Genomic DNA, 115,343 nt, shown 5'->3' with positions numbered 1-115,343 from the left:
GTCGGACGTACGCCCTTCCAGCGTTCATTAAGGAAATGAGACAGTTGATCGATAGACTGTTTTGGTGTGGTCACTTTAAAGCGGTTGAGTAATCCAGCAGCGCGGCAAGCGCATAGCTCGCCCTGACAGGTGCCCATCCCCACTCGCGTACGACGACGTAGATCGACTAAATTGTTCACCGTCAGAGAATCAACCGCATAGCGTACCTCACCCGCGGTGACCGCTTCGCACTCGCACACCAGACTGTTGCTCAAACGATCCCCAGCCAGCATACGATCGGCACGATCGCCATGCCGATACACCGCGGAACCACGGATCGTCGCCGGCAGTGAAATCACCTTGCGCAGCGTCTCTTCTGCAGAATGTTGGGAACCGGGTAATGCCTCCGTCGCCGTGGAGCAAGCGGCTGTGATACCCAATTTTTCGCAGACTTTATCCGTAGCCCATTCCGCCATTAGGCGGTAGGTCATTAGCTTGCCACCGGTAATGGTGATGAAGCCTTCCAAACCATCGCGCACCGCGTGATCGAGTAAAACAATGCCACGACTAACGTTGCGTCCACTCGGATCGTCATCGCTCGCAACCAATGGGCGCACACCCGCATAAGCACGCAAAATACGTGTTCTCGCCAGCTTAGGTGAGAGTTTTTCACCTTCTCGGATCAGAATATCTACTTCTTCAGGCGTAACGATCATATTGTCGATTTGATCGTAGTCGATATGCGTGGATGTGGTTCCAATAAGTGAAATAGTATCGCCAGGAACCAAAATATCGGCATCGGCGGGCTTGCGACAGCGGTTGATCACCATGTTGTTAATACGGTGTCCTAAGATCAGCAACGCACCTTTAGCTGGGAACATACGTACGCGGAGATCCGCGTATTCGGCAATATGTTGCCCCCAGATCCCTGCGGCATTCACCACAATCTGAGCGTGAATTTCATAACTTTCACGGGATTTATGGTCGATAACGCGCACGCCGGTAATCCGATCGCCATGGCGTAACAAACCGCTAACTTCATGATAGGTCAGTACCTGTGCTCCATGCTCACGAGCATCCAACATGTTCGCTGCGGTTAAACGGAAAGGATCGACAGTGCCATCTGGCACGCGTACCGCCCCAATCAACGCTGGGTTTGCCGCAGGCTCAAGCCGTAGCGCTTCTTTCGGGTCGATGGCCTGCGCATCAATACCCGCTTTTTGGCAGGCTTCAATAAAGCCGGACTGAAAACCCAAATCGTCTTCAGGAAGCGTGATAAAAAGCCCGTCGGAACGTTCTACGCAATGGCGAGCGATCCGCTTAAGAATTTTATTTTCTTCAATACATTCACGCGCGGATTCGCCATCGGTTACCGCATAACGCGCACCGCTGTGCAATAAGCCATGGTTACGACCGGTTGCTCCCGTCGCAATATCGTGACGTTCCAATAAAATGCAGCGTAGGCCACGCCGTGCGCAGTCGCGTGCAATCCCTGCACCGGTAGCACCGCCCCCGATGATGATGACATCAGTCTCTTGTGTCGCTGGGCTTTGTAACATGAATGGCTCCCGACCTTTTCACAACAATGAATATGCGGATAAAACGATTAGGGCTATTAAGACATAACCCACACTGAAATTGTTTGATAAGGAGCAAATACGCGCACAAAACGAAAGTGATTAGCGCGCATTTAACCATTTTTGTGATCATTATCACTGGGGTAGTATGATTTTTGGTTTCAAAAAATTAACTAACCGCTCAAAATCAGCATCGCATTCATAAAACTGTAACAATTTGAGCGATCTCTCACAGTAAAGAAATGCGCGTTTGAATACCCTACGCTCGAAAAAGAAAATGGATAACACTTTGCTGAACGGAAAGCGGCACAAAAATTAAAACATTGCTGTTCTACTTATCATAGGCACACAGCAGACCTTTACCGAGCTCACTGGGGAATCGATAAAGGAAACACAAAAGAATGAGAAAGCCATCGGAGGCATATCTATATGTTAAGCATTTTTAAACCCGCAGCGCACGTCAAGCGACTGCCTGACGCGCAGGTCGATCCGACCTATCGTCGCTTACGTTGGCAGATCTTCATGGGGATCTTCTTCGGTTACGCGGCCTACTATCTGGTGCGTAAAAACTTTACTCTGGCCATGCCTTACCTCATCGAGCAAGGCTTCTCTCGTGGCGACCTAGGCTTTGCGCTTTCAGGTATCTCCATCGCCTACGGTTTTTCCAAATTCATCATGGGCTCGGTCTCTGACCGCTCCAACCCACGCGTCTTCTTACCTGCGGGTTTGATCTTAGCTGCCGCCGTCATGCTGTTCATGGGCTTTGTGCCGTGGGCTACCTCAAGCATCGCGGTAATGTTCGTGCTGCTGTTCCTGTGTGGCTGGTTCCAGGGAATGGGATGGCCACCATGTGGCCGTACCATGGTTCACTGGTGGTCGCAGAAAGAGCGCGGCAGTATCGTTTCGGTCTGGAACTGTGCCCATAACGTGGGGGGCGGTTTACCTCCGTTGCTGTTCCTGCTGGGTATGGCATGGTTTAACGACTGGCACGCCGCACTCTATATGCCGGCTATCGCCGCTATCTTAGTAGCACTGATCGCTTTTGGTCTGATGCGTGATACTCCTCAGTCCTGTGGACTGCCACCGATTGAAGAATATAAAAACGACTATCCCGATGATTACAGTGAAAAAGCAGAAGAAGAACTAACTGCTAAACAAATCTTCATGCAGTACGTGCTGCCAAACAAACTGTTGTGGTATATCGCTATCGCTAACGTGTTTGTTTATCTACTGCGCTACGGCATTTTGGACTGGTCACCAACGTATCTGAAAGAAGTGAAACACTTCGCACTGGATAAATCCTCTTGGGCTTACTTCCTGTATGAATACGCGGGCATTCCGGGCACCCTGCTGTGTGGCTGGATGTCGGATAAAGTCTTCCGCGGCAACCGTGGCGCTACAGGCGTGTTCTTCATGGTACTGGTGACAATCGCCACCATCGTCTACTGGATGAACCCTGCGGGTAATCCTGGCGTCGATATGGCTTGTATGATCATCATCGGCTTCCTGATCTACGGTCCTGTGATGCTGATCGGCCTGCACGCGCTTGAACTGGCACCGAAGAAAGCGGCGGGGACCGCAGCCGGATTTACGGGTCTGTTTGGTTACCTTGGCGGCTCCGTTGCTGCTAGCGCCATCGTGGGCTACACCGTTGACTTCTTCGGCTGGGACGGCGGCTTTATGGTGATGATTGGCGGTAGCATTCTGGCCGTTATCCTGCTGTTAATCGTGATGATCAACGAGAAGAAACATCACGAACAGATCGCGGCAAACCGCGGAAACTAACCATTGATATGTTTCATTAGGCCGCGTCGTAACTCCTTGCGTCGCGGCCTTTTTTTACCTCGGTAGCGCCTAATGCATTCAATCTGCATACCAATACAATGCAATGTGAAGCAACACGGGCGTGGAAAATAATAAGGGAAAACCATGAACCTACGACTCAATACGATTATGGCTGGCCTGCTGCTAAGCGGAACTCTGGCAATGAGTGCTCAGGCTGCCGATAAAGTGGTTATCGCCCATCGCGGAGCGAGCGGATATCTACCTGAGCACTCCTTGCCATCCAAGGCGATGGCCTATGCACAAGGGGCTGATTATTTAGAACAAGATCTGGTGATGACCAAGGATGACCATCTGGTTGTACTACACGATCATTATCTAGATCGCGTCACCGACGTCGCTGATCGTTTCCCTGATCGCGCGCGCAAGGATGGTCGCTATTACGCTATCGATTTCACGCTCGATGAAATCAAGTCTCTGAAATTCACCGAAGGCTTTGACATAAAAGACGGTAAGCGTGTGCAAAGCTATCCGGGCCGTTTCCCTATGGGCAAATCGGATTTCCGTATCCATACCTTTGAAGAAGAGATTGAATTCGTTCAGGGTCTAAACCACTCAACGGGTAAAAATATCGGGATTTACCCAGAGATCAAGGCGCCGTGGTTCCACCAGCAGGAAGGCAAAGATATCTCCACCAAAGTATTGCAGGTGCTTAAGCAATACGGCTATACCGGCAAGAACGATAACGTCTATCTGCAATGTTTCGATCCTAACGAGCTCAAACGCATTAAAAATGAGCTTGAACCTAAGATGGGCATGGATCTGAAACTGGTTCAGTTAATCGCCTATACCGACTGGAATGAAACCTACGAAAAGAAACCTGACGGGACATGGGTAAACTACGATTACGACTGGATGTTCAAGCCAGGCGCGATGAAACAGATTGCTCAATACGCCGATGGTATTGGCCCTGATTACCATATGTTGGTGGGGAAAGATGCAACCAAAGAGAACCCGAAACTCACCGCGATGGTTACCGATGCTCACGCAGTCAAAATGGTAGTACATCCCTATACCATTCGCGTTGACGCACTGCCTGACTACGTGAGTAACGGCGACCAACTGTACGATCTGATCTACAACAAAGCCGGCGTTGATGGGGTATTTACCGATTTCCCAGATAAAGGCGTGCAGTTCTTAGAAAAACAAGGTCAACATAAATAATATTTAAGTTTCATCATTATCTAAACAGGGAGCATACGCTCCCTGTTTTCTTATTCTATATCAACAGTTCAATCACGAATAATAATGGCTGTCTGTATTATCAGTCATTCTATAATAAATATTATCGCTACAAGATGAAGCGCCGATATTTACACCATCATTAAATAGAAACCGATAAGCATACGCGTGCTGCGCTCATACAGGGGAACTCGTCCCCTGCAATCCCATTAGACCTTTTTCCCCTATCATTTCTGAAAATATCCACTACGCTTAAAACGTGTTCAAAAAACACGCTTGTTAGCGTTCTTAATCATCTCATCTTGTTAGGCGTCACAATGCTGTTTTGAGTTTCAAATTGACCCCAATCAGTAACCCAATAATAAATTGAGGATTAAAGAAATGAATAAATATCTTCTGGCAATCGCAGGGGCCTCTCTGCTTTCTTTCTCTGCATTCTCTAGCGCAGCCGATGAAATCAAACATTCCGATATGGAGAAATACACCAAAATCGGCGATGTCAGCGCAGAAGTTCGTGACGGAACCATGGACGATATCGTCAAAAAATTGGAGAAAAAAGCCGAAGAAAAAGATGCTGATGCGTATCGTATAACCTCTGTTGGCACTGAAGGCATGGGAGATATTGCCCGCGGTACCGCTGAGATTTATAAGAAGAAGTAAACTATTTTATCAACCGGCCGCATACCGTGGTCGGTTCCCTCTTTCTATGCGAGGCGTTTCTGCCATACTCATCCCTAAATCCTCTTCATTAGCCAAATGACTCAAGTTGCATTGAGACGGTCAGTGAGCGCACGCAGCCACCAAAAATGCAGCTTGAAGTATGACGGCTATAAACTCTCAACTATTGGATAAGGACAGGGACAATGAAACTCATTGGCAGCTATACCAGCCCCTACGTGCGAAAAATCTTTATACTGTTGTTGGAAAAAGGGCTAACCTTTGAATTTGTTAATGATATCCCATGGGAAAGCACCACTCACGTACCGCAATACAATCCGCTCGGCAAAATCCCCGCGTTAGTGACTGCTGACGGTGAAATTTTTTATGATTCACCGATCATCGCTGAATACGTCGATCTCTTGGATGCCTCACCAAAATTTTTGCCCGAAGATCGCCAACAAGCGCTGCGCATTCGCCAGCTAGAAGCCCTGTCAGACGGTATCTGCGATGCAGCTGTACTTTTGGTGCAAGAAATGATGCGCCCTGCGGATAAACAAAATAGCGATTGGATCATCCGCCAACGTAGCAAAATCGATCGCGGTTTAGACGCGCTGGAAAAACATGCCAAAGACGGCAAGTGGCTCAACGGGCCGCAGATGACATTGGCTGACGTTGCAACCGGCTGCTGTCTGGGATATCTCAACTTCCGTCGCGTAGCGCCAAACTGGTGCGTGAATCGTCCAGAGCTGGTGAAACTGGCCGAGCGTTTATTTAAACGTGAAAGCTTTACCCGCACGGAACCACCGGTCAGCTGATTGAGCAGAACCGATAATGCACCTTCAAGGATGAAGGGTATATTCTTGCGCCCTCAGCCTTTATCATATTCGCCATTACGATGATAAAGGCGTGAGATCACCATGAGCGCAGACAGCCAGACTCTTTACAGTCAAATTCCGTCCGTCGATACCCTGTTACGCGACGACACTTTTCAACCCTTGTTGAAAACCTATGGCACACAGCTCGTCACTAAAACCCTGCGCGAGCTGCAACAGCAGGCGCGCGACCGCATTCGTGCCGAGCAACAGCTTCCCGCGTGGTGCGATAATTGGGAACTGGCTGTCGCTCATCAGCTCTCCGCTAGCCAGAAAAACGCGTTACAGCAGGTGTTTAACCTTACAGGCACCGTGTTGCATACCAATCTAGGCCGCGCACTGCTGGCTGAACAAGCCATCGACGCCACTGCTCTCGCTATGCGCCACTCAGTCACGCTGGAGTACGATCTCGACGGTGCAGGCCGAGGGCACCGCGACCGTGCGATAGCCGATCGACTGTGTGAATTAACCGGCGCGGAAGATGCCTGTATCGTCAACAATAATGCCGCTGCGGTATTGCTGATGCTGGCCGCGTTAGCCAACAACAAACAGGTTATTGTCTCGCGTGGTGAACTGGTGGAGATCGGCGGCGCATTTCGCATTCCAGACGTCATGCGTCAGGCAGGCTGCGAACTGGCTGAAGTCGGCACTACCAACCGCACCCATCTGAAAGATTATCGCCAAGCGATCAATGAAAACACGGCATTGCTGATGAAGGTGCATACCAGTAACTATGCGATTCAAGGCTTTACCTCAGCGGTTAACGAAGCTGAGCTGGTCGCCTTGGGGCAGGAAACGGGTATTCCGGTCATCACCGATCTAGGCAGTGGATCTCTGATCAACATGGCTTGCTACGGTTTGCCAGCAGAACCCATGCCGCAGGCACTGATCGCCGACGGCGTAGATTTAGTGAGCTTCTCCGGTGATAAGCTACTCGGCGGCCCTCAGGCAGGCATTATCGTCGGCAAACGCAAATTAATTGAGCAACTGCAAAACCACCCGCTCAAGCGTGCGCTGCGTTGCGGCAAGATGACGCTGGCGGCGCTCGACGCGACGCTCCAGCTCTATCAGCAGCCGGAGAAACTCGCACAATCACTGCCAACGCTGCGCCATATGACACGCCCTGAGTCAGCGATTCGCGCCTGCGCCGAGCGCCTATTGCCACCACTGCAACGCCATTTTGCCGAGCAGTTTAACGTAGCCATTACGCCATGCCAGTCGCAAATAGGCAGCGGCTCACTCCCTATTGACCGACTCCCCAGCGTCGCTATTACATTCATGCCGCACAGTGGAAAAGGGGGGGAATTGGATGCGCTTTCCCAGCAATGGCGCGCCCTACCATGCCCAGTCATTGGCCGTATTGGCGAAGGTAAACTATGGCTGGACTTACGCTGTCTAGAAGATGAAGAAGGACTTTTGCTCGCGTTATTACAGGAGTTACGCCCATGATTATTGCAACCGCTGGGCACGTTGACCACGGAAAAACCACCCTGCTACAGGCGTTAACCGGCGTTGATGCAGACCGTTTGCCGGAAGAAAAACGCCGCGGTATGACGATCGATCTCGGCTATGCCTATCTCCCTTTAGAAAATGGTACGGTGCTTGGTTTTATCGATGTCCCCGGCCATGAAAAGTTCCTCGCTAACATGCTGGCAGGAATCGGTGGCATTCCACACGCTTTACTGGTCGTCGCCTGCGATGACGGCGTGATGGCGCAAACGCGTGAACACCTAACGCTGTTACGCTTAGCGGGCAAACCCGCGCTAACCGTTGCGCTAACCAAAGCCGATCGCGTAGAGAGTGAACGCATCAATGAAGTCCATGAGCAGGTCACCGAGTTGCTCAATCAGATGGGATGGCGCGACGCCCCCATATTTGTTACCGCAGCCTCACAGGGTGACGGAATCGAAGCGTTGCGAACACACCTCATCGCATTGACCGAGGCGCCAGCCCATTTAGACAAACGCTTCCGTCTGGCAATTGACCGTGCCTTTAGCGTGAAAGGCGCCGGTCTCGTTGTTACCGGCACCGCGTTGGCTGGACATGTCAGCGTGGGCGATAGCTTATGGTTGACCGGCTGCGATCGACCGGTACGCGTACGCGGAATTCACGCTCAGAATCAACCATCTGAGAATGCTCATGCAGGACAACGCATTGCGTTAAATCTCAGTGGCGAGGTGAATAAAGATCAAATTAGCCGTGGCGATTGGCTACTGGCCCAGCGTCCATCTGAGGCTGCAAGCACGCGGATTCTGGTTGCGCTCGATCCCATCGCGCCAATTCAGCATTGGCAGCCGCTGCATCTGCACCATGCTGCCAGCCATATCACTGGTCGTATCTCTCTACTGGAAGAACAATCTCCAGAAAGCGTGGTTCAGTTGGCTGAGTTGGTGCTTGATAGCCCGCTGTGGCTGGTCGAAAACGACACGCTGATCGTGCGCGATATCTCCGCTCGAACCACGCTGGGTGCCGCACGCGTTTTGCAGATTTCATCTCCGCGTCGAGGCAAACGTCTCCCCGTCTTTTTGAATTGGCTTCAACAACTTGCTAACGCTAAATCCGATGCTGAGGTGCTCGCACTCCGTCTTCCAAAGGGCACACTTTCGATTCCTAATTTTGCTTGGGAACGTCAGCTCACCACAGAACACTGTAGCGAGCTATTCCACTCCGATGATCTACTCGTGGTCGGTGACTATGCACTGTCTAACGAATTAGCTAATCAGTTCCAACAGCGTTTGCTAGATACGCTTGCCTTGTTCCATGAGCAGCATAACGATCAGATGGGCGTAGGCCGGGCTCGCCTGCGTCGCATGGCGCTCCCCGTTGAGCCAGAATCTCTGGTGTTTACGCTTATCAACCAGTTGCTCGCTAACAAACTCATTGTAAATAGCCGCGGTTGGCTGCATCTGCCTCAACATGGTTTAACCATGACTCCTGCCCAACAGGCATTGTGGGAAAATGTCGAGCCATTGATGCAAGATGCGCCTTGGTGGGTGCGCGATCTGGCCAATGAATTGAAGGTTGATGAAAACGAAATGCGTCAGTTACTGCGTCAGGCGGCGCTGCAAGGGTATATCACCGCCGTAGTCAAAGATCGATACTATCGCACCGAACGCATGCACCAATTTGCCGATCTGATCCGTGCAATGGATGCGACTCAAGGCAGTACTTCAGCAGCAGATTTCCGTGATCGTCTAGGCGTGGGCCGTAAACTTGCCATTCAGATCCTTGAATTTTTCGATCGCAGCGGATTCACCCGTCGTCGTGGCAACGATCATTTACTCCGAGACAGCGCGTTATTTAGCGATGAGTAATCCCCCTTAATGGCTTTTTGGTGCGCATTTGCGCACCAAACTGTGATCCCTTCCGTATATTCACACCCTGTCAGCTCACGTGATTACCTAACGCACTACGCTTAAAGAGCTAATACCCTGCGCATTCTGCGCTGAGGTTTATGACGTTTCACTGTACCTGCCACTACGGACTAAAGGAGACAGTAATGACGAATCACGCTCTCGATACTCTCACCCCAGGCTGCGGCCAATCGCCTCTCAAACTCAAATCACACTATGACAACTTTATTGGTGGGAAATGGGTCGCTCCAGTTGAAGGGGAATATTTTACCAACCTAACACCTGTCACTGGACAAGCACTATGTGAGGTTGCCAGCTCGAGCAAAAAAGATGTGGATCTCGCACTTGATGCAGCACACGCCGCCAAAGACGCATGGGGTAAAACCTCAGTGCAACAACGTGCCAGCGTATTATTTAAAATCGCTGACCGCATGGAGCAAAATCTGGAACTGTTAGCCCATGCTGAAACTTGGGATAACGGTAAACCCATTCGTGAAACTCTAAACGCCGATGTGCCTCTGGCTATCGACCATTTTCGTTACTTTGCATCCTGTATTCGCGCGCAGGAAGGTGGCATCAGCGAAATCGACAGCGATACCGTAGCCTACCATTTTCATGAACCTCTGGGCGTGGTCGGACAAATCATTCCATGGAACTTCCCGCTGCTAATGGCGTGCTGGAAAATGGCTCCAGCGCTGGCCGCCGGTAACTGCATCGTTCTTAAACCCGCCAAGCTAACGCCAATGTCAGTCCTTATCATGATGGAGTTAATCGGTGATTTGTTGCCAGAAGGTGTGCTCAACGTCGTTAACGGTGCAGGTGGAGAAATCGGCGAGTATCTGGCAACTTCGCCACGCATCGCTAAAGTGGCCTTCACGGGTTCCACCGAAGTTGGCCAGCAAATCATGGGATATGCCGCCAAAAACGTGATCCCTGTTACGCTAGAGCTCGGGGGAAAATCACCGAATATCTTCTTTGCCGACGTTATGGACAAAGAAGACTCCTTCTTTGATAAAGCGTTAGAAGGCTTTGCCATGTTTGCTTTTAACCAAGGTGAAGTTTGTACCTGCCCAAGCCGTGCACTGGTGCAGGAATCCATCTATGAGCGCTTTATGGAACGTGCAATCAAACGTGTCGAATCCATTCGTTCAGGAAACCCGCTAGACACGAATACCCAGATGGGCGCGCAGGTATCCTCCGGACAGATGGACACGATTTTAAAGTACATCGAATTAGGTAAGAAGGAAGGTGCCCGCGTATTGACTGGCGGCGGTAAACGCGCGTTAGAGGGCGGATTAGGCAGCGGATACTACTTAGAACCAACCATCCTGTTTGGCAAAAATAGTATGCGCGTATTCCAAGAAGAGATTTTCGGTCCTGTATTAGCCGTCACCACTTTCAAAAACCAGGCCGAAGCGCTCGAATTAGCTAATGATACGGACTACGGTCTCGGCGCTGGCGTTTGGACTCGTAACGGAACCGTCGCATACCAAATGGGACGTGGCATTCAGGCCGGACGCGTATGGACAAACTGCTATCATGCTTATCCAGCACACGCCGCTTTCGGTGGATATAAACAGTCTGGCATCGGGCGAGAAACACATAAAATGATGTTAGAGCATTATCAGCAAACCAAATGCTTGCTGGTAAGCTACAGCGATAAACCGCAAGGTTTCTTCTAATATCATTTACTCCAAAGCGCATTGGTTTTTTCGAAAGTTGCCTTGCTCCTCCCCACATAGGGGTGGAGCAGCTTAGCTGCCGCAGCCCGATACTAACTGTTATTCATTGTTGTTTCGCGCTACACTTTTTTTATTTGAATCAGTCCCTTTGCCGTGAAAAAACTATTCCATAAATTTATCGCTCTGTTTAAGCCGCACTGGTGTCTGGCCGTATTAGTGGCCGTTTATGGCTACTTTTTCATGCGCCCTGTAATGCTTCGGGCGTTTGACTATGTGCCGAGTGCCATCAGCACGTTCAGCTCATGGAAAGACACGCTTTCTGTCGTGGGTCTACTAGAGATCCCACAGTTTGTACTCGGTTTTGGTTTGATATTAATGGCGTTTGGCCTATTGCTACGAGCCCGAGTGGCATGGGCATTTTCGCTGCTATTGTTACTGGTGACTGGAACGCTCAGTTTTTTGGCTCCGCAGGGAAGTTTAGGTCTATTCTTCTATGCCGTAATCCTGTCGCTCTTGCTGATAGTCTATTGGCGGCGCTTTGATCACGCGAGCTTAGCCGCTGGCGGGCTATTCGCCTTGGTCAGCTTCGCTTCTTTATTGTTGTATGCCGTATTCGGTTCTCTTTATTTAGGCGGTGAATTTGCGCCGCCCATTCTCGATATGCCGACCGCGTTTTATTTCTCCGTAGTTAGTATGTCAACGGTTGGTTTTGGCGATATTGTCCCCCACACGGCAACCGCAAGGCTGTTTACCGTATCCGTTATCGTGATGGGAATTACCGTATTTGCGACGTCGATCAGCGCCATTATCGGACCGGTGATTGGCGGTAATTTAAAACGATTAGTGAAAGGCAGGATTTCTCACGTGATGCGTAAAAATCACTTCATTATCGCGGGTGCTACTCCGCTGGCGCTAAGCGTCTATCTTGGGCTCAAGCAACGTGGCGATGCGCTAACCGTTATCGTTCCACCGAATGTTTCCCACGAGTATCCCCCCGATACCGACCTGATTATTGGCGACCCTTCTAGTGCTAAAGTGCTGATTGAAGCGGGTGCGGCTAAGGCGAAATTCATTCTGGCACTGCGTGATGATGACGCAGAAAATGCGTTTATTGTGCTGGCGGCTAAAGAGGTGGCGAACGCGAATACTAAAACCATTTCAGTGGTCAATGCCAGTAAGCATCTGCAAAAAATCAAACGCGTCCAACCTGACATGGTGTTCTCACTCCAATTGTTGGGCAGTGAACTGTTGGTAAGAACGCTCAGCGGCGAGCCGATTGACGACAAGCTGATTACAGAGCTGTTCTTCGGTAACACGTCTTCGGTAAAAGACGTCGAAAAAGGCTGATAGCCACGACCGAAAACAAAACAGGCCAGCAAAAGCTGGCCTGAATCACGTTTGGAATCGAAGAATTAACGACGAACAGCGATCGCTTCGATTTCAATTTTCACGTCTTTTGGCAGACGAGCAACTTCAACGCAAGAACGCGCTGGGAATGGCGCATTGTGCTCAGAGAAGAACGCTTCGTAAGTTGCGTTAACAGTCGCAAAGTCATTCAGATCTTTAACGAAAACGGTAGTTTTCACAATATCTGACACTTTCAGACCAGCGGCTTCAACGATAGCCTGCACGTTTTCCAGAGACTGACGAGCCTGTGCAGAAACGTCTTCAGCAACCTGACCATTTTTCGGATTCACTGGGATCTGACCAGAAGTGATGATCATGCTACCCAGATCAACGCCCTGAACATAAGGACCGATTGCGGCTGGTGCGTTCTCTGTACTGATAATGCGTGACATATCTACTCCTATTAGGATTTTCGGATGTGCATGATGAATATTAAGAATAAATTCGTCGCCTATTATAAGGAAGCCGCCAGCTAAAACCCACCCGCGGCCTCGCAAACCCGAGTAAATCTGGAAATTTCTATTGCCATCGCCTCCTCTCGGCCATGGCTGCGTCCTGCCAAAAAAGGGGATTAGGAGAAAACGATACTAAGCGTTTTGCATCACCGCATGATGCTCAAACTCTTTCTCACAGTATTTACACTTCAACAGCACCTCGTCTTGACGAACACGAACCTTAAAGCTGGAAGAAACCGGCTCACTACGGCTAATGCAGTTGCTGTTTGGACAGTCCAGCACGTGGTCAATCTGCTCCGGCAGCGTTGGTGTCAGCTTCAGTACAACCTCGTAGTTATCGATGCGGTTTACCGTCGCTTTCGGGGCATATAAAGAGAGTTGGTTCACTTGTTCTTCAGTCAAAAAGACGTTTTCAATCTTAATCAGATCTTTACGTCCCTGCGCATTGGAAGGCAAATTCAAGCCAATGGTAATTCGCTGGTCGGTTTCAGTAAGTTTAAACAACGTTAACAGTTTAAAACCAACCTGCGCTGGAATGTGGTCAATCACCGTGCCACGTTTAATCGCTTCTACCTGTAATTTATTATCGTGTGTCATGTTTAGCGTCCTCGATTAAAAGTTCAGTTCAGCGTTTAAGACCAGTGCCAACAATGCCTGACGAGCGAAGATACCGTTGCCTGCCTGCTGGAAATAATAAGCATATGGCGTGCTATCAACATCATTGGTGATCTCATCAATACGCGGCAGTGGATGTAGCACTTTCATATTGTCGCGAGCGCCTTCCAAAGAAGAAGCGCGTAAAACAAACTGTGATTTTACGTTCACATATTCTGACGGATCTAAGCGCTCTTTCTGTACACGGGTCATATACAGAATATCTAATTCCGGTATCACTTCTTCGATACTGGTGTGCAGGCTGTACTGAATTTCTTTTTCATCCAGCATTTTTAAAATATAAGCTGGCATCGCCAACGCATCCGGTGCGATGAAGTAAAAACGATTTCCCTCAAACTTCGCCAGCGCCTGAGTTAATGAATGCACTGTGCGGCCATATTTCAAATCGCCCACCATCGCGATATTGATGTTATTTAAACGGCCCTGCGTTTCCTGAATAGTGAATAAATCCAGCAGCGTTTGTGTTGGGTGCTGATTGGAGCCATCACCGGCATTTACCACCGGAATAGAACCACAAAACTCGGTGGCCAAACGTGCAGCCCCCTCTTGCGGATGACGCATCACTATCGCGTCAACATAGGTGCTGATAACGGAAATAGTGTCTGCCAGCGTTTCACCTTTCTTACCCAGAGACGTGTTGCTGCTGTCGGAGAAGCCGACTACGGAGGCACCAAGGCGGTGCATGGAGGTTTCGAAAGAGAGACGAGTTCGCGTGGAAGCCTCGAAGAACAGGCTGGCAATCACTTTGTGCTTCAACAATTCTGGCTGCGGGTGTGCCTTCAGGCTTGCAGCAGTGCGTAATACCAACTCCAACTCATCACGATTTAGATCGTTTATGGAAATGATATCTTTGTTATACAACGGATTAGCCATTTCTTGTTCTCCTGTTTTTCACGCCCGCTGGCTGGGGTTACTGGATGTTTAAAATGTCATCAACGCGATCGCTGGGCAAAAAAAAGCCCCTCATTGAGGGGCGATTAACGATCGTTTTAGCAACGGAAGGAAAAAACGGTGGCAGCCGCCTTGTTCAGGCAGGGCGTTTAGTCGACTAGCGACCCAAACAGCACTCATAGCCACAACGTTTTTCATGCAGTCTCCCGGCAAATTGTCGGGCATTATACTCAGCCGGAGCGCGTGTGCAAGCGATAAATTGCTGTTTTAATGATCCTGCGCAAACGTTTACCTTTTCTCTGCCGGATAACAAAAACCAGTCTAGGACTCAATCAATCAGCGCATGTTGGTACTTATCCAGCATATCCGCCAACCGTTTCACAGGAATAGTAACGGTATAGGGAGCCTGATAGTGCACCAGACGTTGCTGGTATTCATTCAGTTCCTCGAGTAGACGGAAAAAATACCCTCTACGTTTAGTATCGCTGCCTGCGGAAATCACTTTATTTGCCGTGGCGCGGATCTGTTTATGGAAATCAGAGAGCTCCTGATTTACGGGAATCGGCGCGTTACGTAAACGCTGGTGAGCAATAATCAGCGTCAGCGCTAAACGATATTTAGCAATATCGTTCGGGAACATATTCAACAGTTGGAATAGCTGCTGATAAAGCGCTGGCAGATGGTTTTCATTACGGCGAGCCTGATTGGTCGTGAGTGCAGACACCGCGCTATAGACAAAACCATTCAGTAGAGCACGCCCTGTTCTCGCTTTTGAGCGATCACGAATCAAGAACAGCACGACCATCGCCACGAAGCAACCGATAACCTGCCCTATCGCATTGTCTAAAAAGCTGCTGACAGGGAATGTCATCGGGTTACTGAGTACCATAATATTAATGGTCGATGCCAACGTCCCCAGTGAACCCAAGCGGCGTTTCTGTACTTCCAGACCAATAACGAACGCCATTAATCCAAGGCTAATGCACAATAACAGCATACTCTGCTGTGTGGCTGGCAGAATAAGCATGTAGAACAACGCGCCAATCGGCAGCGCCATCATTGTGCCTAATAGGAAATCGATGGAGGCCATACGAGGATTCGGCGTGCGCATTGCCAGTGCAGTAACGACTGCGATCATCACCATACAGCCACTACCGGAAGTCCAACCGGTCCACAACCAGAATAGCGCACCAATTGAGGTTGCAGCCCACGTACGTAAGCCGTTTATCATCGCGTGGTGACGCTCTGCGGAAGCGGGTTTCACCACGTATTCACCTTCGAGGATATTTTCTTCCACCGAGCTGATGCTGCTATTGGTGTGAACACCTTTAGCGAGCAGCAGATAACGCGTTGCGGCACCAATCCAACTACTGATGGTTAGCGGCACGCTACCGGTCGGCTGCATGGATAGCAACTGGCGCAGTTGCTTCATACGCTTGTGAACATCACCAATAGTTTCAACTGGTTCAAGGATCAACACCTGCATTTCACTAGGAATACGCTCTGGCGCATTGGTACTAATGAAAAACGTTTCACAGGCTTGGGTGATCAGCGTGAGAGAAACCGTATTTAGCGCCTTTAAGCGACGGTTAACCCGCACCCAACGAGTTGACTCCAGCATCAAATTGCCGCGCATTCCGTTCAGCGCATTGGTTCCCTTAACCAGATCGTTCCATGATTTATCAATCACTTCACGTTCATCTGGCCGAACACACATTTGCAGTAACCGAAATTGATCGACGATCAACGAACTCACGACACGGTCAATATCACTTTTGATCGAACGTGGAGAGAAAATAATATCGGCCAGCACAGCACAGACGATACCCAGTACGATTTCGCTACAGCGTTCTACCGCATACAGCGGACTCAACAGCGGCTCCGTTGCCGTAGTCACCACAATAATCAGCGCAGTGTAACCTGCTAACCCAAACGCATATGAGTTTTCGATTCGTACCAGCGAAGAAATCCAAGTACACACTCCTGCCCATGCGCAGCAGAGTAGCATCATCACCAACGGTGCACGGATAAACAGCATCATAATCAGCAGGCCGCCAATCGAACCGATAAACGTGCCAATAATACGTAGCCAACCACGGTGACGAATGGCACCTGAGAAGGGTTCTCCGCCCGCTGCAAACGCGGGCCCCGCAGCGACGATAGCCGCGGTTAATACCGACCAGCGCGGAGTCTCTAGGTTCAGGTGGAATCCCAAAAACAGCGCCAGCACGATAGCAAATGCTAACTTACAGGCAAAACGTAAGCGCAAAAACATGCCACCATTATTCATCATTGCCTCTTTTGCGCTAAAATGATCGCGATTTGCACGTTATTAGTGTGCAAATCGCATAAACATCAGTGAAATGAGATGGGAAAGCGACTTAGCCGAATTCGCGCAGACGATGTAGCAGTTGAACAATCGGCGATGACGATTTTCGTTCCACATCTTGCTGATTGCTAACCACCACGGTCGCGGTTGTCCCTGCAGGATAAGGAGACTCCTGCTCGTTACCATCAAGCAGAATTTTTACCGGCACACGCTGTGCCAAACGTACCCACTCAAGGTTGGAATCGACGGTTGCTAGCCCTTTGCTATCCGCAGTAGAACTTTTGTTGTTCACGCCTGCCGATATGCTATCTACCGTGCCATATAGGATACGATTACTGCCCAACGGAGTGATCTCCACGCGATCGCCACGCTTAATGCCATCGAGTTTGGTCTCTTCCATATAAGCAAGAATGTAGAACGTACCTTTTTTGACCAATGCCACCGCGGTAGCGCCACGGTTGATAAATTCGCCCTGATGAACGTTGAGGTTAGTTACCCAGCCATCAGCAGGAGCACGTACCACGGTGCGCTCCAAATCAAGCTTCGCCAGATCACGCGTTGATTGCGCTTTTGCCAACTGCTGGCGAACCGTCGCCAGCACGTTACTCGACTGATCAATCTCTTCCTGCGACATCGCCTGAACGCCTAAGCGTACACGACGCCCAGCCTCTTTGGCTTTTTCCGCCACTAACGTCTGGTAGTAACGCACATCGGCTTCAGCCTGATTCAACGCCTCTTGATAACGAGGACGGTCAATGACAAACAAGATTTGATCTTTTTTGACCAACTGGTTGTCGTGAATAGGAACGTCAGAAAGTAAACCACTCACGTCGGGCGCAATCGCGACGACATCAGCAGTAAATTTCGCATCGCGCGTCCATGGTGATTCGGTATAAAAGGCCCATGCTTTGAAAACGGCAATAGCCGCTAGTATCACGATGACCACGGTAATAGCGATGCGGGTCATTCTTATCATAATTTGATTCACAGTGACCTCAGACAAATAAGCAGGTAATCAAATAAAACAAACAGCAGTACAGCGCGGTGTTAAACAGTGCCGGATGCCAGACAAAATCGTAGATCCCTGTCGGCTGTAACACGCGCCGAAATAGTAAAAACAGCAGCAAAGCCACCAGCAATTCAAAAAATACCGGTGGAAAGGAAAGGCCAAAAACGACCATTACCGGTAGCAGCCCCATAGTTCTCTCCACTCAAATAATATTTAGCCTAGCTCAACGCGAAACACTTGGTCATCCGTATCTCCCAAACTCAATCATTTCGGCCTGACACGATCCACTAATCGCCCTCATCCTAGGAAGCTGGCTGATGGCGGTTAACGCAAAAAAGGATGTCTGTCAGAGGATGTGAGCTACAGGATCTGATTGCAGAAGGACATTTCGTTGTTTGGTACGCAGAGGATTGTTCCGCATCGTCAATGACAATATCTTAGCGCAATAATAATCACCATGTATAGAATATGTGAGCTAAATCACTTTTTATTTAAAATAAACAATCGGTAGAATATTTAAGCTATCATCAACCCCACAAACTCCGGATGCATGGCGTTTTATGCAGCTATAGCATCGCTCTCCTATTAAGGTAGATTGAATAATGGAACGACTTAAGCGTATGGCTGTTTTTGCCAAAGTGGTGGAATGTGGTTCTTTTACCAGCGCAGGGCGGCAGCTTGAGATGAGCGTTTCTTCTATCAGTCAGACCATCTCCAAGCTTGAAAACGAGCTCAATATTAAGCTACTAAACCGCAGTACCCGAAGCATTGGTTTAACCGAAGCAGGGAAAATTTATTATCAGGGCTGCCGGAAAATGTTGCTTGAAGCACAGGAAGTTCATGAACAAATCTACGCCTTCAATAATACGCCGACGGGTACGCTGCGAATCGGCAGTTCTTCTACGATGGCGCAAAACGTCATCGCCCCTATGACGGCGCGAATGTTGCGTGAATATCCCGGCCTTTCTATTGACTTGGTGACCGGTGTTCCGGCTCCAGATCTCATTGCTGACGGCCTTGATTTAGTCGTACGCGTAGGTGCACTGCAGGACTCAAGTCTATTTTCCAAACGGCTAGGTTCAATGCCAATGGTGGTCTGTGCGGCAAAAAGCTATCTGCAACAGCAAGGCACCCCAGAAAAGCCCAGCGATATCGCCAGCTTCAGTTGGCTAACCTACAGCGTACGTCCAGACAGCGAATTTGAGCTAATCGCGCCCGAAGGCCAAACGCTGCGCCTGTCACCACAAGGGCGCTTCGTAACCAATGACTCACAAACACTAATCCGCTGGCTGTGCGCTGGCGTAGGCATCGCTTACGTGCCATTGATGTGGATTATTGATGAAATTAAACGCGGAGAAGTGGAGATCCTATTCAGCCGCTACCAATCCGACCCAAGGCCGGTTTATGCTCTCTATACGCAAAAAGATAAGCTGCCGCTAAAAGTGCAGGTATGCATCAACTATTTGACGGAGTATTTCGCGAAGGTTGGGGAGATTTATCAGGATTATAGGCAGGGGGCATAGATTTGTTTTATGGATGTTTTTGTGAAACTGAGATAAAAAACCTCAGATTTAAGTGTATGAAATTGATATGTAAAGTTTCGTACGCCTAATGGCATTGGAATCTGCATAGACACTGTGCAGGCGTCCGAATCTCGTCATTCCGGCCTTAACGGAACGAACGGCAATCGCGAGTATTCGGCGCATCCCTGTCGGCGAATCCTAGCCTTCATTCCTCCCTTCGGCTGAACGACAACGTGCCAGAAAAGGTCAACAGCAAAAGAGAAAGGCCACACTCTAATGCTGATCGTTTAAGAGATCGAGATACACGGGGTTAGCACACCGCGGGGCGCTCCGGCAGCTAAAGCTGCTACGACCCCATCGGTGTACTTCCCCTAAAATCACGCTTAAGTGACCAGCATTAGGCCACACTCTGTTTTTGTTTTTATAATTGTTTAAGTCTTGGTAGGAAGAGCCGCCGGTACAGGGAGATGTACCGGCGGGGTTTGAGGCGGGGCTAGATGACCGATACCAAAATGGAGCGAAGATGGCATCTCAGAAACGGGAGTTACGCCGTCCCGCCCACCGTCATTGAATCTAGCTTCAGAGTTGGTTGTCCAACACCGACCGGTACGCTTTGCCCCTCTTTACCGCACACGCCGACGCCTTTATCCAGCGCCAGATCGTTGCCGACCATAGAGATTTGCTGCATTGCTTCAATACCAGAACCAATCAGCGTAGCGCCTTTTACCGGTTTAGTGATTTTACCATTCTCGATCAGATAAGCCTCTGAGGTAGAAAACACAAATTTACCAGAAGTGATATCCACCTGACCGCCCGCGAAGTTTGGCGCGTACAGGCCATACTCGACGCTGGAAATAATATCCTGTGGGGTAGATTTTCCTGCCAGCATGTATGTGTTGGTCATACGTGGCATTGGCAGATGCGCATAAGATTCGCGACGACCATTTCCAGTTGGAGCAAGCCCCATCAAACGGGCATTCATTTTGTCCTGCATAAAGCCTTTCAGAATACCGTTTTCAATCAATACATTGTACTGACCCGGCACGCCTTCATCATCGATAGCTAGGGAACCACGACGACCACTGATAGTGCCGTCATCAACCACGGTACACAGCTCAGAGGCAACTAACTGCCCCATCTGACCACTGAATACTGACGTACCACGACGGTTGAAGTCACCTTCTAAACCATGGCCTACCGCCTCGTGCAACAGCACGCCCGGCCAACCTGCCCCCAGAACTACCGGCATCGAGCCCGCAGGAGCTGCAACCGCCGATAAATTCACTAACGCCATGCGCACTGCTTCTTTAGCAAACGCATCCGCGCGAACGTCGTCATCGACCATTTCGAGGAAATATTCATAACCGGAACGACCGCCACCACCGCTAGAACCGCGCTCACGGCGACCATCTTCTTCTACCAGTACGCTTACCGAAAGGCGTACAAGCGGACGAACATCCGCCGCCAGCGTGCCATCGGTCGCAGCCACCAAAATCAGCTCATATACACCAGTAATGCTGGCTGAAACTTCCTGCACTCGCGGATCTTCAGCACGAGCAGCGTTGTCCACACGATGTAACAGCGCAATTTTCTCTTCACGTGGCAGGCTTTGCAGCGGGTCAATGGCTGGATACAGTAAACTATGAGGGATGTTGCCCAAGGTATGGACTTTGCCATTGCCTTGTTCACGCACAATGCTACGAGCGGCCTGAGCGCTTTGATTGAGCGCGTTAAGGGTAATCTGATCCGCATAGGCAAAACCGGTTTTCTCGCCGCTGATAGCGCGCACACCAACGCCTTGATCGATGTTGTAAGAACCGTCTTTAATGATACGGTCTTCAATCACCCAAGATTCGTGGTAACTGGACTGAAAATAGAGGTCAGCATAATCAAGCTGACGCTCAGCCAGTGTGCCCAATACTGAAAACAGATCTTGATGACTCAGTTTGTTAGCAGCCAATAACTGCTCACTGACGAACGTCAGACTCATAGCGTTTTTACTCTTGTTTATCCAAAGGATTAACCAGCTTCGGCTGGAATCGGTTGTGTTGGGCGACTGGCATTTGGGTGCGGATATTCTCAAGTGAGTGAGTATTCACCTTCACTTTAATCGGCATAACCAAATCGGCATTTTGTTCAATCACATTGCCCCAGCCATCAACCGCCATGGTGTGCCCCCATGTACGGCGAGTTGCGCCATGACGGCCAACCTGAGCCGGAGCCAAAATATAGCACTGGGTTTCGATAGCGCGTGCGCGCAGCAAAATCTCCCAGTGAGATTCTCCGGTCACGCGGGTGAACGCAGCCGGAACGGAAATAATTTCTGCGCCTTTATCACGCAGCGCTTGGAATAAGCCAGGGAAACGCAGGTCATAGCAAATTGTCATGCCCAATTTGCCTACCGGTGTATCCACGACGGTAAGGTGCTGGCCGTGCTGATAGGTATCAGACTCGCGGTAATGACCGTGAGTATCTTTGATATCAACATCAAACATATGTAGCTTGTCATAACGCGCTTTCAGCTCGCCTTGATCGTCAAACAACAGACTGCTCGCGGTGATTTGTTTGCTGTCTTCACGACTGACGAGTGGCATAGAGCCGACAAGAATCCACACGCCGTAGCGGCGCGCCATATCACGGATGGCATCCTGCAATGGCCCAGTGCCTTCCTGTTCCGCCTGTTGATGGTATGCTTTCGAATCAGCAAACAACAGCGCATTTTCTGGCGTCATGACCAGCTTGATATTGCTATTTAACTGTTTGAGTTGCTGTTCTATTTGCGCCAGATTCGACCGGATGTTATCTCCGCTGCACAGTTGCAATAAAGCAATATTTGCATTCCTCATCGTGCTATTTCTCCTTTGGCTGGCGTAACACTTCATTAATAGTTGGGTGATCTAAACTACCTGTAATGTTGTAGCGTATGAGCGATATTTTATTCCACAATGGGGCAAGCACTTTCGATGCGGCAAACACCGCGGCCCCCACCACGGGATTAATAACAAATGCGGTAGCAACGCCTACAGTCGCCGAAATCTCAGGCGCGACAACAGCCTGCATATCGATACGGCGTGTGACAAAGTTCACTGAACCATCCATCGCTATATCAGCGGCTAACCCGTCTACCAGCAAATCATTCGTGGATAAAATACCATTTTTAAACTTACCATTGCCGCGAATGCTGTCATAGTAGAACCCCTGACCAAACGTATCGCTAAAATCAAGTTTTAGCTTACGCAGCAATGCATCAAAACTCACCAAACGTAGGAGTTGCCCTGCTCGACCACCGCCCGCGTTATCAATCTCACCTTTACCCAGCTTACTGCTTAGCGTTCCATTAAGCGAGTTCACCTGTGGGCTCCATGGTTCACCCATCCAATTCACATCGAAATGGATATCAAAAGGTGAGTTTTTTAACGGAGATGCAAAGCCAAAATAATCACTACTGTTGGTCACGTTAGCGCCCTTCAGCCGGCCTTTGAGCGTGGTATGATCTTTATCGCCGCTTTGGTTCCAGGTCCCCGTAAGCGTCAGTTGAGTATTGCCAGTATTTATCAACCCGTTGCTCAATACCAACTGATCGCCGCGAGGGGTCAAATCAGCATTAACCTGACGTAACCGCTGCCCCATCATCCAGCAGTCCTGACAGCGAAGTATCATGCTTGGCCATTGGCTGAAAGATATTTTTTTGACGGTAGAAGGGACCTGCGGAGCCTCACTAGGTGCTGGCGTCGCCGTGCTCCACTCCGGGTTATAATACAAATACGCCAAATTCGCGCGCAGTACGTTATTGTTATCAAGATCGGCCACGCCGTTAATTTCGCGCCCTTTAGCACTTATATGGGTACCGTTCGCCAGCTTAGAAGCCGACACGGTTAGCTGATGCCATGTTTGCCCTGCCAGAATTAGCTGCGGCGTACTCAGATTCACCACTTGCGGATAGCTAAAACTGGAGCCTGAGGTTTTCGATTTATCGCTCAGCGCAGGCGCCAATGCCGCCAGCCACTCTTCACCATCCAGCGCAGGAAGATTTAACGTCAACGATTCACTTTCTGGCAGCGCTGGAACCTTGCGACTGTTATCACTCCACGCCGCTCGCGCCAGTTTCACACCGTGTTTTTGTAGAATAAGCTGACTATTAAAATGATTCTCCGACCCCAAACTTCCCGAAAGCATAAAACCATTAAGATCGCCTTTGGCATTAACCACGAGCGGCAATGCCTCTCCTCTTGCTTTATCCAGTGGAGAAGGTAAGTGACTGCTTACATTTTTTAGATCTGCATTGACCTGAACGTCATACGATGGATGGCCTTTATGCGGCAGTTTGATCGCAACTTTAGTATTCCAAGGCGCGGAACCACTGACATCTTTCGCCAGAGCCGTCGGCATCCATGGCAACTTGGCAGGCTGCCAATCCGCATTTAGCGCAACATCAACGCCGAAGTCCTGCTCCCCTTCAGCCGTTGAGAAAGTGAAATTCACTGGCTGACCAAACCACGACGCATTCATTGGGCTGCTGGTTAAATTGCCATTATCGAAGTGCAAGGAACCGTTTAGCTGGGTAAAGGTGCTATCAAGGGGCTTAATTAGCAAAGCGTTATTTTTGAACGTGACATCCCCCGAGGCGCGAGTGGCTTTGCCATCCAAGGGAATATCGAGATGTAAGCGCCCACTGACATTTCCACCGACTTCCAGCTCATCTAACGCAGCGCCCACAGAATCAGCTAACGGTGACGTTTTAAAGTATTCATGCACCGCTTTTCCTGAGCCTGAAACCTTGGCATCAACGAGGAGTTTTTCCTTGTGGTATACAGGGATAACCGCCGTGATATCCGTGCCATCGACATCGCCCAGCTTGGTATGCGGTGCGTCCATCCACAACCCATCGTTGAGGAAGTTCAAGTCTATCGCCAAATTGCTCAGAGGCGCCCACTCTGGCTGGAAGCGGAACGTCGCATCACGCAACGGCACGAACACTTGGAACTGGCCTTCATTATGCTGATACGGGAAATAATGCGGATTACCGGCATACACCAAGGTTGCATTATCGACTTTGCCGCCTTCTAACGCACCGGTCAGATAGTCTACCAAGTGCGTTCCCATTAGCGGCTCAGGAAAATAGCGCCACGCCTGCGCGGCGTCATACAACCGAATCCCCGACAAAATACTCAGCCACGGCTGCCCCTCTTTAGGGGACTGATATTTAAACTCGCCTGTCGCCCATAGAGATTTAGCTTGAACATCAAGATTGTCACCTGATAGCGACCAGCCTTTATCATTATTAATAAAGGAGGTATAGCCGCTAGCGTGACTGACTTCCAACGGTGCACGGAACATATCGCCATAGGGTAATACGCTATCTTTCAAGGAGAAGTGCAGCCCTGCATTCATCGCGCTGCCGGAAACACTACCGTTGAAGTGGTTCACGCCTGGCAATAATTTCCATGCCTGCCAACTCACATCCTGCCATGCACCAATAAACCGTGAACGCTCAGGCTGCTGTAGGGGAATATCAACCCCTGCATAGGAAATATGCCCCTTGGGCCTAATGTCATCCCAACGGCCAATAGCATCCGGAGTCAAGAACGCCAACGTCGGTAAAATAGGTCCGATGCGCTCTAGCTGTAAATCTGTCGCCCGCAGGCGCAATTCCTCTGGCTGGTCGGGACCAATGAAGCGGGTATTCTCAGGGCGATACATTGCGCTGAGTGAGCCTTTAGGCCACGCAACGCCATCGGTAGCGAGGTTAAGCTGAGGAATATCAAAGGTCCAGCCGCCAGCCACTCGCCCTACTTGCAAATTAAGGTTATCAACCGTGAGATCGTGCTGTTTATCCGCGGTGCTCCAATTGGCCTCACCTTGTTTGAGAACCAGATGCCCACCTTGAATTTCCCCGTCAGTCACCGTGAGCCACGAGGCAAGGCTGAACTTCGCACTATGCAGCCCCGTATTACGATTCACCCAGCGACTCAGCCATGGCTTCATCTCAATCTCATCGGCCTGTAAATAGACCTGACCATCGCTCAGCAAGCCATTTTTATCATGCAAATCCATTCGAACCTGCAAATTGCCATGCTGGCCTTCTTGCGTCGAGAACATCACCTGTCCTTCAGCACGATGACGCGTGGCGGTGTTTAACCATGTCAGATTAGGGATGTTAAGTTGAATGCGCGTGCCAGACGGGCTAGGAAACGTTACCTTGCTATCGCGCAGGATAAAATGGTCAAACTGATAGAGGAAAATATTGGTGAGGGTGTCGCTTTCGACCCCATCGGAACCCGATGAAGAGCGGCTGAAAGGCTCGTTGCTGTTAGCGTTTAAATGATAAAATGTCAGATCGCGGAACTGCCAGCGCCAGTGCAGTAAAGACTGCCATACATCCAGCGCCACGGTCACGCGCTGAATTCTAATATTACCTTTGGGCTGTGCCAGTGAAATATCGCGCACATCCAGCGTTGGACCAAATGATTGCCAGCTGGCATCTAGCGAACCGATTTTCATCGGCACACCAGAATACTGCTCAATCTTTTCAACGATTTGTGGACGAAAACGCTCAAGATGAGGCAAGGCCAAACGTAGGCCACTCACTATCAGCGCCACTAGCACAGTCAATGTCACCAGTGTCGCTAGTAAGTATCCAGACAATCGCCTCACGCTCTTCTCCTTGAAATCATTATCGTAAGTTGAGCGTGCAAATCACATCATAACCACGTCGAATTGTTCTTGGTTGTAGAGCGGCTCAATCTGCACTTTGACCTGTTTGCCGACAAAAATCTCTACCTCAGCCAAAGAATGAGACTCTTCGCTTTTCAGCGCTTCGCCCACGGCGGGTGATGCATAAACCAGGAAGCGGTCACTGTCATAAGCATGATGAACACGCACGATTTCACGCAAAATTTCATAGCACACCGTTTCGACCGTTTTCACCGTTCCGCGTCCACGGCAAGTTGGGCAATCGCTGCACAGTACGTGCTCAATACTCTCACGCGTCCTTTTACGCGTCATTTCCACTAATCCTAGCTGGGAAAATCCATTTATGCTGGTTTTTGCACGATCTTTACTGAGCGCTTGTTCTAACGAATGTAAAACGCGACGGCGATGATCCTCACTGCTCATATCGATGAAATCAATAATGATTATGCCACCTAAATTCCGCAAGCGTAACTGACGCGCGATAGCCTGTGTCGCCTCTACATTCGTATTAAAGATGGTTTCATCCAGATTACGATGACCCACAAAGGCACCGGTGTTGATATCTACCGTTGTCATCGCTTCGGTCTGATCGATAATCAGATAGCCACCCGATTTTAGTTCAACACGACGATCGAGCGAACGCTGGATCTCATTCTCAACATCATAAAGATCGAAGATCGGTTGCTTACCGGCATAGAGTTCCAGCTTAGACGTCATTTCTGGAATATATTCGCGAGTGAATTCGGTAAGCGAGTCAAAATTAAGACGAGAATCCACACGAATGCGATCCAAAGCAGCGCCAGCAAAATCGCGCAATACACGATGCGCCAACGCCAATTCACCATACAGCTTACATTTGGTTTTATTGCGACGTTTGCGTTCCATCACTTTGGTCCACAAACGCTTTAAAAATGCGGCATCTTGTGCCAGTTCTTCGTCATCAATACCTTCAGCCGCAGTGCGGATAATAAAACCGCCCTGCTCATCACAGTATTCGGAAACGATCGATTTCAATCGATTACGCTCCGCTTCCCCCTCAATACGCTGAGACACGCCGACATGGCTAGCTCCCGGCATAAACACTAAATAGCGAGAAGGTAGCGTGATATCGGTTGTCAGACGGGCACCTTTTGTACCCAAAGGATCTTTTACCACCTGAACCATCAGGTCTTGCCCCTGACGAACCAGCTCAGCGATATCGCGGACATGGAAATTCTTTTGTTCATCACCCGCTACGCATTCAGTATGCGGCATGATGTCCGAGGCATGTAGGAAGGCTGCTTTATCTAATCCAATATCGACAAATGCGGCCTGCATACCGGGAAGTACACGGCTGACACGCCCTTTGTAAATATTGCCAACGATACCGCGTTTAGATTCGCGTTCGATGTGGATTTCTTGCAGGATCCCCCCGTCAATGTAGGCGACCCGTGTCTCTGAAGGTGTAACGTTAACTAGCAATTCAGCTGTCATGGTCTCTCCTCACGTCCCGTAACGCCATAAACTGTTCAAGTAGCTCCTGTGTTTCCACTAACGGTAGTCCCATCACGGCATGATAACTACCGGCAATGGATCTCACGAAGCAGCCACCTTTTCCTTGTATTCCGTATGCACCTGCTTTATCCATGGGTTCGCCGCTGGCGATATAGTCGTGAATATCCTGTTCACTGAGAGCCCGAAATGTCACGTCGGTAATCACATGACAATATAACTGATGTTGGCGATCGGCCAGTGAAACCGCCGTAATCACCTGATGGGTTCGCCCCGACAGTTGACGTAGCATCTGCGCTGCATGCTCGCGATCGCGCGGCTTCTCCAATACTTGTCTATCAAGGACAACAATCGTATCAGCACCCAATACAGGCTTATCTTCAGGCGCAGCTTCAACGCCGGCACGCGCTTTGTCCTGTGCCAAACGACATACATATTCCAACGGAGCCTCTTCTGGCTGACGCTGCTCTTCCACATCAATAATCAGTCGTTCAAATGGAATATCCATTAACGCTAATAATTCACGACGGCGCGGCGATCCAGATCCCAGATAGATAGAGTCCATTGATAATTCTCTTTATATAAATGAATGATCTTTACCCAGAGGTAGATCATTGAACCGCAAAACGGCGGCGTACCTTACGCATCAGCAGAAATAGCCACGGCCAAAGTACACCGTTAACCACACTACTCCAGAATACCTCTGGACGGAAAGAGGCATTTGCAATAACAAATTCCCCCCAGAAAACAACAATGTCCATCGCCGCAGTCAGTAAGACCACCATCAAAGCCTGTTGCCATAGCGCCATATTGCGGAATAGCTGAAACTTGAATGCGACTAAATAGGCCAGCAGGCTAAAGGCCAATGCCCGAATGCCAAGCGTTGAACCTAAGATCAAATCCCAGATTAGCCCCAACACAAACCCTGTGCCCACATTCACGCGGTGTGGTAACGCCATAACCCAATAAATCAGAAACAGCGCTAACCAATTAGGCCTAAACATCATCAACTCATCCGGCCACGGCATGATCTGTAAAACGAAGGCCAGCAAAAAGAATAGCCAAATAACCCAGCGACCTTGGCTACGATATCCCGACATTAACGGCCCCCTTGCGTACGAGCAGGAAGCGACGTTGCGGATGGTGACACTGCGGGTGCGGCGCTGTTATTTGCAGGTGCCGCTGGCGTCGTTGGTGCTACGGCAGTGGTGCCTGGAGGCGTGATCCCTACGGCTGGAGCAGGTTGCTGTGGCCCCATCTCTGACGGCGTTGGCAATACCTGTGGCATCATTTGCATCAGACGCTCATTGGCAACGCGATGCACTTCATCTGGCGGCAGCGGCATCGTGCCGTTGCGATCGGCTCCCCACAGCAGCAACAGATAGCGCAGGCGCTGGAGCCCTGCTGTTGGGCGCGCTTTTATTACGGTATACGCACGCTGGTTATCAACTTTAACCGAAGAGACAACGGCAACCGGATAGCCTTCTGGGAAGCGTCCACCTAATCCCGATGTCACAAGCACATCGCCCACACGAATGTCGGTATTGGCCGGTAGATGTTCAAGCTGGAGATCGTCGGTGCAACCATTGCCCGCAGCCAACACGCGGATATCGTTGCGTAAGACCTGAATAGGTAAGGCATGCGATGCATTACAGATAAGCAGCACGCGGCTGGTCATCTTACCAACCGCAACAACCTGACCCACCACGCCTTTATCGCTAATTATAGGCTGACCAAAATAAACACCGCTGTTACTGCCCTTGTCAATCACCACCTGATCGCTATAAGGATCGGGCAACGTTGAAATAACCTGAGTCACCATCTTGTGCTCATCCTGACGTAGCGGTGAACCTAACAATTCGCGCAGGCGAGCATTCTCTTGCTTAAACTGGCCGAGTAACAGGGTATCGCTATTTTTTAATAGGAGTTCTTGGCGTAAAGCCCTGTTTTCCAGTTCCAATTGTTCGCGAGTGGCCAACGTATTGGATACATTGTCCAGAATCTGACGGGGTCCGTTTGACAGATAATAAAATGGACTGACGGCGGTATCGAGGTAGCTACGGATGTGCAGAAAAGTGCCAAAACGGCTATCTGCAACTACTAATCCTATAGCAACAACCACGGCCAGAAAAAGTCGGAGTTGCAGAGAAGGACCTCTGCTGAAAATCGGCTTCATAAAATTGCGTTATCCTCGACAGCAGGGAAACAGGCAAATTTTCCCGAGCGGTATTAGCGATTCCACGATGCACAACCACCGGCTTGGGGATCCCAAACCGGTGGCAAACACGTGGCATCACCGGCAAGCAGAAGCCAAGCCTCTGCCTACTGGCTGATTATTCTTCGCTGAACAAATCACCGCCATGCATATCGATCATTTCCAACGCTTTACCACCACCACGCGCCACACAGGTCAGCGGGTCTTCGGCAACAACCACTGGAATACCGGTTTCTTCCATCAGCAGACGATCCAGATTACGCAGCAGTGCACCACCGCCGGTCAGAACCATCCCACGCTCGGAGATGTCAGAAGCCAACTCTGGTGGACACTGTTCCAGAGCCACCATCACCGCGCTCACGATACCGGTCAGAGGCTCTTGCAGCGCTTCGAGGATTTCGTTGGAGTTCAGCGTGAATCCGCGTGGAACACCTTCAGCTAAGTTACGGCCACGAACTTCAATCTCATGAACTTCATCACCCGGATAAGCAGAACCGATACCGTGTTTGATACGCTCAGCGGTTGCTTCACCAATCAGTGAGCCGTAGTTACGACGCACATAATTAATGATGGCTTCATCAAAGCGGTCACCGCCAATACGAACAGAAGAGGAGTAAACCACACCGTTCAGGGAGATAACGGCAACTTCGGTAGTACCACCACCAATATCCACAACCATTGAGCCAGTTGCTTCAGACACAGGCAGGCCAGCACCAATTGCCGCAGCCATCGGTTCTTCAATCAGAAAGACTTCACGTGCGCCAGCACCCTGAGCAGACTCACGGATCGCACGACGCTCAACCTGAGTTGCGCCAACCGGCACACACACTAAAACGCGTGGGCTTGGACGCATGAAGCTATTGCTGTGAACCTGTTTGATAAAGTACTGAAGCATCTTTTCAGTCACGAAGAAATCGGCAATAACACCGTCTTTCATTGGACGAATTGCAGCAATATTGCCCGGTGTACGACCCAGCATCTGCTTAGCTTCATGCCCTACCGCAGCAACACTTTTCGGGGAGCCTGCGCGGTCCTGACGAATCGCCACGACGGACGGTTCGTTCAATACAATGCCTTGTCCTTTCACATAAATCAGGGTATTGGCTGTACCCAAGTCGATGGACAAGTCATTTGAAAACATGCCACGGAATTTCTTAAACATAACTGAAGGATAATCCTGAAAGCTGGGGGCGAAAAATAAAATCCGCCTACTTTACCAACCACACGAAGCAGCGACAAGGCGCAAAAACGTCCTACTTCGGTGAAAATTTACACCATGTTTGAGATTCAACGAATTAGGCTCGCAGGTCAGAGAAACAACAGCACAATCTCACCTTCAACAGCCACAGAAACACCACGCCGGTAATTCGTTTAACAGTAAAACACAGCACACATAAGCTTTAAAACTGACCGACAGACAATATACTGCTCAGCAGATCCATTAGCGTAAATGCGTTGAATACTGCGCACGGTCCTTTGTATCAATCGGCAGGCGATAAACAAACGTTAGCACCTACCAACTATGAATGACTTGGTCGCGCGCTATTCTACGTGAATTTCACGCGACAAAAAGGCCAATTTATTGCCTATGCGAATATTTTTTTTACACACGGCTAACCGGTCTCGGTTTTGCAAAGAAATCGCCCTGACCGCCGGCAATTCCCTTCTCTTTTAGCACCAGCCATTCCTCTTTGGTGCGAACACCTGCGGCAAAAACTTGCGCCGAGGTTCCCTCACAGGCACCTGTCAGACTCTGAACAAACAGCTGATTTTCTACGCGCTTGTGAATATTGCGGACCAAGCCGGGATGAAGTTTTACCAACGTCACCTGCAATTGCTTAATATAAGAAGTGCTAACCACTTTTAAGCCCGCTTGAGAAATAACAATATGGCATCCGAGTCCTTGCAGCAGTCTAACAACTGGGCGCAAGCGGTCTATATGCTGGCTCACATCCGCTTCAGCTAATTCAAAGAAAATGCGCTGACGGAGCGCTTTTTCATTCTGAAGCAGAGTATCGCGCAACCAACGTTGAAAACTGCGCTGCAATAATGAGTCAATACTAACCGGAAAGGCCAGTTTCTCTGCAGAAAAATGACGCAATAACGGAATAATCTGAAGCAGCATCTGGCGGTCGTAACTTTCAGCCATACCAAGCTGTTGAACTAGCGGATAATATTCAGCGCTGGGTAATGCCTGACCACCGTCGTAAATATAAGGCAGGATATCGTGGTGATGCACATCACCATTAACGTCGATGGCTTCTTTGTGCAAAAGCGTTGGGCCGCCTCGTGCCAGCGTTTGTTCTAACAAAGTGCGCCATTTGACGCTACCACGCACCACCTCAGGAACGGGATTATCATCCACGAACCATCCATTACTCCCCTGTAATGCGGCATTACGTGCTGCCTGCTCCGCCTGATCCATGACCTGTTCCGTACTTTGTCCATAGTGGTATAGGCTAATACCAATATGCAGTACTTCTTCGATGTCAATTCCGTTGGCCGGCGGTATTGCGCTAATAGAGTTAATGAGCTGCGCTGCAAATCCTTCCGCTTCTTTTAATGAACGATGAGGAAGCAATACGGCAAAATTATTTTGAAAATAACGAGCTAATAAACCCGATGGATAACGCATAACCGACGTCGATAGCATATTCACCAGCGAATAACGGAATTCTTCTCGCTCCCGTTTTCCGTGTAAGCCAGCCAGCGATTCCCAATCAGGCACACGGATAACCATCACAACCCCATGGGCCCCTTCATCTTCAAGCTGTGTCGTAAGTTGGTTATCAAAAAAGAGGCGATTATTCAGGCCGGTTCGAGAATCTTGTGCTGCAAATGCGCGGATCAGCGTATCAACACGTCCACGTTCTTCTCTAGCATCAGCAAGATCGGAGAGTAATCGGTCAATCGCACTGCTCGCATTAGGAGGAAACTCGTGTACGTCTCCACGAACCGCATTCTCTCGTTCACCAGCAAGAATTTTACGTGCTCTACGCTCTAGCTTTTCTAACCCAAGGGTTTGTTCACGCAGCCAGCGATAGCTAAAGAGCAACACCACAATCATCAAACATATAGAGATCGTAACCGGAAACATTGTCTCCAGTGAGCGGGTATAACTGGCGGTAGGATCGATATACACCATTTTTAGGCTATAGCCCGGATGATGCATTAACGTTGCTTCGACATAGCGCTGATTCGTCAGGGTATCCCACACGTTATACGTATTGGGCAATTTAAGCTGATAGACCTGATGGGCGTCATTATGCACAATGATTTCACTCACGCCGGAGGAGCGCATCACCACCGGCAACCATTTTTTAACGTTATCGCGCGGCTCGGTGAGGAGAAGCTGATCAATCGTGGTCGCCAACGCATTCAATTGGCGCTCAGCGTGAGTGTGACTCTGATTGAAAAAACTGTATGTACTGCCTAGCAACATCAGCAGCATGGCTAATGCGACTAAAACAGTAATAAACGCAAATAACTTGGTTGTGATACGCATCCCTGTCAGTACCCACCTATATAATGTAACTTAGCCAAGAAATATGGCACCCAAGCGCTTTTCCTTTACACAATGCAGACATCCTAAGAGCTTCATTGCTCTATATCAAAGACAACTTTTCAAATTATTCACACACTGATTAATCTACTACTAGCATAGCGAATTACTGATTAATCTGAGACGATTTCTATCAACAATTAGTTCGGTAGTTATTTTTTACCGATTTATAATTTTTCACGATTTATCACTTCCCGACGGTTCGCTCGGCAATCTCACGACCTCAACGAGGATCCCGCATGAAAGCTTTAGTGCTTGAACAACTTGATGGCAAAACCATTGCCAATATTCAGACTCTGAAAACTGACGATCTCCCTACCGGAGATGTTCTCGTTGATGTCCAGTGGTCTAGCCTGAACTATAAAGATGCCCTAGCGATCACCGGCAAAGGAAAAATTATACGCAACTTTCCGATGGTTCCCGGCATCGATTTCGCAGGTACTGTGCACCACAGCGAGGATCCCCGTTTTCACGTTGGCCAATCAGTGATTCTCACTGGCTGGGGTGTAGGTGAAAATCACTGGGGTGGCCTATCCGAACAGGCTCGTGTGAGCAGCGAATGGTTAGTTGCGCTGCCGTATGGCCTAGATGCCCGTAAGGCTATGATTATTGGTACTGCAGGCTTTACTGCGATGCTGTGCGTCATGGCTTTAGAAGACGGCGGAGTGACACCGGACAGCGGAGAAATTCTGGTCACCGGAGCCAGCGGCGGTGTAGGTAGTACGGCTGTAGCACTGCTGAGCCGATTAGGCTACCGCGTTGTTGCCGTCAGTGGCCGCGAGAGTAATGAAGAATACCTAAAATCACTCGGAGCCGAACGCGTTCTGCCCCGCAGTGATTTCACCGCAGACAGCCGCCCATTAGAAAAACAGATCTGGGCCGGAGCCATTGATACGGTTGGAGACAAAGTATTGGCAAAAGTGCTGGCTCAGATGGACTACAACAGCACGGTTGCAGCCTGTGGCTTAGCCGGTGGATATCAGCTGCCGACCACGGTCATGCCGTTCATCCTACGCAATGTGCGCCTGCAAGGAGTGGATTCCGTGATGACCCCTCATGAGCGCCGTACTGAAGCGTGGCTGCGTTTAGCTGATTCACTGCCAGAAAGTTTCTATCAGCAAGCCGCTACGGAAGTCACCTTAGAAAACGCGGCAGAAACCGCAGCCGCACTGATGGATAACAAAGTCACTGGCCGAACCTTAGTCAAGGTGCGCTGAACCACAGAAATTCTTGGCTAATTTCTGTATTACTTCCACTCCCGCTAATAAGGGGGAGTGGAAGTCTGCCCCCATTTATAACAATTTCGTGATACTCCTCTATTACGCGCAAATCCTGCCATCATGTTTTTCAAGAGCGACAATAATTAAGAAAAACGAGGGCATCGATCATGGCCAAATTCCCGAAGTTCACCGAAGCAGAAGTCACACCAGAAAGCGTATTTCACCAACGCCGTAGTGTGTTAAAAGCCTTAGGCATTACCGCGGCATCATTAGCCCTTCCCCATGCCGCGCAGGCCGACTTACTCTCGTGGTTTAAAGGCCACGATCGTCCCGCCGCGCCAGCAGGAAAACCACTCCAGTTTAGTCAACCGGCGCAATATCAAGCCAAGCTAGCGCTAACCCCTGAAGATAAAGTCACCGGTTACAATAACTACTACGAGTTTGGATTAGATAAAGCTGATCCTGCCGCCAACGCGGGAACACTGAAGACCGAAGGCTGGAAAATCCGTATCGATGGCGAAGTCGCCAAACCACTAACGCTCGATATGGACGATATCTATAAGCACTTTGCTTTAGAGGAGCGCATCTATCGTATGCGCTGCGTTGAGGCTTGGTCGATGGTGATCCCTTGGGTGGGATTTGAGCTTGGTAAGCTGCTAAAAATGGCAGAACCTACCAGCAAAGCTCGCTATGTTGCCTTTCAAACGATCTATGACCCCGACAATATGCCTGGGCAAAAAGATCGCTTCATCGGTGGTGGATTGAAATATCCCTATATAGAAGGATTACGTCTAGACGAAGCAATGCATCCGCTCACTTTACTCACCACAGGTGTCTACGGCAAAGAGCTCCCACCGCAAAATGGTGCACCGCTGCGTCTAACGGTGCCATGGAAATACGGTTTTAAGGGAATCAAATCGATTGTCAGCATTCGCCTCACCCATGACGAACCGCCAACAACCTGGAATACCAGCGCACCCGATGAATATGGGTTTTACGCCAACGTCAATCCGCATGTTGACCACCCTCGCTGGTCTCAAGCCAGCGAACGTTTTATTGGTTCGGGTGGAATTTTGGACGTAAAACGTCAGCCTACGTTGTTATTCAACGGTTACGCTGAACAGGTGGCGTCACTCTATAAGGGCATGGATCTTAGGACGTTTTTCTAAGGGAATTGCGTACGGAGAATCATTCTACGATGAAAAGAATAACACTTAAACAAGTACAAATTCTCAAAGTGCTGATCTGGCTGGCGGCCAGCCTGCCGCTACTCTGGCTGGTATTTGCTGCGACGCAAGGATTGCTCAGCGCCGATCCAGCCAAAGATATTCAGCACTTTACCGGCAGAATGGCGCTAAAACTGCTGTTAGCCACTTTGCTCATTACTCCACTGGCTCGCTATGGCAAACAACCGCTGTTAATCCGCTGTCGTCGTTTACTCGGTGTATGGTGCTTTGTTTGGGCCTCTATTCACTTAGCCAGCTATACAATTCTTGAACTTGGGTTAGACTTCTCACTACTCGGTAGTGAGTTGATTAAACGCCCTTATCTGACGTTAGGTATCATCAGTTGGCTGATTTTGCTTGCATTAGCAGCGACATCAACACAATGGGCAATGCGAAAAATGGGTTCCAACTGGCAGAAATTACATAATTTTGTCTATATTGTGGCCATTCTCGCCCCCATTCACTATCTATGGTCGGTGAAAACGCTATCGCCACTGCCTATTTTTTACGCGATTGGTGCGGTTATTTTGTTAGCATTCCGTTATCAGAAAATTCGCCAATGGTGGCGGTAACGGTTGGAACTTATTAGTATTTTTCTGCCGAAATTCATACAACGTGTTTCCAATTGGAGAAGTTCGTAGTTGAATATCTTCGCTGATTCGACCAGTATTTAGCTGCTAATTGCCACGAAATCATTATAATGCCCGACCTTATACGCCGATCTGTGCCACAAATTGACACAGAAAAGGTGACAAGTCGGTGACATAGGGTTATTTTGACGGATGATCGTCTGATTGCCGGAGATAGCAGCACAATGGCAGATAAGTTCAACATTTTGCTTTTAAACGGACCCAACCTGAATTTATTGGGAACCCGTGAGCCAGACAAATACGGTAGTACAACATTGCCGGAAATTGTCGGCCACTTAGAACAGGCAGCCAATACGCTGAACGTTTCGCTCAGTCATTTGCAGTCTAATGCCGAATTTGAACTCATCGATCGCATTCATGCTGCTCGTGGCAACACCGACTTCATTCTGATCAACCCAGCGGCATTTACGCATACTAGCGTAGCGATCCGCGACGCATTGCTGGCAGTACAGATCCCGTTTATCGAGATTCACCTGTCAAACGTGCACGCTCGCGAGCCTTTCCGTCATCATTCATATCTGTCTGATATCGCCGTTGGCGTCATCTGTGGTTTAGGTGCTGATGGATACGAATTCGCTCTGCAGGCGGCAGTTAACCGCCTGAAAAAATTTAACTAAGGATGTCATTCCTGCCTATCCAAACCGATGGTTTAGAATCGGGTGGATGAACATCTATATTCTACGTAACAACAAAGAGTACGGAATCACACATGGATATTCGTAAAATCAAAAAACTGATCGAACTGGTTGAAGAATCTGGCATTTCTGAGCTGGAAATTTCTGAAGGTGAAGAATCAGTACGCATTAGTCGTGCCCCAGCAGCAGGCAGCATGCCAATGATGCAGCCTTACTACGCGGCAGCACCTGCACAAGCAGCAGCGCCTGTAGCAGCGGCTCCAGCGGCAGCACCGGCAGCAGAAGCTCCGGCAGCGATTAGCGGTCACATTGTACGTTCTCCGATGGTCGGTACTTTCTACCGTACTCCAAGCCCAGATGCGAAATCCTTCGTTGAAGTTGGCCAAAAAGTGAATGCAGGCGATCCGCTGTGCATCGTAGAAGCAATGAAAATGATGAACCAGATTGAAGCCGACAAATCCGGTGTGGTGAAAGCCATTCTGGTTGAAAACGGCCAACCGGTTGAATTTGACGAGCCTCTGGTCGTCATCGAATAACGAGGCGAGTCATGCTAGATAAAATTGTTATCGCCAACCGTGGTGAGATTGCGCTACGTATCCTACGTGCTTGCAAAGAGCTGGGAATTAAAACCGTTGCAGTCCACTCCACGGCTGACCGCGATCTAAAACACGTGCTGCTGGCAGACGAAACTGTCTGTATCGGCCCTGCACCATCAGTCAAAAGCTATTTGAATATCCCTGCCATCATCTCTGCAGCTGAAATTACCGGCGCCGTAGCGATTCATCCAGGGTATGGCTTCTTGTCTGAAAACGCCGATTTTGCTGAGCAAATCGAGCGTTCCGGCTTCATCTTTATTGGCCCACGTGCAGAAACTATTCGCCTAATGGGTGATAAAGTTTCTGCCATTAGCGCGATGAAAAAAGCAGGTGTCCCTTGCGTACCGGGTTCTGACGGCCCACTAGGCGACGATATGGTGAAGAACAAAGCCATCGCCAAACGTATCGGTTATCCGGTCATCATCAAAGCTTCTGGCGGCGGCGGCGGGCGCGGTATGCGTGTTGTTCGCGGCGATAAAGACCTGGAACAGTCCATCATCATGACCAAAGCGGAAGCTAAAGCAGCTTTCAGCAATGACATGGTTTATATGGAAAAGTATCTGGAAAACCCACGCCACATCGAAATTCAGGTACTGGCAGATGGTCAAGGCAACGCAATCTATCTGGCGGAACGTGACTGCTCCATGCAGCGCCGTCACCAGAAAGTGGTCGAAGAGGCACCAGCTCCGGGTATTACGCCTGAGCTCCGTCGCTACATCGGTGAACGTTGCTCTAAAGCCTGTGTCGATATCGGCTACCGTGGCGCAGGGACTTTCGAATTCCTGTTCGAAAACGGCGAGTTCTATTTCATTGAAATGAACACCCGTATTCAGGTTGAACATCCAGTGACCGAAATGATCACCGGCGTTGACCTGATTAAAGAACAGCTTCGTATTGCCGCTGGTCAACCGTTGTCTATCAAGCAGCATGAAGTTCAGGTGCGTGGCCATGCGGTAGAATGCCGTATCAACGCTGAAGACCCTGATACCTTCCTGCCAAGCCCGGGTAAAATCACGCGTTTCCACGCGCCGGGTGGCTTTGGTGTTCGTTGGGAATCTCATATCTACGCAGGCTACACTGTGCCTCCGTACTATGATTCCATGATTGGTAAGCTCATCTGTTACGGTGAAAACCGTGACGTGGCGATCGCTCGCATGAAAAATGCGTTGGCAGAACTGATCATCGACGGCATCAAAACTAACGTTGAGCTGCAACAAAAGATTATGAATGATGAAAACTTCCAACACGGTGGTACCAACATTCATTATCTGGAGAAAAAACTCGGCTTGCAGGAAAAATAACTGCGTGTGAGTTTTGTCTCTCTTAAAAGGTCGGGTAACCGGCCTTTTTGCTTTTTAGTGGCCAAATCGTCTGAAGAAACGATAACGCTGCATAAAAAGAACGGTTGCCGTAAAATCCCCTACCTTGTGATTTTGTACTTATAAATGGGAGACTCCCATGGATGCTCGCTTTTTGCAGGCAAATCGTGAAGCCCGCTGGGCTTTGTGGCTAACCATTGCTTATCTGGTGTTATGGATCGTAGCGGCCTATGTACCTAACAGCTTACAAGGCATAACAGGACTGCCGCACTGGTTCGAAATGGCCTGTTTACTGCTGCCACTGGCATTTATTTTGCTGTGCTGGGCAATGGTTCGCCTGATTTTCAAAGATATACCCTTAGGGAACAATGATGCAGACTGATGTCATTTTACCGCTAGTCGGCTATCTGTTACTGGTATTTGGTCTGTCGGTCTATGCCTACCGTCGTCGCCAAAAAGGTAACTTCCTCAACGAATATTTCATCGGCGACCGCTCGATGGGGGGCTTCGTATTAGCCATGACGCTAACAGCCACCTATATCAGCGCCAGCTCCTTTATCGGCGGCCCAGGGGCTGCCTATAAATATGGGCTAGGCTGGGTATTACTGGCGATGATTCAACTACCTGCGGTGTGGTTATCGCTCGGGGTTCTGGGCAAAAAATTTGCTATTTTGGCGCGCAAATACAATGCAGTAACGCTCAATGATATGTTGTATGCCCGTTATAAAAGTCGCCTGTTAGTTTGGGTGGCTAGCCTCAGCCTACTGGTTGCTTTTATTGGCGCCATGACGGTGCAGTTCATCGGCGGAGCTCGTTTGCTGGAAACTGCAGCGGGTATTCCTTATGACACTGGGCTTTTGATATTTGGCATCAGCATCGCTCTGTATACTTCGGTGGGAGGATTCCGTGCGAGCGTACTAAATGATGCCATGCAAGGGTTGGTGATGTTACTCGGCACGATTATTCTGCTCGCTGGAGTGATCCATGCCGCTGGCGGTTTGCATGCCGCGGTGGATACTTTGCAAAATATCGATCCTAAGCTGGTTTCGCCGCAGGGCGCTGACGATATTTTAAGTGCGCCATTTATGGCATCGTTCTGGATATTGGTGTGCTTTGGGGTTATCGGCTTGCCACATACGGCTGTGCGCTGTATTTCCTACAAAGACAGTAAAGCGGTGCACCGCGCCATCGTTATTGGCACTATCGTGGTGGGAATACTGATGTTTGGTATGCACCTTGCCGGCGCGTTAGGCCGTGCCATCTTGCCAGATTTAAAAGTGCCAGATTTGGTTATCCCTACCTTGATGGTCAAAGTTTTGCCGCCGTTCGCTGCAGGTATCTTTCTGGCAGCGCCGATGGCGGCGATTATGTCCACGATCAATGCTCAGCTGTTACAATCGTCCGCAACCATCGTTAAAGACCTCTATTTGGGGATGCGCCCTCAGGCGCTCAAAAACGAGAAACGCTTGGCGAGAATGTCCAGCCTGTCTACGCTGATTTTAGGACTTTTACTGTTGCTGGCGGCATGGCGTCCTCCAGAAATGATCATCTGGCTAAATTTGCTGGCCTTTGGCGGCTTAGAAGCGGTATTCCTATGGCCGCTCGTGCTGGGGCTTTATTGGGAGCGGGCTAATGCACACGGCGCGCTAAGCTCAATGATTTCTGGTGCTATTTGCTACGCCGTACTTGCTACCGCTGACTGGCATATATTCAGCTTACATCCGATCGTTCCATCACTGCTCATCAGCTTAGCAGCATTTGGGATCGGCAACTTTTTTGGCGAGCGTGGCGAAACAGTGCCAGCTGCGACTGAATTAAATTCAAAATAGAGACTTCGAGATGCCTTGGATTCAAATCAAAATCAACACGACCGGTAATCAGGCTGAATCCCTGAGTGATGCATTGATGGAAAGCGGTGCTGTATCAGTGACTTTCCAAGATACCCATGATAATCCGGTATTTGAACCACTGCCGGGCGAGACCCTGCTTTGGGGCGATACCGACGTTATCGGCCTGTATGACGCAGAAACCGATATGAAAGAGATTGTGGCGATTCTAGAGAATGATCCAGCGTTAGGAAAAGGCTTCCACCACAAAATCGAACAGATCGAAGATAAAGACTGGGAACGCGAATGGATGGATAATTTCCACCCAATGCAGTTTGGCCGCCGTCTGTGGATCTGCCCAAGCTGGCGCGATGTTCCCGATCCAACCGCGGTCAACGTCATGCTAGATCCTGGTTTGGCCTTTGGTACTGGGACTCATCCAACAACCGCGCTGTGCCTGCAATGGCTAGATGGTTTGGATCTGGAAGGCAAGACCGTGATCGACTTCGGCTGCGGCTCAGGTATTTTGGCCATCGCCGCCCTGAAACTCGGCGCCGCACGCGCTATCGGGATCGATATCGATCCTCAGGCTATTCAGGCTAGTCGTGATAATGCACAGCGTAACGGTGTTTCAGAGCGTTTAGAGTTGTATCTGCCAAAAGATCAGCCCGCCGACTTAAGCGCAGACGTCGTAGTCGCCAACATCCTGGCAGGCCCACTGCGCGAACTGGCACCGCTGATTAGCGATCTGCCAAAATCTGGCGGTCATCTAGGCCTATCCGGTGTTCTAGCGACGCAGGCGCCAAGCGTTGCAGAAGCTTACGAAGATAAATTTATCATCGATCCTGTCGCTGAACGCGAAGAGTGGTGCCGCATTACCGGTATTCGCCGCTAAGCTAGCTCGCTTTATAAAAACAGCGCTTTATATAGGCGCTGTTTTTGTTTCCGCTACCCCTAACACACGGAAGTATTCGCATACCAGCCACATATCTTCACTAAACGTCTTACCTATCGCCAACTGCGACGTTTCAAAAAACGCCTGATGAGCTTGTCTCCAATAAGCCAAAGACTTATCTCCTTCGCCTTCTGCAGCCGCAAATATGGCGTCCACATCACGAAAGCGACGCAAAGATACCTGTGTTGTTTCTATCGCCGCCACGGGCTTTTCATGCCCATCTAGCACAATTGTCAGATAACCTGCGGTAGGAATGGTCATCCCCTCATGCCAATACTCATCCAAAGCACCACAGGTGGCATATTTTTCACCGCTCACGATAAGTTCAGACAGCTGCTGAGCTAAGTCCCCCGGCGTACCAAAATGCTCAGCATGATAAATTCGCCCCTCTAATTCAGGATGCTGTTGTACTATTTTCAACCAGAATAATGCGATTTCACTATCCATATCATCCTCTAAAATGCGATATGCATCTCATTTATAGCGCCATTATTGTGGGTTTCTTAAGCGTTTTATCTGGCAACAGGCACCAAAACTAACCTAAAACGACCAATAAGAAAGGGAAAAAACAAAAGAGCATTTTTTAACCATTAATACATAACCATATGTTAAACAACAAAAATAATCAAATATGAAGCGCCAGCTAGTGATTTCATTGATCTACAACAGCTGATTGTTCAAAGTTTGGCCTTTCATATCCGAGCAAAAATGCGTAATATACGCGCCCTTGCGGACACAGTATGGTCAGTCTTTGTCTATGCGCATTGGACATATAGAACTTAAAAATCGCCTCATTGCTGCGCCTATGGCCGGCATAACCGATCGCCCTTTTCGGACGCTTTGCTATGAAATGGGTGCTGGGATGGCTGTCTCTGAAATGCTCTCTTCCAATCCGGAAGTGTGGCAAACGGATAAGTCACGTCTGCGCATGGTTCATTTAGACGAACCTGGGATCCGAGCCGTGCAAATTGCTGGCTGTGACCCTGATGACATGGCTGCTGCGGCCAAAATCAACGCTGATAGCGGCGCGCAGATCATTGACATCAACATGGGTTGCCCGGCAAAAAAAGTGAACCGCAAACTCGCGGGGTCTGCTCTTTTGCAGTATCCCGACTTGGTTGGAAAAATCCTCAGCGCGGTGGTTAACGCTGTAGACGTACCGGTAACGCTTAAAATTCGTACGGGCTGGAGTCCAGAACACCGTAACTGTGTTGAGATTGCCCAATTGGCTGAACGCTGTGGAATTCAGGCCTTGACGATTCATGGCCGAACACGTGCTTGCTTATTCAACGGCGAGGCGGAGTACGACAGCATTCGGACAGTTAAGCAGAGTGTTTCCATCCCGATTATCGCGAATGGAGACATAACTGACCCGCATAAAGCCAGAGCGGTGCTCGACTACACTGGAGCCGATGCTCTAATGATAGGGCGTGCCGCTCAGGGGAGACCCTGGATCTTCCGGGAAATCCAGCATTATCTGGACACAGGGGAGCTGCTTCCGCCCATGCCGTTGGAGGAAGTTAAGCACTTGTTATTAGGGCATGTACAAGAACTGCATAATTTTTACGGTTCTGGTAAGGGATTTCGCATTGCCCGCAAGCACGTATCTTGGTATCTCCAAGAACACGCCCCATGTGACCAGTTTCGGCGCACATTCAACGCCATAGAGGATGCCAGCGAACAGCTGGAGGCGTTGGAGGCATATTTCGAAAATCTTAGCGTAAAAAAAGAGCTGACAGAACTATGTTCGAACAACGCGTAAATTCTGACGTACTGACCGTTTCTACCGTAAACTCCCAGGATCAGGTGACTCAAAAGCCACTGCGTGACTCGGTTAAACAAGCCCTTAAAGGCTATTTTGCTCAACTGAATGGTCAAGACGTTAATGATCTGTATGAGCTGGTACTGGCTGAAGTAGAACAGCCACTGTTAGACATGGTGATGCAGTATACTCGCGGTAACCAAACCCGCGCTGCGCTGATGATGGGTATAAACCGTGGTACTCTGCGTAAGAAATTGAAAAAATACGGCATGAACTGATACTAATCAGTTAACGTATTGAAAAAAGGTGCTTTTCCTTTATTGGATTAGCGCCTTTTTTATTAAAGTGAGTAGATGAATTCACCACAGCAATTAATCCACAGCATTATTCTGGTTTATGCCCCTCCTACCTGTGTAAATACGACTGCATTGAGAGCCGAGTCACGGTATTCAGTCACTGTAAGTTGTTAATCTTTCAAACATTACAATGGAATATCTAAATACATCAGTATTCATAGATATATCCATCGTTGATTCAAATCGCATACACGCTGGCTAAGCTCGTCACTCACCTCTCTCCTGAGCTTCGTCCCTCTAACCAGCATATTTAGCCTGCAACTTACGTTCGCAAGGGTATAGATGCGTTGTTTCATTGATCGTTTTTATTTACTCACTTAGTAGGGAAAAGAAATGTTTTTTTTCAAGAAATGTGTGGTCGCATTGTCGATTAACATTGCTCTAATTTCATCGGGTTTCGCCTGTACAACCTTGCTCGCAGGTAATGAAGCGACAACCGATGGCTCGGTGTTTGTTGCTCGCAGCGCGGACAGTGACGCACTTAAAGCACAGCATTTCGTTATTCATCCAGCGCAGAAAAATCAGACCGGCGTCTATAGCACCAAAGCACACAACGGTGCGAATGACTTCTCCTATCCACTCCCGAAAAACTCACTGCGCTACACAACAGTGCCAAATTGGAAAACACAATTGCATGGTGCGACCGGTTTTAACGAACTCGGCGTTGGTGTAAGCGGCACGGAGTCTATTTTTGCATCACCTAAAGCATTAGCTGTCGATCCTTACGTCGAAGATAAAGGGATCACCGAGGACGATATTCCCGATATCCTGCTCTCTCAAGCCAAAACTGCACGGGAAGCTGTAGCCTTGCTCGGCAATATTATTGAAACGCACGGTGCGGGTGAAGGATTTGGGGTTGCCGTCGTTGATGAGCATGAGGTGTGGTATTTAGAGACGGGAAGTGGCCACCAGTGGATGGCACAGCGTGTACCAAATGATAAATATTTCGCCACCGGCAATCAGGGGCGTTTACAACAGTACGATGCAAAAGATCCTAACGTGATGGGGTCAAAAAACCTGATCGAGTTTGCCACCGAAAAAGGTCTGTATAATCCAAAAACTGACGGTGAATTTAATTTCTCTAAAGCCTATACCCGCGACGACGAACGTGACCGTACCTATAATGATCCCCGCGTCTGGACAATTCAGAAGATCTTTAACCCATCAGTCAACCAAGACGTTTCTGCTGGAAGACAATTCCCTGTACTTCTGACTCCAGAGAAAAAGCTATCACTGGATGACGTTAAGGCCGTGCTGCGTAACCATTACGATGGAACAAAACACGATCCTTACTCTAACGGCCTGAATGGAAAAGAACCGTGGCGCCCAATCAGCGTATTCAGAACCTATGAATCACACGTGATGCAGGTTCGTCCATGGCTGCCTAAAGAGATTGGCGAAGTGACCTATGTCGGCCTTGGTATGGCCGATCTCACCGCATTTGTTCCTTACTACAGTGGATTGCAGGCATACCCGCAAAACTATGCGCAGGGTACAGATAAAGCGGATAGTGATTCCATTTACTGGAAATATCGTAAGCTGCAAACGCTCGTTATGACCGACTATCCGAAGCTGGCTCCGATTGTTAAAAAAGCCTACCATGACTGGGAGATCAACGTTGCCGATGAACAAAAGGCAATGGAATCTAAGTACCTGAAAATGGCTAAAACCGACAAAGCTGGCGCGGATAAAATGCTCAATGAGTTTAATCTACGCGTTATGGCTGATGCGGAAAAACTCACTGAAAATCTCACTAACGAGATTTTCACCCTCCGCACCAAAGATATTCAATCTGATATCTTCTTTGCCAACGCGGCCAAGAAGGATTAAGGCACAGGCGCTTTAATCACGGTGACATCGTGTTTTGTGTCGCTGCTATTATCATGAACGGTGACTGCTACGGCGGTCACCTTTATCCAACATCAATCCCCGCCGCACCTTTTCATTCGAATATCCGTCTCTTAAGCAGACACGGGATAACATCCTCATTTATCGCGCTAACAATGTTAATATAGCGTTCAGGCGAGATTCACTTCATGCCACAAAACCATGTTTTCTGTTTACCGCGGCCTCCGAGATTGCCATGAACAAACCTGCATCTTCTGTTTCTGAATCGATTACCCGTGATTTAGCTCTACGTATTATCCGTGGCGAGTTAGCTGAAGGTATGGCAATTCCGGGAGAGCATGAGCTCGCACAGCAGTACGAAGCGTCCCGCACCTCCGTACGCAACGCATTACAAGTACTTGGTGCTAAAGGCATGTTACTGATCCAAGCCAAACGCCGTAGCACGGTAACGCCACGCGAGCAGTGGAGTTTTCTCGATGCAGAAGTACTATCCTGGTTGGAAAATGTAGGTATTGAATCTGAACTGGTTGAGCAACTGATGCTGACGCGCCTCATCTTCGAGCCCGATGTTGCCGCTATGGCTGCACTCAACGCCAACGGTCATGATTTAGCGGCTATCGAAGATGCTTGGCATACCATGCAATTAGGGCAAAAAAATAATTCGGCAGAGCAATTCGAACGCGGCGATCTCGCCTTCCACACTGCGGTGCTACGCGCCTGCCACAATCCCTTTCTTGCTTCTGTCGGCAATGCTCTCTCTGCGGCAATGCTGCTGTCATTCAAACACACTCTAGAAGACGATCTCCAACTCACCCAAGACGCTGTTCAGCAACATCGTGATCTGTTGGAAGCGATCCGCTTAAAGCAGGCCGATCAAGCACGCCAATCTATGCGCCATATCCTATTAAGTGCGGCTCACAAACATATTTGGCGCGAGATCCCAGAAAAATATCAGCACTTTTTCTAATCCCACACTTTTTGCATATTTCTTTTAGCTCGTAGCTAACTTTCGATCTCGTTCACAGATCTAAGCTTATTTATTCGCCATTATTCTTGTCATACAAGAATTGATATGTTGTAACTCAAGAATGAATAATTACTGGATCGCCATCGATTGGGGAACCTCAAATTTCCGAGCGTTTCTGATGAATAACAACCAATGCATTGACACGATAAATGCGCACTGCGGGCTGCTTAGCGTGCCTGATCGTCAATTTGATGCCGCCCTTTTGCCACTTATCACGCCTTGGCTAATGAAGCATCCCAATCTCCCAATACTGATGGCGGGAATGGTCGGGTCACAACAAGGCTGGCAAGAAGTACCTTATGTCGCTCTCCCTGCAAGCTATCAATGCTTTGCTCAACAAACCGCTCAGGTTACAACGTCTTGGGGAAGTCCTTGCCGAATTGTGGCGGGTGCGAGTGGCGCCAATGCTTTTGGCTTACCTGATGTCATGCGCGGAGAAGAAGTACAACTGATCGGTCTAGCGGCACAATATTCGCAAGAACAGCATTTAGTGATTCTGCCCGGAACCCATAGCAAACACGCCACGATCGCTCACGATCACATCCTGCACTTTAATACTTTTATGACGGGTGAGATCTATGCGGTGATGCTAAATCACTCGTTGCTAGGCCGAGATCTTCCTGAATCTGATGAAGACCATCACGCCTTTGCTCTTGGTGTGCAAAACGCGCAAAACGCCCCCAATCTCAGTAACGCATTATTTTCAGCTCGCACGCTAAAGCTCGACGGTTCTATCACCCCAGCGCAGGTTGCCAGTTATCTATCCGGTTTGCTCATCGGCTCTGAACTGTCGGCATTACCGGGCAAACAGGCGTGGATCGTGGGCTCTGCAACCCTTACCGAACGCTATACCCGCGCAGCGAGTCTGCTTGGCATCACGCTAACGCCTGCCAACGGAGATGACTGCTTTATTCACGGCATGAACACCATTTATCAATCCTTAACCGGAGCATTGGCATGAATTACATGAATTTTGCACTGCGTTGGCAACAGTGCTCGCTGCCACTGGTCGCGATTTTACGCGGAGTAACACCACACGAAGCCCAAGGAGTAGCAGAAACTCTTCTGGAGTGTGGTTTCACTTATTTAGAAGTGCCGCTCAACAGCCCGCAACCGCTCGAATCTATCGCAATCATGGCTAAAACCATAGGTTCAAAAGGGTTTGTTGGGGCTGGAACCGTGCTGACTGAACATCAGGTTCATCAGGTTGCCGAGGCTGGAGGGCAATTAATCATTTCGCCCAATATGGAACCTTCGGTGATCCGCGCAGCCTGTGAGCTAGGGCTTATCAGCATGCCTGGCATCGCCACTCCCAGCGAGGCTTTTACCGCGCTACGCACCGGAGCCAGCGCACTTAAGCTCTTTCCGGCCGAATTAGTGACCCCCACGATTGCCAAGGCGATGAGCGTAGTACTTCCCGCCGAAACGGTCTGCCTACCGGTGGGAGGGATTAATCCTGACAGCGAGCAAATGCGTAGCTACCTGAACTCTGGTGCGCGTGGCTTCGGTCTAGGTGGAGGTTTATATCAGTCTGGGATTTCACTGGCGACTCTGCGTGAGCGAGCTATGGCCTACCGCCACGCATGGCAACAGGCCAATCAAAAATGATCGCTAATGCGCTGCAAGACTTATCTATTATCGGTGATTACCGCGCCCTCCTCGGAGAGTCTCCGGTGTGGTGTTTCCGTTCCCAATCGCTTATCTGGGTAGATATTTTACAACGCCGCCTATTGCGCTATTGGCCGCAACAGGGGGAAAAGATCGAGATCCACGAATTACCTTTTCTTTGTAGCGCAGCCTTACTCACCGAAGAATCCGAACAATTTCTCCTTGTGACCGCACAAGGCGTCATGCTTTACGACTATAGCCAGCAAAGCCATCGCCAGCTCTGTCCGTGGCCTGAAGATGAACAAACCCGTCCTAACGAGGCAGCGATCGCACCCGATGGATCGTTGTGGTTCAGCACGATGGACGTCACGGCTCGCTCGCCAATCGGGAGCTGGTATCGCTATGAGTACGACGGCGCCCAGCCTGAAAAAATGCTTAGTGACCAACATGTGCCCAACACCTTGGCTTGGCTGGGGTCATATGTCTGGTTTGTAGACACTTTCCGCCACCGTTTTTGTCGCAGCGCCGCACATCGCATCAGTACACAAACCCTGAGCGAATGGCCGATAGAAGACCTGCTTGCCGACGGCTCGGCGTTGACCCTAGACGGAATGCTGCTCAATGCCTGTTGGGGTAGCGCTTGCCTCACCGCCTACCGTTTAGATGCTGCTGCGCCTCAATGGCTCACCACACATCCACTGCCTGTAACACAACCCACTAGCTGCGCCTTTGGCGGGCCTGATTTACACGATTTATATATCACCTCGGCCTCTGATGGGCTTGCTATGCCATCAAAAACTGAGGGCGCACTTTTACGCTATCGAACTCCCTACACAGGACAGCAAGCCACGCTGTTCAACTTAAAAAAATAAATAATCACCCACGAGGTTAACCATGACTACGCATTCGATTTCGCAGTCAACACCCCATACAAATCGGCAGACTCTGCTGATCTGTTTTCTCGCTGCATTGGCTGGTCTGCTATTTGGACTGGATATGGGCGTTATTGCTGGCGCACTTCCCTTCTTAGCCAAAGAGTTTGCACTCAGCAGCCACCAGCAAGAGATGGTCGTCAGCATCATGATGTTAGGTGCCGCACTGGGCGCGTTATGCAGCGGTCCACTATGTACCCGAATCGGACGTAAAAAAACGCTGTTAATTGGCTCTGTTTTATTTGTTGTTGGATCAATTGGCTGCGCGCTGGCTCCAGATTTATCAACGCTGGTTATCTCACGCTTCTTACTCGGTGCAGCAGTCGGCGTAGCTTCTTTTGTTGCCCCACTTTACCTATCTGAAATCGCACCAGAACACATCCGCGGCAGCATGATCTCGCTGTATCAGTTGATGATCACGATTGGCATTCTGGCGGCATTTCTCTCTGACACGGCGCTAAGCGCAAGCGGCAACTGGCGCTGGATGCTAGGCATCATCACCATTCCGGCTCTCATTCTGTTTTTTGGGGTACTCACCCTGCCGGAAAGCCCTCGCTGGCTGATGATGAAAGATAAACATGCCCTAGCAGAGAAAGTACTGCTATTGCTGCGTTCTACCCGCGAAGAGGCGCATAGCGAACTGGAAGCTATTCGCGAAAGCGTTCAAGTAAGACAGCGTGGTTGGCAGCTCTTCCGTGCTAATAGCCATTTCCGCCGTTCAACCTACCTTGGCGTTTTGTTGCAGTTCATGCAGCAGTTTACCGGCATGACCGTAATCATGTATTACGCACCGAAGATCTTCGCGATCGCAGGATTCGCGTCAACCGAACAGCAAATGTGGGGAACCGTTATCGCAGGGTTAACCAACGTGCTAGCGACGTTTATTGCCATCGGCTTAGTCGATCGCTGGGGACGTAAACCCATCCTCAAACTCGGTTTTAGCGTCATGGCTATCTGTATGGCATCAATGGGTTACATGTTCTTCGTGGGTATCACAAGTGCTACCGAGCAATACACCGCTGTAACCTTGCTACTGATTTTTATCGTCGGTTTTGCTATGAGCGCCGGTCCACTGATCTGGGTACTTTGCTCCGAGATCCAACCGTTAGCCGGACGTGATTTTGGCGTCACCTGTTCCACCATGGCTAACTGGATAGCCAACATGATTATTGGCGCTACTTTCCTAACGCTCATCGATACCATCGGCAGCGCAGGGACTTTCTGGCTCTACGCTGGACTCAACGTCGTCTGCATTGTACTCACCCTGTTGTTTGTACCTGAAACAAAAAATATCTCTTTGGAAAATATCGAGAAAAATTTAATGACCGGCCTACCGTTGAGAAGCATCGGCAGCGCGCTCTAATTCACTGTTATTTTTGTTTCGTCGAGGTCAGATATGACAGCTTTGGACATCACAAATACCTCTGAGAATGAGAAAAAGATCGCCGCGGTATATAACAAAATCACTCGCCGCCTGATCCCGTTTTTGATCCTATGTTATTTCTTCGCCTATCTGGATCGCGTCAACGTTGGCTTCGCTAAGCTGCATATGCAGGATGCGTTGAACTTCAGCGACACAGTATACGGAGTAGGAGCAGGGATCTTTTTTATTGGTTATTTTCTGTTTGAGTTGCCAAGCAATCTATTGATGCAGCGTTTTGGACCACGCTTTTGGATCGCTCGGATCATGATCAGTTGGGCAATTCTCTCTGCGCTGATGATCTTCGTGCAAACGCCTACTCAATTCTACGTTCTGCGTTTTTTGTTAGGTGTTGCGGAGGCTGGATTTTTTCCCGGCATCGTGTTTTATCTCACGCTATGGTTCCCGTCATGGCGTTCAGCACGCACGCTGGGGCTATTTATTCTAGTAACGCCGCTATCCACCATCATTGGCAGCCCGCTGTCGGGATTTATTCTTAAATTTTTTGATGGTGTTGATGGCCTGCATAATTGGCAATGGCTATTTGTTGTCGAAGCCATTCCTTCGTTCCTGCTGGCGTTCGTAGTGCTACGTTATCTCGACAACGACGTCAAATCTGCACGCTGGTTGAGCACGGAAGAGAAGCAAATTGTCGCAGACGATCTAGAAACTGATCGTCTGCGCAACCTCATTGCCAATGAGGGCAAGCCCCCGCAAAACCTAAAAATGATGTTCCGCAATGGCTACGTATGGCTGCTGGCGCTGATCTTCTTCAGCTTCAACATCGGCTATTACGGTATCAATTTCTGGCTACCGTCGATTATTAAAAGCTCCGGCGTTAACGACGATTTCCATATCGGCTTACTTGCCGCGCTGCCTTACGTCTTTGGTGCCGTCTTCATGGTGTGGAACAGCCGTCACTCCGATCTGTGCTGTGAACGCCGCTGGCATATAGCCATTCCAGCCATATTAGGTGCCGTGGGCCTGACGCTAAGTGCCTATTGCAGCGGTTCCACCCTATGGATGATGGCGTGGATTTGCCTAGCCATGTCCGGCACGTTAGCGCTTATCCCAACCTACATCAGCCTACCAGGTACGTTGCTGTCTGGCACAGCTGCCGCGGCGGGCATCGCTTTAGTTAACTCAGTGGGCAATTTAGCGGGGTTCTTCGGCCCTACCGTGCTCGGCTGGCTGAAAGACAACACAGGCAGCACCAATGTCGGCCTATATATTCTCGCCGCATTTTTACTGCTGTGTGCTCCATTGATGTTTTTGTTACCAGCCAAGCTGGTTAATCCCCGCCGTAATGCTGGCAGATCCTAAACCCTAAATAATTCGAGTTGCATTGAGGCGGCAAGTGAGTGAACGCGACCAACAAAAATGCAACTTGAAGTATGACGGGGATAAATGCAAAGCACGGTTGGCGTTGTATCGTTATTGAAAAGAGGCAGTTTATGAGTGGATGTAAAAGCTGTGGCACCTGTGGTGATGGGCACTTCAACCCTGTACTTAGTGGGGATGATGGTGCACTTAAGCGGGCCCTGTACAAATCGATGGGACATACGGATGAACAGCTACGCCGTCCGGTGATCGCGGTGGTTAATAGCTACACCAATGCCACGGCCGGCCATGCAAATCTCAACGAACTCACGGCAGAAGTCTTAAAAGGTATTGATGAAGCTGGCGGCGTCGGGATGGTATTCGGCACGATTGCACCTTGCGATGGTATCGCCGAAGGACATTTGGGCATGCGTTATATTCTTGCCGCCCGAGAAGTGATAACGAGCTCAATTGAAGTGATGATGCGCGCCCACCGTTTTGACGGCATGGTGTTACTCGGTTCCTGCGACAAGATCGTCCCCGCGATGCTAATGGCCGCTGCACGATTAGATATTCCAGCCATTTTAGTTAATGGTGGACCGATGTATCCTGCCGAATATAAAGGTAAGCACTGGGACGGTAATATCGTCACCGAGGCCATTGGCTGGAAAAGACGCGGAGAGATTGACGAAGCTGAATTCCGCCATATCGAGGATATCGCTGAGCCGGGTCCAGGTTCCTGCACCATGTACGGTACCGCTAACACCATGTGCTGTATTTCTGAAGTTCTCGGCATGAGCCTGCCGGGTAGCAGCACATTGCCTGCCGTATCACAGGAGCGCCGAGAATGTGCCTTCCGCACGGGTCAAACAGCGGTTGATTTAGTTAAGCGCGGCGTCAATGCGCGCCAAATTATCACACCGCAGTCAATTCGCAACGCCATGATTTACCTACTCGCCACCGGCGGGTCTACCAACGCTATTTTGCATTTACAGGCTATTCACTATGAAGGCGAATACGGGCATCTACCGCTGTCGGATTTTGACAAACTAAGCCACCACGTTCCGCTCGTGGCCTCACTCTATCCTGCTTCTGAATACGACATGATCGACTTCTGGGAAGCGGGTGGTGTCGCAGCCGTTGAGAAAGAAATTGCCTCACTGATGGATCTCAACGCCCTTACCGTAAGCGGTCAATGCAAAGCCGAATGGCTGGCTCAGGTTCCTGTCAGCCAGCGCCCTGAAGTCATCCATACGCTAGCAATACCGGTTCGCAATGAAGCTGGGGTTGCGGTGCTGCATGGCAATCTATCTCCGCTTGGATGCGTCGTAAAACCTGCCGCGGTGCCAGAGCACTTGATGATCTTCACTGGCCCAGCCGTGGTATTTAACAGTGAGCAAGAATCCGTTGATGCCATCCTTTCTGGAGATATCGCATCAGGTTCTGTGCTGGTCTTACGTTATGAAGGTCCTAAAGGTGGACCGGGTATGCCTGAAATGTACAAGCCGATGAAATGTCTCGAAGGTATGGGACTTTCAGATAGCTGCGCGCTGATTACTGACGGCCGTTTCTCAGGCTCTAACCGAGGGCTGTTCGTTGGTCATATTTCCCCTGAGGCCAGCGATGGTGGCGATCTCGCGCTAGTCGAAAACGGCGATACCATCACCATCAATATCCCTACTCGCGAACTTACGCTAAACGTCGACGAAGCCACACTGGCAGAGCGTCGCAAACATTGGGTTCCGCTGGAAAAACAGGTACCACGCGGATTCTTACGGTTGTATCGCCGCTGGGCATTACCTGCGGCACAAGGCGCAGTGCTTGCAGACAGAGATGAGGAATAATCATGTACCAATCAGCAGACATCTGCGGTGTAAATCCTATTGCGGCCATGCCATTTAGCCCACAAGGCGAGTTAGATGTTCCCAGCTTTAGCCACATGCTAGAGCACTTAGCCACAACGGGCATCCAAGGGCTAACCCTGTTTGGTATTGCCAGCGAATTTCCTAAGCTGGATGACGGCGAACGCTTGCAGCTCTCCAATCAGTTTTTATCCGACCTTCGTGGCAGCGGTATTTTTAGAGCGATTTCGGTCACTGACCACAGTACAGAAGTTGCGGTTAAACGCGCACGAGACTACCAAAAACGCGGGGCTGACGCCCTAATGCTGTTGCCGCCGTTTTTTCTTCAGCCCAGTCCAGAAGCGATTTCACATCATATCTTCTCAGTGCTAGAGGCCGTAGATATTCCTGTGATGGTGCAATACGCGCCGGGTGAAACCGGGCTTGCAATCACACCTGAGCAGTTGGCCGACGTCGCCACTCGTTATCCTCATGCGGTATTTAAGATCGAGTGCAATCCTCCAGTGGACTATACCCAAAAGTTCTTACAGCAAGCACCGCAGGCTAGCGTACTAAATGGTTATGCTGGGCTTTACATGCTTCAAATGTTGGAAGCCGGGGGCAAAGGTGTCATGCCGGGCTGCTCTTTTAGTGAGATTTATGTGCGGATATATCAGCTCTGGCAAAACGGCGATAAAGCCGCAGCGCAGGAACTGCATAAACAGCTGTTACCGTGGATCCAACGCTGGATGACACACTGCGAATACATTATCCAAGTAGAAAAAACGATCCTCCAACGCAGAGGGATCATTACCAGCGATTATTGCCGCCACCCCGGATGGACATTAACAGATCAGGATCGCGCAATGATCGACAATTTCATCTCAACATTTTCCCTTTAATTTTGCGGAGTCTCTATGTCTACATCAGCCCAACAACCACGCATTATCATTGTTACCGGAGCCAGCCAAGGTATCGGCCACGCCATCGCACAAACGTTCTTAAAACAGGGTGATATCGTTATCGGTTGTGCCTTTTCTTCCATTGAAAAAGCCCCCCATGCGAAAGAACTTTTAGATCTTTACCCTGAACATTTTCATTATTATTCGGTTGATATCACGCGTACCGAATCTATTGCCGAATTTATCGCCTCGGTAGAACAGCGCTTTGGCCGTCTCGATGTGCTGGTTTCTAATGCGGGCAAAAACGTGTTTAAAGGTATCGATTGTGAACTGGAGGATTGGCACCACAATCTTGATCTTAACCTGCGTTCTCATTGGTATATAGCGAAATCCTGCCGAAACATGTTAGAAAAATCTAAGGGCGTTATTCTGGTCATGACCTCCAACCACGCCTTTTCAACTATGCCAGGATGCGCGCCGTACAATATCACCAAACGAGCCCTGCTTTCGCTGGTACAAAGCCTGACCATTGAATGGGGGCCTGCGATTCGCAGCGTAGGCATCGCTCCGGGTTTTATTGATACTGCCGGTAATCAGGTATGGTTTGACTCACATGGCGACGGAGAAAAAGCACGCCTTGAGACTATTGCTAAACACCCCGTCGGTCGCATCGGGACTTCCGAAGAAGTAGGCGAACTATGCCTGTTCCTAGCCAGCCCCGCCGCTGGGTTTATTGCCGGTACCACCATCATCATGGACGGCGGGCGCAGCGCATTAATGCAAGACTGATTAGACGCTAACTCTGCACCTGAAACCTCAACCGCCTATCAGGGCGGTTTTTTTACGCCTCTCGGAAAAATGCCCCTTACAGACAGCACTGAGAGTACAGGGTGAGTTCTCATAAAAGTATTGCTGTATCTTTCAAGATATAACGATCTATCAATATTAAGACTGACACTATCACATTGAATTATAAGAAATATAAATAACTTTACGTTTTCTGATGCGATAAAAGCTTCACAAGCCCCTGCCAGAAGACATAAATTCTTGCAGAGCAAATTGGACAGAGGGAGAAGGTTTTATAAAATCGATTGTCCAAGCTACAAGCAATAGCCATTGAGCTTAACGCGCTGAAATAATGAATTTTTACTAATTGAGAACAATTCCATGAAGAAAACACTGTTAGCTCTATTCGTTCTCGCGCCATTTGCCAGCATAGCTGCGCCAACACCACAGCCGATGATTGGCAACTATCACGCTGTAGGCTATACCACCTGTGGTGGATATAAAGTGCTTTCGAGCGCCATCAGCAATGAAAACGTCATGGTGCTACAAATCACTGACCCCATTACCAAAGCATCACAGATTTTCTACGGCGATCGCAGCTCCGACGAGACTGAAAAAGTGCCTTACGTGCTTTCAAACTACGATGCAAGCACACAAAAATTTACGCCAGATCCCTCAAATACTACGATTCAGTTCGGGATCAAAATGGGGAATCCAGGCAAGCCAGGAAATGATTTATATAATCTGACGATGGGTGGCCAAACTTACGTCTGTAAACAGTTCACCATCTTTAGCTGATGCAATAAGCAACAATCATCATTGATTCGTTGTATTTTGCTCATACAAAAAGCCACCGACGCATAGTCAGTGGCTTTTTTAAAATCAGATAACTAAAGCTGCTCGCCGTTACTTTCAATGACCTGTTTGTACCAATCAAAACTCTGCTTTTTAGCGCGTTGTTGAGTGCCGCTACCGTCGTCGTGTTTATCCACGTAGATAAACCCATAACGCTTGCTGTACTGGCCAGTGGTGAAAGAAACACAGTCGATACAACCCCATGGGGTATAACCCATCAGTTCAACGCCGTCGTCGATCACCGCTTTCTTCATTTGCTCAATATGAGACTTCAAATAAGCGATACGATAATCGTCGTGGATCTGTCCATCAGCACTTGGCTTATCTATCGCACCAAAACCATTTTCCACGATGAATAACGGCTTCTGATAACGCTCGTACAGAATGTTAAGCGTGTAACGTAAACCCACAGGATCAATCTGCCACCCCCACTCGGAGGCCTTCACATGAGGATTGGGCACCGAGCCTTCAAATCCTGCCAGCGCGGTTCCTGTTCCGGCAGAATTTGCCTGCACGGCATTACTCATGTAGTAGCTCAGTCCAATATAATCCGCACAGCCTGCCCGCAGAACCTGTTCATCACCGGGCTGCATTTCAATGTGGTATCCCTTGCGTTCCCACTCTTTAAGAATGTACGAAGGGTAATAACCACGCATATGTACATCACCAAATAGGAAACGCTCTCGCATCGCTTCCTGCGCGTACATCACATCATCTGGATGACAGGAATAAGGATAAAGCGGCACCATCGCAATCATGCAGCCAATTTTTAGCTCTGGATTGATATCGTGTCCCAATTTAACGACCAGCGCGCTCGCAACAAACTGATGATGTAGCACTTGATACATACATTCTTCGGGGTTTGGTTCATTCGTGTAAATCACCCCAGAACAGCAATAGCCAAACAGCGGCGTTTTCCAGTTACGCTGATTATTGATTTCGTTGAACGTCATCCAGTACTTCACTTTATGCTGATAACGTTTGATCACTACTTCGCTAAAACGAACAAAGAAATCAACGATTTTACGATTTTTCCAACCACCATACTCTTTGACCAAATGCCACGGCATCTCGAAATGAGATAGCGTAATGACCGGTTCAATACCGTATTTCAACAGTTCATCAAACATGTCATCGTAAAACTGTAGCCCTGCTTCATTCGGTTCGAGTTCGTCGCCGTTAGGGAAAATACGCGACCATGCAATCGAAGTACGAAAGCATTTAAAACCCATTTCAGCAAAAAGGGCGATATCACCTTTATAGCGATGATAGAAATCAACTGCCTCATGGTTGGCGTACAAATAACCGTCCTGAATGCCATCGGTAATCACACGATCAACACCATGTGCTCCGCTAGATAATACATCGACGATGCTGAGCCCTTTTCCACCCTGATCCCAGCCGCCTTCAACCTGATGGGCTGCGACCGCACCGCCCCACAGAAAATCATCCGGTAACCGTTGTTGTTTCATGCTGTTGCTCTCTTCTCTAATCAATTTTGTGGTTTACTCTTACACGGCTTCTGGCTGTGAAGAGGTTTTAACTTCTGCTGACGGAATATCTTCTTTAAATCCAGCAAACCACGTAAATATCGCGCCTAGCACGAAGGCCACGCTAATCGACAACACGAAGCCGAGGAACTGCGGTAAATGCCCTTCTTTAAAGAAAACCGGCAATACGGCTATCCCCGGAATACAGTAACTCCAAGACACGGCGTTAAATGAACCTGCAATAGCACCACCAACCGCTCCCGCCATGCACGCACACACCATCGGGCGTTTTAAACGCAACGCCACACCGTAAATAGCAGGTTCAGTGATGCCAAACAGGCCTGTCATACCCGCAGACAGTGCAACGCGTTTCATCTCAGCATCTTTGGATTTCAAATAAACCCCCAGAACGGCACCCGCCATGCCAAATACAGCGGAAGCCTGCAATCCGGTGAAAGTGTCATAACCGAGCGTGGCATAATTGCCGACCGTTACCGGCGTGATCCCCCAGTGAACACCAAGAGTTACCAGCGGCGTCCACAGTGCACCAACCACGAATCCGGCAACGGCAGGGCTAAGGTGATACAAGGTGTTATAAACACCGCCGATAGCCCCACCGATCATATTTCCAATGGGGCCAAACACCAGCAGCGTAAGCGGCACAATAATGGCCAAACAGAACATCGGCGTGAACAGATTACGAATAACTAACGGCAGGATGCGTTCAAAAAAACGCTGCACGTAAGACATCATCCATACCATTAAAATGATCGGTATCACCGCAGAGGTGTAGCTTAGATACTGCACCGGCATACCCAAGAAAGTCAGCGGATCGGCACTCAGAGGAATACCCACCACGTCTGTTAGCACACGTGCAATCTGTGGATTGTTGACTGCTTCCTTCATGAGCGCTTGCATCGCAGGATCGGCCGAATTCACCAGCAGTATCTTGTTAGCGGTAAGCATGTTCATGTAGTCGGGACAAACCAGCGCACAGGCTGCGATCACCGCGGTGAAAGGGTTAACGTTAAATTTCTTCGCAGCGGTATACGCCACCATCACAGGCAGGAAGGTGAAACCGGTCCAAGAAACGAAGTTAAGAATACGGTAAGTACCGCTGGCAGGATCCATCCAGCCTAAAACGGCAAACAATGAGATTAAGCCTTGTAGCACACCACAGGCAGCTAGAGGATAAAGGAACGGTGCAAAAATACTGGAAATGATATCCATCAAGCGGCTAACAATGCCAACGTTTGGCGCACTGACGGCAGCATTTTCGTCAACATGAATCAGCTTTAATACTTCCTGATAAGCATCACCCACATGGTTGCCAATTACGACCTGTAATTGACCACCAGACTCTATTACCGTAATAACGCCTTTAACACGCTTTAGAGTTTCTTTATCTGCCTGAGCATTATCTTTTAATACAAATCGTAATCGCGTCGCACAATGTGTGACGCTAATCACATTATTATCGCTACCAATTAACTTTACGATTTCCTTGGCTGAATCTGCGTAATTAATTGCCATAGAATTAATCCTTCTGTAGGTACAGAAATCCCTATTCATTTAAATCTGAGAGGAGGATTTATACCCTAAATAATTCGAGCGCAGCCAACGCACATGCAGCTTGAAGTATGACGGGTATATTATGTATGAACTGGATAGTAGCAAAAAATTAAACAAAGTCACGATATAACAAAAAAACACAAATGTGATTTGTCACGTAGAAGAAACATGATGTTTTTTACTCGATCAACCTCTCAATTATTAAGTTGAAAGATTCTTAGCAAGTTTTTTACCAATTGCTTCAAGCATATAAATAACAGGAACCTGAGTAGTAATATTATATTCACTGGCAATCAAGATTTGTGGCATATGATAGGAGAGATTGAAGTCTGCCATCCGAGCTAAAGAGGAGGTTTCACTATTGGTGATACTGATGATTTTACACTGATGCAGGCTAAACTGGCTGGCCAACTTTAATATTTCAGGTGTTTCGCCAGAAACGGATAAAATAACAGCTATCGCATTTTTATACATATCCGAACTAATAGGATAGTAAGGATCATCAATATAATTACTGAATTTACCCACGTTGGAGAAAAAACGAGCGCCATATTTACCTAGCGTACCTGAAGTGCCGGCTCCAACAAAGATAATCCGATCAGCCTCAGCAATTTGCTCTGCCGTACGCGTAATAAGCGCCTCGAACTCATCGTTATGAATACTTTTAAAGAAACTCATTATTTCACTCGCTCCCGAGGTCAATAATAATTTCTCTTCCTGCTCAATATAAAGCTTAAAACGAATACGGAATTCTGAATAACCACTGCAGTTCATTTTCTTGCAAAAACGTAATATCGTCGTCGTGGAAACATCCGCCGCATCAGCCAACTCGCGGATGGTCATATACATCACCTTATCTTTATTCTTAATGACATAGTTATATACCATTAATTCCAAGCCATTGAGCGTTGATAAGGCAATATGGGTAAACATGCGACCATCCGTTAACAAGTTATCGTGCCAAAGTATCAGAACATCACTGAGATGACAAAGCAACAGTGGCTAAAGCCGCCTTCCAATGAACCTCCATCAAAAGGCGGTAACGAGCGGCTGCGTATTATTCCCCTTTAATATCTTTCGCTATTGCCGCCTTAAAATCATCCATCGGGCAAAAACCATTAGCATCAATTTTACACCCATCAATTTGCAATATGACACGCTGAGCCGGCGTCGGTAGAGACAACGGAGTCGCATTGCGGATCTGATCGGTCGACTGGTAAACATATTCAATCTTCATCAGATCGCGGTTATCTTTCTTATCATGCCAACGTTGAAACACAATTTTTCCGCTGATCGGTGTTTTCTCATATTGCTTCGGCAAATCGTATGGGGCGGTTTTCATCGCGGCTAACAGAGAGGCAATGTTGGAGTCATGCCCCACCAGTACGGCAACCTTAGCTTTGTGCGCATCAGCGGCTAGCGCATTTGTATCTGGCGTACCCACCAGCGTTGCGCTTACGAAACGCATTAAAGGCGCCGCTGCATTCTGGGCGACTGCCGACGAGCCAAATAGAGTCTCATGATAGAGATTTTTTATTTCCTCTAACTGCTGCCACTGCTTCTCATCAGTAATCTGTCCCCAAGCCACGTCTTTCAACGGATAACCTTCGTAATACTGCAACATGAAACCATCTGAAGCACCGGTACCGACGCGTAACGGTCCAGTGATACCAGGCTCTTTATCCTGCACAATATTGACCGTATTCGGTTGATCTGCCAGCGAGCAGGTTTTCTTTTCGCTACAGACTTTCGATTGCCCATAGTCCATAACCTGCTGTAGCACCGCATAATTAGGTTTCAAGCGCTCATTAAGACCATCAATCCCCCCCGGCCCCGCATGCTGATTAATCGACTCGATAGCCTTTTGTTTAAACTCATCCGTCACTTTCGCAGTGATGATAGGATTAAACGTTGGATCCATAGTGCCGACTTTTTCCTGATGATTCACTTTCAGCGAACACTCAGGAAATGCGCCGCTCACAAAGCTTTTCGCCGTATCAATGGTGCGTGGCAAGCTATTCGCGTAGACAAATACCGAACCGGCAGTTGGGCATCCCTTTGCCGGCAGAATACCGGTTTGGGCTAACCAGTCGCGCATGTACTTACCGAATAAGGTTTCTACTTCTGCACCTTTAGGCGTCAGCAATCCCCCTTCAGTTTTCCATACCGGCCACTGATGCGGCGTCGATTCTGCCAGAATATCGCCATAGCCCACTAATGGCGCTCGGATACCATGACGACTAAAAATAAGAACCTGCTCAAGCTGGTAACCCTCTGGCGTTGCATTGCTTGGTTCAGCGGCTTGAGCCCCAAGGGGGAGCAATAAAGCCAGCGTACTTAACGCAAAAAAGCCTTTTGTTATTTTTTTCATTTGTCTGTTTCCTTATACAAATTGAAGGGTTACCTACCGAAATACACACAAGTGAGTGTAGATAGCTTTCCATATTGAGTTATTGGCAAGCTTCACATAACGAGATTTATCATTTTCGAGTTGCTGATAAATATGGTGAATTTCTCTTCCAGATAAGTCCGGTTGTCCCACAGTTTCAATCCGCTATGGTCAGTGCCTATGATAGAGAACAATGGGAGAGTCAGACATGTATTTGCGCCCTGACGAAGTGGCACAAGTCCTTGAGAAAACAGGTTTCATCAGAGACTGCGTCACCGATAAAGCGTATGGTTTTCACAAAGGTGAGCACTATGTTTACGTCAATCGTGAGGCCAGAATGGGCCGAACAGCGCTGGTCATTCACCCAGCGCTAGGGCAGAAAAGTCTCAAATTTGCCCATCCTGCTGAACCACTACGCAGCAGCGTGGCTTACACCCGCTTCCCACAAGACCCGCATGCGGTAGAAACAGCGTTCATTGGCATTCCGCATGGATTTACCTCGCGCGCGCGTTTAAGCCAATATCTTGAAAAAATGTTCCAGTAATTCACTGTAAAATCGCCAAAAAAAAACCTCTGCCAGCGGGTGCATGGCAGAGGCAAACTCTTGCAGCTATAGTGCTGTTTTATACCTTAAATAATTCGAGTGGCATTGAGGCGGCCAGTGAACACAGCCAACAAAAAGGCAACTTGAAGTATGACGGGTATACAGGCTTATTATTGAAATTTATTACCACATCAGATGACCAATTAACGGGGCGAGTACCACCGTGACGACGCCAGCTAACATCATGACCAGACTTGAAACTACCCCTTCCGTTTGCCCTATTTCATAAGCTTTGGCTGTTCCTGCGCCGTGAGACGACGCCCCTAACCCTGCGCCCTTCGCCATACCGCTGCGTACCGCGAGCCGAAGAAACAAAATATCGCCAATGGCCATACCAAATACGCCGGTAATGACGACAAACAAGGCGACTAAATCCGGCTGCCCTCCCATTTGCTTAGCAGCCTCTAATGCAAATGGCGTCGTGATAGAACGGACAGCGAGGCTGCGTTGTACTTCTTCAGACAGAGTAAACAACCGTGCCAGCCACACAGAGCTGCACACGGCGACAATAGTGGCCGTGATAACCCCCGCGCTCAGCGACATCCAATGTCGGCGGATAATCGCCATATTTTCATAAACAGGCACGGCAAACGCGATAGTTGCTGGCCCTAACAGCCACAGCAGCCAATGGTTCTCTCCCATGTAATCCTGATAGGAAACGTGGGTTATGACCAAGAAAAGCACCAGAATCAATGGCGTTAAAACCAGTGGCATCATCCAGATACTGTGTAGACGGCGATAGATTTTCTTATTGGCAAAATAAAGCCCAAGCGTCATCAATAAGCAAAGGATGCTGATAGTTAAACTGCTCATGCGATATCTCTTTTATGTGCTGCCGTTTGTTTCTTACGCTGCATATAAATTTCGAAACGATAGACTTTATCCACAACCAGAGCAGTCAACCCGAGCGTCAGCATAGTGCTCACCGCAATAACGGCAAAAATCCGCCAGCCTTCTATCATTAACAATGAGGCATAGTTCACGACCGCAACCACCGCAGGCACAAAAAACAGCAGCATTTCAGCCAGCAGCCAACGCGATCCTGCTTTCACCCATTTAATCGGCAAGACACGTAAAACGATCATCGCCAATAGCATCAACATACCTACGATATTCGCCGGAAGTGGTAAATGAAATTGCACCACAACCCATTGCGCAACCAGAAAGAGTCCGGCATACAAAGCGACCTGAACAGGCACCTGTAAACGACTAAGGACGAACGGCGCGCGAGAGCGCAACGCCAGAGACATGGGTAACCTCAGAATGAGAAAAATGTGAATGAGCGCACAGTATAGGCAAGAAACAATACCTGCATAAAATGAATTAATATTATTGCCATCATGCCAAATTGGCATACTTTAGGGTTTAACAACTCACATCGTTCTCAGGAGAGATCATGGATGTCAGAACGCTGCGCTATTTCGTAGAAGTGGTACGCCAACAAAGCTTTACCCGCGCTGCAGAAAAACTGTTCGTTACTCAGCCAACCATCAGCAAAATGCTGCGTAATTTAGAAGATGAGCTGGGTTGCTCATTGATAATCCGTGAGGGGCGCCGACTACATCTCACCGACAGTGGACAAGCCGTTTACCAGCGAGGTTTGGCGATCCTCGATCAGTTTAGTCAGCTAAAAGCTGAACTTGAGGATATTGGTACGCTCAAACGCGGCCAGCTTAAATTGGGTATCCCTCCAATGGTCGGAACACAAATGGCAGGGCTAATAAGCGAGTTCCGTCAGAACTACCCAGGGATTGAATTAATTATCTCCGAGTTTGGAGGGCTTACCGTTGAACAAGCATTGCTATCCGGCGAGTTGGATTTAGCACTAACGGCTCTTTCCGGCGATATCGACCCTGCAATTGCCTCACTGCCGCTGTTCAGCCATCCTCTATGCGTGTTGTTACCCCGCTCTGAGGTCTGGCTAGGGCGTACCAGTATCCATATGGAAGAGCTAGCAGAGCAAAACATTTTGATCTACAACGAAGATTTTGCACTCTATAAACAACTCATGCAGGCTTTTGCCGCTCACAATGTGAGCCCACAAATAGCCGTGCGTAGCGGTCAGTGGGATTTCCTCGCCGCGATGGTTCAAGCTAATGTAGGGATTGCCATTCTGCCCGAACCCATTTGCCAACGGCTCGACCCGAAAACACTCTTATGGCTTCCTCTAGAACCGAAACTAATGTGGGAACTGGGCTTGATTTGGTGTGAGGGGCGTTATTTATCTCACAGTGCGCAGGCGTGGATTGCCCGCTGTCGAGAGTTTTGGCCAAACGGCGTGATGCATCCAGAGTGGATAACGTTGAAGTAATGGACACCTATCGAGTGGCGGCTTTATCTCTCCAGACTGAAACGTGAAAGAAATAAAAACAGCGCATAAAAAGGGAGTACGCTCTGGTACTCCCTTGTTGAACACCTACCACCATGAAGCATGAAATGACCTATGCAGTCAGATGGGCGCAACGCGACATCGTCTTGCCCACATAGACAACACGCCCCACGTATTAGCTCTTCTCCACCAACAATGCTTCCAGCAAATCCAGATCGTGCAGCAACTTCTGCAAGGTCTCATTACTGATTTTTTGGGTAGCACGTAAGTGGTAAAGCTCACCGCGTTCTGCACGTAGCGCGGTAAGTCGGAAACGACGCTCAAGGTTCTCGACCTTGCGCATCTCTTCTGCATTCTCTTTGGTACTGATACGGCGGCGTAAACTCCCGATCACGCGAGAGCTGACTTCGGTCAGTAGTTGAGGATCGATATTCTCTTCGGTATCAACTTCCAAACGTTCCTGCATTTTCTTCAGGCTTTCAATCGCAACTTCTGCCGTAACAGATTTTGCCATTGTCTCTTCATCACGATAGGTGTTGCTATCCGTAACCTCCATCCCCTTCAGCAGCAGAGGTAATATAACTACCCCCACAATAAGGGAGAAAAGAATCACACCAGTAGCGATGAATACCAGCTGATATCGCCCTGGGAATGGCGTTCCATCGGTCAAGAATAGCGGTATTGAAAGCACACCAGCCAGAGTAATCGCTCCGCGCACCCCAGCGAAAGAGGCAATCCACAGGTCACGTAAACTGTAGCTGGCAAACTGGAGTGGATTACGTTTCATAAAACGCAGGCTCAGACGGCGCATGCACCACAGCCACAGGAATCGTAATACCAGCAGAACCGCATACACTAATGCGACATCAGCAAACAAATACCATGTCTGAATCGTCGGGTCTCGTTCTGCCTGAATGATCGAGCTTTCGAGGATCCCCGGCAACTGCAAGCCCAACATGATGAAAACCATGCCGTTAAACACAAACTCCAACATCGCCCACACGCTGTTTGCACGCAGGCGCATTGTCAACGGTGCATTACGTATAACGCCCGATTGGCTGATCGTCATACCCGCAGCGACGGCGGCCAAAATCCCCGAGACGCCAGCATGTTCAGCGATCAGATAACTAGCAAAAGGCAACAGCATCAGAAGGACAATTTGCGTTGCAGGATCATCGCCAGACCAGCGGCTCATAACCCGTAACGATTTACTGTAAAGCCACGTCACCGCGACACCGGCCAACAAACCACCGATAGCCACTTTCAGGAACTCAAGCGTTGCGCCTCCCACGGTGAACACCATGGTGCCCATCGCTACGGCAATCGCAAATTTGAGAGCCACTAGGCCTGACGCATCGTTCATCAGGGCTTCGCCTTCCAATACACCCATAATGGTTTTTGGAATACGTCCCTTGCCAACAATCCCACCTAACGCCACGGCATCCGTTGGCGATAGCACAGCGGCCAATGCAAATGCGGCAACCAAAGGAACCTCTGGCAGCAAGATATGCAGAAAATACCCCACGCCAACGACCGTAATTAATACCAACACCAGCGCCAGACCTAAAATCTCACGCCCGTGATGTAGAAACTCTCGCGTTGGGGTTTTCCATCCATCAGCAAACAGTAACGGAGGAATGAATAGTACGAGGAAAAGTTCAGGATCAAAGTCAACGTGAAGGCCAAAATGCGGCCAAGCGAGCAGAGCCCCGATAGCGATCTGCATCAGCGGCAACGGTATCTGAAATGGCAACATACGCGTTACCACCCCAGACAAAGAAACCACTAGGATCAGGATCAAAATAGTAAAGAAGATTTCCATGCTTTCCTTAGTCTCACTACAAAGTACAACCGCATTTTGCTCATTAATACCGTGTCAAACATATCACTTTATGAATTTTGTCCTAAAGGAAAAAGTGTGCAAATAGCCTGAGAATTACCTGAAAGTAACCAATGGTATTATTTCTGTTGAAGATTACTATGACAATTCCGAGTACACAAAAAATAAAGGCGCCCCGAAGGACGCCCTTAATGTTATTCGTGAACAACTAATGCTAAACGCTAAACCTGCTGACGTTAGATAGCCCAACCACCAGCATAGAATGCCACCAATGCAATCGCGATAATCACGGTTCCAATGTTCAGTTTGCGCCATTCATTAGAGAATATTCTCCCGACAACCAGAGTCGTGAACCCCAGCATAATGCCGGTAACGATGTTACAGGTCAGCACGATAAACACTGCACATACCAGACCAGACATGGCATCAACGAAGTCGTTAAAGTCGAGTTTAGAAACGTTACTCAACATCAGCAGGCCAACATACATTAACGCTGGCGCAGTAGCATATCCTGGAACCAGATAAGACAGAGGAGACAGGAACAAAATCAGCAGGAATAAAATGCCAACAACAGTGGCAGTCAAACCGGTTTTGCCCCCCGCGGCCGTCCCCGCGGCTGACTCAATGTATACCGCTGCAGGAGATGCTCCCACAAAACTGGAGATAATGCTGCTCACGGAGTCAGCGGTTAATGCTTTTCCGCCGTTGATAATCTGCCCATCTTTGTCTAACAAATTCGCTTGCCCCGCCACCGCACGAATCGTACCGGTAGCATCAAACACCGCCGTCATGACCAGTGCCAGAACGCTTGGCAGAACCACCGGTTTCAGAGCACCCATGATATCTAAGCTAAAAATCAATGAAGAGCCATCTTCGGCAGTTAGGCTTGGTAACGCAAACAACCCTTGATATTTCACGCTAGGGTCAAAAATCAGCCCAACAATAGAAATACCGATAATCACTAGCAGAATGCCGCCGGGAACTTTCAGCTTTTCCAAACCAAAAATGATAGCCAACCCAAGCAGAGACATCATCACAGGGAAAGAAGTAAATGCGCCCAACGCAACTGGCAGACCTTCGATCGGATTCTTGATAACTAAACCCACACCGTTCGCGGCAATCAGCAGTAAGAATAAGCCGATACCAATCCCTGTACCGTGTGCAATCCCCATCGGTAAGTTTCTCAGTATCCACGAACGAATCCCGGTAACTGAAATCAGGGTGAACAGAACCCCCATAAGAAACACTGCGCCTAAGGCAACAGGGATACTAATATGCTGCCCAAGCACCAAGCTAAACGCGGTGAATGCCGTCAATGAAATCGCACAGCCAATCGCCATTGGCAGATTCGCCCACAATCCCATCAGTAATGAGCCAAAAGCAGCCACCAGACAGGTCGCAACAAACACGGCGGCCGGAGGAAAACCCGCTTTACCCAACATACTTGGCACAACGATGACCGAATAGACCATCGCTAAAAAGGTCGTAAGGCCAGCCAGTACTTCTTGGCGAACACTGCTTCCCCGTGCAGAAATTTTAAAGTAAGCGTCAAGCGAACCGCCCGATTTACCCGCAGACCCTTCTTGAGATGCATTGCTAGACATATTGATGTCCTCTGAGTGTTTTAACATTGCGCATGATGACAATAATTTTGTTCAAGATAATGAACGCCTGAACCTGCGTTTTTCTTATTACCGTAACTTTGCGATATCCATTTGCGGTACTTATTAGTGCAACAAAAACCGCAAAGCAAACGATTACCCCATCAAGCACATCAGTCATAAAAATGGGACGGTTATTTAAGGCAAACGATTATCTGGCCTCTAAACCGTCATTTCAACAAAAGAAATCGACATTTTAGGTGCGTTCGTACACTAATTGTCCATCGACATAGGTTCTGTAGATTGAACGGTCGTCTCCAAGCGTCATCATCACAAATAATTTGTCCATGAGCGTCACAGAGTTATCGTAACGAAGCTGCTGCAATGGCGTTGCCGTTGGCTCTAAAACAACAAAATCAGCCTCTTTGCCCACGTTGAAATTACCGATGATGTCATCCAGCCCTAATGCCTTCGCACCACCGAGCGTCGCTAAATAAAACGCTTCATACGCCGACATTCGCCAGCCTTGAAGTTGCATCACCTTGTAGGCTTCATTCAGGGTTTGCAGCATATTGAACGTGGTTCCGGCTCCGATATCCGTTCCCATACCCACCTTAATCTGTTTATGCCATGCTTTTTTCAGATTGAATAAGCCGCTGCCAAGATACAGATTAGACGTTGGACAAAACGCAATTGATGAACCGCTATCACGCAGACAATCCCATTCCTGCTCTTCCAAATGAACACAGTGAGCAAACACGCTGTTTTTTCCGGTCAGCCCATAATGGTGATAAACATCGAGATAGTTTTTACGATCTGGATACAGGGATTTCACCCATGCAATTTCATCTTTATTTTCGCAGAGGTGAGTATGCAGATAAGTGTCGGGATATTCTTCACGTAGCCGTTGCGCCATCGCCAATTGCTCTGGCGTGGAGGTTGGCGCAAAGCGTGGCGTAATGGCATAGAGTAAACGCCCGTTACGATGCCAGCGTTCAATCAACGCTTTGCTTTGGGTGTAGCTGGTTTCAGCTGTATCGAGCAGGTAGTCAGGCGCATTACGATCCATCATGACTTTGCCAGCGATCATGCGCATATTGATGTTATGAGCGGCTTCAAATAAAGCGTCAACGGATTCGGGATGTACGGTGCCAAACACCAACGCAGTCGTCGTACCATTGCGCAAAAGTTGTTTGATAAAGAAAGCCGACATCTCACGCGCATACTCAATATCGTTATAACGGCGTTCGGCTGGGAAAGTGTGCTTATTCAACCATTCCAACAGCTGCTCACCATAGGCTCCAACCATTTCACTTTGTGGATAATGGATGTGAGTATCAATAAAGCCTGGAACAATCATCTTGCCGCTATAGTCACGAACACGAATGCCTTCAGGTATGAGATGTTTCCCTTCCTCCCATTGACCAAACCACTCTACTTTCCCACTACGGACAAGCATTAAGCCGTCTTCAATAAAACGGAGATGAGATTCAATCTCCTCGGGCTGTTCTACTGTTTTTACAATGTCTAAAAAATTACCGCGTATCGCTTTTAAAGATTTTTGTTCAGACATGATCCTTTCTCCATTACATGTCAGAGTGGCAAACCATTATTTCGCTTGAGTAAAATTCTCGGTCACAGGCTTAATTAGCTCTTCCAACTCATCTTCCTGACCATATTTTTTCACATGTGGGATCAATAAGTTAAGAATGATGGCGGTTACACCTCCCGCGCAGATAGGGTTTTCGAACAACACATAGACAGAATCAGGAAGCACGCGGAAAATTTGTGGGTCATAGGAAACACCGAGCCCAATTCCAAGTGCCGTGGCCACAATCAGCGTTTCACGCCGATCCATACCGCCACACAAAATAATTTTTATCCCCGCTAGAGCAATCATGGAAAACATCAGCGTCATCGCCCCACCAAGAATTGGCGCAGGAATCGTCGTAAAAAATCGTCCGATAACAGGGAACAATCCCAGTATCACCAAGATCGCAGCGATGTATTTACCGACATGACGTGATGCAACGCCGGTCATCTGGATAACCCCATTGTTTTGCGCAAAAGTGGTTAATGGCAGTGAGCCCAGAGCACAAGCGATAACTGAAACCAAACCATCCGCTAATACGCCACCGGATAACCGCTTGTCATACTCCTCTCCCACGATAGGTCGTTCGGAGATAATGGCCGTTGCCGTTATGCTACCGACGGCTTCTAAAATACTTAATAGATAGATAGTGGCCGCGACTAAAAACGCGTGGAAATCAAATGAGAATCCATATTTAAACGGTTGAGGGATCGTGATGAGGGGAAGATCTTTCAACGTAGAAAAGTCGACAATCCCCATAAATAGCGCACAGATATAGCCAACAACCAGCCCTATCGCGATCCCCCCCATCCGCAGCAGTGCATTCTGGCAACAGTTAAAACCGATAACGACGCACAACACCAGAAAGCCCAGCCCCAGATTTTGATAGCTACCGAAGGAGCCATCGCCTTTTGCCGGTAATCCGCCACCGAAATCAATAATCCCGACCTTAATCAGGCTAAGGCCGATCATCAGGACCACCACGCCGCTGACCGTTGGGGTGATCACTCGTTTTAGATAGGGTAAAACCTGCGAGGATGCGACAACCAAGAAAGCCCCGACAAAGGCAACGCCCAACAAAGAGGAGATGATCGCCTGCTCATCTAGCCCTTCTTTTTTCATCGAACCGCCTAGTGCAATCATGACGGTAACGAAGGAGAAGTTCACAGACTGAATGGAAAGCAAACCTGAGCCAACACGCCCAAATCGGTTTACCTGAATGAAAGTGCCAATACCGGAGGCAATCATTGCCATAGAAACCAGATAGGCGGTGATTTCTGGCGATAATCCAAGTGCCGTGCCGACAATCAACGCAGGCGCTACCATCGGGACAAAAATAGCCAACAGGTGAGTTACCGCACCAATCAACATTTCATGTAACGGCGGCTTGTCATCTAGATGATAAATAAGCTCAGAGTCACTCGCATAGGGGTGCTCTTGTTTAACGGTTTTATCTGCAACTTGCTGTACATCAGACATTTTCTACTCCAGTGAGAAATTTAATATCTGATTCAATAAATGCGGGAAAAACCATGCAGAAACCCTGCCCGGATTAAATTAAATCCAGACTTAAGTCCATGCTTAGTTAACTATTGAATCGTAGAGATGCGGGGATTACCCCGCATCTTATTACGCTTACGCCTCGAGTTTATTCAGTCCTCGGAGGATTTTTTCCGGCGTGAAATGCCACTCTCGCAACCAGACGCCGCATGCATCGTGAATCGCCGTCGCAATGGCAGGAGCAGCGCCGTTTACACCGATCTCAGAAATCGACTTCGCACCAAAAGGTCCAACCTTGTCATCGCTTGGCACCAAAAATGCGCGGAAGTCACGTGGTATATCGCCAATCTTCGGCGCACCGTAGGTTTGTAGATCGCGGGTAATCGGATTACCGGTTTTGTCATAAATCAACTTCTCGGTCAGGCTATGCCCGATAGCTCGCATTGACGCACCATAGATTTGCCCTAACGCCAGTTCTGGGTTTACCGGTGTACCGCAATCGAGCAGGGCGTAAAACTTATCGAGTCTGATCTCACCGGTGCGCACGTTAACGGCAACCTCGGCAAAGTTAGCGCCGAATGGGAAAGCAAAATCAGGGGTAATATAGCTCGCCGTCGCCACCAAAGTACCAAAACCCGTTCCTGTTTCAGCCTTATGAGCAATCTCGGCAAAGCTCACCTCTCCTTGCTTTCCTCGCACAATGCTTGGAGCCACAATAGTCACGTCCTCAATGGGCTCACCCAGCATCTGGGCTCCATGGAAGCGGATTTTCTCTTTCAGATTTTCAGCCGCCTTCTTGGCCGCATTACCTGAGAAACAGGTTCCCGAGGACGCATAAGCCCCCTTATCAAAGAGCGCGTGATCGGTATCACCCGAAATCACATGCACATCAGCCAGCGGACAACACAGCACTTCGGCGGTTAGTTTGGTCACAACCGTATCAAGGCCGGTACCAATATCAGCGCCACCGGAATGAACGATAATCGTGCCGTCAGACTCCAGCTTCACCATACAGTTTGCTTGGTCGATATCTGGGATCCCCGACTTTTGCATGATGATCGCAACACCCTGACCAATCCTCCAATCGCCCTGCGGAGCTTTATTCTCGCCCCAGTTCATCAGCTCGCGCCCTTTGCGCAAAATAGGCTCCAACGCACAGCTAGCCGCCGTTGGTACCGACGTCGGCATTTTCCCTTCGCCGATGGCCCCCAAAATCTTCAGCTCTTGCCCCTCAGTAACTCGGTTAAGCTCGATCATGTCCAGCAGATCGATATCAAGCTGCTCGGCCAACTCGGCTAACGCCATAGTGAGTGCAAAGTTACCTTTTGGTGCGCCATAGCCTTGATACGCCCCGGTTGGGCAAATGTTGCTGTAGTAAGTCGTGACTTGGAAATTAACGTTGTCGCAGGGGTATAGTGGCAAAGAAAGCGCTGGGCCGTTGCTTGGAACGGTAAGCGAGTGGTTACCATAAGGGCCGGTATTGGCGCGGAAGTCCATATCGATGGCAGTCAGCTTGCCCTCTTTCGTGGCGCCAATTTTGACCTTAACTTTGGCAACGTGCCGTGTCGTGTTGCTGATAAACTCTTCTTCGCGAGTGTAGTGGAAATAGACCGGGCGACCCGTAACGCAGGTTGCCCATGCGCATACTTCCTCTAGCAAAATATCTTGCTTAGACCCAAACCCGCCACCGACGCGCTCTTTGATAACATGAACTTTATTTTGTTTGAGCCCAACCAAGCGCGCGACCTGACGCCGAACATGCCATGGCACCTGAGTAGATGCGTGGATCACCAATCGTTCACCGTCCATGTAGGTGAAACAAATGTGGGTTTCTGTCGGACATTGCTGCGCCTGCGTAGACTCATACGTGCGCTCAATAACAACATCTGCCTGAGCAAATCCCTTCTCAACGTCCCCAATACGGCCGTGCACGCCTGCGGCTATATTTTTATGTGGCTTCGCACCAATCGGGAAGTTGATGATCATGTGCTCGCCCCGCGTCGCCGAGCCCCGATTCTGCACCTCAAGGTCAGCCGGTGCGCCATTGACATAAACAATAGGCTCATCGTGAACCAGCGGAGCATCTTCAGCCATTGCCTCATCAATCGACATCACTGGCTGTAACACTTCAAAACTGACGTCGATCAATGCCAATGCGGCTAGAGCGATCTCTTCACTTTCAGCCACTACTGCGGCGACACGATCTCCTACGTGACGCATCTTTTTACCAAACATCCTGCGATCTAGCGGCGAAGGTTCTGGTGCACTTTGTCCGCCAGGTGTGTAGTAAATATCTGGGCAGTTCAAGTGCGTAATGACATGCACCACGCCTGGCAAGGCTTCTGCTTTGCTAACGTCTAAATGTGTAATCAATGCATGAGGATGTGGACTACGCAGCATCTTGATGACACAGGCATTTTCAGGAATACGATCCTCAACATAACAAGGTTTAGCCTGCACCATTTTGGCAGAATCGACCTTTGGGCACAGCTTGCCTACCACCTGAAGATCGTCACGAAACTCAGGGGCAATTTCGCGCTGGCAAAAAGGATCGCTCATGCGCGCCTGCGCTAGCTCAACAACCTGATAAAACTGCTGATAGCCTGCATCTCGGCTAAATAACCCCGACAACGCATCGTCGATCTGCGAACGTGAAGGTGAGGAAATACGCTCAAGGAGATCGGTCAGGATCAGTGCAGCAGCAGGATCATTGTATCCCGACTGCACAATGCCCACATCGACCATGGCTTGCTGAACTGGACTAAGCTGATTCCAAGTTCCGAGCGATTCGGCGGTACGTACCACAGAACCGTCAAGCTGAGCGGCGATCAATAGAGAAGCATTGACAATCACGCCATCAAAAATGATCGCATCTGAACCCGCAAAACCAAAACCGTCATCACTATTACGGACAGAATGCAGCCCCAGATTGAATAAGATTTTTTGTACATTATCGCCCGGCTCGCATGACAGCGTGCGTGGCGTACCGTTTAGCGTAAAGCGAATGTTCATATCACTTTTCCTCACTCATCTGTTGGCAATCAGCCAGCAGTTCTGCAACGACAACACCCGCGATATAACGCTTGTATGCTTCGCTGCCTCCGATATCAGCACGTGGATGAATGACATCGCTCACGGCTTTTTCTAATGCATCATCACTAAGACCGCGCGATTCCACATCGCGTAACCGGATGGGCTGCTCTGAGACACCGTCCAATGCAATTTTCATTTCACCTTTGGAGGTTAATGCAACGGCCGCAGTGACCACCGCTAGCCCAGCGGCAGAACGGGCAACTTTACGCGTTGCGCAGCGACGATAAGGATCGGGCAGGATCACTTCGAGCAGCAGATCGTCGCGATCGTGACATACATACTCTTCTAAGCTCAGTGTCTCACCGGTCGCTGTAATGACTTGGGCATCTAATGCATACAAAACGGGCAGTAAAACACGTTCTTTTTGCTTAGCCACCGCTTCACCCGCCAGCGAAGCCTGATTACGCAAATGACGAGAGTAGATAAAACCGAGCGCGTTGCGCAGCGACTCTGGGATTAACGGAGTATCAATGAGAGCCTGTAATTTAATCTGAGCACCAATATGCAGTTGACCTTGCTGCCAACTCACTTTATTGAGCCCTAATTTTGATAAATCGATAGCGATCTTTTTTGTGGTTTTGGTCGGTGTCGCATTGAGTTTGCTCCCTCCGCCAAAATAGACCGCCTGATCCTGAAACTGGCGCTTGAGCTCAAGCGCCTGCTTTACAGATTCTGGCCGATAAAATTGCTCAATCATTTTTCATCCTCTTGTTATTCTCCCCATAAAGGGCAAACCGCCCCTCAATAAGGGGCGGTATAACATTTATGCCAATGAATCCATCCGCTTCCATAAGCGCTCTGCGACCTTGTTGGCCTCAGCATAGATTGGCGCGACATCAAACGGGAACTGGCCGTTTTCATAAACAAAGCGCCCTTCTACCATCACACTTTTCACACTGCCTGCCCCCATGCCGAAAGCAAGATGCCCGCCGATATTCTGCGCGGCCAAAGGCGTAGGTTCTGGATAATCGCAAACGGTGAGATCGGCTTTATATCCCGCCTCTAAGCAGCCAAAACGCGCACTGAAGTTACGTTCCAGCAAGCGGTTGCCGTTCCATAGGAAACGAGTAAAACTGTCTGGCCATAGCGGCCCACCCGCATCGCGATGTTTAAAGAACGCAAATTTCAGTTCTTCAAACATATCTGAGCCAATACCGTCCGTGCCCAACGCTAAATTCCGGTACTCGCCAATACGATGGTTATAGCCAACATGGTTATTCATATTCGAGCGGGCGTTATGTACCAAAAACGCATCCTGCTGATTGATGATTTCAATATCTGCAGGTGAGAGATATAAACCATGTGCCACCAGTGTTTTAGCGTCGATCAGGTCATGCTCAGCGAGGCGGACGATTAAATCCTTACCGTATTTATCGTGGCTGTGGGAGACGTCATAGCTATCTTCCGCCGCGTGGATATGGAGACCGCGTCCCGTCGCCTTAATGGCTTCACGCAGCATATCCAAACCTGCATCTGACACGGTGAAAGGCGCATGAGCACCGATGTGCGCTTCAACCAAATAGGGTTCATCCCCACGTTTTTTAGCTGAGTCGATCTGTTGCGCAAAAGCGATGTTTTCCTCAACGCCGGCCTGAAGCTCTTTATTGCCACCGTTGCGATCGGTTGTTTCAAAACAGGTCATGCCACGCAGACCCGCTTTGATAAAACCTTTGCGTAACGTGTTAAGTGACCCAGCAATGTAGTTTGGCGACGCGTGGTGATCGATAACCGCCGTACAACCGCTCTTAATGGCTTCCAGTGAACAAATCAGCCCGCTGTAATACAGAGATTCCTCATCTAAAGCGCGATCTAAACGCCACCAGAGATTTTTCAGCGTAGAGATGAAGTCTGGACTTGGCGCGATATTGGCCATAATCCCGCGCGACAGGCCAGAGTAAAAATGGTTATGCGCACACACAATTCCAGGCATCACCAGTTTTCCCTGCATCTCTTTGACCTGAGCCTGCGGGTATTTAGCCGTTAACTGATGACCCACTTCTTTTATCAACGCCCCTTCAACCACAATATCTACACCGTGCTGCACCGACGCAGGTTCAAACTGCACAGCAGTGACATTTTTAAGAATCAGCATCATTAAACCTCCACGCGGCCAAGTAGATAGTGATGGTGGTTGTGAACATGACTAATGATGCGGCACATGTCTTCCAACTCAGCGGGAACTTCGTCCAGTTGACCGTGTTCATCAATATGCAGGTGCCAGATTTGCTTGCCCTGACGTACGCTGACGTTTTGTTCATCAACATAGAAACCAGGGTTAGTGCTATTGGTAAAATCTTCTGGCAGGCTATAAATCGTGATTTTGTCTTTGTAAGGTTTGCCTTCCCACGGGCAGAACTGCGCACAGTTACCACATTCGTTGCAATAAGCGTCTAAATGCAGGGTTTGGAAACGGTCATGGAAACCTGGAACGGCGATTGAAACGTTGGCACGGTTAGGACAAACATCAACACACTTGCTACAGATGTAGTTACATTCCAAGCAGCGCTGAGCTTCCTGAGCGACAAAGGCTTCACGCTCTTCTTTATCAACCATCACGACGCTAATAGCGCCCTTACGCTGATAAATTTCGGCAGGATCGACATTCGACCACTGTTTGTCATGGTGATGTGAACGAATGTTTTCGCGCTTAAGTACCTCATCCGTTGCACGTCGAGCAGTGCCAATAGCGGCAACGATAGAAGAAGGTCCGTTTTGCACGTCCCCAATCAAGAACACGTTAGGACGGGTGGTTTCACCGGTATCATTAGCCACAGCAGGCCAACCCTCGGCATTCAACGGCACGCCCATGGCGCCTAATGCCGCACAGTCAGCCTGTTCACCAATGGCGGTAATGAGCGCATCCATCTGCAGTTTAATGGTTTTATCCGTTGCGACTGGACGGCGACGCCCTTTCTCATCAGGCTCACCCAGTTCCATAACGCGCGCAACTAATGTTCCGTCAGCATCAAACTGTTCTGGGTTTGTCAGGAACATAAATTTCACGCCGTCTTCCACCGCTTCTTCATACTCTTCGCGGTAGGCTGGCATTTCATTCAGGGTACGACGATAAATAACGGTGACATCTTCAACGCCCGGAACTTTCAGCGCAGCGCGCGCACAGTCCATCGCGGTATTACCCGCCCCGACAACGGCAACATGGCGGCCGAGAGAAAGCTTATCGCCACGGTTGTAGCTGCGTAGGAATGGCAGAGATTTGTAGACATTGCGGTTATCACCTGCCAGTTTCACACCGCTATTTTTGTCAGTGCCGATACCAACGAAAACATAGCTAAAGCCTTGCTGCATCAGCTTATCGACGGTTAGTTCTGGGTCGCAGCCAAACTCAAACTTCACACCATGGGCAGCAACAAAATCGATATCATGCTGGATGGTTTCTGCTGGGATACGGAACTGAGGAATAATGTTTTTCACTACCCCACCCGCATTTGCCTCACGCTCAAACAACGTGACCTGATAGCCGGCACGAGCTAGGAAGTAGCCAGCAGAAAGTCCCGCAGGCCCTGCCCCCAACACCGCAACCGGATGCTTAGAGCCAGAGCCCGCAGGTTTATGCCAACGTTGCTTGTATTCATCCCAGCCTTTTTCCAAGGCGACTTTTTTCAGCTCGCGGATATTTAGTGCGCTGTCGTAATCCAGACGTGTACAGTTGTACTGGCACTGGTGATCGCAGATATGTCCAGTGATCGCAGGTAACGCATTACGCTGATAAATAAGTTCTAATGCATCCGCATAACGCTGCTCGCCGAGCAGGCGAATATATTCAGGAATATCCTGCTTAATGGCACAGGCGGTAACACAAGGAGCCACATAGCAGTCAGTCATTGGCAACGGGCCACCAGCATCAATGCGATCTTGAGCTTTCCAATGTTTCTGAGTGTATTCCATGCTGACCGCTTTCTTCGCCAACGCTTCCAGGCGATCAACGTCGACTTTAGTCATGCCCCAAGTATCAGACTGATCCAGTTCACGCATGCACTCTAACTGGCGTAAGTATCCACCCGGCTTGAGTAAATCCGTTGCCATAGTGATTGGGCGAATACCGGTATCAAAAATCTCGCGAATATTAAATTTGCTCGCGCCACCAGAGTAAGAGATGGCAAGTTCGCCGTTAAAGGCGCGAGATAGCACCGCTGCCACGTTGATAGACAGAGGGAACAGTGCACGACCCGACATATACATCTCTTCGCCAGGCAGCGCGCCTTTGTGATTGATGGTGCCGAGCGTGTTAGTCAGCTTCACGCCAAAACTTAGCTGTTTTTCTTTACCGAGAGCAATCAGCCTTTGCAGCATGGAAATAGCTTGTTCCAGCTTCAAATCATGTTCGAAAGACTCTTCTTTCAGACCGATATAATCAAAACCACAGGTGTCTAAGATTTCACGCACACGTGGATAGCCGAGCAAGGTTGGGTTCAGCTTAACAAAGGTATTGAGCGCCTTCTCTTCCAGCATATAGCGGCAAATGGCTTCAATCTCATTTGGAGGGCAACCGTGCATCGTTGATAGGGTGACACCATGTACCATCTGCGCAGGGATCTGCTGTGGCAGCGTGCTGAGCTGTGCCGAACGAGATTCAAGGGCTAAACGTTGAGTAAAGTCTTTGTCACCAATGAAACTGGCCAGAATAGACTGATACTCGGCATATTTTGGATGTTGGGCAGAATCCATCATATTGTGAATGAAATTCTGCATTGGCGGCTGTTTAATACCTTCTAGGTTATAGCCAACGCTCATATTGAAAATGAAAGACTTTGCTTCACCTGGAGTGCGTGGATCAAAAATAGCTTCTAATAGATGCAGCACAAACCATGCTTTTAGATATTCGTCGTGTGCTTTTTGAAGGGTAAATTCCGTCGACCACTCGGTGTTAAAACATTCGTCTTCAGCGTCAATACAGGGTTTATCTAATTCTAAACGGTCGAGGATCTGCACCGTTTTCAGCTCGATAAAACGCCCACCGGTAAGCCAAGAAACAATGATATTTTGCGCAAGCTGCGTGTGTGGTCCAGCCGCTGGACCCATTGGGGTTTCGCAGGTTTCGCCAAATACCTTGATGAGTCGGTCATTGTCTTTACGATAAAACTGCTGTTCCGGTATACCGAAGATTGAGCGGCTTTCGTGGTATTCTGCGAAAACTCGCGTCAAAAGCTCCTCGAAAGGAACGGGGCGCATGATATCTCCCATGACTATCTCCTTGCTACGACATGCTCAAATGTAAAATGGCAGAGGATTAACAATCCTCTACGGATAAGAGATATCAGCAACAATCGAGCCAATGGTTTGCACTCAGAAATAAAAACATTAATTTCGTGAGCTAAATCGAATAGCAAATTTTATTTGTGAATCCGCTCACTAAACAAATGAGAATATAAATCAATGCCGCACTAGGCCACAATTACATCTACGGCCTACGCGTGAATCAATTATCAAAATAGAATAATACAATATCAGTTTGATAAACACTGAGACTTGAACATCTCAAAAATGAGAGCGCAATCGATAAACTAATATATAAAAATAAAAACGATATTATTAGCCAGTAATTAAATTAATCATGGGAAGTTCCAAGCAGTAATTGATATGCTTCCGGTGTATCTATATCCAGAACCGTCTGAGGTTGATTCATATTTAAATAGCGATACTCACCTGCAAGTAAAAACTCACGCATTGACGTCGGGGTGACATCATCCATGCAGGCTTGCTGTATGATTTTTTTAGGCAGCAAAACAGGATGTCCTGGGGTTCCCTGATGACAAGGCAACAATGCGTAAGGACCGCGCTTCAACCAAATCTGATGGTAGATCTCACGGTTTAAGCAAGGGATGTCACCATGAGTAATAAAGCAATACTCAGTATTAACATTTTTCCCAGCCGCTTGGATCGAAGAAAATAAACCGCTAGCATAATTATTATTTATAATAACTGTGATATCACTCTCATTATTATAACGCGCCAACAGTTCTTCACCGCGATATCCCACGACTAATATTATTCGCTGACAAAATTGACGTGCATTTTCTATACTTGAATCAAGAATCGTTCCTCCATTATAAGGTAGCATCATTTTCCATTGCCCCATTCGAGAGGAAAGACCCGCTGCCGTAATGATGCAATCTACGTTTTCACGCGGACTCATATCCACTATTGGAGATATAACCGCTCGTTGATGCTTTCCTAATTTATGATTCATCATTTCTCCTCGGCATGGTCTTTAATAAAAACTGATGATACCCAACATTGACGTGCTATTTAATGATGTCGTTTCAAATGTACAAAACAAACGCGCTTATCTTATCAGCCTGATTGGTGCTGGTGGGAAAACTAGTACCCTATTTTGGCTAGCTCAGTTTTTTGCTCAGCAAGGACTCAGCGTATTGATCACCACGACCACCCGAATGTATCGCCCTGAATCTTCTCAAGCTAACCCCATTATCATCGAAAAAGATTATTGGCCCACGCTCCTTCAACAGGCAAAGGTGCCAACACGCCCCCCTAAAATCGTAGCACTCTTCACGGAATATAATGCGGACACACAAAAAGTTTCCGGCATTACCCCAGAACAGGCTGACGAATTAAATCGCGCCCATCTTTTTGACATCATTTTAGTCGAGGCAGACGGCGCACATCAGAAACCGCTAAAAGCCCCTGCAGGGCATGAACCTTGCATTCCCCTCAGTAGTAACTGTGTGATTGCGTTAACCGGAGGGAGTGTCATTAATCGCCCCGCAGATCCTGAACATATTCATCGTTGGCCCATTTTCGCCGCCGTTTGTGGCATTAAAGCCGGTGATGTGCTCCAACTTTCAGTATTTGAAAAATTTATCTCACATCCTGAAGGCATGTTCAAAGGCGCCCCCAAGCACCCACTGCGCATCTGGCTGATTAATCAACTTTATCAGATCGATAATGCTCTTTTAGACGCGCTGAATGGCCTACTGGAATCTCAACCTGAGTTAAGTGCTATTTGGGTTGGCGCGGTTCAAGAACACCCTCCAATTACGCATCAGCTACGCCAGTCACACAAATGAATTGACGAACTATCACTGGGATCTTGAGGTTGCTATGAACATTTTTGCGCAAGCAGCACGATTGGAAGAAGAAAACAAACCTTTTGCGTTGGCACAAATTATTGAAAGTCGAGGTTCAACCCCTCGGCACTCCGGACAAATGTTGGTGCTGGCTGATGGCAGTATCTTCGGCACTATTGGTGGAGGCATGGTTGAACGTTTAGTTATTGAGCAAGCGCTCGAAGCGTTGTCCGAGCGTAAAGCTCGGGTCTTCCACGGGCGCATGGCGCGTAATGGCCAAGACGCCGTAGGATCAGACTGCGGCGGTGCGATGTCGGTTTATATTGATGTGCATGGTTTACGTCCTCGCTTAATCTTGATCGGCGCAGGACACGTAAACCGTGCGATTGCACAGGCGGCTGCGCCTTTAGGCTTTGATTTACACGTCGCCGATACCTATGCCTCTAGCCTCGATCCTGCCCTTTTTCCTGCGGGTACTACGCTGGTACATGCTGATAGCTTCAGCGCTGTCATTGAAAAGCTCAACATTGAAAAAGAAAACTTCGTTATCATCGCGACAAATAATCAGGACAAAGAAGCATTGGATGTGCTGATTGAGAAACCATTATGCTATTTAGGATTATTGGCGAGCCGAAGAAAAGTTCAAACCTTTACCCAAGCACTACGCCAGCAGGGAGTATCAGCAGCACTCATCGAACGTTTGCATGCCCCAATCGGCTATAACATCGGCGCAGAAACGCCAGAAGAAATTGCCGTAAGCATTTTGGCTGAAGTCTTACAGGTCAAAAATCAGGCTGCAGGTGGCTTGAAACAGGATGACGTAAGACTAAAACGCGACAAACTCGTCGTTATCCGAGGCTCCGGCGATATTGCGACTGGTGTTGCGCTCAGGCTTTTCCATTCGGGTTTCCATGTCCTCATGCTAGACATCGCGAAACCCACGGTGATCCGCCGTACCGTCGCATTCGCTCAAGCTATTTTCGATGGTGAAGCCTGCGTTGAAGGCGTCACAGCCAGAAAAGCGAACGGGATAGATGAAGCGTTTAGCATTCTCGATCGTGGTGAAATCCCAGTCTTAGTGGATGAAAAGGCCAGCTACCTTGATGAATTAAAACCTCGCTTCTTGGTTGATGCTATTTTGGCTAAACAAAACTTGGGCACCCACAAGGATATGGCGCCGATAACCGTGGCGTTGGGCCCTGGATTTAACGCAGGCCACGACTGCGATGCCGTCATTGAAACAAACCGAGGACACTATTTAGGCCGGGTGATCTATCAAGGATATACGCAGCCCAACACCGGTATTCCGGGCAATATCTCTGGGCATACAACCCGTCGAGTTATACGAGCCCCCGCTTCGGGCATCATGCACTGCTGCGTTGCGCTTGGCGATCTCGTTAAAGAAGGCGATGTGATGGCACATATTGGTGAAACACCGGTCTTTGCCCCATTAACTGGCATGGTGCGTGGCTTGCTTAGCGAGGGATTAGAGGTCTGCGAAGGATTTAAAATCGGTGATATCGACCCACGCGGCGCTGAGGCCGATTATATGACGGTTTCAGATAAAGCACGCGCGATTGGTGGCGCAGTTCTGGAAGCAATGATGAAGTTGGATCGGAAACATTAATTCTGAATATTCGCCCGCTTCCATGTCAATTAGGAAGCGGGCGAGGCAAACCGGTTAGTTAGCAATAACCGTCCCAGTTTTTCCTTCAATTCCCTGCTGTGCTTTACTCAAGACAGTAATCAATGCCTGACGGCCAGCACGAGACTCGGCGAAAGAAACGGCAGCTTCAACCTTCGGCAACATTGAGCCTTTAGCAAAATGTCCTTCTTCGATGAAACGCTGAGCATCAGCAATACTGAGCTGATCCAGCCACTGCTCATTGGGTTTCCCAAAGTTAATCGCCACTTTCTCGACCGCAGTTAAAATGATCAGCATATCTGCGTCGATCATTTCTGCCAGTTTGGCGCTAGCCCAGTCTTTATCGATTACTGCCCCCGCACCGCGTAAATGATTTCCTTCGCGCAATACAGGAATTCCACCGCCACCAACGGTAATAACCACTTGCCCCGCTTCAAGCATGGCCTGTACCGTTTCTTTCTCTACAATATCAACCGGCTTAGGTGACGCAACCACGCGACGATATCCACGTCCGGCGTCTTCCTTCATGATGTAACCGTTACGCGTCAACAGTTCGGCCTCTTCCTGCGAAAAGAATGAGCCAATTGGCTTGGTAGGGTTCGCGAAAGCGGGGTCTTTAGCATCAACAATCACCTGTGTGATAATTGTGGCAACCGGCGTTTGCAGCCCGCGATCGAGCAGTTCCTCACGCAACGCATTTTGTAAATCGTAACCGATATACCCTTGGCTAAGCGCCACACAGACAGACATAGGCAGCATCGGAGTGTGCGCCTCTGTTTTCGCGGCAGCTTCAAACGCTTGATTAATCATCCCTACCTGCGGGCCGTTGCCGTGAGTTACCACCACCTGATGACCATGTGCAATCAGATCAACAATCGCTTTCGCCGTCGATTTCACCGCCTGCATTTGCTCGGCGAGTCCTTCACCTAACGCATTGCCGCCTAGCGCAAGCACAATTTTCTTTTTCATCCTATTCCTCGCAGATATTGGTGACGCAGATTAAACGAATAAAACTACATGGAAGGTTGAGCAAAAGGTTGGCGATGTATAAACCGACCATAGCCAGCCTGCCCTGTGAATTTTCCAGCCTGAAACACATTTGCGCCTCGGCATAACGTCGTGATGATCTCCCCTCGGCAACGGAATCCCTCATAAGGTGAATAATCAGCGTTATCATGCAAATGAGTATGCTCGATAGTGGTGGTTTTCTGCGGGTCGATAATGACTACATCGGCATCTGCCCCCACGGCTAAATTGCCTTTTTGTGGCCACAAACCAAACAGGCGAGCAGGATTGGCGCTAGTGAGTTGTACAAAGCGCGCGGGCGAAATTCGCCCAGTCATTACGCCCTCTGAAAACAGAAGCTGCATGCGATTTTCAACCCCAGGAAGTCCATTCGGACAGCGGGTAAAGTTGCCATCAGACATTGAAATACGTTGGTGGTAAGGGAATGAGCAATGGTCGGTAGCCACGGTATCAATCGCACCATCAGTGATACCACACCATAGTTTGTCTTGTTCTTGATGGTTACGGAGCGGCGGGCTAAGAATGAATTTCAGAGCATCTTCTTGCTGATAGCAACGCTCATCTAGCAGCAGGTATTGTGGGCAGGTTTCAACCCAGACTGGCTGATGGCGCGCACGCGCCAAACGGAGATAATCGAGCCCTAAACCGTTAGAAAGATGAACAATGTATAACGGCACATTCCCTGCCAACTGGGCAAGATTAATCATGCGGCTGATAGCCTCTGCCTCACACTCGAGAGGACGACTCAACGCGTGATACATCGGCGAAGTTTTTCCCTCGGAGAGATACTGCTTGCGGCGTAGCGCAATCGCAGCATCATTTTCTGGGTGTACTGTCGCCAATGCGCCAACACGATGCAGCTGCTGTAAAGCCCGCAACACATCCGCATCGCCCAGCTTGTAGTTATACGTCAGATAGAGCTTAAAACTACTGATGCCTTCCTCATGGACCATTGATGACATTTCATTAAGGATTTCATCATCAATGTGTTGGATCACGCCGTGAAAGCTATAGTCCACCACGGCCTTCCCCGCCGCATACTGATGGTAAGCTTTCAACTGGTGATGCAGATTGCACCCCGCAGGCCCAAATCCCATATGATCAATAATGGTTGTTGTACCGCCGCAAGCTGCTGCGCGTGTGCCGGTAAAAAAATCATCACAGCTACGGGCTATTCCAACGTCGATGTTGAAATGGGTATGAACGTCAATGCCACTGGGCATGACGTAACATCCTTCGGCATCAATCACTTCGTCTGCGTCTTCAGCAGAAATATGCTCAGCCATATGGCTGATAATGCCATTTTCGATCAGCAGATCCTGTCGGATTTCACCGTCTGCGTTGACGACCACACCGTTGATAATCAGCTTTTTCATCGAATGATTTTCCTTGGAGCTATAGGCTGAAAAAACCACTCCAGCCAAATTATGGCCGGAGTGGATTACGCAATTAATGCTAATTATTTTTTCAGTTCATCGAGATAGGACAGTGGGATCGCGGCATACATAGCAGCACAGGTCACCAAATGGTCTTTCCAGGTTTTCTCATTTGGCGCATGTGCTTCAGGCTCTTTACCTGGGCCAAAACCAATTACTGGAATACCATGACGACCCATGATGGATACACCATTAGTAGAGAACGTCCACTTATCAACTACCGGTTTCTTGTTGAACAACCCTTCATAAGCTTTGCTCAGCGTTTTAACGGTGATGTGATCTTCTTCCACTTTCCACGTTGGGAAGTAACATTCGGTTGGATACACCAAACCGGTGTAAGAAGGTCGATCGTAGTTGTACATGGAAACCACGGCTTTAGAGGCTTTTACTGCAGGCAGGGCGCGAATTTCTTCCAACGCGCCTTCCCATGTTTCACCCCAAGTTAAACGGCGGTCAATGGAAACTGCACAGCTATCGGCAACCGCACAACGGCTTGGCGAAGTGAAGAATATTTCTGATACGGTCAGAGTCCCTTTACCCAAAAACTCATCATTCCCCAAATTATGAGAGAGTTCTTTCAATTCGTTAAGGATTGGGCCCATTTTGAAAATGGCATTATCACCACGTTCTGGCGCAGAACCATGGCAGCTGATGCCTTGAACATCGACGCGAATTTCCATACGCCCACGCTGACCACGATAGATCTGGCAATCTGTTGGCTCGGTACTCACTACAAACTCAGGACGGATTTTTGATTGCTCAATGATGTACTGCCAGCACAGGCCATCACAGTCCTCTTCTTGAACCGTACCGGTTACCAGCAGCGTGTATTGATCTTCCAGCCCCAGATCCTTGATGATCTTACCGGCATACACCATAGATGCCATGCCGCCTTCCTGATCCGATGCACCACGGCCACCGATCAGCTCATCATCTTCCATTCCTTGATAAGGATCGAAGGTCCAGTTTTTAATATTACCAATACCCACGGTATCGATATGCGCATCCATCGCAATCAGATGCGGGCCGTGGCCGATATAGCCGAGAATGTTACCCATTGGGTCAATCTCAACCTTATCAAAACCCACTTTTTCCATCTCTTTTTTGATGCACTGCACCACGAGTTTTTCATCGCAGCTTTCGCTTGGGATGGCGATCATATCGCGCAGAAAGCGAGTCATTTCATCTTTGTACTGATATGCTTTTTCCAACACCATTTCAAAAGGAACTTGCTTAGCCATTTTTCTTTCACTCCAATGTGTTAGCTCGCTTACGGCGAGAAAATAAAGGTCAAAAAGCCGTGGGGATATATGCGATCAACTACAGGCTGGATGCTTCCCTTCCCACACCACTTCTCGATAATGCTTAACGTCGGTGTCGCCTTCGGTGCTGATGAGCAACACTACAGAATCATGATTTAAACCAAGCTCTTGCATTAGCTCTTCGCGCTTCGGATGATGGTGAACTGCGGCTAAAACACCTAACCCAACGGCACCAGACTCACCCGATACAATCCGTGGATCTTTTCCAAGTGGATTGCCTAAAACACGCATACCGAGCGCAGCGACCTTGTCTTGACAGGAGATAAACTGAGTTGCGCAGTTACGCAGCAATGGCCAGCCCAGAGGATTAGGCTCACCGCAGGCTAAACCTGCCATAATGGTGGCCATATCGCCGCCCACGTTGACAATTTCACCTTTCAAACCTGAGCGGAAAACACAGTCAGCTAAATCAGGTTCTACAATGACGGAGTGCAGCTTTTCAGCACCAAATACGTCAACTAAATACCCAAGTACGCCGCCAGCCATAGCGCCAACGCCCGCCTGTAAGAACACATGAGTTGGGCGCTGAACCCCCATCGCCAGCATCTGCTCCACGGCTTCGTCTGCTAGGGTGGAATACCCTTGCATAATCCACGTAGGGATCTTGGTATAACCTTCCCACGCAGTATCCTGCACCACTTCCCAACCCCGTTCCTGCGCGGTCTTCATCGTCAAGCGAACGGTATCGTCATAGTTCATATCGGTTACGATGCACTCAGCACCTAAATTACGAATATGATCAACGCGTTCACGAGCAGAACCTTTTGGCATGTAAATCACGGCGTTTTGACCAAGCTGCTGAGCAGCCCATGCAACACCACGGCCATGGTTGCCATCTGTGGTGGTTGCAAAGGTCATTTTTTCTGTCAGAGTGGCTTTGAGTTTTTCAAAAGAGAATTCGTTGATATCGATTTGGTACTTTTCACAAAGCAGCCGAGCAATGGCATAGGCCCCGCCCAACATTTTGAAAGCGTTCAAACCAAAACGTTGAGACTCGTCTTTAACTAAAATCTTGCTCACACCAAATAGCTGAGCCAACTCTTCCAACGAGCGCAGCGGCGTCGGCTGATAACCCGTAATTTTTTTATGAAAGGCACGAGCCTTTTGTGCTTCTACGCGCGAGAAAAGTGGAGACGTTTCACCGTTGAAAAAACGGTTTTGCGCAATATCCACTTTCAAAGAGAAAACAGACATAACCCATCCTCATCAGGAGAATATCCGCCTACGCGGCGGAAATACCGACGCATCGCCCGATGCGCCGGTGCAGACAGCCTTACTTGATGCGCTTTTGCGCTTCTTTCAGCAATTGTTCTAAAACCAGACCCGGTTTAGAGAATTTACGCGCCACGATCATGGCCGCGATGATGTATGGCTTCCAGCTAGCTTCTTTGTAAGTAGCGATGCGATATTTTTCGAATACGCCTTCAGTCACTTCGCCCTCTTTACAAGACACGCCGGAGATATCCGCAGGCAGACAGTGCATATAAAGCGCTTCACCGCCTTTGGTATGCTTCATCATTTCTTCGGTGCAGTGCCAATCTTTATGTTTAGCGTTCTCGGCTAAGCACTGTTTCTCCAACGCTTTGAGACCATCATGATCGTTGGCGCGCAGCAGTTCAGTACGCTCTTCCATCACTTTGTAAGGTGCCCAAGACTTCGGATAAACAATATCTGCATCTTTGAAAGCTTCTGCCATTGAGTTCACCTGACGGAAGCTACCGCCAGAAGATTCTGCGTTCTGTTTTGCAACAGCGACAACGTCAGGGATCAGGTCGTAACCTTCAGGATGAGCCAGCGTGACATCCATACCAAAACGCGTCATCAGGCCGATAATGCCCTGTGGTACAGAAAGTGGTTTGCCATAGCTTGGTGAATACGCCCAAGTCATCGCAATTTTTTTGCCTTTCAGATTTTCGAGACTACCAAAATGTTCCTGCAACCAAGCCAAATCGGCCATTGACTGCGTTGGGTGGTCGATATCACATTGCAAGTTAACCAACGCTGGACGCTGCGGCAGTACGCCTTGCTCGTAGCCTTCATCCAGTGCAGCGCCAACTTCACGCATATAAGCGTTACCCGCCCCCAGATACATGTCATCACGAATACCAATAGCATCGGCGCAGAAGGAGATCATATTTGCAGTTTCACGCACGGTTTCGCCATGAGCAATTTGTGATTTTCCCTCATCCAAATCTTGTTGCGTTAAACCCAGCAAGTTAAGTGCTGAAGCATAGGAGAAACGGGTACGTGTTGAGTTATCGCGGAAAACGGAAATGCCAAGACCACTATTGAAAATCTTGGTTGCAATGTTTTCTGCACGCATGGTTTTTAATGCTTCGGCCAGATCCAGAACCAGTTTCAGCTCCTCTGGGCTTTGCTCCCAGGTCAGCAGAAAATCTTTTTCATGCAGATTCGACTTAAGCGCGTTGATATCCTTAATTAATTCGTTAACTGTTCTCATCTCATGGCCCTACAATAGTAAGTGATTGGCGTTTGGATTTAATCTGCTACAACGCACGTGAGGCAGAATTTATGCGTGCATCAATAACAGCGACTGTTAACTCTTAAACAATAACTATGCCAAACTGTATTTAGATAAGGCACAAAGAGATAAATAGACTAAATAATGTGAGCTAAGCCGCACTATTTATTATGAAATCGAGAAAGTAACCTCACACAACAGGAATAGTTACAAGACTAACTAAGAAGCAATCGTATTTTTCCCCTTCACCACTTGAATTAAAAACGGTATTTTTTCCATTGATACAAACCAGAATGATAAGAAAAGCGCCATTCTTATCAATTTGATAATAAAGTGTGATGCGCGCTGCAGAAACTTATCCAACTTAACAAAAGACGATTGATGTTTATCAATCCCCCTACTGTATTCATGTATTATCGTAAGTTGAAAGGACATAATTCCCGATAACTATAAACGCGTGCAGTTGTAGCGTTAGAGAAAGGTTCCGATTATGACACCCGTAAACTCTCAGTCTATATTGATGCAAATTCAGCCCACGATCTTACGTTTCACCAAAATGCTCGCCAGCGTCTTACAGCTGGAAGTTGAGATCGTTGATGCCAACATGACGAGAGTCTCAGGGACAGGGCCCTACGGGAAATTTTTTGGCCGCAAGCTGAACAGCAACTCAAGACTACTTAGATATGTACTTGATACTAAGCAAGAAAAAGTTGTCATCCATTCTAGATTCGATCCTGTCTGCGAAGGCTGCACGAGTAAAGATAGCTGCAAAGAAAAAGCTTTCCTTGGCATTCCTATTATTTTTCAAAACGCATGTATTGGCGTGATCAGCCTGGTGGCATTTACTCCAGAACAACAAGAAAGAATTAAAGATAACATCCATGAGTTCTCAGATTATGTTCGTCATATATCCAACCTATTTGTTTCTAAACTATTAGAAAACCAAGGAGGAAGTGATGGGATAAATAAAATTCTGATGAGCCTGATTGAAAATATGGATCAAGGCGTATTGGTCATTGATAATGAAAACAAAGCTAAATTTGCCAACCCAACTGCATTGAAACAACTCAATGCCACACAAGAACAAATTATTGGAAAAACATTTAATATCAGGCCACTGACTTTCCAACAAAATTATACCAGTGGACATTTGCAACATATTATTTCATTCGATGAACAACAAGAACTGATTATTGGTCAGCTACATGACATTCAAGACCACCAGCTATTTTTAATGGCATTTCATCAGTCTCATTCTCCGATGAATGTTGATTTCAATCCTGATGATCCGCGTATTGAACATTTAGTGGGTGAATGCCGCCCAATTCGAATTTTAAAACGCCTGATTACTCGTGTAGCCCCTAGCCCATCCAGCATTCTCATTGTTGGAGAGAGTGGTACCGGTAAGGAAGTTGTCGCCCGAGCAATTCATCAATTAAGCGATCGAAATAATAAACCCTTCATCGCTATTAACTGCGCAGCAATTCCGGATCAACTCTTAGAAAGTGAACTATTTGGCTATGTGAAAGGCGCATTCACTGGAGCTTCAGCAAACGGCAAAATAGGGCTAATTCAAGCAGCCAATAACGGAACCCTATTCTTAGATGAAATAGGGGATATGCCACTGACCTTGCAGGCTAAACTACTACGCGCGATCGAATCTCGAGAAGTACAGCCAATTGGCTCAAGTAAACCGATCTCTGTTGATATCAGGATTATTTCCGCCACTAACCAGAATCTTGAGCAATACATTGCCGACGGTAAATTTCGCGAAGACCTTTATTACCGATTAAATGTCATTCCAATGACTTTGCCCCCCCTGCGCGAACGTCAGGGCGATATTGAGCTACTGGCTCATTATTTCCTTAATTTACATACTAAGCGTATTGGTATTGTTTACCCAGGCATGGCGCCTGAAGTCATGTCGCTGCTGAAATTATATCGCTGGCCAGGCAACGTACGTGAGTTAAGTAACCTAATGGAATATTTGATTAACGTGGTGCCAAGCGGCGAGGTGATTGATATCTCACTACTGCCACCTAATTTGGTCAACGGGCAAGTTACCCGTACTTATCGTGAAGATATTCCTTACCAAAGCGCAGCAGCATGCGAAGAACACGGAGCCACGGGGCTAGAAGATATGGAACGGCAAATGATTCGCGAGGCACTCAGTCGCCACAATAATAAAAAACAGGCTGCTGATGAACTTGGAATTGGTATAGCGACGCTGTACCGGAAAATAAAAAAATACGAGCTGACGTCGCTATAACCGCACACCTCTGTATAAAATCTAGGTCGATGGGATAGATGCTTGTACACGCATGCTGGCATGTACGGGACAAAGGTGAAATGTTTTCAGCCGTGAACCAGCAGTATCCCCATAATGAACAGGCATAGCATCATAGGCAGAGCCAAAATCAGCAATTCAAGCATACGCTTGCCCGGATGAAGGATTTCATTTTCTTGGGTTTTAGCCAGCGCCATTGCCCCTAGCAACACGGCAAACAATGACAGCGCACCAGCAAAGCTAAAATCGGCGAATAGTACCGACATTTTCCATGCGTTATACGCTTCTGGCGACAAAGCGGCTTGGTTCTGCCCTTCCGTCAACCATTGCCATAGCAATAATACCAATGGCAGCAGCCATGCTCCCGCCCCAGCAATCCAAGATATACGTCTAATCACTGCATTTGTCCCCAGATACAGATTAAAACCAGTCTGACATTGATTTATTTTTTATCAAAAAAAGCCCCGCACTGCAGTAACGCCGTTCGTTTAAGAGATCGAGATACACGGGTCTACCACACCGTGGGGCGCTCCGGCGGCTTACGCCGCTACGACCCCATCGGTGTGCTCCCCCTAAAATCGAGCTTAAGTGAACGATGTTACGCAGTGCAGGGCTATGGGTTGATTTCTTTAATAGAAATCAGAATGGAATATCGTCATCGAAATCCATTGGCGGTTCATTGCTTTGTGGCTGAGCTGCTGGAGCACTCTGAGGGCGAGCCGCTGGCTGTGAGCCGCCGCTGAACTGATTACCCTGTGGCTGCTGAGGTTGACCCCAACCGCCCTGCTGACCCTGTGCCTGACCGCCGCCCATAGGCGCACCGCCACCTTGACGTCCACCCAGCATCTGCATGGTGCCGCCAACGTTTACAACAATCTCAGTGGTGTATTTTTCAACGCCCGCCTGATCGGTCCATTTGCGCGTCTGTAGCGCGCCTTCGATATAAACCTGAGAACCTTTACGCAGATATTCACCTGCAACCTCTGCCAGCTTGCCAAACAGCACTACACGGTGCCATTCAGTTTTTTCTTTCTGTTCGCCGGTTTGCTTGTCGCGCCAAGTCTCGGAGGTGGCCAGAGTAATATTGGCTACAGCACCACCATTCGGCATATAACGGACTTCTGGATCTTGACCCAGATTCCCGACAAGAATCACTTTGTTAACGCCTCTGCTGGCCATTTCGATTCTCCTGATGAAGTAAATTTGTACATACCCACGACAATTGTAGCCGCATCACAAAAGGTCTACCCCTTTTATACAGCGCTTACACGGGCCCAATCGGGCAAGGCCTCGCCGAATAACGCGACTGCAGCTTCAAGTATGGCGGGTGTAGTCTAAACCGTTAATTCTAACACGCCAGTGGCCTAACGGCACCACTGTTCGCTTCTGTGAAGTAGATTCCTCAATTGTTTAAGCTTAGAACAATTTTGCATTCATATACTGGATATTCATTCAGGTTTTATTGTGCCATAATTGATCGTTTCAAGCATCGTTGCGTACAGCCAAATTCGCTAAAAATCTCCAGCAGGCCGCACCAGTACTGGAAACATTGCGTTTTTTTCGCTGGGAAACCCGACGGTGTTCAAGATTATCCAGAGCCTATCCCAATGGGTGCTCTGTGGGCATTTCCCTATACCGCAATCAGTGCGAATGGGCAGAAATGCACCGCAGATAAGCCTAATGAGATGGGTTCTTCATCCGGGAAGTCGTTAATGGATAAAATAGAAATACGGGGTGCTCGCACCCACAACCTGAAAAATATCAATCTGACCATTCCACGCGATAAGCTGATTGTCGTCACCGGATTATCAGGCTCAGGTAAGTCTTCTTTAGCGTTTGATACGCTCTACGCCGAAGGCCAGCGCCGCTACGTAGAATCGCTGTCGGCCTATGCACGCCAGTTTCTTTCGTTAATGGAAAAACCGGATGTTGACCACATTGAAGGTCTGTCTCCGGCGATTTCCATCGAACAGAAATCTACGTCGCATAACCCGCGCTCTACCGTAGGGACGATCACCGAGATCCACGACTATTTACGTTTGCTGTTTGCTCGCGTTGGCGAGCCACGCTGTCCGGATCACGATGTTCCATTAGCGGCGCAAACCGTCAGCCAGATGGTGGATAACGTATTAACACAGCCAGAAGGCAAACGTCTGATGCTGTTAGCGCCGATCGTGAAAGATCGTAAAGGCGAGCACACCAAAACACTGGAAAATCTGGCCGCGCAGGGCTACATCCGCGCACGTATAGACGGTGAAGTTTGCGATCTTTCCGATCCACCAAAACTAGAGCTGCAAAAGAAACATAGCATTGAAGTTGTCGTTGACCGCTTCAAAGTGCGTGAAGATATGGCGCAACGCTTAGCAGAATCATTTGAAACTGCATTAGAGCTTTCCGGTGGTAGTGCGATTGTTGCCGATATGGACGACAGCAAAGCACCCGAACTGCTGTTTTCGGCTAACTTTGCCTGCCCAATATGCGGCTACAGCATGCGTGAACTTGAGCCACGTTTGTTCTCCTTCAACAACCCGGCCGGCGCCTGTCCAACCTGTGACGGCTTGGGTGTTCAGCAGTATTTCGATCCGGATCGTGTGGTACAAAACGCTGAGCTTTCTTTAGCCGGTGGCGCTATTCGCGGTTGGGATCGTCGTAACTTCTACTATTTCCAGATGCTGAAGTCTTTAGCCGACCATTATCATTTTGATGTGGAATCCCCATTCGAGAGTTTGGATGCCAAAACACAGAAAGCCGTGTTGTATGGTTCAGGCAAAGAATCGATTGAATTCAAGTACATCAACGACCGTGGCGATATTACAGTGCGTAACCACCCGTTTGAAGGTGTACTGCACAATATGGAGCGTCGCTACAAGGAAACGGAATCTTCTGCCGTACGCGAAGAGCTATCGAAGTTTATCAGCAACCGCTCCTGTGCTTCGTGCCACGGCACTCGCTTACGCGAAGAGGCTCGCCACGTCTTTGTGGAGAACACTACGCTGCCAGAGATTTCCGATCTGAGCATTGGCAACGCGCTGGAGTTTTTCCGTGATATCAAATTACAGGGTCAACGCGCGCAAATTGCCGAGAAGATCCTGAAAGAGATCGGCGACCGCCTAAAATTCTTGGTCAACGTCGGACTGAACTATCTAAGCCTATCTCGCTCAGCAGAAACGCTCTCCGGCGGTGAAGCTCAGCGTATTCGCTTAGCAAGCCAGATTGGTGCCGGATTAGTGGGCGTTATGTACGTGCTGGATGAACCCTCTATTGGCCTGCACCAACGCGATAACGAACGCCTGTTGGAAACGCTAGTCCATCTGCGTAATTTAGGTAACACCGTCATCGTTGTAGAACATGATGAAGATGCCATTCGTGCCGCCGATTATGTGATTGATATCGGCCCTGGCGCGGGGGTTCACGGTGGTGAGGTCGTTGCCCAAGGTTCGGTTGACGAAATCATGGCGGTGCCAGAGTCGTTGACCGGTCAGTTCTTAAGCGGCAAACGTGAGATCGCGGTTCCTTCCGAGCGCGTACCTGCGGATGCCACCAAAGTGCTGAAGCTTATTGGCGCCAGCGGGAACAACTTGAAAGACGTCACGCTGACACTTCCGGTCGGTCTTTTTACCTGCATAACCGGTGTTTCCGGTTCGGGTAAATCAACGCTTATCAACGACACGTTATTCCCGATTGCGCAGCGCCAGTTAAACGGCGCTACGCTGTCTGAACCTGCGCCTTATCGTGCGGTAGAAGGCATGGAACATTTCGATAAAGTTATCGATATTGACCAAAGCCCTATCGGTAGAACTCCGCGCTCGAACCCAGCAACGTACACCGGTATCTTTACGCCAGTACGTGAACTGTTTGCCGGTGTGCCGGAGTCACGTGCTCGTGGTTATAATCCCGGCCGTTTTAGCTTTAACGTAAAAGGCGGTCGCTGTGAGGCCTGTCAGGGCGATGGCGTTATTAAAGTCGAGATGCACTTCCTGCCGGATATTTATGTGCCTTGTGACCAGTGTAAAGGTAAGCGCTACAACCGAGAGACGCTGGAGATCAAGTACAAAGGCAAGAGCATCCATGAAGTGTTGGATATGACCATTGAAGAAGCTCGTGAATTCTTTGATGCCGTTCCCGCATTGGCGCGAAAACTACAGACGCTGATCGATGTAGGTCTGTCTTATATACGTTTAGGTCAGTCGGCCACAACGCTATCTGGTGGTGAGGCTCAGCGCGTAAAACTCTCTCGTGAGCTGTCGAAACGTGGTACTGGGCAAACGCTGTATATTCTGGATGAACCTACCACGGGCCTGCATTTTGCCGATATTCAGCAGTTGCTGGCGGTATTGCATCAGTTACGCGATCAGGGCAATACGATTGTGGTCATTGAGCATAATCTGGATGTGATTAAAACGGCGGATTGGATCGTCGATTTAGGTCCAGAAGGCGGCGGCGGCGGCGGGCAGATACTGGTGTCCGGCACACCGGAAACGGTGGCTGAATGTGAGCAATCACATACCGCCAGATTCTTGAAGCCATTGCTGAAAAAGAAATAATCCCTACCGATGACACCATAAGCCAAACACCCCGATGGCATCACCATCGGGGTGTTTTATATTTTGACATTCGATATCCGCTAACTGGAAAAATAAAGACTAAAGCCCTTGGCGGGTTTGCTCACCAACATGGTTAAGCGCCAATGAGTAAGAGCCGTCTACTAGCTTATAGAGCAATGAATCATTGAGCGTTCCATCAAGAAAGATAGTGCTCCAGTGGGCTTTATTCAGATTAGGGCTGGGTACAATATCTTTATGTTCGCTGCGCAGTTGCGCGGCCTGCTCGCAGCTCATTTTTAGTGCGACGGCAGGACGTCCTTCAATATGATCAACCATCGCAAACATAACACCGCCCACTTTTACCTGATTGGCACGCCAGCGATTTTGAACGCTTTGCTCTGCCCCAGGTTTCGCCATGCAGTATTGCAGAAACGCCGAATTATTCATGAACAATATCCCCTTGTATAGTTGCGACGATCCGACGGCTACCGCCGTGCACGCGGTGTTCGCCGAACCATATACCCTGCCAGGTTCCCAACTGTAGTTTTCCCTTGCATATTGGCAACGTTAACGTCGTGCCAAGCAGCGATGACTTGATGTGCGCAGGCATATCATCAGCGCCTTCATAGTCATGCTCGTAGGGAGCATCTTCGGATACCGTACGCATAAAATGACGTTCCATATCGTCACGGACAGTGGGATCACAGTTTTCATTGAGGGTTAACGACGCGGAGGTGTGCTGTAGCAGCAGATGCAATATTCCCACGTTGACAGAGGCTAACTGTGGAAGTTTTTCGATAATTTCATCGGTGACCAGATGGAAACCACGCGGTTTTGCATGCAAAACAATAGTGTGCTGATACCACATCTTCAGACGTCCTTAACTAGTATATTCTTTGTACAATTCACGGCAACTTTTAGGCATCAAAAGTTATGTAAAGGCGTGGTTAGCCTACGCTTCAGCCACATAATTTGCAGTAGCCAATTCGATTTCGCATCGCAAACCAACGTAAAAAGCCCATGTACTTTTGATACATAGGCTAAAAAAATTATTTATATTGCTGAATATCAACTAGTTATAAACGGAGCTCCAGCGATTCGCCATCCATGTTCCGCTGCTTTGCATGAGAAAACCGAATATTCCTCCCAGACACAAAGTCAAAACCACCGACAGCCAGCCAGACTGGGAACCAAACAGCGCACAGGCACCAATAAAACTACCGGGAACAAAACAAAGCGTACGCAGCCGCGACTGGGCACACATCATGAAAGATATCGCGCCCGTTATCACCGCGGCATAGCTAAAACCCGTTGAAGTCGTCAGCGCAATAGCAATAGCGGCCCAGCTTGCACCGCTAATATTCGCTGCCATACCGCGACATAGCCCTGCTAGCCCTTTGCTGGGGATCGCAAAATAGGTTGTACAGCCTAAGAAGCCAATCCAACTCATCAGCACGAACTGTTCGGCTAACCATGCCCAAACACCGGATAAAACACCGGTGCTTAAAGCAAGGCAAAGCAGCAACCGAGTTTCACTTTTCATCATGACGCTATCGCTAGTGCTCCAAGGCCGATGAACAGGCCTGCAATGGTTGCACTCATCAGATTAGAGAGCGTAGCCGCAAGCAGAGCACGTAATCCCAAGCGCGCAATGTCAGATGCCCGCTCTGGCGCAACTGCGCTGAAAGCTCCCACTACAACCGCGATTGAACCGAAGTTTGCAAAGCCACAGAGCGCAAAAGAGATAACGGCGATGGTTTTTGGATCTAGAACGCCAGCCGCATCCTTGAGATACGGAGAGAAATTCACATAAGCCACAAACTCGTTGATCGCCAGCTTTTGCCCGATCAACCCACCGGCTAGCGCGGAGTTATCCCAGCTAACGCCCATGATGTATGCCAGAGGTGAGAAAATATAGCCCAACAAACTTTCAAGGCTAACGCCTGACCAACCAAACAATCCACCAACGCCGCCAACAATACCGTTAATCAACGCAATTAATGCAACGAACGCCATCACCACCGTCGCCACACCTACGGCGATCTTAAGCCCTAACATCGCGCCACTCGCCGCAGCCTCAATAACGCTAGCTGGGCGCTTATCGCTAAATGACATCTGGCTAAACTCAACCTGAGATGCCTCCGTCGCCGGGCTCAGCATACGGGCAAACAAGATCCCGCCCGGAATTGCCATTAGCGATGCGGCCAGCAAATACTCAATAGGCACGCCTAAACCCGCATACCCAACCAACATAGAACCTGCAATTGACGCCATCCCGCTGCAAATCACCGTGAATAGCTCGTTGCGGTTCATTTTGCTAATAAACGGTTTGAGCACCGCAGGGAGTTCATTTTGCCCAAGAAATATCGTGGTGACCGCAGCAAAAGCCTCCACTTTGCTTACACGCATCATTTTCTGGAAAACGTAACCAAGAATATTAATAACCCATCCCATGACACCGATATAATAAAGAATTGAGATCAGTGAGGTAATAAAAATGATCGCGGGTAATACGTGAAATGCAAATACGAATCCAGCCCCGTCGAATAACACATTCATCTTGGGACCAACTAGACCACCGAAAATAAATGAGCTGCCAGCATCACTGTATGAAATAACCTTATTTACACCAGCAGCAATAGAGTTAACTAGCCACTTTCCTGCAGGGATATAAAGCATGACGGCACCGAGGATAACCTGTAGTAATAAAGCCGCACCAACTGTTCTTAAGCTTATTTTTTTTCGATTGTTAGAAAATACAAAGGCAATTAAAAGAAGAATACCGATACCGAACAAGCTGCGTAATAAGTCCATAAATCCGTCCTTTCAATATATACGTCTCTACCTGAAAGGGGATGAGAGCAAACAGATGCCCATCCACCTTTCAGGTCGGCGTTTTTATTTAGTTGTTAATATCAGGATAAAACTTAAGGAATAACGCTGTTTTTATGCTGCCGTTTCTTGGTAACAACGTGCAATCTGAGCAGCCAATTTTGCATTGTTGAATACCAATTGAATATTCGAGTGCAGGCTATCACCTCCTGTCAGTTCAGCCACTCTCGCCAGTAGGAACGGCGTACTATCTTTACCATGGATACCCTGTTCAACCGACTCCTGAACCGCCTGCTCAATGGCTGCATTAATTTTGGCTTCAGGCATCGCAAACTGCTCAGGGATCGGGTTAGCAATTACCATTCCGCCTTCCAAACCAGACTGCCACTTGGTCGCCATTGCTTTGGCAATCTGCTCTGGTTCATCTAATTGGATGCTGACTGAGAATGGGCTAGTGCGGCAGAAAAATGCCGGTAATACCTGAGTCCGATAGCCAATCAACGGCACACCGTGCGTCTCGAGATATTCCGTGGTGAGGCCTAAATCTAGAATCGATTTGGCACCCGCACAAATCACCGCCACGTTGGTTTTCGCCAGCTCTTGTAGATCCGCAGAGATATCAAATGTTTGCTCGGCACCGCGGTGAACACCGCCAATACCGCCGGTAGCAAAGACATGGATGCCTGCCATTTCGGCGATAATCATGGTAGACGCCACGGTTGTTGCACCATTCTTCCCTGCGGCTACGATAAACGGCAGATCTCGGCGACTCACTTTTGCCACGTTGTGACCTTCTTTGCCAAGTAATTCAATCTCTTCGCGAGATAAGCCCGCTTTCATTCGGCCATTAATAATCGCAATCGTTGCCGGAACAGCGCCGTTTTCACGGATTTGCTGCTCTACCGCCAACGCCGTTTCCGCATTTTGTGGATAAGGCATGCCATGAGAGATAATGGTAGATTCTAAAGCAACAACAGGACGATTATTGGCTAATGCCTCAGCTACTTCCGGCGAAATATCCAGATACTCATTGGTCATAACGTTATTTTTCATGATTGTAATTCCAACAGTTTTTGAACACTGCCATTTGACAGATTAGGGTTATTGGTAAACTCAGATGAAAGGGTTAATGCAGAACATCCCTGTGCAAAACGAATACTTTCGGCAAGCGTCATATCCTCCAGCCAACAGCTGGCCAGCCCTGCCATCATGGCATCACCGGCACCAGTGACGTTCACGATATTGACCGGCAGAGGGCTGGACCAGCCGCTTTGACCGTCAATTTCACTGTAATAAACACCCGCAGGTCCCATACTCAGCGCAATTCTCTGTACACCTTGTTCGTGGAACCATGCCGCCACAGCGGGAGCATCTTGCGGGCCAGTAATCGTCATCCCGCTAAGGATCTCAGCCTCAAGGCGATTCGGTTTCAGCGTATGAATATGTGATAACCAATTGCGGATTTTTGGTGCTTTGAATGCAGAGACCGTATCTACAAAGATTGGAACGCTACCTGCGTGGCTAAATAACCATGCCAGAGCATCTTCCGTCAGGTTACAATCCACCACTAATACACCCGCGTGCTGAATAAGATCTTTGGACGTTGCTAATAATGCCGGTGTTAGCTTCTCTAATATCCGCATATCATTAATAGCGACTAGCATTTCGCCACTTTCATCTAACAAAGAAACGTAGGTTGATGTGCTTTCGCCATGTAACTTGTGAAAACTATCAATATGGACACCGGCTAATTTTGCCTGTTCTAATAATGTATCGCCGTAAAAGTCATCGCCAACCACCGAAATCAAATGGCATTCACGACCTAATAAGGCAATGTTTTGTGCTATATTTCGCCCGACACCGCCGGGCGTGCACTTTATTTTCCCTGGGTTGGAGTCTTCATAAACTAATTTAGATGCAGAGTATCCGCAGACATCCATATTAGTGGAGCCTACAGTCACCACATAACTGTGTTCAGATAATATATATCCCTTTCCTTTGATATATCCTTTCTTCATTAAATTCATAATATGTCCTGCTACACCAGAGCGGCTAATACCTAAAACATCGGCAATTTCCTGCTGTGGGATCAAAGGATCACGTCTCAGAAGCTGCAATATCTGCTTTTCTCGGCTAGTCATATTGGACACTTGTTTGTTTTTAAACATGCGTTTGTTTTAAGCTGCTATTGGAAAACAGTAAAGCGAGATTTAGAAGTTTGAGAAGGAATTGGGAAGGCGATCGTAATTAGTGTGAATACGTTTTCATCCCTTATTTTGTGAACTCTATCATGCTATCAATCTGGCTATTTATGCCTAAAACCTACAGAAAAAAACATTAAAAATAATGCAGAATTTTATTCTTTTAATAACGATTAAAAAACATAGAGATAGGAATTTTCTAAAAACATTCTAACTTTTGTTTGCTCAGTCAGTCATTATCGATTTTGAGCGATTCATCAGTGTGCAACTTGCCTAGAGCAACGAGATCGGCTTCACGTTTACCCAGCCGCTTTTTGACAGTTACGCTTGAAAAAATGGCATAAAAAAAGCTCCCGAGAATATCGGGAGCTTAAGCAATAGAACAACAGAGCTACACCGCAGCAAAAGACTGAGCGATACGCTGCGCGTTAGCATGGTTCATGCCCGCGACGCACATGCGCCCGCTGGCGATCAGGTACACACCAAACTCTTCGCGTAAGCGATCGACCTGCTTGGCACTCAGGCCGGTGTAACTGAACATACCGCGTTGGCTCATCAGGTAATCAAAATTACGTTGCGGCAAGACAGCTTTAAGCCCATCCACCAGCGTGCGACGCATTTCAATAATGCGAAGGCGCATGCTTTCCACTTCTTCCAGCCACATTGCCTTTAGCTTAGGATCGTTAAGTACAGTAGCGACCACCTGAGCACCAAAGTTTGGTGGACTGGAGTAAATACGACGTACGGTAGCTTTAAGCTGACCTAGTACACGATTTGCCGCTTCAGGGCTCTCACATACAACGGATAGCCCGCCAACACGCTCACCGTAGAGCGAGAAAATTTTCGAGAAGGAGTTACTGACCAAGCAAGGTAGCTCAGCCTGCGCCATCGCACGGATAGCATAGGCGTCCTCCTCCATACCAGCCCCAAAACCTTGGTAAGCAATATCAAGGAACGGGATAAGCTCACGCGCTTTCGCTACTTCAATGACGCGATCCCATTGTTCATTGGTGAGATCGGATCCCGTTGGATTATGGCAGCAGGGATGCATCAAAACGATACTGCGAGCAGGCAGCTGATTTAGCGTGTTCAGCATGGCATCAAAGTTAACACCCAACGTTTCAGGATCGAAATACGGATACTGATGCACTTTGAAACCCGCCCCCGAGAAGATCGCAATATGGTTTTCCCATGTTGGATCACTAACCCACACTTCAGAGTCAGGGAAATAATGTTTTAAGAAATCGGCACCCACTTTAAGCGCACCAGAACCACCAATCGTCTGCACTGTAGCAATACGATTTTGGGCAACCATAGAGTGCGAATCGCCAAACAGCAAACTCTGAATCGCGCTACGATAAGGCGCTAACCCTTCCATTGGGAGATATAACGATGCTGCGCCAGCACGCGCATTAAGGATCTCTTCTGCTGCGGCCACCGCTTTAAGCTGAGGAATAGTACCTTCCTCGTCATAGTATAAACCGATGCTAAGGTTTACTTTATCTGCACGAGGATCCTGTTTGAAGGTATCCATCAGCGAAAGGATCGGGTCGCCTGCGTAGGCGTCAACATGCTGAAACACGGGTGCTCTCCTTGGAATCACGGGTGGGTAAAACGGCTGTAATGCCCTAAATAATTGGCGTAGCTAACGCAACAAGTATGACGGGCATAAACACAATAACCTTGTCGATGACCATAAAGCTATAGCCAATTACTTCGTCCAGACCGATCTTTTTGGGCTAGGCTTAATGAATATGTTTTCACTAGAACGGACTGGCTTTTCTGTTCGGCCTATCCAGTAGATGTAAAGGAGATAACTATGTCCACACAACCTCTTATCAAGCTGAGCGACGGTCACGCGATGCCACAGCTGGGTTTAGGCGTTTGGCAAGCGACGAATGAACAAGTGGTGACGGCAATCGAAACCGCTCTGGAAACGGGGTATCGCTCAATTGATACCGCAGCAATTTACGGCAACGAGGAAGGCGTTGGTAAAGCGCTGGCGGCCTCAAACATTTCTCGCGACGAGCTATTTATCACCACAAAACTGTGGAATTCAGATCAAAGCAATCCCGCTAAAGCACTTGAAGAAAGCCTGCAGAAATTGCGACTCGACTATGTCGATCTATACCTGATTCACTGGCCGGCACCGGCACAAGACAAATATGTATCCGCTTGGAAATCACTGATTGATTTGAAAAAGCAGGGGTTAATTAAGAGCATTGGCGTGTGTAACTTTAATATCCCGCATTTACAGCGTTTGATCGACGAGACCGGCGTTTCACCCACCGTAAATCAAATTGAACTGCACCCCTTAATGCAGCAAAAACCAATGCATGCATGGAATGCGACACATCATATCGCCACAGAATCTTGGAGCCCGCTAGCACAAGGCGGCGAAGGTGTATTTGATACCGAGATCATTCATAAGTTGGCACAAAAATATGGAAAAAGCCCAGCGCAGATCGTCATCCGTTGGCATCTAGATTCAGGGCTGATCGTGATCCCTAAATCGGTCACGCCTAAACGCATCCGTGAAAATTTTGGGGTGTTTGATTTTAAACTGGATAAAGAAGAGTTGAGCCAAATAGCTAAACTGGATTGTGGTAAACGCCTGGGTCCAGATCCTGATACGTTTGAGAAAATCTAGTATCAGCCATCCTTCACCTCCCCCTATTCAGGGGGAGGCATAAAGAATATTACTTACCTTTTGCCACGCGAGGTGCTTTTCGCCCCGCACTCGTTCCCGTTGAAGGTCTGTTCGCTCCAGACTTTGCCGTTTGTGGTTTGCCTTTGAAAGGCTTACCTGCTGACGCGGCTTTATCATGAGATTTATCACGTCCTGCTGCTGACGCGTCGCTGCGAATCGATTTTGGCTTCGCATTGCGCTGCTCAGGCTTAGCGGGAGCGCCAGTGTGTTTGGTCATCGCCGGACGCATATTTCGTTGATAACCACGGCGCGCTTCGCGCTGCTCTTCCAAGGTTGGCGCAGGAACTAAACATTCACGGCGAGCACCAATCAAATGCTTCATGCCCATCTCTTCTAACGCGGTACGGATCATTGGCCAGTTAGCCGGATCGTGATAGCGCAGCAACGCTTTGTGCAGACGGCGCTGACGATCGCCTTTAGGCACCACAACGTCTTCACTTTTGTAATCCACCTTGCCCAATGGGTTTTTGCCCGTGTGATACATGGTGGTGGAGTTCGCCAGCGGTGATGGATAGAAGTTTTGTACCTGATCCAAACGGAAGCGGTTTTTCTTCAGCCATAACGCCAAATTCACCATATCTTCGTCACGCGTTCCCGGATGAGCAGAAATAAAGTAGGGAATCAGGTACTGCTCTTTACCGGCTTGTTTGGAATAGGTATCAAACAGCTCTTTAAAGCGGTGATAGCTGCCCATACCCGGCTTCATCATCTTGGACAGAGGCCCTTCTTCGGTATGCTCTGGCGCAATTTTCAGGTAGCCGCCAACGTGATGAGTCGCCAACTCCTTGATGTAACGTGGATCCTCGACTGCCAGATCATAACGCACACCAGATGCGATCAGGATTTTCTTCACACCCTCGAGATCGCGGGCGCGACGGTAAAGTTTGATCGTCGGCTCATGGTTGGTATCCATGTGTTGGCAGATTTCTGGATAAACACAGGAAGCACGACGGCAGGTTTGCTCAGCACGCGGAGACTGACAACGCAGCATGTACATGTTAGCCGTTGGGCCACCGAGATCGGAAATCACGCCGGTAAAACCAGGAACTTTATCGCGGATCTCTTCGATCTCACGAATGATAGAATCTTCGGAACGACTCTGAATGATGCGTCCTTCATGCTCGGTGATCGAGCAGAACGAACAGCCACCATAGCAACCACGCATAATATTGATGGAAAAGCGGATCATCTCATAGGCAGGAATGCGCGCACTGCCGTAGGAAGGATGAGGGACTCGTTGATAAGGCAGCGCAAATACGCTGTCCATTTCTTCCGTGCTCAGCGGGATCGCAGGAGGGTTAATCCAGATATAACGGTCGCCATGCTTTTGCATTAAGGCTCGTGCGCAGCCAGGATTGGTTTCATGATGCAAAATACGCGACGTATGCGCATACAGCACTTTGTCATTTTTCACTTTTTCATAAGATGGCAGCAGCACGTAGGTTTTCTCCCACGGCTTTGGCTTAGGCGCACGCACGGTAATCGTCTGCACGTCGTCATCTTTTTTCTTGCCCGCATCAGGAGCACAGGCAAGATCGTCGCCATAAGGGTTTGGGATCGGTTCGATACGTCCTGGCTTATCCAAGCGCGTAGAGTCAACACCGCTCCAGCCCGGTAAAGCTTCTTTGCGCATGACAGCGGTGTTGCGAACATCAACGATGCTTGAAATTGGCTCGCCAGAAGCCAAACGATGTGCAACCTCAACCAGAGGACGCTCACCGTTGCCATACATCAGCATGTCTGCTTTCGAATCCACCAGTACAGATCGGCGAACAGTGTCAGACCAATAGTCATAATGAGCAATACGACGCAGGCTAGCCTCAATACCGCCTAAAATAACCGGAACGTCACTGAATGCTTCTTTACAGCGCTGGGTATAAACCAGCGTGGCACGATCGGGGCGTTTGCCGCTTTCATTATTTGGCGTATAAGCATCATCGTGACGCAATTTTCGGTCTGCAGTGTAACGATTAATCATCGAATCCATATTGCCGGCGGTCACGCCGTAAAATAGATTCGGTTTGCCTAAACGCATGAAATCTTCTTTGCTGGTCCAATCCGGCTGCGCAATGATACCGACACGGAAGCCCTGTGCTTCGAGCATACGGCCAACAATCGCCATACCAAAACTTGGATGGTCAACATAAGCGTCGCCGGTAACCAAAACGATGTCACAGCTATCCCAGCCAAGAGTATCCATTTCTTCACGCGACATGGGTAAGAACGGGGCGGTACCATAACACTCGGCCCAATATGGCGTGTAGGAGAACAAATCGCGTTCTGGCTGGATCAGGCTGATACTACTCATGACATCACTCTTTTTTATGTATTGGGGGAAGATTGCACTGCGGCAGATTGGGCTAACATTCAGGAGCTAACGCTTGTGGTTAACAAAGCACCAATATCAGGGCGGCGATTATACGCATTTGCTCGTACAAAAGAGAGGGATATTTATAGTTTATACCCATGAGCCCTACTCATACGGTATGTCGCAACCCCCAAAGTTAACGGGCAATACTTGCCTTAGACCACATTAGCCACAACAATAGCGTAATAACTTCTCACTGTGCGCCCATAAACTTATGTCTAACCGATTGACGATTAAAGATATTGCTCGCCTTAGCGGCGTGGGTAAATCCACGGTTTCTCGCGTCATTAATAAAGAACCCGGCGTCAAACCAGAAACGCGCGCACGCGTGGAAGAAATTATTAACCAGCAAAATTTTGCACCCTCAAAATCTGCTCGAGCCATGCGCGGTCAAACAGATAAAGTGGTCGCTATTATCGTGTCTCGCCTCGATTCCAATGCTGAAAATCAGGCCGTTCGCGCGATGTTACCGATGCTGTATGCGCAAGGCTATGACCCTATTTTATTAGAGAGTCAATTTGAACCAGAACGCGTGCAGGAGCACTTAACCGTTCTATCCCGTCGCCATGTCGACGGCATTCTGCTCTTCGGTTTCACCGGTTTAAATGAGTCTATGCTGTTGCCGTGGCGAGACAAGCTAGTCGTTCTCGCATGGGAATATGAGCAATTAACGTCGGTTCGCTATGACGATAGTGGGGCTGTAACCTTATTGATGGACGCACTGCTCGCAAAGCATCATAAAAATATTGCGTTCGTTGGCGTGAAACTATCGGATGCGACAACGGGTGGCCGGCGCTATAAAACCTATCAGTCCCTGTGCCAAAAACATCAATTAACATCCTCTAGCGCTCTCGGTGAGCTAACTTATCAAAGTGGCTATCAGCTGGCACAGCAGGTGATATGCCCCGAGACAACGGCAATTATCTGTGCTTCGGATACCATTGCCCTTGGTGTAAGTAAGTACTTACAGGAGCGGTCTAGAGGTGATGTTGTCGTCTGTGGTATGGGTAATAATTCGTTGCTCGAATTCTTATACCCGCAAACTTTTTCTATCGATCTAGGCTACGCCGAAGGTGGACGTCTGGCCGTGAAGCAATTACTCACTTTGCTGCATAATCCTGAATCTCATCGCCACATTACCGTTCCTTGTGTACTGCGTACCCCTGCTAATTAACGTTGCGCAAAACGACGTTTACGGCGATAGGCAAATACATCATCTACCATGCCGTTGTTGATCCTTTGCTGCAAGCTGCGCCAATAGTTTGCGGTAAATAAATCACCGTGCATTTCAGCAAAAAGCCGCCTAATGCGCGCATCTCCGCATAGAAAATGTTGAAACTCCTCAGGGAAAACATCATTGGGCGAAATGCTGTACCAAGGCTCACTGGCCATCTCATCCTCGGGGTAGCGCGGCGGGGGTATATCACGGAAGTTTACCTCCGTCATATAGCAAATTTCGTCATAATCATAGAACACCACACGCCCATGTCTGGTGACTCCAAAGTTTTTAAACAGCATATCACCAGGAAAAATATTGGCCGCGGCCAGCTGTTTGATGGCATTGCCATATTCTTCAATCGCATCATGTAACTGACGTTCATCAGCCTGCTCAAGATATATGTTAAGCGGTATCATTCTGCGTTCAATATAGAGGTGGCGAATCACAATCCTATCGCCTAAATCTTCCAATTTTTCAGGAACTTCTTTTTGTAACTCTTCCATCAAATCTGGACTAATACGCCATTTTTCGATAACAAAGTTTTCATACTCTTGTGTATCCGCCATGCGCCCCACGCGATCATGCTCCTTAACCAACTGATAGCAGGCCTGAACACGTGCCGGATCGACTTCCTTTTGTGGCGCAAAGGTGTCTTTAATCACCTTAAATACTCGATCAAAAGAGGGTAATGTAAATACCAGCATCACCATACCGCGGATACCCGGCGCGATGATGAATTGCTCTTTTGATTCAGCCAAATGTTTTAAATATTCGCGGTAGTATTCCGTCTTTCCGTGCTTTTGACAGCCTATCGCCATATATAATTCAGCCGTCGTTTTACCCGGTAAAATCTCGCGTAACCAGTCAACAAGTGCTGCAGGTAAGGGGGCATACACCATAAAGTAGGAGCGAGCGAAACCAAAAACGATACTGGCCTCGTCCAAGCGTGTTAAACAAGTATCAACAAATAGCGCTCCCGCTTCATTATGATGAATAGGCAACAGAAATGGATAAACCCCCTCTGGCGTGTGCAGTTTTCCCACCAGCCATGCTGCTTTATTACGGTAAAACAGTTCATTAGCCACCTGCAAACGACTGCAATTTAACGTTTCGGCGCTAAACGTATTTTCCAAATGACCCACGATATAATTCACGTCCCGAGCACGATCCTCCCACGGCAGACGCAGCGGCAGCTCGGTCAGAAGATCGCTAATGAGAAAACGCCAACCGCTATCTGGTTTGAACGTTCTGGCCAACGGACGGGGAAACTCGCGCCAATGGCGTTCGGGCTGAGAGCTAAAAACAAACAGCTTATCTGGCGTCAATTCTCGATGATTGAACAGGCGGCAATAGACCGAATTAAAAAAGCTTTCAGCAATTTCAAAGCGCGGATATTCCGGTAACATTTCGGTGTATACGGTTTTCACCCGCGCGAGAAATTCGGCGTCATGGCATAAAGGCCCCGTCATCCGGCGCAACTGCTCCACGACCAGTCCAACATGATGGTCATACAGATGAATACGCTTTTTCATCGCCTGTTGGATAGCCGCCCAATTCGCTTTTTCAAAGCGCTGCTGGGCTCCGGCGGTAATTTCAAGAAAGCGCCCATACTGCGCATCAAAGCCCTGTAAGATCGTTTGAGCAATCAGTTGTTCCATACCAATAGCCATCTCTGCCACCTCACCTGCTATCCGACAAAAACGGGCAGAGCATCTGCCCTACCCGTTCAAATATCCAAAATCGTTGGTGTGCGGCCGCCCAACATTCTGACCGCGTTAAATTCGCTGGATACTTAGAATTGCTGCTCTTCCGTCGATCCCGTCAGCGCTGTCACCGAAGATGCCCCGCCCTGAATCACATTGGTGACCTTATCGAAATAGCCCGTTCCGACTTCTTGCTGATGAGAGGCAAAGGTGTAACCCTGCTTTTGCGCCGCAAACTCACGCTCTTGGACTTTCTCTACATAGTGTTTCATCCCTTCGCCGTTGGCATAGGCATGAGCCAAGTCGAACATGTTGAACCACATGCTGTGAATGCCCGCCAGCGTGATGAATTGGTATTTGTACCCCATCGCAGAAAGCTCATCTTGGAAACGCGCAATGGTTTGATCGTCTAGATTCTTTTTCCAGTTGAAGGATGGAGAACAGTTATAGGCCAGCAGTTTGCCGGGATACTGTGCATGAATGGCGTCAGCAAAGCGTTTCGCTGCATCTAGATCTGGTGTCGAAGTTTCACACCATACTAAGTCTGCATACGGCGCGTAGGCTAAGCCACGGCTGATTGCCTGCTCAATGCCAGCATGAGTACGGAAGAAGCCTTCAACGGTGCGCTCACCCGTCACAAATGCGCTATCGTAGCTGTCGCAGTCCGAGGTAATTAAATCGGCGGCGTCAGCATCGGTGCGCGCAATCACTAGGGTAGGAACCCCCAGAACGTCAGCCGCTAAACGTGCTGCAACCAGCTTTTGGATAGCCTCCTGTGTTGGAACCAGAACCTTCCCCCCCATGTGACCACATTTTTTCACTGAGGCCAGTTGGTCTTCGAAATGGACGCCACCGGCACCCGCTTCAATCATCGACTTCATCAGTTCAAACGCATTCAGCACACCGCCAAACCCCGCTTCAGCATCCGCAACAATAGGCAGGAAGTAGTCGGTAAATTTGCTGTCGCCCGGCTCAATACCGTTTGCCCACTGGATCTGATCTGCGCGACGAAATGAATTATTGATACGCTCAACCACGGCGGGTACTGAATTCACCGGATACAGTGACTGATCGGGATACATACTGGATGCCAGATTCGCATCGGCAGCCACTTGCCAACCAGACAAATAAATCGCCTCTACGCCAGCCTTTGCCTGCTGTAGCGCCTGACCTCCAGTCAGTGCCCCAAGGCAATTGACGTAGCCTTTGCGCGAACCGCCATGCAGCAGCTCCCACAGTTTCGCCGCACCTTTTTGGGCCAGAGTGCACTCTGGATTCACCGAACCGCGTAGATTAACCACATCATTTGCGCTGTAAGGGCGAGTAATACCCTCCCAACGCGGGTTAGTTTTCCAATCCTGTTCCAACTGCTGAATTTGCTGATTACGTGAGGTAGACATGGCAAGCGCTCCTTGGCTTTTTCTCTATTTTATTGTTCGGTATAGGGTTAGGTTGTAGGGCTTAATTCAACAGTTCGTAACCAGGTAGCGTCAGGAAATCAATGAGCTCACTGCTGGTTGTAATCCGTTCCATTAGGCGTGCAGCTTCATCAAAACGACCGCTATCAAAGCGTGCATCACCAAGCTCTTGACGAATCACCTGCATTTCTTCTTTCAGTAGCTGGCGGAAAAGCACTGGCGTTACCTGCAGGCCATTGCTGAGCGTTTTGCCATGATGGATCCACTGCCAAATTGAGGTACGAGAGATTTCAGCGGTCGCCGCATCTTCCATCAGTCCATAGATTGGCACACAGCCATTACCGGAAATCCATGCCTCAATGTATTGAACCGCAACGCGAATATTGGCACGCATACCTTCTTCAGTTCGTTCTCCGGGACATGGCTCTAGCAGTTGTTGTGCTGTAATCGGCTCATCTTGGGAGCGAGTAACGTCTAGCTGGTTCTGGCGATCGCCCAATACCCGACCGAATACCTGCATGACTTCATCTGCCAGTCCCGGATGAGCAACCCAAGTACCGTCATGACCATTGTTTGCCTCTAACTCTTTGTCAGCACGAACCTTGTCCATGACCCATGCGTTGCGCTCAGCGTCTTTGCTCGGAATAAACGCTGCCATTCCTCCCATGGCAAAAGCACCACGCTTGTGGCAGGTTTTGATCAAAAGCCGTGAGTAAGCACTCAAGAACGGTTTTTCCATCGTGACTGACTGACGGTCGGGCAAAACGCGATCGCTATGATTCTTTAGTGTCTTGATATAGCTGAAGATGTAATCCCAGCGGCCACAGTTCAAACCAACGATGTGATCGCGCAGACTATGTAAGATTTCATCCATCTGGAATACGGCCGGTAGCGTTTCTATCAACACGGTGGCTTTGATCGCTCCACGCGGCAGATCGAAACGATCTTCGGTAAAGCTGAAGATCTCACTCCACCATGCTGTCTCATGGTAAGACTCCGTTTTCGGCAGATAGAAATAGGGGCCGCTTCCCTTCTCCAGCAGAGCTTTGTAGTTGTGGAAGAAGTACAAGGCAAAATCAAACAGGCCGCCGGGGATAGGCTCACCTTGCCAAGTGACATGCTTTTCCGGCAAATGTAGCCCACGGACACGAGCGATTAACACTGCTGGATTTGGTTTTAGCTGATAGATCTTTCCTGCTTCGTTGGTAAAGCTAATCGTTCCATTTACGGCATCGCGTAAATTAACTTGGCCTTCAATCACTTTGTCCCAGTTTGGCGCCAATGAGTCTTCAAAGTCAGCCATGAAAACTTTAACGTTAGCATTGAGCGCGTTAATCACCATCTTGCGTTCAACGGGTCCCGTGATCTCCACACGCCGGTCTTGAAGATCGCTCGGAATACCGCGAATTTTCCAGTTTGAATTTTTAATGGAATCCGTTTCCGAAATAAAATCCGGTAGTTCTCCACGGTCTATAGCTTGCTGTTGCACCTTACGTGCGGCCAACAACTTATCCCGCTGTGGGGCAAACCGAGCCACTAGATCGGTCAAGAACTCGACTGCACCGTCTGTCAGAATCTGACGTTCATTACTGCCAAATCGCTGACTAAACGCCAACTCTGTATCTATTGCCTGTTGTGTCATCTGTCTGTCTCCTGCCTAAACTCGGGACGTAATCAAATTCCCGTTCCTGTCATTCAGCCAACTTTCCCGTTGCTAATAAGCGATTAAATTTCGCACCAACAGATTAAAGAGTAGACAGTGATTTCATTAAATCAAAAACAATTTCCATTTTTATTTAAATTATTTTTATATGTCTTATCTTTCATATAGATAGAATGACATATTGATTTGTACAGCAAGAAAACCGATTCCATTAATATTTTTAAATACAGATTATTGTTAATTAAGAAAAAGAATGAGAGGGACGAACATGAGGAATGGTTTCGCTGCCAAACAGAAATTCAGCAGCGCAATTGGTAAGGAGGCGCTAAACAGATGGAGAGGGGCTATTCCAACGTCGGATTCATATAGCGCAAATCAAACGGTGTAATCTGATAAACGTAGTAGTTTAACCAGTTAGTAAACAGTAGGTGTCCATGGCTACGCCAAGAGGCTTTAGGACTATTTTCTGGGTTATCATCTGGGAAATAGTTCACTGGCACATCCGGCGTCAGCCCCGCAGCAACATCGCGGAAATACTCACCAGATAAGGTGTGAGCATCATATTCCGGATGCCCTGTGACAAAAGCCATGCGCTTGTCTTTAGTCGCAAACAGATAAGCTCCGGCCTGTTCTGATTCAGCCAAAATATCGAGATCGGTATATTCACGAAGCACATCGACAGGAAAATCAGCGTAACGAGAATGAGGTGCCAAAAAGGTTTCGTCAAACCCGCGGGTGAGTAGCGCCAGCGGTTGTAAAGTTTGATGATGGTAAACGCCAGAGAGTTTAGTTTCACGCGTAAGCTTTGGAAGACCATATAATACATTCAATGCAGCCTGTACTGCCCAACACACAAACAGCGTTGAAGTGACATGCTCTTTCGCCCAATGCACGATCTGCTCAATCTGTGGCCAATACGCCACATCGCAAAAATCTACCAGCCCGAGAGGGGCGCCGGTCACGATCAAGCCATCAAAATTTTGATCTTTGATATCTTCGAAATTACAGTAAAAGTTATCCAAGTGTTCGGCTGGCGTATTCTTAGACTCACGGCTATCGATTCGCAATAGCTGCACATCAATTTGTAGAGGGGAGTTAGAAAGCAAGCGTAGAAACTGATTTTCCGTCTCTATCTTCTTAGGCATCAGATTGAGTACCAGAACCTTTAGCGGGCGGATTTCTTGTGTTGCGGCACGCGAAGATGGCATCACAAATACGTTTTCATTCCGCAAAAAACTTACGGCAGGTAGTTCATCTGGCACCCTGATTGGCATAATCGCTGCTCCTAGACTCTTTTATAGAAAAGCATCCATATAAACGTTTAGACTTCTAGATGCCTGACGATAACGAGTTTTTAGCGGCTTGTACAGCGTGCAGGATGAAGTTGAAAATCTTTCATCCTGCACGTTGCCAATCTTGAGCCTTACATTTTGATTTCCTGACCTTTTTTATGCAGCAGCAAAGAAACTAACATCGCGATAAAACACATACCGGAAACATACCAGAAGAAAGCCGTCTCAATGCCTGCCGCTTTCATCGACAAAGCGACATATTCAGCAGAGCCGCCAAATAACGCGTTGCCCACCGCATAAGAAAGTCCAACGCCCAGAGCTCGCACCTCTGGTGGGAACATCTCGGCCTTCAGCAAGCCACCAATCGAGGTGTATAGACTCACGATTGTCAGCGCTAGCACGATCATCACGAAGGCCAGATAAGGGTTAGTCACATCTTGCAAGGTTGTCAAAATCGGTACAGTAAGCAAAGAGGCTAATGCACCAAAAGCAATCATCGAATTACGGCGCCCCACTTTATCAGATAGCCCACCAAAAATCGGTTGTAGCAGCATGAAGACAAATAGAGCCGCAGTCATAATTCCGCTCGCCATTTTCGCATCCATACCTGCGGTGTTGACCAGATATTTTTGCATATAGGTAGTGAACGTATAGAAGCTGAGTGAGCCTCCTGCGGTAAAACCGAGCACCATCAGGAAAGCTTTTTTATTGTTCCATAACCCTGAGAGCGTCCCAGCATCCTTACGTTTCCTCGTTTCCTTGCTCGAGGTCTCGTGCAGTGAACGGCGCAAATAAAGTGCAACCACTGCCAGCAGCGCGCCTAGCACGAATGGCACTCGCCATCCCCATGAACGAAGCTCTTCCGTACTCAGTGTTTGCTGTAAAACCACTAACACCAGCAGAGCAAGCAGTTGGCCACCGATCAATGTGACATATTGGAATGATGCGTAGAATCCGCGCTTGCCCTCAACGGCTACCTCGCTCATGTATGTGGCACTGGTTCCATACTCCCCACCAACGGACAGCCCTTGGAATAGGCGAGCTAGAAGCAACAGGGCAGGAGCCCAGTTACCTATGGATGCATAGGTCGGTAAACAGGCAATCACCAACGAGCCACAACACATCATACAGACTGAAATCATCATCGATGCACGGCGGCCATGCTTATCTGCAATGTAGCCAAACACCCAACCACCGATAGGACGCATGAGAAAACCGGCAGCAAACACACCCGCCGTTTGCAGAAGCTGCGTTGTGGAATCACCACTGGGGAAAAACACGGGAGCGAAGTAAAGCGCACAGAATGAATAAACATAGAAATCAAACCATTCGACAAGGTTGCCTGATGAAGCACCGACAATAGCGAAGATGCGCTTGCGAGTATCTTGCTCACCTGAGTTCTGCCCAGTCAGAGCTGGAGTAGTATCTGCCATAACAATTCCCCTACAGAGGTAAAAGGGTGCGATGGTCATTTGCCATGCACTTAATGTAAGTAAATTGTTATATATTGGTTAAAATAACACTTCAATAACTAGCTAACCAATGAGAAAGACTCGAGGTACTTGCAGCGCTTTTTGTGATATCTGTGGGAAATTTGGCTGTATGAAGGCGTTTACTTGAATGGACAAATGTTCAGATTTGTTCAAATGTTAGATAAAA

At 48.6% G+C, this 115,343-nt stretch carries 91 protein-coding genes (1 of these 91 running past the window's edge); 39 read left to right on the top strand and 52 right to left on the bottom strand.

The window, feature by feature from the left end:
* A protein-coding gene (gene glpA / locus M988_RS02065) for an anaerobic glycerol-3-phosphate dehydrogenase subunit A (protein WP_064572619.1) crosses the window boundary here: on the bottom strand, window positions 1-1,538 show its 5' portion. It extends 118 nt beyond the left edge of the window; only the first 1,538 of its 1,656 coding nucleotides appear in the window; its start codon is at window positions 1,536-1,538; its stop codon lies beyond the left edge, outside the window.
* Window positions 1,539-1,985: 447 nt separating this feature from the next.
* On the opposite strand from glpA, the gene glpT reads away from it, so the two are divergent.
* The 8 genes from glpT (at window position 1,986) to kch (ending at window position 12,494) form a co-directional block, all read left to right on the top strand.
* Window positions 1,986-3,341: a glycerol-3-phosphate transporter gene (gene glpT / locus M988_RS02060; RefSeq protein WP_008815371.1), complete on the top strand. Its 1,356-nt coding sequence runs from the start codon at window positions 1,986-1,988 to the stop codon at window positions 3,339-3,341.
* A 144-nt stretch (window positions 3,342-3,485) separates the two neighbouring features.
* The gene (glpQ, locus tag M988_RS02055; RefSeq protein ID WP_064572616.1) at window positions 3,486-4,562 is read left to right on the top strand and encodes a glycerophosphodiester phosphodiesterase; all 1,077 of its coding nucleotides are present in this window, start codon (window positions 3,486-3,488) and stop codon (window positions 4,560-4,562) included.
* A 399-nt stretch (window positions 4,563-4,961) separates the two neighbouring features.
* Window positions 4,962-5,240, top strand: a complete 279-nt coding sequence (locus M988_RS02050; RefSeq protein ID WP_008815373.1) for a YdgH/BhsA/McbA family protein — start codon at window positions 4,962-4,964, stop codon at window positions 5,238-5,240.
* Between the two features lie 203 nt (window positions 5,241-5,443).
* The gene (locus M988_RS02045; RefSeq protein ID WP_039184668.1) at window positions 5,444-6,055 is read left to right on the top strand and encodes a glutathione S-transferase; all 612 of its coding nucleotides are present in this window, start codon (window positions 5,444-5,446) and stop codon (window positions 6,053-6,055) included.
* A 102-nt stretch (window positions 6,056-6,157) separates the two neighbouring features.
* Entirely contained in the window at window positions 6,158-7,561 is a 1,404-nt protein-coding gene (gene selA / locus M988_RS02040; RefSeq protein WP_064572613.1) for an L-seryl-tRNA(Sec) selenium transferase, read from the top strand.
* Complete coding sequence (selB, locus tag M988_RS02035) at window positions 7,558-9,426, top strand: selenocysteine-specific translation elongation factor (protein WP_064572611.1); 1,869 nt, start codon at window positions 7,558-7,560, stop codon at window positions 9,424-9,426. The genes selA and selB overlap by 4 nt, the downstream gene beginning before the upstream one ends.
* Window positions 9,427-9,611: 185 nt before the next feature.
* Window positions 9,612-11,147, top strand: coding sequence for an acetaldehyde dehydrogenase ExaC (gene exaC / locus M988_RS02030; protein WP_064572609.1), 1,536 nt, complete (start codon window positions 9,612-9,614; stop codon window positions 11,145-11,147).
* Between the two features lie 153 nt (window positions 11,148-11,300).
* The gene (gene kch / locus M988_RS02025; RefSeq protein ID WP_008815378.1) at window positions 11,301-12,494 is read left to right on the top strand and encodes a voltage-gated potassium channel protein; all 1,194 of its coding nucleotides are present in this window, start codon (window positions 11,301-11,303) and stop codon (window positions 12,492-12,494) included.
* Between the two features lie 65 nt (window positions 12,495-12,559).
* Here kch and ridA read toward each other — a convergent pair whose 3' ends face one another.
* The 6 genes from ridA to aaeX all read right to left on the bottom strand — a co-directional run bounded on the left by ridA (window position 12,560) and on the right by aaeX (window position 18,103).
* Window positions 12,560-12,946, bottom strand: a complete 387-nt coding sequence (gene ridA, locus M988_RS02020; protein ID WP_008815379.1) for a 2-iminobutanoate/2-iminopropanoate deaminase — start codon at window positions 12,944-12,946, stop codon at window positions 12,560-12,562.
* Window positions 12,947-13,141: 195 nt separating this feature from the next.
* Window positions 13,142-13,606 (bottom strand): aspartate carbamoyltransferase regulatory subunit, encoded by a 465-nt coding sequence (pyrI, locus tag M988_RS02015; RefSeq protein WP_004097184.1) that lies wholly within the window; start codon window positions 13,604-13,606, stop codon window positions 13,142-13,144.
* A gap of 15 nt (window positions 13,607-13,621) precedes the next feature.
* Window positions 13,622-14,557 (bottom strand): aspartate carbamoyltransferase, encoded by a 936-nt coding sequence (pyrB, locus tag M988_RS02010; RefSeq protein ID WP_008815380.1) that lies wholly within the window; start codon window positions 14,555-14,557, stop codon window positions 13,622-13,624.
* Window positions 14,558-14,903: 346 nt separating this feature from the next.
* Window positions 14,904-16,865 carry a p-hydroxybenzoic acid efflux pump subunit AaeB gene (gene aaeB / locus M988_RS02005; RefSeq protein WP_008815381.1) on the bottom strand — a complete coding sequence of 654 codons (1,962 nt, stop codon included), beginning with the start codon at window positions 16,863-16,865 and terminating at the stop codon, window positions 14,904-14,906.
* A 91-nt stretch (window positions 16,866-16,956) separates the two neighbouring features.
* Window positions 16,957-17,880, bottom strand: coding sequence for a p-hydroxybenzoic acid efflux pump subunit AaeA (aaeA, locus tag M988_RS02000; RefSeq protein WP_004097178.1), 924 nt, complete (start codon window positions 17,878-17,880; stop codon window positions 16,957-16,959).
* A 19-nt stretch (window positions 17,881-17,899) separates the two neighbouring features.
* The gene (aaeX, locus tag M988_RS01995; protein WP_004097177.1) at window positions 17,900-18,103 is read right to left on the bottom strand and encodes a p-hydroxybenzoic acid efflux pump operon protein AaeX; all 204 of its coding nucleotides are present in this window, start codon (window positions 18,101-18,103) and stop codon (window positions 17,900-17,902) included.
* Between the two features lie 412 nt (window positions 18,104-18,515).
* Between aaeX and aaeR the strand changes: the two genes are divergently transcribed.
* A complete protein-coding gene (aaeR, locus tag M988_RS01990) occupies window positions 18,516-19,436 on the top strand; it encodes an HTH-type transcriptional activator AaeR (RefSeq protein WP_008815383.1) in 921 nt (306 codons plus the stop codon).
* Window positions 19,437-19,980: 544 nt separating this feature from the next.
* Here the strand turns inward: aaeR and tldD are convergent.
* From tldD to csrD, 9 genes are all read right to left on the bottom strand, one after another.
* A complete protein-coding gene (tldD, locus tag M988_RS01985) occupies window positions 19,981-21,426 on the bottom strand; it encodes a metalloprotease TldD (protein ID WP_064572607.1) in 1,446 nt (481 codons plus the stop codon).
* 7 nt (window positions 21,427-21,433) lie between these two features.
* On the bottom strand, window positions 21,434-22,282 hold the full coding sequence (gene nit1, locus M988_RS01980) for a deaminated glutathione amidase (protein WP_008815385.1): 849 nt from the start codon (window positions 22,280-22,282) through the stop codon (window positions 21,434-21,436).
* 4 nt (window positions 22,283-22,286) lie between these two features.
* On the bottom strand, window positions 22,287-26,090 hold the full coding sequence (gene yhdP, locus M988_RS01975) for an AsmA2 domain-containing protein YhdP (protein ID WP_064572603.1): 3,804 nt from the start codon (window positions 26,088-26,090) through the stop codon (window positions 22,287-22,289).
* A gap of 42 nt (window positions 26,091-26,132) precedes the next feature.
* Complete coding sequence (rng, locus tag M988_RS01970; protein ID WP_004097171.1) at window positions 26,133-27,602, bottom strand: ribonuclease G; 1,470 nt, start codon at window positions 27,600-27,602, stop codon at window positions 26,133-26,135.
* A complete protein-coding gene (locus M988_RS01965; protein WP_008815387.1) occupies window positions 27,592-28,185 on the bottom strand; it encodes a Maf family protein in 594 nt (197 codons plus the stop codon). The genes rng and M988_RS01965 overlap by 11 nt, the downstream gene beginning before the upstream one ends.
* A gap of 46 nt (window positions 28,186-28,231) precedes the next feature.
* A complete protein-coding gene (gene mreD, locus M988_RS01960; protein WP_004097168.1) occupies window positions 28,232-28,720 on the bottom strand; it encodes a rod shape-determining protein MreD in 489 nt (162 codons plus the stop codon).
* The gene (mreC, locus tag M988_RS01955) at window positions 28,720-29,796 is read right to left on the bottom strand and encodes a rod shape-determining protein MreC (RefSeq protein WP_008815388.1); all 1,077 of its coding nucleotides are present in this window, start codon (window positions 29,794-29,796) and stop codon (window positions 28,720-28,722) included. The genes mreD and mreC overlap by 1 nt, the downstream gene beginning before the upstream one ends.
* Window positions 29,797-29,953: 157 nt before the next feature.
* Window positions 29,954-30,997: a rod shape-determining protein MreB gene (mreB, locus tag M988_RS01950; protein ID WP_004097166.1), complete on the bottom strand. Its 1,044-nt coding sequence runs from the start codon at window positions 30,995-30,997 to the stop codon at window positions 29,954-29,956.
* Window positions 30,998-31,438: 441 nt separating this feature from the next.
* Window positions 31,439-33,340 carry an RNase E specificity factor CsrD gene (csrD, locus tag M988_RS01945; RefSeq protein ID WP_008815389.1) on the bottom strand — a complete coding sequence of 634 codons (1,902 nt, stop codon included), beginning with the start codon at window positions 33,338-33,340 and terminating at the stop codon, window positions 31,439-31,441.
* 296 nt (window positions 33,341-33,636) lie between these two features.
* Between csrD and acuI the strand changes: the two genes are divergently transcribed.
* From acuI to prmA, 9 genes are all read left to right on the top strand, one after another.
* Window positions 33,637-34,614 (top strand): acrylyl-CoA reductase (NADPH), encoded by a 978-nt coding sequence (acuI, locus tag M988_RS01940; protein ID WP_064572601.1) that lies wholly within the window; start codon window positions 33,637-33,639, stop codon window positions 34,612-34,614.
* Between the two features lie 170 nt (window positions 34,615-34,784).
* The gene (msrP, locus tag M988_RS01935; RefSeq protein WP_008815391.1) at window positions 34,785-35,786 is read left to right on the top strand and encodes a protein-methionine-sulfoxide reductase catalytic subunit MsrP; all 1,002 of its coding nucleotides are present in this window, start codon (window positions 34,785-34,787) and stop codon (window positions 35,784-35,786) included.
* Between the two features lie 29 nt (window positions 35,787-35,815).
* Window positions 35,816-36,415 carry a protein-methionine-sulfoxide reductase heme-binding subunit MsrQ gene (msrQ, locus tag M988_RS01930; protein WP_008815392.1) on the top strand — a complete coding sequence of 200 codons (600 nt, stop codon included), beginning with the start codon at window positions 35,816-35,818 and terminating at the stop codon, window positions 36,413-36,415.
* 242 nt (window positions 36,416-36,657) lie between these two features.
* Window positions 36,658-37,110: a type II 3-dehydroquinate dehydratase gene (aroQ, locus tag M988_RS01925; protein ID WP_008815393.1), complete on the top strand. Its 453-nt coding sequence runs from the start codon at window positions 36,658-36,660 to the stop codon at window positions 37,108-37,110.
* Between the two features lie 92 nt (window positions 37,111-37,202).
* Window positions 37,203-37,664 (top strand): acetyl-CoA carboxylase biotin carboxyl carrier protein, encoded by a 462-nt coding sequence (gene accB, locus M988_RS01920; protein WP_004097158.1) that lies wholly within the window; start codon window positions 37,203-37,205, stop codon window positions 37,662-37,664.
* Between the two features lie 11 nt (window positions 37,665-37,675).
* The gene (gene accC / locus M988_RS01915; RefSeq protein WP_004097156.1) at window positions 37,676-39,025 is read left to right on the top strand and encodes an acetyl-CoA carboxylase biotin carboxylase subunit; all 1,350 of its coding nucleotides are present in this window, start codon (window positions 37,676-37,678) and stop codon (window positions 39,023-39,025) included.
* 157 nt (window positions 39,026-39,182) lie between these two features.
* On the top strand, window positions 39,183-39,425 hold the full coding sequence (locus tag M988_RS01910) for a YhdT family protein (protein WP_008815394.1): 243 nt from the start codon (window positions 39,183-39,185) through the stop codon (window positions 39,423-39,425).
* Complete coding sequence (panF, locus tag M988_RS01905) at window positions 39,415-40,872, top strand: sodium/pantothenate symporter (protein ID WP_008815395.1); 1,458 nt, start codon at window positions 39,415-39,417, stop codon at window positions 40,870-40,872. Before M988_RS01910 ends, panF begins: the two co-directional genes overlap by 11 nt.
* A gap of 10 nt (window positions 40,873-40,882) precedes the next feature.
* Window positions 40,883-41,764 carry a 50S ribosomal protein L11 methyltransferase gene (prmA, locus tag M988_RS01900; protein WP_004097150.1) on the top strand — a complete coding sequence of 294 codons (882 nt, stop codon included), beginning with the start codon at window positions 40,883-40,885 and terminating at the stop codon, window positions 41,762-41,764.
* A 27-nt stretch (window positions 41,765-41,791) separates the two neighbouring features.
* Here prmA and M988_RS01895 read toward each other — a convergent pair whose 3' ends face one another.
* Window positions 41,792-42,271, bottom strand: coding sequence for an ASCH domain-containing protein (locus tag M988_RS01895; RefSeq protein WP_064572595.1), 480 nt, complete (start codon window positions 42,269-42,271; stop codon window positions 41,792-41,794).
* A 310-nt stretch (window positions 42,272-42,581) separates the two neighbouring features.
* Here M988_RS01895 and dusB point away from each other — a divergent pair, with 310 nt between their 5' ends.
* The 13 genes from dusB to M988_RS01830 all read left to right on the top strand — a co-directional run bounded on the left by dusB (window position 42,582) and on the right by M988_RS01830 (window position 56,424).
* Complete coding sequence (dusB, locus tag M988_RS01890; RefSeq protein WP_004097146.1) at window positions 42,582-43,586, top strand: tRNA dihydrouridine synthase DusB; 1,005 nt, start codon at window positions 42,582-42,584, stop codon at window positions 43,584-43,586.
* A complete protein-coding gene (fis, locus tag M988_RS01885) occupies window positions 43,568-43,864 on the top strand; it encodes a DNA-binding transcriptional regulator Fis (RefSeq protein ID WP_004097144.1) in 297 nt (98 codons plus the stop codon). The genes dusB and fis overlap by 19 nt, the downstream gene beginning before the upstream one ends.
* Before the next feature lie 411 nt (window positions 43,865-44,275).
* On the top strand, window positions 44,276-45,772 hold the full coding sequence (locus tag M988_RS01880; protein WP_061059483.1) for a C69 family dipeptidase: 1,497 nt from the start codon (window positions 44,276-44,278) through the stop codon (window positions 45,770-45,772).
* A gap of 253 nt (window positions 45,773-46,025) precedes the next feature.
* Window positions 46,026-46,757 carry a FadR/GntR family transcriptional regulator gene (locus M988_RS01875; protein WP_008815399.1) on the top strand — a complete coding sequence of 244 codons (732 nt, stop codon included), beginning with the start codon at window positions 46,026-46,028 and terminating at the stop codon, window positions 46,755-46,757.
* Between the two features lie 178 nt (window positions 46,758-46,935).
* Window positions 46,936-47,778 carry a 2-dehydro-3-deoxygalactonokinase gene (locus M988_RS01870; RefSeq protein WP_234625767.1) on the top strand — a complete coding sequence of 281 codons (843 nt, stop codon included), beginning with the start codon at window positions 46,936-46,938 and terminating at the stop codon, window positions 47,776-47,778.
* Window positions 47,775-48,425, top strand: a complete 651-nt coding sequence (locus tag M988_RS01865) for a 2-dehydro-3-deoxy-6-phosphogalactonate aldolase (RefSeq protein WP_008815401.1) — start codon at window positions 47,775-47,777, stop codon at window positions 48,423-48,425. Before M988_RS01870 ends, M988_RS01865 begins: the two co-directional genes overlap by 4 nt.
* Window positions 48,422-49,297: an SMP-30/gluconolactonase/LRE family protein gene (locus tag M988_RS01860; protein ID WP_064572592.1), complete on the top strand. Its 876-nt coding sequence runs from the start codon at window positions 48,422-48,424 to the stop codon at window positions 49,295-49,297. Before M988_RS01865 ends, M988_RS01860 begins: the two co-directional genes overlap by 4 nt.
* A 22-nt stretch (window positions 49,298-49,319) precedes the next feature.
* A complete protein-coding gene (locus tag M988_RS01855; RefSeq protein WP_008815403.1) occupies window positions 49,320-50,720 on the top strand; it encodes a sugar porter family MFS transporter in 1,401 nt (466 codons plus the stop codon).
* 33 nt (window positions 50,721-50,753) lie between these two features.
* A complete protein-coding gene (locus tag M988_RS01850; protein ID WP_048797719.1) occupies window positions 50,754-52,100 on the top strand; it encodes an MFS transporter in 1,347 nt (448 codons plus the stop codon).
* A 131-nt stretch (window positions 52,101-52,231) separates the two neighbouring features.
* Complete coding sequence (ilvD, locus tag M988_RS01845) at window positions 52,232-53,941, top strand: dihydroxy-acid dehydratase (RefSeq protein ID WP_061059479.1); 1,710 nt, start codon at window positions 52,232-52,234, stop codon at window positions 53,939-53,941.
* Between the two features lie 2 nt (window positions 53,942-53,943).
* Window positions 53,944-54,840 (top strand): dihydrodipicolinate synthase family protein, encoded by an 897-nt coding sequence (locus tag M988_RS01840; RefSeq protein WP_064572590.1) that lies wholly within the window; start codon window positions 53,944-53,946, stop codon window positions 54,838-54,840.
* 15 nt (window positions 54,841-54,855) lie between these two features.
* Entirely contained in the window at window positions 54,856-55,629 is a 774-nt protein-coding gene (locus M988_RS01835; RefSeq protein WP_064572588.1) for an SDR family NAD(P)-dependent oxidoreductase, read from the top strand.
* A gap of 378 nt (window positions 55,630-56,007) precedes the next feature.
* The gene (locus M988_RS01830) at window positions 56,008-56,424 is read left to right on the top strand and encodes a hypothetical protein (RefSeq protein WP_008815407.1); all 417 of its coding nucleotides are present in this window, start codon (window positions 56,008-56,010) and stop codon (window positions 56,422-56,424) included.
* Window positions 56,425-56,516: 92 nt separating this feature from the next.
* On the opposite strand, the gene M988_RS01825 is transcribed toward M988_RS01830, so the two are convergent.
* The 4 genes from M988_RS01825 to agp form a co-directional block, all read right to left on the bottom strand.
* Entirely contained in the window at window positions 56,517-57,953 is a 1,437-nt protein-coding gene (locus M988_RS01825) for a 6-phospho-beta-glucosidase (protein ID WP_008815408.1), read from the bottom strand.
* A 39-nt stretch (window positions 57,954-57,992) separates the two neighbouring features.
* A complete protein-coding gene (locus M988_RS01820) occupies window positions 57,993-59,504 on the bottom strand; it encodes a PTS transporter subunit EIIC (RefSeq protein WP_020303503.1) in 1,512 nt (503 codons plus the stop codon).
* 240 nt (window positions 59,505-59,744) lie between these two features.
* Complete coding sequence (locus M988_RS01815) at window positions 59,745-60,476, bottom strand: MurR/RpiR family transcriptional regulator (protein ID WP_061059476.1); 732 nt, start codon at window positions 60,474-60,476, stop codon at window positions 59,745-59,747.
* Between the two features lie 124 nt (window positions 60,477-60,600).
* The gene (gene agp / locus M988_RS01810; RefSeq protein WP_008815412.1) at window positions 60,601-61,914 is read right to left on the bottom strand and encodes a bifunctional glucose-1-phosphatase/inositol phosphatase; all 1,314 of its coding nucleotides are present in this window, start codon (window positions 61,912-61,914) and stop codon (window positions 60,601-60,603) included.
* A gap of 226 nt (window positions 61,915-62,140) precedes the next feature.
* On the opposite strand from agp, the gene M988_RS01805 reads away from it, so the two are divergent.
* Window positions 62,141-62,476: a DUF2002 family protein gene (locus tag M988_RS01805; RefSeq protein WP_008815413.1), complete on the top strand. Its 336-nt coding sequence runs from the start codon at window positions 62,141-62,143 to the stop codon at window positions 62,474-62,476.
* A 183-nt stretch (window positions 62,477-62,659) separates the two neighbouring features.
* On the opposite strand, the gene M988_RS01800 is transcribed toward M988_RS01805, so the two are convergent.
* Together M988_RS01800 and M988_RS01795 are read right to left on the bottom strand one after the other, a co-directional pair.
* Window positions 62,660-63,349, bottom strand: a complete 690-nt coding sequence (locus M988_RS01800) for an LrgB family protein (RefSeq protein WP_004097056.1) — start codon at window positions 63,347-63,349, stop codon at window positions 62,660-62,662.
* Complete coding sequence (locus tag M988_RS01795; protein WP_008815414.1) at window positions 63,346-63,786, bottom strand: CidA/LrgA family protein; 441 nt, start codon at window positions 63,784-63,786, stop codon at window positions 63,346-63,348. The genes M988_RS01800 and M988_RS01795 overlap by 4 nt, the downstream gene beginning before the upstream one ends.
* Window positions 63,787-63,932: 146 nt before the next feature.
* Here M988_RS01795 and M988_RS01790 point away from each other — a divergent pair, with 146 nt between their 5' ends.
* Complete coding sequence (locus M988_RS01790) at window positions 63,933-64,847, top strand: LysR family transcriptional regulator (RefSeq protein WP_008815415.1); 915 nt, start codon at window positions 63,933-63,935, stop codon at window positions 64,845-64,847.
* Between the two features lie 193 nt (window positions 64,848-65,040).
* Here the strand turns inward: M988_RS01790 and M988_RS01785 are convergent, their stop codons facing one another.
* The 9 genes from M988_RS01785 to M988_RS01745 all read right to left on the bottom strand — a co-directional run bounded on the left by M988_RS01785 (window position 65,041) and on the right by M988_RS01745 (window position 80,701).
* Window positions 65,041-66,687 (bottom strand): Na+/H+ antiporter, encoded by a 1,647-nt coding sequence (locus M988_RS01785; RefSeq protein WP_004097049.1) that lies wholly within the window; start codon window positions 66,685-66,687, stop codon window positions 65,041-65,043.
* 254 nt (window positions 66,688-66,941) lie between these two features.
* The gene (locus M988_RS01780; RefSeq protein ID WP_008815416.1) at window positions 66,942-68,309 is read right to left on the bottom strand and encodes an NCS2 family permease; all 1,368 of its coding nucleotides are present in this window, start codon (window positions 68,307-68,309) and stop codon (window positions 66,942-66,944) included.
* Window positions 68,310-68,562: 253 nt separating this feature from the next.
* Window positions 68,563-69,879, bottom strand: coding sequence for a guanine deaminase (gene guaD / locus M988_RS01775; protein WP_008815417.1), 1,317 nt, complete (start codon window positions 69,877-69,879; stop codon window positions 68,563-68,565).
* A gap of 36 nt (window positions 69,880-69,915) precedes the next feature.
* The gene (locus tag M988_RS01770; RefSeq protein WP_008815418.1) at window positions 69,916-71,376 is read right to left on the bottom strand and encodes a uracil-xanthine permease family protein; all 1,461 of its coding nucleotides are present in this window, start codon (window positions 71,374-71,376) and stop codon (window positions 69,916-69,918) included.
* 156 nt (window positions 71,377-71,532) lie between these two features.
* Window positions 71,533-74,409 carry a molybdopterin-dependent oxidoreductase Mo/Fe-S-binding subunit gene (locus tag M988_RS01765; RefSeq protein ID WP_008815419.1) on the bottom strand — a complete coding sequence of 959 codons (2,877 nt, stop codon included), beginning with the start codon at window positions 74,407-74,409 and terminating at the stop codon, window positions 71,533-71,535.
* Between the two features lies 1 nt (window position 74,410).
* On the bottom strand, window positions 74,411-75,187 hold the full coding sequence (gene ygfM / locus M988_RS01760; RefSeq protein ID WP_008815420.1) for a molybdopterin-dependent oxidoreductase FAD-binding subunit: 777 nt from the start codon (window positions 75,185-75,187) through the stop codon (window positions 74,411-74,413).
* A 66-nt stretch (window positions 75,188-75,253) separates the two neighbouring features.
* Window positions 75,254-76,582 carry a putative aminohydrolase SsnA gene (ssnA, locus tag M988_RS01755; RefSeq protein ID WP_064572757.1) on the bottom strand — a complete coding sequence of 443 codons (1,329 nt, stop codon included), beginning with the start codon at window positions 76,580-76,582 and terminating at the stop codon, window positions 75,254-75,256.
* Window positions 76,583-76,584: 2 nt separating this feature from the next.
* The gene (ygfK, locus tag M988_RS01750) at window positions 76,585-79,692 is read right to left on the bottom strand and encodes a putative selenate reductase subunit YgfK (RefSeq protein WP_008815422.1); all 3,108 of its coding nucleotides are present in this window, start codon (window positions 79,690-79,692) and stop codon (window positions 76,585-76,587) included.
* A 364-nt stretch (window positions 79,693-80,056) separates the two neighbouring features.
* A complete protein-coding gene (locus tag M988_RS01745; protein ID WP_223283567.1) occupies window positions 80,057-80,701 on the bottom strand; it encodes an NTP transferase domain-containing protein in 645 nt (214 codons plus the stop codon).
* Window positions 80,702-80,732: 31 nt separating this feature from the next.
* Here M988_RS01745 and yqeC point away from each other — a divergent pair, with 31 nt between their 5' ends.
* Both yqeC and yqeB read left to right on the top strand, forming a co-directional pair.
* Complete coding sequence (yqeC, locus tag M988_RS01740; protein ID WP_064572585.1) at window positions 80,733-81,536, top strand: selenium cofactor biosynthesis protein YqeC; 804 nt, start codon at window positions 80,733-80,735, stop codon at window positions 81,534-81,536.
* A 34-nt stretch (window positions 81,537-81,570) separates the two neighbouring features.
* Entirely contained in the window at window positions 81,571-83,163 is a 1,593-nt protein-coding gene (gene yqeB / locus M988_RS01735; protein WP_064572581.1) for a selenium-dependent molybdenum cofactor biosynthesis protein YqeB, read from the top strand.
* Window positions 83,164-83,217: 54 nt separating this feature from the next.
* Here the strand turns inward: yqeB and arcC are convergent, their stop codons facing one another.
* The 5 genes from arcC to ygeW form a co-directional block, all read right to left on the bottom strand.
* On the bottom strand, window positions 83,218-84,150 hold the full coding sequence (arcC, locus tag M988_RS01730; protein ID WP_008815426.1) for a carbamate kinase: 933 nt from the start codon (window positions 84,148-84,150) through the stop codon (window positions 83,218-83,220).
* A gap of 44 nt (window positions 84,151-84,194) precedes the next feature.
* A complete protein-coding gene (gene hydA / locus M988_RS01725; RefSeq protein ID WP_064572579.1) occupies window positions 84,195-85,583 on the bottom strand; it encodes a dihydropyrimidinase in 1,389 nt (462 codons plus the stop codon).
* 83 nt (window positions 85,584-85,666) lie between these two features.
* A complete protein-coding gene (locus M988_RS01720; RefSeq protein ID WP_008815428.1) occupies window positions 85,667-86,884 on the bottom strand; it encodes a YgeY family selenium metabolism-linked hydrolase in 1,218 nt (405 codons plus the stop codon).
* A gap of 75 nt (window positions 86,885-86,959) precedes the next feature.
* Window positions 86,960-88,159 carry a diaminopropionate ammonia-lyase gene (gene dpaL / locus M988_RS01715; protein ID WP_064572577.1) on the bottom strand — a complete coding sequence of 400 codons (1,200 nt, stop codon included), beginning with the start codon at window positions 88,157-88,159 and terminating at the stop codon, window positions 86,960-86,962.
* A 79-nt stretch (window positions 88,160-88,238) separates the two neighbouring features.
* Complete coding sequence (gene ygeW / locus M988_RS01710) at window positions 88,239-89,426, bottom strand: knotted carbamoyltransferase YgeW (RefSeq protein ID WP_004097024.1); 1,188 nt, start codon at window positions 89,424-89,426, stop codon at window positions 88,239-88,241.
* A 511-nt stretch (window positions 89,427-89,937) separates the two neighbouring features.
* Between ygeW and M988_RS01700 the strand changes: the two genes are divergently transcribed.
* A complete protein-coding gene (locus M988_RS01700; protein ID WP_008815430.1) occupies window positions 89,938-91,716 on the top strand; it encodes a sigma-54 interaction domain-containing protein in 1,779 nt (592 codons plus the stop codon).
* 86 nt (window positions 91,717-91,802) lie between these two features.
* Here M988_RS01700 and M988_RS01695 read toward each other — a convergent pair whose 3' ends face one another.
* Both M988_RS01695 and ssb1 read right to left on the bottom strand, forming a co-directional pair.
* Window positions 91,803-92,132, bottom strand: coding sequence for a hypothetical protein (locus tag M988_RS01695; protein ID WP_008815431.1), 330 nt, complete (start codon window positions 92,130-92,132; stop codon window positions 91,803-91,805).
* A 241-nt stretch (window positions 92,133-92,373) separates the two neighbouring features.
* Window positions 92,374-92,913 carry a single-stranded DNA-binding protein SSB1 gene (gene ssb1, locus M988_RS01690; RefSeq protein ID WP_004097018.1) on the bottom strand — a complete coding sequence of 180 codons (540 nt, stop codon included), beginning with the start codon at window positions 92,911-92,913 and terminating at the stop codon, window positions 92,374-92,376.
* A 533-nt stretch (window positions 92,914-93,446) separates the two neighbouring features.
* Between ssb1 and uvrA the strand changes: the two genes are divergently transcribed.
* Window positions 93,447-96,278 carry an excinuclease ABC subunit UvrA gene (gene uvrA / locus M988_RS01685; protein ID WP_064572755.1) on the top strand — a complete coding sequence of 944 codons (2,832 nt, stop codon included), beginning with the start codon at window positions 93,447-93,449 and terminating at the stop codon, window positions 96,276-96,278.
* A gap of 99 nt (window positions 96,279-96,377) precedes the next feature.
* On the opposite strand, the gene M988_RS01680 is transcribed toward uvrA, so the two are convergent.
* From M988_RS01680 to M988_RS01650, 7 genes are all read right to left on the bottom strand, one after another.
* On the bottom strand, window positions 96,378-96,725 hold the full coding sequence (locus M988_RS01680) for an MmcQ/YjbR family DNA-binding protein (protein WP_008815433.1): 348 nt from the start codon (window positions 96,723-96,725) through the stop codon (window positions 96,378-96,380).
* Entirely contained in the window at window positions 96,718-97,146 is a 429-nt protein-coding gene (locus tag M988_RS01675) for a secondary thiamine-phosphate synthase enzyme YjbQ (RefSeq protein ID WP_004097012.1), read from the bottom strand. The genes M988_RS01680 and M988_RS01675 overlap by 8 nt, the downstream gene beginning before the upstream one ends.
* Before the next feature lie 204 nt (window positions 97,147-97,350).
* Window positions 97,351-97,824, bottom strand: a complete 474-nt coding sequence (locus M988_RS01670; RefSeq protein ID WP_008815435.1) for a DUF1097 domain-containing protein — start codon at window positions 97,822-97,824, stop codon at window positions 97,351-97,353.
* The gene (locus M988_RS01665; RefSeq protein ID WP_039184561.1) at window positions 97,821-99,092 is read right to left on the bottom strand and encodes a NupC/NupG family nucleoside CNT transporter; all 1,272 of its coding nucleotides are present in this window, start codon (window positions 99,090-99,092) and stop codon (window positions 97,821-97,823) included. The genes M988_RS01670 and M988_RS01665 overlap by 4 nt, the downstream gene beginning before the upstream one ends.
* Window positions 99,093-99,224: 132 nt before the next feature.
* The gene (locus tag M988_RS01660; RefSeq protein ID WP_008815437.1) at window positions 99,225-100,163 is read right to left on the bottom strand and encodes a pseudouridine-5'-phosphate glycosidase; all 939 of its coding nucleotides are present in this window, start codon (window positions 100,161-100,163) and stop codon (window positions 99,225-99,227) included.
* Window positions 100,160-101,251 (bottom strand): PfkB family carbohydrate kinase, encoded by a 1,092-nt coding sequence (locus M988_RS01655; protein ID WP_233454396.1) that lies wholly within the window; start codon window positions 101,249-101,251, stop codon window positions 100,160-100,162. Before M988_RS01655 ends, M988_RS01660 begins: the two co-directional genes overlap by 4 nt.
* A gap of 451 nt (window positions 101,252-101,702) precedes the next feature.
* Window positions 101,703-102,893 (bottom strand): amino acid aminotransferase, encoded by a 1,191-nt coding sequence (locus tag M988_RS01650; protein WP_064572575.1) that lies wholly within the window; start codon window positions 102,891-102,893, stop codon window positions 101,703-101,705.
* A 237-nt stretch (window positions 102,894-103,130) separates the two neighbouring features.
* Here M988_RS01650 and dkgA point away from each other — a divergent pair, with 237 nt between their 5' ends.
* On the top strand, window positions 103,131-103,961 hold the full coding sequence (gene dkgA / locus M988_RS01645) for a 2,5-didehydrogluconate reductase DkgA (RefSeq protein ID WP_008815440.1): 831 nt from the start codon (window positions 103,131-103,133) through the stop codon (window positions 103,959-103,961).
* Window positions 103,962-104,010: 49 nt separating this feature from the next.
* Here dkgA and M988_RS01640 read toward each other — a convergent pair whose 3' ends face one another.
* On the bottom strand, window positions 104,011-106,329 hold the full coding sequence (locus tag M988_RS01640; protein WP_064572573.1) for a YgiQ family radical SAM protein: 2,319 nt from the start codon (window positions 106,327-106,329) through the stop codon (window positions 104,011-104,013).
* 274 nt (window positions 106,330-106,603) lie between these two features.
* Here M988_RS01640 and treR point away from each other — a divergent pair, with 274 nt between their 5' ends.
* Window positions 106,604-107,563, top strand: coding sequence for a trehalose operon repressor TreR (gene treR, locus M988_RS01635; protein ID WP_064572569.1), 960 nt, complete (start codon window positions 106,604-106,606; stop codon window positions 107,561-107,563).
* On the opposite strand, the gene aceK is transcribed toward treR, so the two are convergent.
* The 5 genes from aceK to M988_RS01610 all read right to left on the bottom strand — a co-directional run bounded on the left by aceK (window position 107,560) and on the right by M988_RS01610 (window position 115,117).
* On the bottom strand, window positions 107,560-109,278 hold the full coding sequence (aceK, locus tag M988_RS01630; protein WP_064572567.1) for a bifunctional isocitrate dehydrogenase kinase/phosphatase: 1,719 nt from the start codon (window positions 109,276-109,278) through the stop codon (window positions 107,560-107,562). The two genes, treR and aceK, sit on opposite strands and share 4 nt — an antisense overlap.
* Before the next feature lie 122 nt (window positions 109,279-109,400).
* Window positions 109,401-110,711 (bottom strand): isocitrate lyase, encoded by a 1,311-nt coding sequence (gene aceA, locus M988_RS01625; RefSeq protein WP_008815444.1) that lies wholly within the window; start codon window positions 110,709-110,711, stop codon window positions 109,401-109,403.
* A 61-nt stretch (window positions 110,712-110,772) separates the two neighbouring features.
* Window positions 110,773-112,371 (bottom strand): malate synthase A, encoded by a 1,599-nt coding sequence (aceB, locus tag M988_RS01620; RefSeq protein ID WP_064572565.1) that lies wholly within the window; start codon window positions 112,369-112,371, stop codon window positions 110,773-110,775.
* A 365-nt stretch (window positions 112,372-112,736) separates the two neighbouring features.
* Window positions 112,737-113,666 (bottom strand): homoserine O-acetyltransferase MetA, encoded by a 930-nt coding sequence (gene metA / locus M988_RS01615; protein WP_004096975.1) that lies wholly within the window; start codon window positions 113,664-113,666, stop codon window positions 112,737-112,739.
* A 149-nt stretch (window positions 113,667-113,815) separates the two neighbouring features.
* A complete protein-coding gene (locus M988_RS01610) occupies window positions 113,816-115,117 on the bottom strand; it encodes an MFS family transporter (RefSeq protein WP_064572563.1) in 1,302 nt (433 codons plus the stop codon).
* Between the last annotated feature and the right edge of the window lie 226 nt (window positions 115,118-115,343).

The organism is Hafnia paralvei ATCC 29927 (assembly GCF_001655005.1).
GTDB classification, from domain to species: Bacteria; Pseudomonadota; Gammaproteobacteria; order Enterobacterales; family Enterobacteriaceae; genus Hafnia; species Hafnia paralvei.
The sequence above is the reverse complement of the archived record's forward strand: the minus strand, read 5'-3'. Positions and strand labels throughout refer to the sequence as shown.

Bases quoted from the DNA above. Each gene is read 5' to 3' on its own strand.
- glpT (WP_008815371.1), top strand. From the start codon at position 1,986: ATGTTAAGCATTTTTAAACCCGCAGCGCACGTCAAGCGACTGCCTGAC.
- glpQ (WP_064572616.1), top strand. From the start codon at position 3,486: ATGAACCTACGACTCAATACGATTATGGCTGGCCTGCTGCTAAGCGGA.
- M988_RS02050 (WP_008815373.1), top strand. From the start codon at position 4,962: ATGAATAAATATCTTCTGGCAATCGCAGGGGCCTCTCTGCTTTCTTTC.
- M988_RS02045 (WP_039184668.1), top strand. From the start codon at position 5,444: ATGAAACTCATTGGCAGCTATACCAGCCCCTACGTGCGAAAAATCTTT.
- selA (WP_064572613.1), top strand. From the start codon at position 6,158: ATGAGCGCAGACAGCCAGACTCTTTACAGTCAAATTCCGTCCGTCGAT.
- selB (WP_064572611.1), top strand. From the start codon at position 7,558: ATGATTATTGCAACCGCTGGGCACGTTGACCACGGAAAAACCACCCTG.
- exaC (WP_064572609.1), top strand. From the start codon at position 9,612: ATGACGAATCACGCTCTCGATACTCTCACCCCAGGCTGCGGCCAATCG.
- ridA (WP_008815379.1), bottom strand. From the start codon at position 12,946: ATGTCACGCATTATCAGTACAGAGAACGCACCAGCCGCAATCGGTCCT.
- pyrI (WP_004097184.1), bottom strand. From the start codon at position 13,606: ATGACACACGATAATAAATTACAGGTAGAAGCGATTAAACGTGGCACG.
- pyrB (WP_008815380.1), bottom strand. From the start codon at position 14,557: ATGGCTAATCCGTTGTATAACAAAGATATCATTTCCATAAACGATCTA.
- aaeB (WP_008815381.1), bottom strand. From the start codon at position 16,865: ATGAATAATGGTGGCATGTTTTTGCGCTTACGTTTTGCCTGTAAGTTA.
- aaeA (WP_004097178.1), bottom strand. From the start codon at position 17,880: ATGATAAGAATGACCCGCATCGCTATTACCGTGGTCATCGTGATACTA.
- aaeX (WP_004097177.1), bottom strand. From the start codon at position 18,103: ATGGGGCTGCTACCGGTAATGGTCGTTTTTGGCCTTTCCTTTCCACCG.
- aaeR (WP_008815383.1), top strand. From the start codon at position 18,516: ATGGAACGACTTAAGCGTATGGCTGTTTTTGCCAAAGTGGTGGAATGT.
- tldD (WP_064572607.1), bottom strand. From the start codon at position 21,426: ATGAGTCTGACGTTCGTCAGTGAGCAGTTATTGGCTGCTAACAAACTG.
- nit1 (WP_008815385.1), bottom strand. From the start codon at position 22,282: ATGAGGAATGCAAATATTGCTTTATTGCAACTGTGCAGCGGAGATAAC.
- rng (WP_004097171.1), bottom strand. From the start codon at position 27,602: ATGACAGCTGAATTGCTAGTTAACGTTACACCTTCAGAGACACGGGTC.
- M988_RS01965 (WP_008815387.1), bottom strand. From the start codon at position 28,185: ATGGACTCTATCTATCTGGGATCTGGATCGCCGCGCCGTCGTGAATTA.
- mreD (WP_004097168.1), bottom strand. From the start codon at position 28,720: ATGTCGGGATATCGTAGCCAAGGTCGCTGGGTTATTTGGCTATTCTTT.
- mreC (WP_008815388.1), bottom strand. From the start codon at position 29,796: ATGAAGCCGATTTTCAGCAGAGGTCCTTCTCTGCAACTCCGACTTTTT.
- mreB (WP_004097166.1), bottom strand. From the start codon at position 30,997: ATGTTTAAGAAATTCCGTGGCATGTTTTCAAATGACTTGTCCATCGAC.
- csrD (WP_008815389.1), bottom strand. From the start codon at position 33,340: ATGCGTATCACAACCAAGTTATTTGCGTTTATTACTGTTTTAGTCGCA.
- acuI (WP_064572601.1), top strand. From the start codon at position 33,637: ATGAAAGCTTTAGTGCTTGAACAACTTGATGGCAAAACCATTGCCAAT.
- msrP (WP_008815391.1), top strand. From the start codon at position 34,785: ATGGCCAAATTCCCGAAGTTCACCGAAGCAGAAGTCACACCAGAAAGC.
- msrQ (WP_008815392.1), top strand. From the start codon at position 35,816: ATGAAAAGAATAACACTTAAACAAGTACAAATTCTCAAAGTGCTGATC.
- aroQ (WP_008815393.1), top strand. From the start codon at position 36,658: ATGGCAGATAAGTTCAACATTTTGCTTTTAAACGGACCCAACCTGAAT.
- accB (WP_004097158.1), top strand. From the start codon at position 37,203: ATGGATATTCGTAAAATCAAAAAACTGATCGAACTGGTTGAAGAATCT.
- accC (WP_004097156.1), top strand. From the start codon at position 37,676: ATGCTAGATAAAATTGTTATCGCCAACCGTGGTGAGATTGCGCTACGT.
- M988_RS01910 (WP_008815394.1), top strand. From the start codon at position 39,183: ATGGATGCTCGCTTTTTGCAGGCAAATCGTGAAGCCCGCTGGGCTTTG.
- panF (WP_008815395.1), top strand. From the start codon at position 39,415: ATGCAGACTGATGTCATTTTACCGCTAGTCGGCTATCTGTTACTGGTA.
- prmA (WP_004097150.1), top strand. From the start codon at position 40,883: ATGCCTTGGATTCAAATCAAAATCAACACGACCGGTAATCAGGCTGAA.
- M988_RS01895 (WP_064572595.1), bottom strand. From the start codon at position 42,271: ATGGATAGTGAAATCGCATTATTCTGGTTGAAAATAGTACAACAGCAT.
- dusB (WP_004097146.1), top strand. From the start codon at position 42,582: ATGCGCATTGGACATATAGAACTTAAAAATCGCCTCATTGCTGCGCCT.
- fis (WP_004097144.1), top strand. From the start codon at position 43,568: ATGTTCGAACAACGCGTAAATTCTGACGTACTGACCGTTTCTACCGTA.
- M988_RS01880 (WP_061059483.1), top strand. From the start codon at position 44,276: ATGTTTTTTTTCAAGAAATGTGTGGTCGCATTGTCGATTAACATTGCT.
- M988_RS01875 (WP_008815399.1), top strand. From the start codon at position 46,026: ATGAACAAACCTGCATCTTCTGTTTCTGAATCGATTACCCGTGATTTA.
- M988_RS01870 (WP_234625767.1), top strand. From the start codon at position 46,936: ATGAATAACAACCAATGCATTGACACGATAAATGCGCACTGCGGGCTG.
- M988_RS01865 (WP_008815401.1), top strand. From the start codon at position 47,775: ATGAATTACATGAATTTTGCACTGCGTTGGCAACAGTGCTCGCTGCCA.
- M988_RS01860 (WP_064572592.1), top strand. From the start codon at position 48,422: ATGATCGCTAATGCGCTGCAAGACTTATCTATTATCGGTGATTACCGC.
- M988_RS01855 (WP_008815403.1), top strand. From the start codon at position 49,320: ATGACTACGCATTCGATTTCGCAGTCAACACCCCATACAAATCGGCAG.
- M988_RS01850 (WP_048797719.1), top strand. From the start codon at position 50,754: ATGACAGCTTTGGACATCACAAATACCTCTGAGAATGAGAAAAAGATC.
- ilvD (WP_061059479.1), top strand. From the start codon at position 52,232: ATGAGTGGATGTAAAAGCTGTGGCACCTGTGGTGATGGGCACTTCAAC.
- M988_RS01840 (WP_064572590.1), top strand. From the start codon at position 53,944: ATGTACCAATCAGCAGACATCTGCGGTGTAAATCCTATTGCGGCCATG.
- M988_RS01835 (WP_064572588.1), top strand. From the start codon at position 54,856: ATGTCTACATCAGCCCAACAACCACGCATTATCATTGTTACCGGAGCC.
- M988_RS01830 (WP_008815407.1), top strand. From the start codon at position 56,008: ATGAAGAAAACACTGTTAGCTCTATTCGTTCTCGCGCCATTTGCCAGC.
- M988_RS01825 (WP_008815408.1), bottom strand. From the start codon at position 57,953: ATGAAACAACAACGGTTACCGGATGATTTTCTGTGGGGCGGTGCGGTC.
- M988_RS01820 (WP_020303503.1), bottom strand. From the start codon at position 59,504: ATGGCAATTAATTACGCAGATTCAGCCAAGGAAATCGTAAAGTTAATT.
- M988_RS01815 (WP_061059476.1), bottom strand. From the start codon at position 60,476: ATGTTTACCCATATTGCCTTATCAACGCTCAATGGCTTGGAATTAATG.
- agp (WP_008815412.1), bottom strand. From the start codon at position 61,914: ATGAAAAAAATAACAAAAGGCTTTTTTGCGTTAAGTACGCTGGCTTTA.
- M988_RS01805 (WP_008815413.1), top strand. From the start codon at position 62,141: ATGTATTTGCGCCCTGACGAAGTGGCACAAGTCCTTGAGAAAACAGGT.
- M988_RS01800 (WP_004097056.1), bottom strand. From the start codon at position 63,349: ATGAGCAGTTTAACTATCAGCATCCTTTGCTTATTGATGACGCTTGGG.
- M988_RS01795 (WP_008815414.1), bottom strand. From the start codon at position 63,786: ATGTCTCTGGCGTTGCGCTCTCGCGCGCCGTTCGTCCTTAGTCGTTTA.
- M988_RS01790 (WP_008815415.1), top strand. From the start codon at position 63,933: ATGGATGTCAGAACGCTGCGCTATTTCGTAGAAGTGGTACGCCAACAA.
- M988_RS01785 (WP_004097049.1), bottom strand. From the start codon at position 66,687: ATGGAAATCTTCTTTACTATTTTGATCCTGATCCTAGTGGTTTCTTTG.
- M988_RS01780 (WP_008815416.1), bottom strand. From the start codon at position 68,309: ATGTCTAGCAATGCATCTCAAGAAGGGTCTGCGGGTAAATCGGGCGGT.
- guaD (WP_008815417.1), bottom strand. From the start codon at position 69,879: ATGTCTGAACAAAAATCTTTAAAAGCGATACGCGGTAATTTTTTAGAC.
- M988_RS01770 (WP_008815418.1), bottom strand. From the start codon at position 71,376: ATGTCTGATGTACAGCAAGTTGCAGATAAAACCGTTAAACAAGAGCAC.
- M988_RS01765 (WP_008815419.1), bottom strand. From the start codon at position 74,409: ATGAACATTCGCTTTACGCTAAACGGTACGCCACGCACGCTGTCATGC.
- ygfM (WP_008815420.1), bottom strand. From the start codon at position 75,187: ATGATTGAGCAATTTTATCGGCCAGAATCTGTAAAGCAGGCGCTTGAG.
- ssnA (WP_064572757.1), bottom strand. From the start codon at position 76,582: ATGCTGATTCTTAAAAATGTCACTGCTGTGCAGTTTGAACCTGCGTCG.
- ygfK (WP_008815422.1), bottom strand. From the start codon at position 79,692: ATGGGAGATATCATGCGCCCCGTTCCTTTCGAGGAGCTTTTGACGCGA.
- M988_RS01745 (WP_223283567.1), bottom strand. From the start codon at position 80,701: ATGATGAATCATAAATTAGGAAAGCATCAACGAGCGGTTATATCTCCA.
- yqeC (WP_064572585.1), top strand. From the start codon at position 80,733: ATGATACCCAACATTGACGTGCTATTTAATGATGTCGTTTCAAATGTA.
- yqeB (WP_064572581.1), top strand. From the start codon at position 81,571: ATGAACATTTTTGCGCAAGCAGCACGATTGGAAGAAGAAAACAAACCT.
- arcC (WP_008815426.1), bottom strand. From the start codon at position 84,150: ATGAAAAAGAAAATTGTGCTTGCGCTAGGCGGCAATGCGTTAGGTGAA.
- hydA (WP_064572579.1), bottom strand. From the start codon at position 85,583: ATGAAAAAGCTGATTATCAACGGTGTGGTCGTCAACGCAGACGGTGAA.
- M988_RS01720 (WP_008815428.1), bottom strand. From the start codon at position 86,884: ATGGCTAAGCAAGTTCCTTTTGAAATGGTGTTGGAAAAAGCATATCAG.
- dpaL (WP_064572577.1), bottom strand. From the start codon at position 88,159: ATGTCTGTTTTCTCTTTGAAAGTGGATATTGCGCAAAACCGTTTTTTC.
- ygeW (WP_004097024.1), bottom strand. From the start codon at position 89,426: ATGAGAACAGTTAACGAATTAATTAAGGATATCAACGCGCTTAAGTCG.
- M988_RS01700 (WP_008815430.1), top strand. From the start codon at position 89,938: ATGACACCCGTAAACTCTCAGTCTATATTGATGCAAATTCAGCCCACG.
- ssb1 (WP_004097018.1), bottom strand. From the start codon at position 92,913: ATGGCCAGCAGAGGCGTTAACAAAGTGATTCTTGTCGGGAATCTGGGT.
- uvrA (WP_064572755.1), top strand. From the start codon at position 93,447: ATGGATAAAATAGAAATACGGGGTGCTCGCACCCACAACCTGAAAAAT.
- M988_RS01680 (WP_008815433.1), bottom strand. From the start codon at position 96,725: ATGAATAATTCGGCGTTTCTGCAATACTGCATGGCGAAACCTGGGGCA.
- M988_RS01675 (WP_004097012.1), bottom strand. From the start codon at position 97,146: ATGTGGTATCAGCACACTATTGTTTTGCATGCAAAACCGCGTGGTTTC.
- M988_RS01670 (WP_008815435.1), bottom strand. From the start codon at position 97,824: ATGATGAAAAGTGAAACTCGGTTGCTGCTTTGCCTTGCTTTAAGCACC.
- M988_RS01665 (WP_039184561.1), bottom strand. From the start codon at position 99,092: ATGGACTTATTACGCAGCTTGTTCGGTATCGGTATTCTTCTTTTAATT.
- M988_RS01660 (WP_008815437.1), bottom strand. From the start codon at position 100,163: ATGAAAAATAACGTTATGACCAATGAGTATCTGGATATTTCGCCGGAA.
- M988_RS01655 (WP_233454396.1), bottom strand. From the start codon at position 101,251: ATGACTAGCCGAGAAAAGCAGATATTGCAGCTTCTGAGACGTGATCCT.
- dkgA (WP_008815440.1), top strand. From the start codon at position 103,131: ATGTCCACACAACCTCTTATCAAGCTGAGCGACGGTCACGCGATGCCA.
- M988_RS01640 (WP_064572573.1), bottom strand. From the start codon at position 106,329: ATGAGTAGTATCAGCCTGATCCAGCCAGAACGCGATTTGTTCTCCTAC.
- treR (WP_064572569.1), top strand. From the start codon at position 106,604: ATGTCTAACCGATTGACGATTAAAGATATTGCTCGCCTTAGCGGCGTG.
- aceK (WP_064572567.1), bottom strand. From the start codon at position 109,278: ATGGCTATTGGTATGGAACAACTGATTGCTCAAACGATCTTACAGGGC.
- aceA (WP_008815444.1), bottom strand. From the start codon at position 110,711: ATGTCTACCTCACGTAATCAGCAAATTCAGCAGTTGGAACAGGATTGG.
- aceB (WP_064572565.1), bottom strand. From the start codon at position 112,371: ATGACACAACAGGCAATAGATACAGAGTTGGCGTTTAGTCAGCGATTT.
- metA (WP_004096975.1), bottom strand. From the start codon at position 113,666: ATGCCAATCAGGGTGCCAGATGAACTACCTGCCGTAAGTTTTTTGCGG.
- M988_RS01610 (WP_064572563.1), bottom strand. From the start codon at position 115,117: ATGGCAGATACTACTCCAGCTCTGACTGGGCAGAACTCAGGTGAGCAA.